This window comes from Streptomyces aureoversilis (genome assembly GCF_042657885.1).
Lineage (GTDB): Bacteria > Actinomycetota > Actinomycetes > Streptomycetales > Streptomycetaceae > Streptomyces > Streptomyces aureoversilis.
On the sequence record NZ_JBHSKJ010000017.1, the window covers coordinates 1 to 112,481 of the forward strand.

General features: G+C 72.2%; 101 protein-coding genes and 1 pseudogene (1 of these 102 running past the window's edge). 52 read left to right on the plus strand and 50 right to left on the minus strand.

From position 1 onward, the window contains the following. From ACFPP6_RS26340 to ACFPP6_RS26350, 3 genes are all read right to left on the minus strand, one after another. The coding region (locus ACFPP6_RS26340; RefSeq protein ID WP_465269383.1) for an ACT domain-containing protein at positions 1–238 on the minus strand (238 nt) is incomplete at its 3' end. Between the two features lie 102 nt (positions 239–340). Next, complete coding sequence (gene aspA, locus ACFPP6_RS26345; RefSeq protein WP_382047130.1) at positions 341–1,777, minus strand: aspartate ammonia-lyase; 1,437 nt, start codon at positions 1,775–1,777, stop codon at positions 341–343. Positions 1,778–1,872: 95 nt separating this feature from the next. After that, on the minus strand, positions 1,873–2,892 hold the full coding sequence (locus tag ACFPP6_RS26350; protein ID WP_382047132.1) for an asparaginase: 1,020 nt from the start codon (positions 2,890–2,892) through the stop codon (positions 1,873–1,875). A 175-nt stretch (positions 2,893–3,067) separates the two neighbouring features. Between ACFPP6_RS26350 and ACFPP6_RS26355 the strand changes: the two genes are divergently transcribed. The 7 genes from ACFPP6_RS26355 to ACFPP6_RS26385 all read left to right on the plus strand — a co-directional run bounded on the left by ACFPP6_RS26355 (position 3,068) and on the right by ACFPP6_RS26385 (position 8,194). Beyond that, the gene (locus tag ACFPP6_RS26355) at positions 3,068–3,523 is read left to right on the plus strand and encodes an Lrp/AsnC family transcriptional regulator (RefSeq protein ID WP_382047135.1); all 456 of its coding nucleotides are present in this window, start codon (positions 3,068–3,070) and stop codon (positions 3,521–3,523) included. Between the two features lie 316 nt (positions 3,524–3,839). Next, a complete protein-coding gene (locus ACFPP6_RS26360) occupies positions 3,840–4,127 on the plus strand; it encodes a hypothetical protein (RefSeq protein ID WP_382047138.1) in 288 nt (95 codons plus the stop codon). A 250-nt stretch (positions 4,128–4,377) separates the two neighbouring features. Further along, on the plus strand, positions 4,378–4,776 hold the full coding sequence (locus ACFPP6_RS26365; protein WP_382047141.1) for a VOC family protein: 399 nt from the start codon (positions 4,378–4,380) through the stop codon (positions 4,774–4,776). A gap of 106 nt (positions 4,777–4,882) precedes the next feature. Continuing rightward, positions 4,883–6,427 carry an alpha/beta hydrolase gene (locus ACFPP6_RS26370; RefSeq protein WP_382047144.1) on the plus strand — a complete coding sequence of 515 codons (1,545 nt, stop codon included), beginning with the start codon at positions 4,883–4,885 and terminating at the stop codon, positions 6,425–6,427. Positions 6,428–6,717: 290 nt separating this feature from the next. Then, positions 6,718–6,906, plus strand: a complete 189-nt coding sequence (locus ACFPP6_RS26375; RefSeq protein ID WP_058043006.1) for a hypothetical protein — start codon at positions 6,718–6,720, stop codon at positions 6,904–6,906. A 41-nt stretch (positions 6,907–6,947) separates the two neighbouring features. Next, a complete protein-coding gene (locus ACFPP6_RS26380; protein ID WP_382047147.1) occupies positions 6,948–7,484 on the plus strand; it encodes an RNA polymerase sigma factor in 537 nt (178 codons plus the stop codon). Continuing rightward, positions 7,481–8,194: a hypothetical protein gene (locus ACFPP6_RS26385; RefSeq protein WP_179083717.1), complete on the plus strand. Its 714-nt coding sequence runs from the start codon at positions 7,481–7,483 to the stop codon at positions 8,192–8,194. The genes ACFPP6_RS26380 and ACFPP6_RS26385 overlap by 4 nt, the downstream gene beginning before the upstream one ends. 56 nt (positions 8,195–8,250) lie before the next feature. Here ACFPP6_RS26385 and ACFPP6_RS26390 read toward each other — a convergent pair whose 3' ends face one another. Then, positions 8,251–8,397 carry a hypothetical protein gene (locus tag ACFPP6_RS26390; RefSeq protein ID WP_382047150.1) on the minus strand — a complete coding sequence of 49 codons (147 nt, stop codon included), beginning with the start codon at positions 8,395–8,397 and terminating at the stop codon, positions 8,251–8,253. 435 nt (positions 8,398–8,832) lie between these two features. On the opposite strand from ACFPP6_RS26390, the gene ACFPP6_RS26395 reads away from it, so the two are divergent. The 19 genes from ACFPP6_RS26395 to ACFPP6_RS26485 all read left to right on the plus strand — a co-directional run bounded on the left by ACFPP6_RS26395 (position 8,833) and on the right by ACFPP6_RS26485 (position 33,045). Further along, positions 8,833–10,569: a phage tail sheath family protein gene (locus ACFPP6_RS26395; protein WP_382047153.1), complete on the plus strand. Its 1,737-nt coding sequence runs from the start codon at positions 8,833–8,835 to the stop codon at positions 10,567–10,569. Between the two features lie 52 nt (positions 10,570–10,621). Continuing rightward, positions 10,622–11,146, plus strand: a complete 525-nt coding sequence (locus ACFPP6_RS26400) for a phage tail protein (RefSeq protein WP_058043010.1) — start codon at positions 10,622–10,624, stop codon at positions 11,144–11,146. A 7-nt stretch (positions 11,147–11,153) separates the two neighbouring features. Next, positions 11,154–11,876 carry a hypothetical protein gene (locus tag ACFPP6_RS26405; RefSeq protein ID WP_382047156.1) on the plus strand — a complete coding sequence of 241 codons (723 nt, stop codon included), beginning with the start codon at positions 11,154–11,156 and terminating at the stop codon, positions 11,874–11,876. Positions 11,877–12,709: 833 nt separating this feature from the next. Continuing rightward, positions 12,710–12,904, plus strand: coding sequence for a hypothetical protein (locus ACFPP6_RS26410; RefSeq protein ID WP_382047159.1), 195 nt, complete (start codon positions 12,710–12,712; stop codon positions 12,902–12,904). A 10-nt stretch (positions 12,905–12,914) separates the two neighbouring features. After that, positions 12,915–14,114, plus strand: coding sequence for a Pvc16 family protein (locus tag ACFPP6_RS26415; protein WP_382047162.1), 1,200 nt, complete (start codon positions 12,915–12,917; stop codon positions 14,112–14,114). Positions 14,115–14,191: 77 nt separating this feature from the next. Continuing rightward, positions 14,192–16,339, plus strand: coding sequence for an ATP-binding protein (locus ACFPP6_RS26420; protein WP_382047165.1), 2,148 nt, complete (start codon positions 14,192–14,194; stop codon positions 16,337–16,339). After that, entirely contained in the window at positions 16,336–16,641 is a 306-nt protein-coding gene (locus ACFPP6_RS26425; protein ID WP_382047168.1) for a hypothetical protein, read from the plus strand. Before ACFPP6_RS26420 ends, ACFPP6_RS26425 begins: the two co-directional genes overlap by 4 nt. Beyond that, on the plus strand, positions 16,638–17,279 hold the full coding sequence (locus ACFPP6_RS26430) for a hypothetical protein (RefSeq protein ID WP_382047170.1): 642 nt from the start codon (positions 16,638–16,640) through the stop codon (positions 17,277–17,279). Before ACFPP6_RS26425 ends, ACFPP6_RS26430 begins: the two co-directional genes overlap by 4 nt. A 23-nt stretch (positions 17,280–17,302) precedes the next feature. Continuing rightward, positions 17,303–17,629, plus strand: coding sequence for a LysM domain-containing protein (locus tag ACFPP6_RS26435; RefSeq protein WP_168094058.1), 327 nt, complete (start codon positions 17,303–17,305; stop codon positions 17,627–17,629). Continuing rightward, positions 17,626–18,747 carry a hypothetical protein gene (locus tag ACFPP6_RS26440; protein WP_382047173.1) on the plus strand — a complete coding sequence of 374 codons (1,122 nt, stop codon included), beginning with the start codon at positions 17,626–17,628 and terminating at the stop codon, positions 18,745–18,747. Before ACFPP6_RS26435 ends, ACFPP6_RS26440 begins: the two co-directional genes overlap by 4 nt. After that, positions 18,744–19,277, plus strand: a complete 534-nt coding sequence (locus ACFPP6_RS26445; RefSeq protein WP_382047176.1) for a phage baseplate assembly protein V — start codon at positions 18,744–18,746, stop codon at positions 19,275–19,277. Before ACFPP6_RS26440 ends, ACFPP6_RS26445 begins: the two co-directional genes overlap by 4 nt. Positions 19,278–19,286: 9 nt before the next feature. Continuing rightward, positions 19,287–19,631, plus strand: coding sequence for a hypothetical protein (locus ACFPP6_RS26450; RefSeq protein ID WP_382047179.1), 345 nt, complete (start codon positions 19,287–19,289; stop codon positions 19,629–19,631). A 7-nt stretch (positions 19,632–19,638) separates the two neighbouring features. Further along, positions 19,639–20,001 carry a GPW/gp25 family protein gene (locus ACFPP6_RS26455; protein ID WP_382047182.1) on the plus strand — a complete coding sequence of 121 codons (363 nt, stop codon included), beginning with the start codon at positions 19,639–19,641 and terminating at the stop codon, positions 19,999–20,001. Next, positions 19,998–23,108 carry a putative baseplate assembly protein gene (locus ACFPP6_RS26460; RefSeq protein ID WP_382047185.1) on the plus strand — a complete coding sequence of 1,037 codons (3,111 nt, stop codon included), beginning with the start codon at positions 19,998–20,000 and terminating at the stop codon, positions 23,106–23,108. Before ACFPP6_RS26455 ends, ACFPP6_RS26460 begins: the two co-directional genes overlap by 4 nt. After that, positions 23,105–26,428: a putative baseplate assembly protein gene (locus tag ACFPP6_RS26465; protein ID WP_382047188.1), complete on the plus strand. Its 3,324-nt coding sequence runs from the start codon at positions 23,105–23,107 to the stop codon at positions 26,426–26,428. The genes ACFPP6_RS26460 and ACFPP6_RS26465 overlap by 4 nt, the downstream gene beginning before the upstream one ends. After that, the gene (locus ACFPP6_RS26470; protein WP_382047191.1) at positions 26,425–28,776 is read left to right on the plus strand and encodes a hypothetical protein; all 2,352 of its coding nucleotides are present in this window, start codon (positions 26,425–26,427) and stop codon (positions 28,774–28,776) included. Before ACFPP6_RS26465 ends, ACFPP6_RS26470 begins: the two co-directional genes overlap by 4 nt. Positions 28,777–28,826: 50 nt before the next feature. Further along, a complete protein-coding gene (locus tag ACFPP6_RS26475; protein ID WP_382047194.1) occupies positions 28,827–30,287 on the plus strand; it encodes a DUF6519 domain-containing protein in 1,461 nt (486 codons plus the stop codon). 125 nt (positions 30,288–30,412) lie between these two features. Next, a complete protein-coding gene (locus ACFPP6_RS26480) occupies positions 30,413–31,744 on the plus strand; it encodes a TolB family protein (protein ID WP_382047197.1) in 1,332 nt (443 codons plus the stop codon). Between the two features lie 194 nt (positions 31,745–31,938). Continuing rightward, a complete protein-coding gene (locus ACFPP6_RS26485; RefSeq protein ID WP_382047200.1) occupies positions 31,939–33,045 on the plus strand; it encodes an alpha/beta hydrolase in 1,107 nt (368 codons plus the stop codon). A 21-nt stretch (positions 33,046–33,066) separates the two neighbouring features. Here the strand turns inward: ACFPP6_RS26485 and ACFPP6_RS26490 are convergent, their stop codons facing one another. Then, on the minus strand, positions 33,067–34,008 hold the full coding sequence (locus tag ACFPP6_RS26490) for an SMP-30/gluconolactonase/LRE family protein (RefSeq protein WP_382047203.1): 942 nt from the start codon (positions 34,006–34,008) through the stop codon (positions 33,067–33,069). A gap of 157 nt (positions 34,009–34,165) precedes the next feature. On the opposite strand from ACFPP6_RS26490, the gene ACFPP6_RS26495 reads away from it, so the two are divergent. From ACFPP6_RS26495 to ACFPP6_RS26520, 6 genes are all read left to right on the plus strand, one after another. Continuing rightward, positions 34,166–35,143, plus strand: coding sequence for a winged helix-turn-helix transcriptional regulator (locus ACFPP6_RS26495; protein ID WP_382047206.1), 978 nt, complete (start codon positions 34,166–34,168; stop codon positions 35,141–35,143). A 427-nt stretch (positions 35,144–35,570) separates the two neighbouring features. Next, positions 35,571–37,181 (plus strand): D-alanyl-D-alanine carboxypeptidase/D-alanyl-D-alanine endopeptidase, encoded by a 1,611-nt coding sequence (gene dacB, locus ACFPP6_RS26500; protein ID WP_382047209.1) that lies wholly within the window; start codon positions 35,571–35,573, stop codon positions 37,179–37,181. A 377-nt stretch (positions 37,182–37,558) separates the two neighbouring features. Further along, positions 37,559–38,227, plus strand: a complete 669-nt coding sequence (locus ACFPP6_RS26505; RefSeq protein WP_382047212.1) for a GTP cyclohydrolase II — start codon at positions 37,559–37,561, stop codon at positions 38,225–38,227. A 25-nt stretch (positions 38,228–38,252) separates the two neighbouring features. Next, positions 38,253–39,029: a flavin reductase family protein gene (locus ACFPP6_RS26510; RefSeq protein ID WP_382047214.1), complete on the plus strand. Its 777-nt coding sequence runs from the start codon at positions 38,253–38,255 to the stop codon at positions 39,027–39,029. 183 nt (positions 39,030–39,212) lie between these two features. Next, entirely contained in the window at positions 39,213–41,075 is a 1,863-nt protein-coding gene (locus ACFPP6_RS26515) for an outer membrane protein assembly factor BamB family protein (protein WP_382047217.1), read from the plus strand. Positions 41,076–41,087: 12 nt separating this feature from the next. Continuing rightward, positions 41,088–42,449: an MFS transporter gene (locus ACFPP6_RS26520; RefSeq protein WP_382047220.1), complete on the plus strand. Its 1,362-nt coding sequence runs from the start codon at positions 41,088–41,090 to the stop codon at positions 42,447–42,449. Between the two features lie 45 nt (positions 42,450–42,494). Here the strand turns inward: ACFPP6_RS26520 and ACFPP6_RS26525 are convergent, their stop codons facing one another. The 3 genes from ACFPP6_RS26525 to ACFPP6_RS26535 form a co-directional block, all read right to left on the minus strand. Next, a complete protein-coding gene (locus ACFPP6_RS26525) occupies positions 42,495–44,084 on the minus strand; it encodes an alpha/beta hydrolase (RefSeq protein ID WP_382047223.1) in 1,590 nt (529 codons plus the stop codon). Further along, positions 44,081–45,304, minus strand: a complete 1,224-nt coding sequence (locus ACFPP6_RS26530; protein WP_382047226.1) for a serine hydrolase domain-containing protein — start codon at positions 45,302–45,304, stop codon at positions 44,081–44,083. The genes ACFPP6_RS26525 and ACFPP6_RS26530 overlap by 4 nt, the downstream gene beginning before the upstream one ends. Positions 45,305–45,502: 198 nt before the next feature. Beyond that, positions 45,503–47,011 carry a carboxylesterase/lipase family protein gene (locus tag ACFPP6_RS26535; RefSeq protein WP_382047229.1) on the minus strand — a complete coding sequence of 503 codons (1,509 nt, stop codon included), beginning with the start codon at positions 47,009–47,011 and terminating at the stop codon, positions 45,503–45,505. A 112-nt stretch (positions 47,012–47,123) separates the two neighbouring features. On the opposite strand from ACFPP6_RS26535, the gene ACFPP6_RS26540 reads away from it, so the two are divergent. Further along, entirely contained in the window at positions 47,124–47,735 is a 612-nt protein-coding gene (locus ACFPP6_RS26540; protein WP_382047232.1) for a TetR/AcrR family transcriptional regulator, read from the plus strand. 61 nt (positions 47,736–47,796) lie between these two features. Here the strand turns inward: ACFPP6_RS26540 and ACFPP6_RS26545 are convergent, their stop codons facing one another. The 3 genes and pseudogenes from ACFPP6_RS26545 to ACFPP6_RS26555 all read right to left on the minus strand — a co-directional run bounded on the left by ACFPP6_RS26545 (position 47,797) and on the right by ACFPP6_RS26555 (position 50,973). Next, complete coding sequence (locus ACFPP6_RS26545) at positions 47,797–47,961, minus strand: hypothetical protein (protein ID WP_382047536.1); 165 nt, start codon at positions 47,959–47,961, stop codon at positions 47,797–47,799. Between the two features lie 34 nt (positions 47,962–47,995). Beyond that, a pseudogene (locus tag ACFPP6_RS26550) lies at positions 47,996–48,715 on the minus strand (gamma-glutamyl-gamma-aminobutyrate hydrolase family protein); the annotation flags it as partial. Positions 48,716–49,101: 386 nt separating this feature from the next. Next, a complete protein-coding gene (locus ACFPP6_RS26555; RefSeq protein WP_382047235.1) occupies positions 49,102–50,973 on the minus strand; it encodes a hypothetical protein in 1,872 nt (623 codons plus the stop codon). 154 nt (positions 50,974–51,127) lie between these two features. Here ACFPP6_RS26555 and ACFPP6_RS26560 point away from each other — a divergent pair, with 154 nt between their 5' ends. After that, the gene (locus ACFPP6_RS26560; RefSeq protein ID WP_382047237.1) at positions 51,128–51,625 is read left to right on the plus strand and encodes a macro domain-containing protein; all 498 of its coding nucleotides are present in this window, start codon (positions 51,128–51,130) and stop codon (positions 51,623–51,625) included. Here the strand turns inward: ACFPP6_RS26560 and ACFPP6_RS26565 are convergent. After that, complete coding sequence (locus ACFPP6_RS26565) at positions 51,610–51,915, minus strand: hypothetical protein (protein WP_382047240.1); 306 nt, start codon at positions 51,913–51,915, stop codon at positions 51,610–51,612. The two genes, ACFPP6_RS26560 and ACFPP6_RS26565, sit on opposite strands and share 16 nt — an antisense overlap. Before the next feature lie 23 nt (positions 51,916–51,938). Between ACFPP6_RS26565 and ACFPP6_RS26570 the strand changes: the two genes are divergently transcribed. Next, on the plus strand, positions 51,939–52,325 hold the full coding sequence (locus ACFPP6_RS26570) for an HAD family hydrolase (protein ID WP_382047242.1): 387 nt from the start codon (positions 51,939–51,941) through the stop codon (positions 52,323–52,325). A 115-nt stretch (positions 52,326–52,440) separates the two neighbouring features. Here ACFPP6_RS26570 and ACFPP6_RS26575 read toward each other — a convergent pair whose 3' ends face one another. Together ACFPP6_RS26575 and ACFPP6_RS26580 are read right to left on the minus strand one after the other, a co-directional pair. After that, positions 52,441–54,864 carry an Orn/Lys/Arg family decarboxylase gene (locus tag ACFPP6_RS26575; RefSeq protein WP_382047245.1) on the minus strand — a complete coding sequence of 808 codons (2,424 nt, stop codon included), beginning with the start codon at positions 54,862–54,864 and terminating at the stop codon, positions 52,441–52,443. Between the two features lie 138 nt (positions 54,865–55,002). Beyond that, a complete protein-coding gene (locus ACFPP6_RS26580; protein WP_382047247.1) occupies positions 55,003–55,956 on the minus strand; it encodes a hypothetical protein in 954 nt (317 codons plus the stop codon). 124 nt (positions 55,957–56,080) lie between these two features. Between ACFPP6_RS26580 and ACFPP6_RS26585 the strand changes: the two genes are divergently transcribed. Beyond that, entirely contained in the window at positions 56,081–57,346 is a 1,266-nt protein-coding gene (locus ACFPP6_RS26585) for an APC family permease (RefSeq protein WP_382047250.1), read from the plus strand. Positions 57,347–57,445: 99 nt separating this feature from the next. Here the strand turns inward: ACFPP6_RS26585 and ACFPP6_RS26590 are convergent, their stop codons facing one another. Next, the gene (locus tag ACFPP6_RS26590) at positions 57,446–58,012 is read right to left on the minus strand and encodes an EF-hand domain-containing protein (RefSeq protein WP_382047252.1); all 567 of its coding nucleotides are present in this window, start codon (positions 58,010–58,012) and stop codon (positions 57,446–57,448) included. Positions 58,013–58,145: 133 nt separating this feature from the next. After that, positions 58,146–58,877 carry a TetR/AcrR family transcriptional regulator gene (locus ACFPP6_RS26595; RefSeq protein WP_382047255.1) on the minus strand — a complete coding sequence of 244 codons (732 nt, stop codon included), beginning with the start codon at positions 58,875–58,877 and terminating at the stop codon, positions 58,146–58,148. A 124-nt stretch (positions 58,878–59,001) separates the two neighbouring features. Here ACFPP6_RS26595 and ACFPP6_RS26600 point away from each other — a divergent pair, with 124 nt between their 5' ends. The 4 genes from ACFPP6_RS26600 to ACFPP6_RS26615 all read left to right on the plus strand — a co-directional run bounded on the left by ACFPP6_RS26600 (position 59,002) and on the right by ACFPP6_RS26615 (position 63,381). Further along, entirely contained in the window at positions 59,002–59,931 is a 930-nt protein-coding gene (locus ACFPP6_RS26600; protein ID WP_382047258.1) for a zinc-binding dehydrogenase, read from the plus strand. Between the two features lie 62 nt (positions 59,932–59,993). Further along, complete coding sequence (locus ACFPP6_RS26605; RefSeq protein ID WP_382047261.1) at positions 59,994–60,851, plus strand: helix-turn-helix transcriptional regulator; 858 nt, start codon at positions 59,994–59,996, stop codon at positions 60,849–60,851. A gap of 139 nt (positions 60,852–60,990) precedes the next feature. Continuing rightward, positions 60,991–61,758 (plus strand): SDR family NAD(P)-dependent oxidoreductase, encoded by a 768-nt coding sequence (locus tag ACFPP6_RS26610; protein ID WP_382047264.1) that lies wholly within the window; start codon positions 60,991–60,993, stop codon positions 61,756–61,758. Positions 61,759–61,761: 3 nt separating this feature from the next. Next, positions 61,762–63,381 (plus strand): MFS transporter, encoded by a 1,620-nt coding sequence (locus tag ACFPP6_RS26615; RefSeq protein ID WP_382047267.1) that lies wholly within the window; start codon positions 61,762–61,764, stop codon positions 63,379–63,381. On the opposite strand, the gene ACFPP6_RS26620 is transcribed toward ACFPP6_RS26615, so the two are convergent. The 5 genes from ACFPP6_RS26620 to ACFPP6_RS26640 form a co-directional block, all read right to left on the minus strand. Beyond that, positions 63,323–64,600, minus strand: a complete 1,278-nt coding sequence (locus tag ACFPP6_RS26620) for an aminotransferase-like domain-containing protein (protein WP_382047270.1) — start codon at positions 64,598–64,600, stop codon at positions 63,323–63,325. The two genes, ACFPP6_RS26615 and ACFPP6_RS26620, sit on opposite strands and share 59 nt — an antisense overlap. A 270-nt stretch (positions 64,601–64,870) precedes the next feature. After that, positions 64,871–66,259, minus strand: coding sequence for an erythromycin esterase family protein (locus ACFPP6_RS26625; protein WP_382047273.1), 1,389 nt, complete (start codon positions 66,257–66,259; stop codon positions 64,871–64,873). A 78-nt stretch (positions 66,260–66,337) separates the two neighbouring features. Next, positions 66,338–67,534, minus strand: coding sequence for a cytochrome P450 (locus ACFPP6_RS26630; RefSeq protein WP_382047276.1), 1,197 nt, complete (start codon positions 67,532–67,534; stop codon positions 66,338–66,340). Between the two features lie 217 nt (positions 67,535–67,751). Then, a complete protein-coding gene (locus tag ACFPP6_RS26635; protein WP_382047279.1) occupies positions 67,752–69,002 on the minus strand; it encodes a threonine synthase in 1,251 nt (416 codons plus the stop codon). A 38-nt stretch (positions 69,003–69,040) separates the two neighbouring features. Beyond that, on the minus strand, positions 69,041–69,988 hold the full coding sequence (locus ACFPP6_RS26640; protein WP_382047282.1) for an AraC family transcriptional regulator: 948 nt from the start codon (positions 69,986–69,988) through the stop codon (positions 69,041–69,043). A gap of 175 nt (positions 69,989–70,163) precedes the next feature. Here ACFPP6_RS26640 and ACFPP6_RS26645 point away from each other — a divergent pair, with 175 nt between their 5' ends. Beyond that, the gene (locus ACFPP6_RS26645; protein ID WP_382047515.1) at positions 70,164–71,090 is read left to right on the plus strand and encodes an MBL fold metallo-hydrolase; all 927 of its coding nucleotides are present in this window, start codon (positions 70,164–70,166) and stop codon (positions 71,088–71,090) included. Positions 71,091–71,171: 81 nt separating this feature from the next. On the opposite strand, the gene ACFPP6_RS26650 is transcribed toward ACFPP6_RS26645, so the two are convergent. Genes ACFPP6_RS26650 through ACFPP6_RS26660 form a run of 3 tightly spaced genes read right to left on the minus strand, consistent with a single transcriptional unit; the run spans position 71,172 to position 73,082 of the window. Further along, positions 71,172–71,591, minus strand: coding sequence for an arsenate reductase ArsC (locus ACFPP6_RS26650; RefSeq protein ID WP_382047284.1), 420 nt, complete (start codon positions 71,589–71,591; stop codon positions 71,172–71,174). Beyond that, entirely contained in the window at positions 71,575–72,690 is a 1,116-nt protein-coding gene (gene arsB / locus ACFPP6_RS26655; RefSeq protein ID WP_382047287.1) for an ACR3 family arsenite efflux transporter, read from the minus strand. Before arsB ends, ACFPP6_RS26650 begins: the two co-directional genes overlap by 17 nt. Further along, entirely contained in the window at positions 72,687–73,082 is a 396-nt protein-coding gene (locus ACFPP6_RS26660) for an ArsR/SmtB family transcription factor (protein ID WP_382047289.1), read from the minus strand. The genes arsB and ACFPP6_RS26660 overlap by 4 nt, the downstream gene beginning before the upstream one ends. An 80-nt stretch (positions 73,083–73,162) precedes the next feature. Between ACFPP6_RS26660 and ACFPP6_RS26665 the strand changes: the two genes are divergently transcribed. After that, a complete protein-coding gene (locus ACFPP6_RS26665; protein WP_382047291.1) occupies positions 73,163–73,621 on the plus strand; it encodes an ArsI/CadI family heavy metal resistance metalloenzyme in 459 nt (152 codons plus the stop codon). A gap of 699 nt (positions 73,622–74,320) precedes the next feature. On the opposite strand, the gene ACFPP6_RS26670 is transcribed toward ACFPP6_RS26665, so the two are convergent. Next, positions 74,321–75,733 (minus strand): MFS transporter, encoded by a 1,413-nt coding sequence (locus ACFPP6_RS26670; RefSeq protein WP_382047294.1) that lies wholly within the window; start codon positions 75,731–75,733, stop codon positions 74,321–74,323. 164 nt (positions 75,734–75,897) lie between these two features. Here ACFPP6_RS26670 and ACFPP6_RS26675 point away from each other — a divergent pair, with 164 nt between their 5' ends. Next, positions 75,898–76,440: a CGNR zinc finger domain-containing protein gene (locus tag ACFPP6_RS26675; protein ID WP_382047296.1), complete on the plus strand. Its 543-nt coding sequence runs from the start codon at positions 75,898–75,900 to the stop codon at positions 76,438–76,440. Here the strand turns inward: ACFPP6_RS26675 and ACFPP6_RS26680 are convergent. The 4 genes from ACFPP6_RS26680 to ACFPP6_RS26695 all read right to left on the minus strand — a co-directional run bounded on the left by ACFPP6_RS26680 (position 76,422) and on the right by ACFPP6_RS26695 (position 81,284). After that, positions 76,422–77,837, minus strand: coding sequence for an amino acid permease (locus tag ACFPP6_RS26680; RefSeq protein ID WP_382047298.1), 1,416 nt, complete (start codon positions 77,835–77,837; stop codon positions 76,422–76,424). The two genes, ACFPP6_RS26675 and ACFPP6_RS26680, sit on opposite strands and share 19 nt — an antisense overlap. A 166-nt stretch (positions 77,838–78,003) precedes the next feature. Then, entirely contained in the window at positions 78,004–79,812 is a 1,809-nt protein-coding gene (locus tag ACFPP6_RS26685) for an asparagine synthase-related protein (protein WP_382047301.1), read from the minus strand. A gap of 232 nt (positions 79,813–80,044) precedes the next feature. Next, positions 80,045–80,257: a lasso RiPP family leader peptide-containing protein gene (locus ACFPP6_RS26690; protein ID WP_382047304.1), complete on the minus strand. Its 213-nt coding sequence runs from the start codon at positions 80,255–80,257 to the stop codon at positions 80,045–80,047. A 148-nt stretch (positions 80,258–80,405) separates the two neighbouring features. Continuing rightward, positions 80,406–81,284: a class I SAM-dependent methyltransferase gene (locus ACFPP6_RS26695; protein WP_382047307.1), complete on the minus strand. Its 879-nt coding sequence runs from the start codon at positions 81,282–81,284 to the stop codon at positions 80,406–80,408. Between the two features lie 71 nt (positions 81,285–81,355). Between ACFPP6_RS26695 and ACFPP6_RS26700 the strand changes: the two genes are divergently transcribed. After that, positions 81,356–81,943, plus strand: coding sequence for a TetR/AcrR family transcriptional regulator (locus ACFPP6_RS26700; protein WP_382047310.1), 588 nt, complete (start codon positions 81,356–81,358; stop codon positions 81,941–81,943). A 175-nt stretch (positions 81,944–82,118) separates the two neighbouring features. On the opposite strand, the gene ACFPP6_RS26705 is transcribed toward ACFPP6_RS26700, so the two are convergent. Beyond that, positions 82,119–82,952, minus strand: a complete 834-nt coding sequence (locus tag ACFPP6_RS26705; RefSeq protein WP_382047313.1) for a MerR family transcriptional regulator — start codon at positions 82,950–82,952, stop codon at positions 82,119–82,121. Positions 82,953–83,399: 447 nt separating this feature from the next. Between ACFPP6_RS26705 and ACFPP6_RS26710 the strand changes: the two genes are divergently transcribed. After that, the gene (locus ACFPP6_RS26710; RefSeq protein ID WP_382047316.1) at positions 83,400–84,383 is read left to right on the plus strand and encodes an FG-GAP repeat domain-containing protein; all 984 of its coding nucleotides are present in this window, start codon (positions 83,400–83,402) and stop codon (positions 84,381–84,383) included. A 247-nt stretch (positions 84,384–84,630) separates the two neighbouring features. Here ACFPP6_RS26710 and ACFPP6_RS26715 read toward each other — a convergent pair whose 3' ends face one another. From ACFPP6_RS26715 to ACFPP6_RS26745, 7 genes are all read right to left on the minus strand, one after another. Beyond that, on the minus strand, positions 84,631–85,173 hold the full coding sequence (locus tag ACFPP6_RS26715) for a cupin domain-containing protein (RefSeq protein WP_382047319.1): 543 nt from the start codon (positions 85,171–85,173) through the stop codon (positions 84,631–84,633). A gap of 7 nt (positions 85,174–85,180) precedes the next feature. After that, positions 85,181–86,077 (minus strand): alpha/beta hydrolase, encoded by an 897-nt coding sequence (locus ACFPP6_RS26720; RefSeq protein WP_382047322.1) that lies wholly within the window; start codon positions 86,075–86,077, stop codon positions 85,181–85,183. Positions 86,078–86,336: 259 nt separating this feature from the next. After that, positions 86,337–86,861 carry a hypothetical protein gene (locus tag ACFPP6_RS26725; protein ID WP_382047325.1) on the minus strand — a complete coding sequence of 175 codons (525 nt, stop codon included), beginning with the start codon at positions 86,859–86,861 and terminating at the stop codon, positions 86,337–86,339. Positions 86,862–87,018: 157 nt separating this feature from the next. Then, complete coding sequence (locus tag ACFPP6_RS26730; RefSeq protein ID WP_382047518.1) at positions 87,019–88,362, minus strand: MFS transporter; 1,344 nt, start codon at positions 88,360–88,362, stop codon at positions 87,019–87,021. 77 nt (positions 88,363–88,439) lie between these two features. After that, positions 88,440–89,522, minus strand: coding sequence for a PLP-dependent cysteine synthase family protein (locus tag ACFPP6_RS26735; protein WP_382047521.1), 1,083 nt, complete (start codon positions 89,520–89,522; stop codon positions 88,440–88,442). Positions 89,523–90,268: 746 nt separating this feature from the next. Beyond that, positions 90,269–90,733, minus strand: coding sequence for a hypothetical protein (locus ACFPP6_RS26740; RefSeq protein ID WP_382047328.1), 465 nt, complete (start codon positions 90,731–90,733; stop codon positions 90,269–90,271). A 207-nt stretch (positions 90,734–90,940) separates the two neighbouring features. Continuing rightward, complete coding sequence (locus tag ACFPP6_RS26745) at positions 90,941–91,366, minus strand: DUF3224 domain-containing protein (protein ID WP_382047330.1); 426 nt, start codon at positions 91,364–91,366, stop codon at positions 90,941–90,943. A 136-nt stretch (positions 91,367–91,502) separates the two neighbouring features. Here ACFPP6_RS26745 and ACFPP6_RS26750 point away from each other — a divergent pair, with 136 nt between their 5' ends. From ACFPP6_RS26750 to ACFPP6_RS26760, 3 genes are all read left to right on the plus strand, one after another. Then, on the plus strand, positions 91,503–92,534 hold the full coding sequence (locus tag ACFPP6_RS26750) for a helix-turn-helix transcriptional regulator (RefSeq protein WP_382047333.1): 1,032 nt from the start codon (positions 91,503–91,505) through the stop codon (positions 92,532–92,534). A 76-nt stretch (positions 92,535–92,610) separates the two neighbouring features. Then, positions 92,611–93,795 (plus strand): DNA polymerase III subunit beta family protein, encoded by a 1,185-nt coding sequence (locus tag ACFPP6_RS26755; protein ID WP_382047336.1) that lies wholly within the window; start codon positions 92,611–92,613, stop codon positions 93,793–93,795. Between the two features lie 210 nt (positions 93,796–94,005). After that, on the plus strand, positions 94,006–94,233 hold the full coding sequence (locus tag ACFPP6_RS26760; RefSeq protein ID WP_382047339.1) for a hypothetical protein: 228 nt from the start codon (positions 94,006–94,008) through the stop codon (positions 94,231–94,233). Between the two features lie 58 nt (positions 94,234–94,291). Here ACFPP6_RS26760 and ACFPP6_RS26765 read toward each other — a convergent pair whose 3' ends face one another. Further along, positions 94,292–95,764 (minus strand): NAD(P)/FAD-dependent oxidoreductase, encoded by a 1,473-nt coding sequence (locus ACFPP6_RS26765; protein ID WP_382047342.1) that lies wholly within the window; start codon positions 95,762–95,764, stop codon positions 94,292–94,294. 109 nt (positions 95,765–95,873) lie between these two features. Then, a complete protein-coding gene (locus tag ACFPP6_RS26770; protein WP_382047345.1) occupies positions 95,874–96,422 on the minus strand; it encodes an RICIN domain-containing protein in 549 nt (182 codons plus the stop codon). Positions 96,423–96,991: 569 nt separating this feature from the next. On the opposite strand from ACFPP6_RS26770, the gene ACFPP6_RS26775 reads away from it, so the two are divergent. Then, positions 96,992–98,185 (plus strand): saccharopine dehydrogenase family protein, encoded by a 1,194-nt coding sequence (locus ACFPP6_RS26775; protein ID WP_382047524.1) that lies wholly within the window; start codon positions 96,992–96,994, stop codon positions 98,183–98,185. A 143-nt stretch (positions 98,186–98,328) separates the two neighbouring features. Here ACFPP6_RS26775 and ACFPP6_RS36670 read toward each other — a convergent pair whose 3' ends face one another. Both ACFPP6_RS36670 and ACFPP6_RS26780 read right to left on the minus strand, forming a co-directional pair. Next, entirely contained in the window at positions 98,329–98,406 is a 78-nt protein-coding gene (locus ACFPP6_RS36670) for a 50S ribosomal protein bL37 (protein ID WP_372504737.1), read from the minus strand. A gap of 111 nt (positions 98,407–98,517) precedes the next feature. Continuing rightward, positions 98,518–99,201 (minus strand): DUF899 family protein, encoded by a 684-nt coding sequence (locus tag ACFPP6_RS26780; protein ID WP_382047348.1) that lies wholly within the window; start codon positions 99,199–99,201, stop codon positions 98,518–98,520. A gap of 253 nt (positions 99,202–99,454) precedes the next feature. On the opposite strand from ACFPP6_RS26780, the gene ACFPP6_RS26785 reads away from it, so the two are divergent. Then, positions 99,455–99,868 carry an ALF repeat-containing protein gene (locus ACFPP6_RS26785; protein ID WP_382047350.1) on the plus strand — a complete coding sequence of 138 codons (414 nt, stop codon included), beginning with the start codon at positions 99,455–99,457 and terminating at the stop codon, positions 99,866–99,868. 126 nt (positions 99,869–99,994) lie between these two features. On the opposite strand, the gene ACFPP6_RS26790 is transcribed toward ACFPP6_RS26785, so the two are convergent. Both ACFPP6_RS26790 and ACFPP6_RS26795 read right to left on the minus strand, forming a co-directional pair. Then, positions 99,995–100,651 (minus strand): DUF5701 family protein, encoded by a 657-nt coding sequence (locus tag ACFPP6_RS26790; protein ID WP_382047352.1) that lies wholly within the window; start codon positions 100,649–100,651, stop codon positions 99,995–99,997. A 198-nt stretch (positions 100,652–100,849) separates the two neighbouring features. Further along, the gene (locus ACFPP6_RS26795; protein ID WP_382047354.1) at positions 100,850–101,761 is read right to left on the minus strand and encodes an alpha/beta fold hydrolase; all 912 of its coding nucleotides are present in this window, start codon (positions 101,759–101,761) and stop codon (positions 100,850–100,852) included. Positions 101,762–101,880: 119 nt separating this feature from the next. On the opposite strand from ACFPP6_RS26795, the gene ACFPP6_RS26800 reads away from it, so the two are divergent. After that, positions 101,881–102,480, plus strand: a complete 600-nt coding sequence (locus ACFPP6_RS26800; protein WP_382047357.1) for a hypothetical protein — start codon at positions 101,881–101,883, stop codon at positions 102,478–102,480. 22 nt (positions 102,481–102,502) lie between these two features. On the opposite strand, the gene ACFPP6_RS26805 is transcribed toward ACFPP6_RS26800, so the two are convergent. From ACFPP6_RS26805 to ACFPP6_RS26835, 7 genes are all read right to left on the minus strand, one after another. After that, complete coding sequence (locus ACFPP6_RS26805; protein ID WP_382047361.1) at positions 102,503–103,486, minus strand: asparaginase; 984 nt, start codon at positions 103,484–103,486, stop codon at positions 102,503–102,505. A gap of 101 nt (positions 103,487–103,587) precedes the next feature. Further along, entirely contained in the window at positions 103,588–103,998 is a 411-nt protein-coding gene (locus ACFPP6_RS26810; RefSeq protein WP_382047364.1) for a VOC family protein, read from the minus strand. Positions 103,999–104,072: 74 nt separating this feature from the next. Next, complete coding sequence (locus ACFPP6_RS26815) at positions 104,073–104,438, minus strand: helix-turn-helix domain-containing protein (protein WP_168092618.1); 366 nt, start codon at positions 104,436–104,438, stop codon at positions 104,073–104,075. 88 nt (positions 104,439–104,526) lie between these two features. After that, positions 104,527–105,408 (minus strand): SDR family oxidoreductase, encoded by an 882-nt coding sequence (locus ACFPP6_RS26820; RefSeq protein WP_382047367.1) that lies wholly within the window; start codon positions 105,406–105,408, stop codon positions 104,527–104,529. 214 nt (positions 105,409–105,622) lie between these two features. Further along, a complete protein-coding gene (locus ACFPP6_RS26825) occupies positions 105,623–106,030 on the minus strand; it encodes a hypothetical protein (RefSeq protein ID WP_382047370.1) in 408 nt (135 codons plus the stop codon). Beyond that, positions 106,027–109,635 carry a tetratricopeptide repeat protein gene (locus ACFPP6_RS26830; protein WP_382047373.1) on the minus strand — a complete coding sequence of 1,203 codons (3,609 nt, stop codon included), beginning with the start codon at positions 109,633–109,635 and terminating at the stop codon, positions 106,027–106,029. The genes ACFPP6_RS26825 and ACFPP6_RS26830 overlap by 4 nt, the downstream gene beginning before the upstream one ends. 317 nt (positions 109,636–109,952) lie before the next feature. Continuing rightward, entirely contained in the window at positions 109,953–111,836 is a 1,884-nt protein-coding gene (locus tag ACFPP6_RS26835; RefSeq protein ID WP_382047376.1) for a B12-binding domain-containing radical SAM protein, read from the minus strand. A 176-nt stretch (positions 111,837–112,012) separates the two neighbouring features. On the opposite strand from ACFPP6_RS26835, the gene ACFPP6_RS26840 reads away from it, so the two are divergent. Beyond that, positions 112,013–112,481, plus strand: partial view of an MFS transporter gene (locus tag ACFPP6_RS26840; protein ID WP_382047378.1) — the 5' portion only. Its footprint extends 908 nt past the window's final position; the window shows 469 of its 1,377 coding nt (coding positions 1–469); it begins with the start codon at positions 112,013–112,015; its stop codon lies beyond the right edge, outside the window.

A 112,481-nucleotide genomic window follows, 5' to 3' on the forward strand; every position in this document is an offset into this window, starting at 1 on the left:
GAACGACACCCTCGATACCGCGCAGCTTCTCCACGATCTCATCGGCATGCTCGGTCGAAGTCGTCGCCATCGTGACATCGATCCGCAGCTTCTCGTGACCGGAAGCGGTCACATCAAGGCCGGTCACGGAACCGCCCGAGCTCTCCACCGCCGTGGTCAGCTCGCTGACCGAGGTTCCGCTCGCGGGAACCTCCAGCCGGACCGTCATCGAGTAGGAGACGCTGGGCGCCGTTGCCATGGGGGTGCTTCTTCTTTCTGGTGCTGGTGATTGTGTGCTTGAGAGGGCCGCTGCCGGGCCAGGGCCGGTGCCGGGGCCCTGCAGCGGGTGGTTCCGGTGCGGTCAGGCCTCGACGGCCGCCGCGGCCCGGGTGTGGGGGCGGGCGAGGTTGTCCGGGTGGAGGATCTTCCGGAGCCGCTCCTGGGTGAGCAGGCCCTTGGCCAGGACGAGGTCGTGCACCGAGGCGCCCGTGGTCAGGGCCTCCTGCGCGACGGCGGTGGCCTGCTCGTAGCCGATGTGCGGGTTGAGCGCGGTGGCCAGGCCGATGGACTGGCCGACGAGGCGGGCCAGGTGCTCGCGGTTGGCGGTGATGCCGGTGACGCAGCGCTCGGCCAGGGTCAGGCAGCCGGCGCTCAGGTGACCGATGCTCTTGAGGAGGCTGTGGGCGATGACCGGCTCGAAGGCGTTGAGCTGGAGCTGGCCGGCCTCGGCGGCGAAGGTGACGGTGACGTCGTTGCCGATGACCTCGAACGCGATCTGGTTCACGACCTCCGGTATCACCGGGTTGACCTTGCCGGGCATGATGCTCGAACCGGCCTGTACGGGCGGCAGGTTGATCTCGGCGAGGCCGGCGCGCGGGCCGCAGGAGAGCAGGCGCAGGTCGTTGCAGGTCTTGGAGAGCTTGACGGCGATCCGCTTGAGCACGCCCGAGAGCTGGACGAACGCGCCCATGTCCTGGGTGGCCTCGACGAGGTCGCCGGCGACCGCGAGCGGGATGCCGGTGATGATGCTCAGGTGGCTGCAGGCCAGCCCCGGGTAGTTGGGGTGGGCGTTGAGGCCGGTGCCGATGGCCGTGCCGCCGAGGTTGATCTCGCGGATGAGGGCGCAGGCCTCGGCCAGGCGGGCGCGGTCCTCCTCCAGCATGACGGCGTAGGCGGCGAACTCCTGGCCCAGCGTCATGGGCACGGCGTCCTGCAGCTGGGTGCGGCCCATCTTCAGGATGTCCGCGAACTCCTCCGCCTTGCCGGCGAAGGCCTCGCGCAGCACGTCCATGGCCTGCAGCAGCCGCTCGGCGGCGAGCTGCAGCGCGACCTTGACGGCGGTCGGGTAGACGTCGTTCGTGCTCTGCCCGGCGTTGACGTCCTCCAGCGGGTGCAGGTGCTTGTAGTCGCCCTTGTCGTGGCCGAGGAGTTCGAGCGCGCGGTTGGCGATGACCTCGTTGGCGTTCATGTTGGTGGACGTGCCGGCGCCGCCCTGGATGACGTCGACGACGAAGTGGTCGTGCCACTGCCCGGCGCGGATCTCCTCGCAGGCCTGGACGATCGCGTCCACCTTGCGGCCGTCGAGCAGGTCCAGGTCGCGGTTGGCGAGGGCGGCGGCCTGCTTGACGGAGGCGAGGGCGGTGACGAGGTCGGGGTAGGCCGAGATGGGGGTGCCCGTGATGGGGAAGTTCTCCACGGCGCGCAGGGTGTGGACGCCGTAGTACGCGGCGGTGGGGACGTCGCGTTCGCCGAGGAGGTCGTGTTCGGTGCGGGAGGAGCCGGGGGCGGAGACCGACATGGGGGGATCCGATCGGGGTGCGGTGGGGGAGCGGAGAGGGAGCGGAGGGGAAACGGGCCGCGGGGGAAGGGGAGGGGGAGCCGCGGAGGAACCGTTTATGCAGATGCGGGCGCGGACGCGGTTTCGGCAGCGGGGGCGGCGACGAGCTGCCGCAGCACGCGCGTCCGCTCGTCCGCGTCGGGGGAGGCCAGCGCCGCGCTGAGCACGGCGATCCGGGCCTGGCCGGCGCGGAGGGTGCCGGTCAGTACGGCTCCGGCGGCCGCGAGGTCCACGGCGCCGCCCTGGGTGTAGATCTCGGCGACGGAGCCGGAGGGCACCCGGGTGGTCAGGGCGACGAGCACGCCGCGGGAGACCGCCGACTCGACGGCGGTGGCGACCTCGGGGGTCGCGTTGCCCGCGCCGGTGGCGACGAGGACCATGCCCTGGGCGCCGGCCTCGACGGCGGCGTTGAACAGCAGCGGGTCGGCGTCGCAGTGATGCATGACGACGTCGATGCGCGGGAGGGGCGCGTCCGCCTGCGGCAGGGGGAGGGGCGCGGGACGCTCGGGCTGCCGGCGGACGAGGACGCGGCCGTCCTTGACGTCGGCGACGGGGCTGCCGGACGGGTCGGCGAACGCGTCGGCGGCCAGGGTCTGCACCTTGATCGTGCCCCGGGCGGCGTGCACCTGCCCGTCGAAGGCGACCAGGACGCCCAGGCCGCGCATGGCCGCCGTGCCGGCCGTCAGCAGGGCGTCGTGCAGGTTGCGCGGGCCGTCGCCGTCCGCCGCTTCGAGCGGCAGCTGGGCGCCGGTGAAGACGACCGGGCGGGGGTCGTGGTGGTGGAGGTCGACGAAGAAGGCCGACTCCTCCAGCGTGTCTGTGCCGTGCGTGACCACGATGCCGTCGACGCCGGGGTCGGCGAGGACCTCGTGCACGGTGCGCAGGAGGGCGAGCTGGTCGCGCGTGGTGAGCCGGGCGCTGTTCACGCTCATCAGGTCGACGACCCGCACGGATATGCCCGCGGGCACCGCTGCCGTGGCCAGGACGTCCCCGCCCCGCGCGTCGGCGGCGAACCCGGAGCCCTGCCAGCGGCTGGCGATCGTTCCGCCCGTGCTGATGACGACGACCTGTCCCACGTCTGCCCGCCCTTTCTGAAGATCACTTCTGAAGATCACTGCTCTGCAGCCTGAAGATCACGGCGGCCGTCCACGGGGGAGCGGCGGCCGGAGGGCAAACGATAGGACGAATCGGACGCAATTGGATCGCTGATTTGAGTAGGAAGGACCGGGAAGTGTGGTGGATAATTGCGCGATGGACGGAATCGACAGAAATATTTTGCGCGAGCTCCAGAACGACGGCCGCCTGACCATCCAGGAGCTCGCCCATCGCGTCGGTCTGACGCCCTCCCCGTGCATGCGCCGCGTCCGCCAGCTCGAGCAGGACGGGGTCATCCAGGGCTACCGGGCGGTCATCGATCCCGAGGCCGTGGGGCGGAGCTTCGAGGTCCTCGTCTCGATCGAGGTCAAGCGCGACCGGGAGGCCGTCGAGGCCTTCGAGGCGGCGCTCCAGGACATCCCGGACGTGATCGAGGCCTACCGCCTCTTCGGCAGCCCCGGCTGCCTGCTCCGCATCGCGGTCGCCGACCTCGCCGCCTACGAACGCCTGTGGATCGAGCGCCTCACCGCGCTCTCCGGCATCACCGAGGTCAACTCGCAGATCATCATGAAGCGGATCAAGGAGCCCCGGGGTCTGCCGGTGGGGATCTGAGGGGGGACCCGAGGGGGCCTGAGAGGTGGGATCTGAGGTGGGCTGAAGGGGCCGTGCGGAACTCTGAGCCCGGGCTGGATGACTTGTCATCCGACTAGCTCAAATTACCCTCAACCGCTCAATCATCCGAAAGGATGGTAGGCCGGGCGTATCTATACCCAAGGCCTTGTCGTTAGTGGGGTCGGGCGCCCGCACGATGGCAGTCGTGCGGGCGCCCCAACAGTGAGACCCGACCGGGTCCCACCCGTCGCCGTCTGCTGCCCTTCCAGGGGAATCGCACCTCCGGGGCAGCAGGCGGCCGTTGAAGGAGCCCTCTATGAGTACGCCCCGCACACCTCAGGACGACACCGACAAGGCAGCCCGCTCCCTTGCGTTGGTCAAGTGGGCGATGCTGCTGGCCTTCGGTGTGGTGGTGGCAGGCCTGACGGTCTTCACGGTCCTGGTTCTCGCCGATGTGGCCCGGCCCGACCAGGCCCTGACGCTGACGGTGAAGATCACCGGGTCCCTGCTGATCGTCGGCGCGACCGCGGCCACCGCCCTGAGGATCCGCAGTGACCGCGAAGGCCGGAGGCGACTGCGCCGAGCCCTGAAGAGCATGTTGTAGCCACCTCCCCCGCAACCCCGTGGACGACGCACCCGACGCACATCGTGGACGACTCGTATCGCGGACCCTCACCCTCCCCCGGGTGGGGGTCCTTGTTGCTGTACGACACTTGGAACGAGGGGCCTGCGACCCGGTTACGGCCGGTGTGGCCGTGTCGACACATCTACTTCGGGGTGCCGGGCCCCATGATGCGCCCGGAGTTCGGCCGGAGTTCGGGACGAGGCGCCCGGCTTCAGGGCATGATCACCGGATGCCTTCTCTCGGACTGGTGACCCTCGTCGTGCGCGACTACGACGAAGCCATCGCCTTCTACTGCGACGCCGTCGGCTTCGAACTGCTGGAGGACACCCGGATCGACGACGGGAAGCGGTGGGTGGTCGTGGCCCCGCGGGGAGCGCGGGAGTCGGCGATCCTCCTGGCCAGGGCCGTGACCGGGGAACAGGCCGACCGGGTCGGGGACCAGACGGGCGGCCGGGTCGGCTGGTTCCTGAACACCGACGCGTTCGACCGCGACTACGCGCGCATGCGGGCGGCCGGGGTCGTCTTCGAGGAAGCGCCGCGGAGCGAGCCGTACGGCACGGTGGCCGTCTTCCGGGACCTGTACGGCAACCGCTGGGATCTGATCCAGCTGAACGGCCGGGCCGGGTAGGCCGGTCGCGCCTTGAATCTCCCCCTGGGGGAGTTCCTACCGTACCGGCGAGCGCGGACGGCCCAAGTGGACGGTCCCGCGGAGTGCGGTATGCGAGGAGGCGATCATGACGGCGTTCGTGCTGGTGTCGGGCCCATTCACCGGGGGCTGGGTGTGGCAGGAGGTGACCGCCCGGCTCGGGGAGTCGGGGGCCGAGGTGTACCCGGCGACGCTCACGGGCATGGGGGACCCCCACCGTCCGGCCGGGCCCGGCACGGACCTGGAGACGCACATCGAGGACCTGGTCCGGCTGATCGACGGGATAGCCGCCCCGGAGGTGGTGATCGTCGGCCATGACTACGCCATCCACCCGGTCCTGGGCGCCGCCGACCGGCGGCCGGAGCGGATCGCCCGCATCGTCTACCTGGACGCGGGCTTGCCCCAGGACGGTGACGCGCCCCTCGCGCTGGTGCCCGATCAGGCGGTCCGGGAGGGGCTGTCGCAGCAGGGCGGGCAGAGGCAGAGTGAGAGCGAAAGCGAGAGCGACTGGCGGATCCCGCCGCCGCAACGCGACGAGTGGCAGCTCTGGGGCAGCACCGAAGGCATCCCCGCGGAGGCGCTGGCGCGCATGGACCGCCTCGCCGTGCCGCAGCCGGCGGGCACGCTCACCCAGCCGCTCCGGCTGTCCGGCGCCGGCTCCGGACTGCCGACGACCGGCGTCCTGTGCACCGCCAACGGGGCGAGCATCGAGATGGTCGAATTCCTGGTGACGTCGGGCCCGCCGCAGTTCCGGTGGCTCGCCGACCCGCAGGTGACCTTCTTCGAACTCGCCACCGGTCACTGGCCGATGCTCTCCTCGCCGGACGAACTGGCCGGCGTACTGCTGCGCGCCGCCGCGGGCGAAGGGCACCGGGTGACCGCGCCGCAGGGCGAGCAGCCCGGACATCTGCGGCCCTTCCTCCTGGACGTGGAGGAGCGTCCGCGCGAGCGCGTGGGCGAGATGGATCTCTACCTGCCGGATCCGCCGGGCGCGCAGGAGGCCGACCGGCCTCGTCCCGCGGTGGTGTTCGTCCACGGCGGCCCGGTCGCCCCCGACGGGCGGCCCACACCGCGGGACTGGCCCGCCTACGTCGGCTATTGCCGGTACGTGGCGAGTCTGGGAGCGGTCGGGGTGATGCTGGACCACCGGCTGCACGGCCTCGCCGACTACGCGCGTGCCGCCGAGGACGTCGCCGCGGCGGTCGAGCGCGTACGGGCCGATCCGCGCGTCGACGGGGATCGCATCGCGCTGTGGTACTTCTCCGGCGGCGGGCTGCTGTCGGCGGACCCGCTCGCGGAGCCCCCGCCGTGGCTGCAGTGCCTGGCGATGACCTATCCCGTGCTGGCGCCGCTTCCGGGCTGGGGGATGGTGGACGCCCGGTTCCGTCCCGTGCAGGCGGTGAGCCGGGCCGGGCGGCTGCCGGTCGTGCTCACCCGGGTGGGGCTGGAGAACGAGGCGATCGCGGCGACGGTCGGGGAGTTCCTGAGCGCCGCGGAGGACTGCAAGGCCGACGTCGAGGTGGTCGACGTGCCGCTCGGCCGCCACGGGTTCGAGACGGTCGACCACACCGAGGAGGCGCGTCGCGCTGTGGACCGGGCGGTGCGGTCGGTGCTGGGCCACTTGATGGGCTGAGCTGAGCTTGGGCTGAGGTGAGTTGAGCTCAGCCTGACGCCGATGACGCGCCCGGCCTCCACGGGGGAAGGCCGGGCGCGTCATCAGTGCGTCGGCACCGGACTACTGGACGATCATCTTCCGTAACTCTTTACGTTCTGCCGTTGCACGTTCCGGCCACGGCGGTCGCCTTTATGGGCGGAGGACGAAGAAGGGTTCCTCCGACAGGGGCAGCAGGCGGCGCCCGGGGGAGCGTGCGCCGCCGGTGCGCCCGAGCCGCTTGTCCGCCGACCGGAGGGATCCCTGCTTCCGTGAAATCTCAACTCGCCGGCGACCTGCTCACCGCAGCGATGGTCGCACGCGTATTCGCCGGTGACGCCTGGCACCTGCTGCGGCGCGCCGCAGCCGCCACGGTACGCATCGGCCTGAACCAGCAGCCCGCGCCGCCGCGCCGCCCCGAGGGCGCACCCCGGCGCCGGCGGGTGGGAGGGATGCGATGAACCCCGGCCCCTCACGCTCTCCCCGCACAGGCGTCATTCCCGTGACCGGACTCCCCGCCGACTACCGCGCCTTCCACGAGCTCTACCGCGGCATCTACATCCACTGGGCCGAGCTCTACCTGCGCCACCGCCACGATGCCGAAGAAGCCGTCGACCAGGCCTTCGAAGAGCTCTACCTCGCCTGGTCCGAAGTGCTCTCCCAGGAATCCCCCAACGCCTACGCCTGGGCGGTGGTCCGCCACCGCACCGTCGACACGGCCCGGGCCCGGGGCCGGCGGCCCGCCGTCATCGACACCGCCGCCTTCGAGACCACCGCGCTCCACCACGCGCTCGACCCCATCGGCGAGCTCGAACACAGCCTGGCCGTCTACGACGCCATCCACGCCCTGCCCGAACGCCAGCACGACGTCATCGTCCTGCTCCACGTCCTGGGCCACTCCACCCGCGAGGTCGCCAGCATCATGGGCATCACCCCCGCCGGCGTGCGCTCCGCCGCACGCTTCGCCCGCCACCGCCTCCAGCACGCCCTCGGTATCGACCAGGGCCCCTCCGGCGACGAAGGAGGGACGGACAGGTGACCGGCCACACCTCGCTGGAGCTGGCCCTGGCCCGGGTACGGCTCGTCCGGCCGCCCTACACCGTGGCCGACACCCAGGCGGCCGAGGCCCGGCTCGCGGCCCGCATCACCGCCCGGATGCTGCACGGCGCCCTGTCCTTCGACGACCAGATGGCCCCCGCCCGCACCGCGGCGGCCCGCACGGCCGAGCGGAGCGACCTGCCCCACCGGGCCTTCCGGCGCCAGCTGCAGGCACTGTGCCGCACCGTCGTCACCCGCAACCTCCACGAGCTCGGCGGCTTCCTCACCTGCCGCATCCTCGAACCCGCGGGCGCCCTCGTCCTGGGCTGCGTGCTGCACCTGGCCGAACGCGGGGACTCCGCCCAGTTCTGGTGGCAGTTCGCCGCCGGAGCGGGCAACCGGGGCGCGGCCTGCTGCCTCTACCTGCACCACATGGCCCTCGGCGAGCGCAGGGAAGCCGAACTGTGGCACGAGCAGGCCGGGCTCGAACACCTCATCCCCAAGACGCCCGAGACCATCGACCGCACGGACCTCAACGCGGTCCTGAGCCTGCTCGCCCACCTCCGCGGCACCAGCGTCTTCTCCGCCGCCACCAACGCCGTCATCGCCTACGTCCCCCACGCCCTCGACGACAACGACGCCCTCGACCTCCCCCTGCCCGACCCCGACTTCGCGGAACGCATCGAGGAGTTGACATCCATCGCGTCGTAGTCCGTGAACGGCGCGGCGTCTCCCGGGCGGGTGAGAAGGCCCGGGAGACGCTTGCGCTATCCGACGATCCGGGCGACGACGGCGATCGCCACGAGCCCGATGAACCAGAACGCACAGCCCTGCCTGGGGTTTCGCCCGCGGACCCAGTGGCCCTTGACCCGGGTTCCGTCCTTGCGGATGTAGCCCTTTCGCCAGATTGCCATCCTGCTCCTCTGATCGATGGGGGCATCGCCCGGTCCGGCCCGGAACGGGGTGAAGACGTCCGCCGGGTGGGCGGGCACGGGAGACGGGGCGCCGTTGGTGGACGGTGCCGTGGTGTCCCCCATTCGAGAGAGGTTGCCGGGTTGCGGGCCGCCTCGGCAGTGGCTCGGTCGGCCGTTTGTGCTGGTGGCCGGGGGTGTGGGTGTGTCGTCGGTCGGCTTGTGGGGTGTCGGCGGGCGCGGACGTGCACATGCCTGCTGGCCGGGGAGGCGGTCTTGTCCGGGGCGCACCGCGGCAGACGCTGCGCTGAACGGCCCTGATGGGTCCCCTGACCGGAGGAGACACGCCTCGCTCGTCGGCTTCCGTCAGGCGCCGGGTTCCTACGGTGGGACCAGTTCCGCTCCGTAGCCCCCGTACCGTCGGAGAGAAGAGGCGTCATGCCGGTGAAGGTCAGCTACCCGGGCGTCTACATCGACGAGGTCAAGAGCTCCGTACGGACCATCACCGGGGTTCCGACGTCGATCGCCGCGTTCGTCGGCTGGGCGCCGCGTGGGCGTACCGACCGGCCGGTGCACATCACCTCGTGGGCCGACTACGAGAAGCAGTTCGGGGGCGTGCACAGGGACAGCGCCATGAGTTACGCCGTCGAGCAGTTCTACCGAAACGGCGGGGCCGAGGCGGAGGTCGTGCGGCTGGTGCCGAATGACGACCCGGACAAACCGCTGCTGCTGCCTATCGGTGAGAAGAAAGGCGTCGGCAGGCCCGGAGGCGATGATCCCCGTCCCCAGCTGGCACCCATCGGCCCCGGGGCTTGGGCGAGGAAGCTCCGCGCACGTGTGGAGGAGGTGCTGGGGGACGACGACAAGCCGAGGGAGGACGTCTACAACCTCAGGATCTTTGATAAGGGCACCGGTGTGGAGGAGACGTACCTCAACATCAGTGTGAACCCGGAAAGCTCGCGCAGCCTGCGAAATGTCCTGAAGGGTTCACAGCTCGTCAAATGGTTCAAGGACGGCAAGGACCCCAAGGAGCCGCCGGCGGCGAACAAGACCGATGACAAAGTCAATGACCAACTGCGAGACGACGCGCCCGATGAACCCGACGGCACCCCCTCTGCCGAAAACGGCGAAGAGGGGGAAGAAGGGGGCGAGTCCTCTCCGCAGCCGGGTCGAGGAGGAGACGATCCGAGTGGCGGCCGCTACACGACGGTCGACTTGAAAAAGGTTCCCGAAGATGCCCGCCCCACAGCTGAGGACTACATCGGCGAGGGCACCGAAGCCGGGAAACGGGGCCTCTATCAGTTGCTCAAGACCGACATCTTCAACATCCTTTGCCTCCCGGAGGTCACGCAGAGCGAGGATCTGAAGCCCGAGGCCCGCCAAGACCTGCTGTCCAAGGCTGTGGATCTCTGCGTAAAGCAGCGTGCCATCCTGCTCGTCGACCCGCCCGCCGAATGGACCGCAGCGACCACGGCGGACGACGTCGTGGAGCTGGCCAAAAAGCTCCCGCTCCAAAGCGGCGACGCCCGCAACGCCGCCATCTACTTCCCCCGCATCCTCGCCTCCGACTCCCGTCGCGACGGCCTCGTGCGGGACTTCCCGCCCTGTGGGGTCATGGCCGGTGTGATGGCCCGTACCGATGCGCAGCGCGGTGTGTGGAAGGCTCCGGCCGGTACCGACGCGTCGCTCAACGGGGTTCAGGGGCTGGAGATGCCGCTGACCGATCTGGAGAACGGCCGGCTCAACCCGCTCGGTGTCAACTGCCTGCGCGAGCTCCCCGCCGTGGGGCCGGTCGCCTGGGGTGCCCGCACGATGCGCGGGAACGATCAGCTCACCGACGAGTGGAAGTACCTTCCCGTGCGCCGGCTCGCCCTCTTCGTGGAGGAGAGCCTGTTCCGGGGCACCCAGTGGGTGGTGTTCGAGCCGAACGACGAGCCGCTGTGGGCCTCGATCCGGCTGAACATCGGCGCCTTCATGAACTCCCTCTTCCGCGAGGGGGCGTTCCAGGGCCGTACGCCGGCCGAGGCGTACCTCGTGAAGTGCGACCGGGAGAACAACCCGCAGAACGACATCGACCGCGGGATCGTCAACATCCAGGTCGGGTTCGCGCCGCTCAAGCCCGCGGAGTTCGTGATCATCCATATTCAGCAGCTCGCCGGCCAGGTCCAGGTCTAGGCCCAGCCCTAGACCCGGTTCCAGGCCGCAGGAGGCAGGAGGAGCGAGGACGATGCCGGAGATCACGCGCCGGGACCCGTACAAGAACTTCCGGTTCCGGGTGAAGTTCGGCGGTGGCACCACGTACATCGCCGGGATCAGCAAGGTCAGCGGTCTGAAGCGGACCACCGAGGTGGTCAAGCACCGGGACGGCGGTGACCCGGGGACCAGCCGCAAGCTGCCGGGCCGGACCGAGTACGAGGCGATCACCCTGGAGCGCGGCTGCACGGCCGACACCGCCTTCGAGGAGTGGGCGAACAAGGTGTGGAGCCTGCGCAAGTCGGCCGGCGGGCTGGAGACCTCGCTGAAGGACTTCCGCCGCGACCTCATCATCGACGTGTTCGACGAGGCCGGGCAGCAGGTGCTGTCGTACTCCGTCCACGACTGCTGGGTGTCGGAGTACCAGGCCCTCCCGGACCTCGACGCGAACGCGAACGCCGTCGCCTTCGAGCACATCAAGCTGGAGCACCACGGATGGGTGCGCGAGCCCACCACGCCGCCGCAGCTCCCGCAGTTCACCGACACCGCATCGGGGTGACGGCGTGGTGGCCGAGCTGACCGAGGCGCAGCTCCTGTCCGTGTGGGAGTCCGGGAGCGGGCAGGGCCCGCAGGACCGGGCCCTGCTGCTGGCCAGGACCGCCGCTGGGGACGCGGAGCCCGTCGCCGACCTCACCCTGGCCGCTCTCCACGCCCTGCTGCTCGGCTTCCGGGAGCGGGCGTTCGGCAGCTCCCTCCCGTGCGCCGCCGACTGCCCGGCGTGCGGAGAACCCCTCGAAGTCGCCGTCGAGACGGCCGAGCTGCGGCCGCCGGCACCGGCGGCCGTTCCCGGGGCGCGGACGGCGCCGCCCACGGGGAGCTTCCGCGCGGCCGGCCGCGACGTCACGTACCGTGCCCTGACCCTGCGCGACCTGCTGGCCGTCCCCCGTGGCGGGTGCGACTCCCGCCGGGCCCTGCTGCAGCGCTGTGTCGTCGGCGCCGGCCCGGAGGCGGACTCCCTGCCGGGCCACGTCCTGGAGGAGGTGGCCCGTCGGCTCCCCGGCATCGATCCGGGAGCGGAGACGGCGGTGGCCCTGGAGTGTCCCGGGTGCGCCCACACCTGGTCCGCGGAGGTGGACGTCGCCGGGCACCTGTGGGCCGAGATCGAGGGGTACGCACGCCGCCTGCTGTACGAAGTGCACGCGCTCGCCCGCGCCTACGGCTGGACGGAGCAGGACGTTCTCGCCGTCAGCCCCGCCCGCCGCCGCTTCTATCTGGAGGCGGCCGGGTGAGCGACTTCGTGGACCGCTTGCTGGGCGCGCCGGGTCCGCGCCTCCGCCCGCGGCTTCAGTCCCTGTTCGACCCGGAGCCTCCCCGGCTGCGGGAACCGCAGGGACCGGAGGCGGCCGGGCCCGACGCGGGAAGCGAAGGACCTGCCGGTGCGGATGGGCACGCCCTGCAGGCCCGGCACAGCCGCCACGGCGGCGGTGATGCAGGTGATGGTGCGGACGGCGAAAGCGCCGGGGGGCCCGGCAGCGAGCCGGGCCGTCCGTTCGCCACGCCGCCGGCGCCGGGTCCGCAGCCTCCCGAGCGCTCCGATGAGGCGGGTGCCGCTGCTTCCCGTCCCGCTTCCCATGGAACGGCGCCGGCCAGAACGCGGGCGCCGAACCGGCGGCCGTCCGGTACGGGAAGCCCCGAGGCGGAGGGGCCGCCGGACGCCGCTCCAGGGGAGAGGGGCGCCCACGAGCCCGTCGCCCCGGTCTCCGCGCGCCCTCACCACCCCGTCGACCCCGTCGGCGCACAGCCCCGCCCGCCCGCGGCACCCCCGGCCGTCCCGGCACCACCCTCCGACGCGCCCCGGCCGGTTGCCGCCCACCCGGCGACCGCAGCCGGCGCCGCATCCCCCACGCCGCGGCCCCCTGGGGAGCCCCTCGGGCCCCCCGCCGCATCCCGGCCGCATCCCGGTCCCCAGGCACCCGCCGCGGCAACGCCGTTCCGTGCATCCGGCGCCTCGCCGGTTCCTTCCGGGGCTCACCCCGTCCGGCCTGTCCGGCCCGTTGAGTCACCCGTCCCCTCGTCCGTCCGCACCGGCCTGCAGGAGCCCGTCCCCACCAGGAGGCCGCGAGTGGATCCCGGCCGGAGCGGACCGCGGCAGCCCGCCCCCGCCGCGCGGGACGCCGGGACCGTCGTCCGCATCAGCATCGAGCGGCTGGAGGTCCGGGCGGCGGCTCCGGCCTCCCCGGCCGCGCGCCCGCAGGACGCCGGGCGCGTGCGGGAGGCCGGCCCCGGCCTCGACGAATACCTGCGGGGCCGGACATGAGGGGCCGGCCATGAGCGATTCCGACGCCGTCGCCGCCGTCACCAGCGCCCTGCACGTGGTCCTGTCCAAGGCGCTCAGCGGCCCGGGGGTCCGGGTCACCTCGAAGACGCCCGACGAGGCCGCGGCCGACCACCAGTTCCCGGCGACCCTCAACCTGTTCCTGTACCGGACGACGATCGACGGAGGCTGGCGCAACACGGACCCGCCCGGGACCCGCCCGGGGGAGACCGGGCGGCCCGCCCTGCCCGTCGTCCTGCACTACCTCCTCACCCCGTACACGACCGACGACCCGCAGGGCCTGGTCGCCCTCCAGATCCTGGGCGCGGCGATGGCGGCCCTGCACGACCACAGCGAACTCGGGCCGGACGACTACGACAAGGAAGCGGGCCTCGGTGACGCGCACCTGCAGCCCGAGCCCGTACGGATCACTCCGGTGGACCTGTCCGTGGACGACATGTCCAAGCTGTGGAGCGCCTTCCAGAGCCACTACCGGGTCTCGGTCGCGTACGAGGCCCGCATCGTGCTGCTCGACAGCGCCCGGCCCGCCCGTGCCCCGCTGCCGGTGGTGCGGCGCGGAGCCGAAGGACGGGGGCCCGAGGCCGCCCCCGACCCGGCCGACCCGAGCCCCGTCCTGACCGGCGTGACTCCGCAGGCCGCGACGGTCACCGACGAACTCGTCCTGACCGGCAGCAGGCTGGACGCCGGAACGCCGGTCGTCCACCTCACCCACCCGCTGTTCGGCGCCGTCCCCCTGACCACGACCGCGGTCAGCGAGCACGAGGTACGGGCCACTTTCGAAGAGGCGGGCAGGCTGGTGCCGGGGCCGTGGTCGGTGACCGTCGTCCTCACCGGTGACGACGGCACGCGGCAGGTCACGCCGACGCTGCCGCTGGCGGTCGCCCCGAGCATCGCCGGAACCTCCCTGCCGCTGTCGGCGCGGCGCGGCGCGGGCGGCACGGTGAAGCTCAAGGTGGAGTGCGACCCGCCGGTCGCGGCCGGTCAGCGGGTTCACCTGCTGGTCGGGGACCGCCCCGTGCCCGTCACGCCCTTCCGGGGGGCGCGCGAGAAGACGCTGACCTTCTCCTTCCGGGCCTCCGGGCCCGGCCGCCACGTGCTGCGGCTGCGCGTCGACGGAGTGGACAGCCCCGTCGTCGACGGCGATGCCACTCCGCCCCGCATCGACGAGGACCTGGCGGTGGTGGTGACGTGACCTCCGTCAAGCCGGGCCGTGCCTCAAAGCCGGGCCGTACCTCCGGGCCGGGCCGTGCCTCCGCTCCCGCAGGCGCCGTGCTCACGGTGGATACGGGCGGGCAAGCCCCGCCGGAGACGTGGGAAGACGCCAACGAGCGCTATCTGGAGGCCGGACTCGCCTGGCTGCGGCTCCTCCTGCGCGCCCGGGCCGGGGGAGAGCGGGCAACCGGGCGGGTCGCGGATCCCGAGGCCCCGCCGGGGCCGGCCGGCGCCCGTACCCCGAGCGGCGCCGCCAGCGCTCCGAGCGGCGCACGGGCGAAGACCCCCGTCACCGACGGGCAACTCGCCTCCGCCGCGGCGGCCATGGAGCGCGCCGCGGCCGCCGACCCGCCGCCAGCCCTCGTCTCCCTCGGCGGCCTGCTGGGGCTGTCCGCGTTCGAGCGGCACGCCCTCCTGCTGTGCGCCGCCCCGGAGCTGGATCCCGGGTTCGCGGAGCTGTGCGCGGCCGCTCAGGGCGACCCGAGCCTGCCCTGCGCCACCTTCGCGCTGGCGCTGTCGGTCCTGCCGGAGCCCGCGTGGGACGTCCTCTCCCCGTACCGGGGGCTGCGCTACTGGCGGCTCGTCGACGTCGACCGGGCGGCGGGCCGGACGCTGGTGACCAGCCCCCTGCGTGCCGACGAGCGGATCGTCAACCACCTCAAGGGGCTGGACTACCTCGACGAGCGCCTCGAATCGCTGGTGACCTTGGTACGGCCCGCACCCGGTGGGGCCGGCTCCGGAGCACCGGACCCCGGCGCCGCGAGCCCGGGCTCCCGCCACCCGGCAGCGGACGAGATCCTCGGCCACTGGCAGCACGCCCCCGCCTGGTCCGGCGCCCGCATGCCGGTCGTCCAGCTCCTGGGCCCCGACCGGGAGACGAAGCGCGCCGTGGCCGTCGAGGCCGCCGCCGCGGCGGGGCTGCTGCTGTACGGGATGCCGGCCGGTCTGCTGCCGGGCGCGGCGGCGGAGCTCGACACGGTGGCCCGGCTCTGGCAGCGGGAGTCGTGCCTGCTGCCCCTGGCGCTGTGGCTCGACGCCGACACCGCCGACGAGGCGCGCGCCGACGGGGACCTGCACGCCGGGGGAGAGGCGGCCGGTCGGCTCGGCCGCTTCCTCGACCGCATCGGCGGGCCGTGCGTGGTGGCGACCAGGGAGACCCGGTCCGATGTGCCGGCTCCGACCGCGGTCGTGGAGGTCGTCCCGCCGCCGGCCGCGGAGCGGGCCGCGGCGTGGCGCACGCTGCTGCCTCCGGCGGATGCGGACCGGCTGGCCGGGCAGTTCGCCCTGGACCTGCCCTCGATCCACGAGATCGGGGCCGCCGCGGGCGGCGACCCGGACGCGGCCTGGCGGGACTGCCTGGTGCGCACCCGCCCCCGCCTGGGCGGACTGGCCCAGCGCCTGGAACCGGGGGCCGGCTGGGACGACATCGTGCTGCCCGCGCAGGAGGCGCAGCTGCTGCGGCAGATCGCGGCCCAGGTGGCCCAGCGCGACACGGTCTACCGGAACTGGGGCTTCGCGCAGCGGACCGGCCGCGGGCTGGGGATCAGCGCGCTGTTCACCGGGCCCAGCGGCACCGGCAAGACCATGGCGGCCGAGGTGCTCGCGCGGCACCTGGGCCTCGACCTGTTCCGGGTGGACCTCTCCGCGGCGGTCAGCAAGTACATCGGGGAGACGGAGAAGAACCTGCGCAGGCTCTTCGACGCCGCCGAACCGGGCGGCACCATCCTCTTCTTCGACGAGGCCGACGCGCTCTTCGGCAAGCGCAGCGAGGTCAAGGACTCCCACGACCGGTACGCCAACATCGAGGTCGGCTACCTGCTGCAGCGCATGGAGTCCTACCGGGGCCTCGCGATCCTGGCCACCAACCAGCGGCGCGCGCTGGACACGGCGTTCGTGCGACGGCTGCGCTTCATCGTGCCCTTCGACTTCCCCGGACCCGCCGAACGCCGCCGCATGTGGGAGCGCGCCTTCCCGGACGCGGCGCCCGTCGACGCCCTCGACGCGGACCGGCTGGCGGAGCTCCCGCTCAGCGGCGGGATGATCCGCAACATCGCGCTCAACGCGGCCTTCAGCGCCGCCTCGGCGGGCACCCGCATCGGCATGCCGGCCGTACTGGCCGCGGCCCGCGCCGAACTGCGCAAGGCCGACATGCCGCTGCCCGGCGCGGACTTCTCCTGGGACGGTCAGCCGGAGGTGACCCCGTGAAGGTCGAACTGTCCATCGGGCGGCTGGTGCTGGAGGGCGTCCCCGGCCACCGGGCCGCCGCCCTCAGCCGGGCGCTGGAGGCCGAACTCGGCGCCCTGCTCGCCGCCGCGCCGCCCGGCGGGCAGGGGGGCCTCGCGGATCTCGCGGACGTCCACCTGCGCCGCGCCACGGCGGCCCCGGTGCGTGCCACCGCCGACCCCACCGCCCTAGGCCGGCGCATCGCCCATGCGGTCCACGGTGCCCTCGGGACGTCCGCCGCCGGCCCCGCGGCCCCGGCCGCGCACCGGGAGGCGGCCCGATGACGACCCCCCTCGCCCTGCGCGGCGGATTCGTGTTCCTGGACCCCGAGCAGGGCCGCGTCCTGCGGGTGACGCCGTTCCAGTACAACCCCGACACCCTCACCCGCAGCCTGCAGCCGCGCGGCACCGGAGCGGGGGGCGGGGACCGGCTGGAGGCGCTGCGGCTCAGCGGCCCGCCGCAGGAGACGTTCCGGTTCGACGCGGAGTTCGACGCGGCCGACCGGGCCGACAAGGGCGGCCGTCCCGACCCGGCGGCCGGCACCGGGCTCTTCGCGGTGCTCTCCGCCCTGGAGAGCGCCATCAACCCCACGGGGGCGCAACTGCGCGAGAGCGACCGGCTGTCGTCCATGGGAATGATCGAGATCGCCCCGGTGGAGGCGCCGCTGACCGTCCTCGTGCTCGGCCGGCGCAGGGTCGTACCGGTACGGATCACGGAGATGTCCGTCACGGAGGAGGCCTACGACAGCGCCCTGCAGCCCGTGCGGGCCAAAGTGACCCTGTCCGTGCGCACCCTGACCACCGACGACGTCGGCTTCGACCACCGCGCCGGAGCGCTCTTCCTCCGCTACCACCAGGGCAAGGAGAGCTTCGCGGCCCTCGGCGCGTACGGCTCCGACGCCGTCGGCCTGACCGGGATCTGAGCGCGGGAACCGAGGAGACGCCGATGTTCGAATCCACCAGCCGCTACCGCGGGCTTCCCACCGCCACCTGGACCGGTCCGGACGGACGGACCGTCACCTACGTCCGGCGCCGCTTCCCGCCGCACCCCGAGGACCTCGTTACCGTCCGCGAGGAGGCCGTGGCGGCCGGCGAGAGGCTCGACGCGTTCGCCGCGCGGCACCTGGGCGACCCCGAGCAGGACTGGCGGATCGCCGACGCCCACCGGGTGCTGCGCCCCGACGACCTCACCGCGGTGCCGGGGCGGCGGCTGCGGATCACCCTGCCCGCGGGGGTGCCGGGCACGTACGCGGTGGGGGAAGCCCCGGGATGACCCACAGCCTGCAACTGATGCTGCTCACGGGGAAGTACGTGCCCACGCCGGCCCCTGCCTCGCTCCTCGACGCCCTGCGGTCCGTGCAGGTCACGACCGCGAGCGAGGGGGCGAGCGGCTTCCAGCTGACGTTCGCGCTCGGCAAGCGGTCGGCCGTGACGCGGGAGATGCTTCCCCTGGGGATGCTGGACCCGCAGACCCGCATCATCGTGATGGCCGTCGTCGGCGGCATGCCGCACGTCCTGATGGACGGGCTGATCACGCGTCAGGACCAGGCGTGCGGGTCGTCTCCGGGGAGCTCCACGCTCACGGTGACGGGGGAGGACATCTCGGTCGTCATGAATCAGACGACGAAGCTGGACGCCTACCCGGCCCAGGCGTCCGCGCTGCAAGTCATGACGGTGTGTGCGGCCTATGCGCGGTACGGCATCGTGCCGTTGGCCATTCCTTCTCTGTTCGAAAATATCCCGAACCCGCTCAAGACGCCGCCGATCCAGTGCGACACCGACCTTGTGTACCTCAAGTCCCTGGCGACGAGCGTCGGCTATGTCTTCTACATCGATTCCGGCCCCCTCCCCGGGACCAACATCGCCTACTGGGGGCCGGAGGTGCGGGTGGGCGTGCCGCAGCCCGCGCTCACCGTGGACTCGGACGCCGCGACCAACGTCGAATCGCTGAGCTTCGGCTACGACGGCACCGGCCGCACCGCCTACACGATCGGCGTCACGGAGCCCATCAGCAAGCAGGTGATCCCGGTCCCGGTCCCCGACGCCAGCCCCCTCCGGCCGCCCCTCGCCGTACGCCCGGCACCGGCGTTCAAGGAGGAGCCGCTGCTCGGCCTGACGGGCCGTTCACTCCCGGAGATCCTGTTGCTGGGTCTCGGCAAGAGCGCCCGGTCCAGCGACGTCGTCACCGGCCAGGGCCGGCTGGACGTCCTGCGCTACGGGCACGTCCTGAGCGCCCGGCGGCTGGTGGGCGTTCGCGGCGCGGGCCTGACCTACGACGGCCTGTGGTACGTGCGCAGCGTCACGCACGAGATCAAGCGCGGCGAGTACAAGCAGAGCTTCAGCCTCGCCCGCGAGGGCCTCGTCTCGAACACACCGGTGGTGATCCCATGACAGCCTCGACCACGAAGCGGTTCCACGGCCTGCACCAGGGCGTGGTCGTCTCCAACGTGGATCCGCTCCAGGAAGGCCGGCTGCTGGTGCGCGTCCCCGAGGTGCTCGGCAACAAGCCCGGCATCTGGGCCTCGCCGCTCTCGCCCGTGGCGGGCGTCGCCAGCGGCATGTACGTCGTGCCGCTGGTCGACTCGGGCGTGTGGGTGCAGTTCGTGGAGGGCGACCCCCACCGGGCGGTGTGGGTGGGGTTCTGGCGCGGCGGTCCGGGGGACGTGCCCCCGGCGGCCCACACCACGCCGCCGGGGACCCCGCAGATCGTGCTGGCGACCCCCGGGCAGAAGGCCCTGGTGATCAGCGACGCGCCGCCGCCGACGGGCGGCGTCACCCTGCAGTTCCTGGGCGAGGCCGGGCCCTCCATCAAGATCACCGCGCTGGGCATCGAGCTCTCCTGCGGACCGGGGCTCGCCAGCATCAAGCTGGAGGGGCCGGTCGTGAGCATCAACGGCACCTCGCTGCAGGTCGTGGGGTGAGGGCGGGTCATGCCCGGACTGGTCCTGCACGCCGGAGCCGTCATGATGTGCGCCCACCCGCCGGGCGTGGTGACCCTGCCGGCGCCCACCCAGCAGAGGGTGCTGGTCAGCCTGCAGCCGGTGGCCACCGTCTCGGACGTCTTCGTGGTCGCGGGTTGCGGCATGCTCCTCACCCCTCCGTCTCCCATCTGCGCCACCGTGCGCTGGTTCCAGTTCTCCGCCCGCGTACTCGCCGGCGGCCGGCCCGTCCTCGTGCAGCCGACCCCGCCCCCCAGTCCGGGGCCCGGCACCGGGGTGCCCGCCCCCGGGCCGCCGATGGTCCAGGCCATGCAGATCAAGGTGAGAGCGAGCTGAGCGGCCCGTGGACATCGACTTCCCCTACCGCATCGACGAGCGCGGCCGCACCGCGGAGACCGGCCACGCCGACCACGTCCGCGACATGGTCGAGATCGTGCTCTTCACCACCCCCGGGGAGCGCGTCAACCGCCCCGACTTCGGCTGCGGGCTGCTCGACCTGGTCTTCGCCCCCAACGGCCCCGAGCTCGCGGCCACCGTGGAGCTGACCGCCCAGGCCTCACTGCAGCGCTGGCTCGGCGACCTCCTCTCCGTCGAGTCCCTCGCCGTCACCGCCGAGGAGTCGGTCCTCACCGTCTCGCTGAGCTACCGGCTCGCCGCCACGGGGCAGCGCCACAGCGTCGTCGTCGACGGGGGGACCGCGGCATGAACCCCCCGGGCCTGCCGGTCTGCGAGGACGAGCGGCGCCGCGCCTCCGTGCGCCGGGCCGGGCTGGCCGGCATCGACTCCGTGACCGTCGACGCCGACCAGCGCGGCCTCACCGTCACGCTGTTCGGCACCGTGCCCCCCGGCATCGACCGGCACAGCTTCCGCATCGAGGGCGGCCGGCGCGTCACCGGCATCCAGGTCACCGGCGCCACGGTCCACGGCTGCGCCGACGGGGACCCCGCCACCGACGTGCACCTCGCCCTCGACCGGCGCGGCGACACCTCCACCTACCGCCTGCTCGCCCTCGGCCACGCCTTCGACTCCCGTTACGCCGCGTACGAGTTCGGCTTCCGGCAGCACTGCCCCACCGGCCTGGACTGCCGGCCCGCCGGTGCCCCGCTCCCGCCGCCGGCCCGCCCGGCGCCGGCCATCGACCACCTGACCAAGGACTACGCCGGTTTCCGGCGCCTGCTCCTGGACCGGCTCGCCCTGACCATGCCGGACTGGCACGAGCGGCACGTGCCGGACCTCGGCATCACCCTCGTCGAGATCCTCGCCCACGTCGGGGACCGGCTCAGCTACCAGCAGGACGCCGTCGCCGCCGAGGCGTACCTGGACACCGCCCGGCTGCGGACCTCCGTCCGCCGGCACGCCCGCCTGGTCGACTACCCCATGCACGACGGCTGCGCCGCCCGGACCTTCGTCTGCGTGGAGACCGACACGGACCTGAACGACGCCGACCCCGGGGAGTTCGCCTTCGCCGTCGTACCTCCCGGGCGGCTCCCGGACGCGGGGCCGGTGATCGCCGGTGATGTCCTACGGGCGCAGGCACAGGTCTGCTTCCGGCCCCTGGAGGACCGAAGGATCCGGCTCCGCGCGGCCCACAGCCGCATCGAGCTGTGGGCCTGGGGCAACGAGCAGTGCCACCTGCCCGTAGGGGCGACCGAAGCCACGCTGTGCGACGGCGAGTTGAAGAAAGAGCGTGCCCACAGGGTCCTGGATCTCCACCCCGGCGACGTCCTGATCCTGGAGGAGGAGCGCGGCCCGGCCACCGGAGCCCCGGCCGACGCCGACCCCGCCCACCGGCAGGCCGTCCGGCTCACCCGCGTCACGCCGCGCATCGACGCCGTCGAAAAGGTCCCCGTCGTCGACATCGCCTGGAACCCCGAGGACGCCCTGACGTTTCCCTTGCACTTGACCGTGCGCGGCAGAACCGCCCCCCTGGCCGTCGCCCGCGGCAATGCCGTCCTCGTGGAGCACGGTTTGGACAACACCTGGGGGACGGGCGCGGCGAGCGCAACGGACGCGACGGGGCCAACAGGCGCGACGGGGGCAACGGGCTCCGCGGCGCCGGTGTTCACCGCGCCGGGCCACTGGGCCGGTGGGAAGCCCTTCGCCCCGACCCTGCCCGACACCGGCATCACCTGGTCCGCCCCCTTCCCCGATCCGGCGGACATCGCCGCCGCGCAGGCGCGGCAGCTCACGCTCCTGCCGGAACGCGCGCGCGACAGGATCCGCAATCTGCTGGACGCCGAGAACGCCGTGGGGAAGGCCGCGGAGAACGCTGCCGGGGGCGGTGACGGAGGTAAGGGCGGTGGTAAGGACAGTGGTACGGACGGGAGCGACGCCGGGGGCGACGCGGAGGCTGAGTACCGGAGTTACGGCGGGAATGAGGCCGGGGCCGGGAACACCGAGGCAGGTCACACCGAAGCCGGGGACACTGCTGCCGGCGACGACGAGCGCGCGCTGAGGATCCTCTTCGGGGAGGGGACCCTACGGGCGGTCGGCTTCCACGAGGACCGCAGGCGTGCCCTCACCACCCTCCTCTCCCGCTTCGAGTACCTCCTGGACGCCGAACTCCGACGCCTGGCCATCCTTGTCCAGCAGGCCCGCTCCGGATACGTCCTGCCCGAAGAAGACGTCGACGGGGAGCTCGCCCGGAGCTGGGGACCGGACGCCCGGTACGTCCGTCCCGACTCCCCGCTCCTGCACGGGCCGGCCGTCCGCGCCCTGCGGACCGACCCGCGCGCCGCGCTGCCCCGCCTGCTCCTCCGGCCGGTGGCCCCCGTGGGAGGGGAGGAACCCGGGCACGGCAAGAAGCAGAGGTCCGCGGCGGGCAGGACGACGCAGTCCGGCCGTACGACGCAGTCCGACCGCACACAGGCCGCGAACTCGGCCCCCTGGACGCCCTCCCGCGACCTGATGAGCTGCGGCCCGCGCACCCGGCACGTCGTGGCCGAGACCGACGACGAGGGCGTCGTCACCCTGCGGTTCGGCGACGGCCGGGCGGGCTGCCTGCCCGTCCGCGGCACGAGGCTGCGGGCCGAGTACAGCACCGGCAACGGCCGCGCCGGGAACGTCGGCCCCGGGGCGATCAACCGGGTCGCCTTCCGCACGCTCCGGCCCGGCGGCATCCTCCGCGTCCGCAACCCCCTGCCCGCCACCGGCGGCACCGACCCCGAACCCGTGACCGACGTACGCCGCGCCGCGCCCCGCGAGCCCTTCCGCAGGCTCCTGCGCGCCATCACCGCCGACGACTACGCCGCGCTGGCCCAGCAGCAGCCCGGCATCCAGCGCGCGGCCGCGGCCCTGCGCTGGAACGGCAGCTGGTACGAGGCCGACGTCGCCCTGGACGCCCAGGGCACCGCGGACGTGCCCCGGGACCTGCTCGACGGCGTCCGGCAGGCCCTGCACCGCTACCGCCGCATCGGCCACGACATCGTCACCGGCCAGGCCGTACAAGTGCCCCTCGACGTCGCCCTGACGGTGTGGGTGGACCCCCACCACATCGCCGGACACGTCAAGCAGGCCCTGCTGAGCGCACTGCGCCCCGGCCCCCTGCCCGGCGGCGGACGGGGCTTCTTCGACCCCGACGCCCTGTCGTTCGGCACCCCGGTCCCCGCCAGCCGGCTGATCGCCGCTGTGGTCGCCGTCCCCGGCGTGCGGCACGCCGAAGTGACCCGCCTGCGCCGGCTGCACGGCACCGGCCCCGCCGTCCCCGACGACGGGGTCCTGCGGATGCGGGCACTGGAGATCGCCCGGCTCGACGACGACAGCGCCCGGCCGGAGAACGGCCTCCTGGACCTCACCTTCGAAGGAGGACGATGAGCAGCCCGACCTGCCGCTGCGGCTGCCGCGCCGCCACCGGCCCGGCCGGTCCGGCGCGCATCTGGAACCGGCCCGGACTGCCCGAGCTGTCCTGCCGCGCCGGCACCCACGGACAGTTCCTGGACGCCATGCTCGCCCGTCTGCCGAGCGAGGATCGCCGGCAGCTCGCCCGTCTCACCCACCGCGAGACCGACGACCCCTCCGTCGCCCTGCTGGACGCCTGGGCCGTCATCGGCGACATCCTGACCTTCTACCAGGAGCGCATCACCAACGAGGGCTACCTCGGCACGGCCACCGAACAGGAGTCCCTCACCCGGCTCGGCCGGCTCGTCGGCCACTGCCCGCGGCCCGCGCTGGGCGCCGGCACCTTCCTCGCCTACACGCTCGACCCCGGCGGCCGCGCCACGATCCCGGCCGGGTCGCAGGTCAAAAGCACGCCATTGCCGGGCGCTCTCCCGCAGACCTTCGAGACGACGGAGGACCTCCACGCCCGCGCCGAATGGAACCAGCTGCCCGTCCGCCGGACGGAGCCGCCCGACCTCAACGCCGAGCGCCTGCAGACGGTGCGGGCGCTGGAAATCTCCGGGATCCATGCGGGCCTGCGGCCCGGGGACCGGATGCTGTTCTCCTTCCCCGACCCCGAACAGCCCGAACGGCCTGAAGAGCCGGTGTCCGAAGAGCCCGTAACCTTCGTCGTCCGCATCATCCACGACAGCAAGGCCGACCCGGAACACCAGCGCACCACCGTCTACTTCGCGCCGGCCACGCCCGAGCACGAGTACGCCGATGCCGCCGCAGCCTTGGAGCAAGCCGCCAAGAAGGCGATGGCCAAGGCGGCCGGGACGCTGCCGGAGACCGTGCTCGGCCAGATCCTGGCAGTCGGCTCCCAACGGGAGTCACGCTTCTTCGACGAGCTCTTCGACCCGCTCAACAGGCTCGACGAGCACCTCGCCATCGCAAGGAGGAAGGGCGACCAGGAGAGCGTGCGGCTGCTGCGCCCGGTCGCGGTGGCGGCCCGGATGCTCCGGGCCGCGGCGGCCCGGGCGACGAACTCCCCGGAACTCAAGGCTCTCCTCCACCTCGGTGAACCGGCACCGGGAGGGAACGGCGGAGAGACCGGCAACCGCCCCGGCGTGCCTGGGCTCATCGATACGGGCGGGGGCAAGCCGGAGGAGCGGCGCGGGGGCAAGCCGGACGGCGGCGAGACGAGTGACAAGGAGGAGGACAGCCGGGTGCTGCGCGGTCTCACCCCCGTCCTTGCGGCCCTCGCGCGTCCGCCCTCCCGCCCTCCCGCCGGACGGCGCGACCTGACCACGTCCATCGCGGACCTCTACGGCCCGGGCTCGGACGCCCTCCCCAGACTCCTGGCCGCCACCCGCCCCCAGCTCGCCGGACAGCTTTACCAGGCCATGGGAACGGCGTCCGTCACCCCGGTCGAAAAGCTTCAAGGGATCCAGTGGCTCCGCGTCAAGGCGACTCCCTACGGCGCGGCCATCAGTACGAACCTGCACGACTCCGCCATCAATGTGGACGACACAATCCGGAACCAGCTCACCCTCGACGCTGTCTACGACGCAATCCTTCCCGGTACGTCGATCGTTCTGGAAAAGGGAGGGGACGTCCCGCCGCTCGTGCGCACGGTGGAGACGGTGACCCAGTGCGCCATGCGCGAGGCCCCGGACCTGGCTTTGCCGGTGACCCGTCTCACCCTGACGGAGGAGCTGCCGGAGGAGGGCTACACGGGCACGGAGCGCGAGCGCATCACCGTATGGGCAGCCGGAGAGCCATTGGCGGCAGCCGAAGTCCCCGTCAGCAGCGACGTCATGGGCCGCGAGATCACCCTCGACGACACCCGCGAGGGCCTCGCCCCGGGACGCTGGCTCGTCGTCTCCGGCGAGCGCACCGACGTCCCGTACACCACCGGCGTGCGCGGAACGGAGCTCGTCATGCTCGGCGGAGTGCGCCAGCGGACGGACCTCGCGCGCCCGGGCGACCGGCTGCACACCACGCTCGTCCTGACCACCGAACTCGCCTACCGCTACCGGCGGGAGACCGTCGTCATCCAGGGCAACGTCGTCCCCGCCACGGCGGGCGAGAGCGTCGAGGAGGTGATCGGCAGCGGCGACGCCGCACAGGCCGGGCAGACCTTCGCCCTGCGCCGCACCCCCCTGACCTGGCTGCCCGCGGCGACGCCCACCGGCGCCGGCGGCACCCTCACCGTCCGGGTGGGCGGCGTGACCTGGCACGAGACGGAGGACCTCACCGAACTCGGCCCCACCGACCGCGGATACCGGCTGCGCTCGGGCCCGGCGGGCGAGGCCGCGGTCACCTTCGGCGACGGCGTCCACGGGGCGCGGCTCCACACCGGGACGGAGAACGTGGCCGCCGCGTACCGCGTCGGCGGGGGCAGCGGCGGAAACCTGCCCACCGGCCAGGTCAACCAGGTCGTCAGCAGGCCGCTGGGCGTCAGCGCCGTCACCAACCCCATCCCGGCGACCGGGGGCACGGACGCGGACGGGCCGGGCGACACCCGCAGCCGCGTGCCCCTGCGGCTGCGCGCCCTGGACCGGATCGTGTCGTTGCGCGACCACGAGGACTTCGCCCGCGCCTACGCAGGCATCGGGAAGGCCTCCGCCCAGTACTGCCAGGACATCCGCCGCCGCGTCGTCCAGGTCACCGTCGCGACCGTCGGCGACATCCCCGTCGGGCCCGCCTCGCCGCTCCTCACCTCCCTCGAAGCCGCACTGAACCGCTACGGGGACCCGGCGCTGCCGGTCGTGGTGGCCCTGCGCGAGCGGGTCCTTCTCGTCGTCTCCGCAAACATCCGCGTCCTGCCCGACCACAGGTGGGACGACGTCGAACCCGCCGTGCGCCGGGCCCTGCACGACGCCCTCGGCTTCGCGCGGGCCGAACTCGCGCAGCCCGTCCACCTCAGCACCGCCATCGCCGCGGCACAGGCCGTCCCGGGCGTCGACCACGTCGACGTGGACGTCTTCGGGGGCATCCCGGACGACATCGACACCGTCGGGCTGACGGGCCTCGCCGAACAGCTCACCAGAGCAGCCCCTTGCGTTCCGGCCCGCGCCGCGGCGTACCGGGAACTGCGGCACACGGTCGCCGCGGGAGACAGCCTCACCTCCGTCGCCCTGCGGTACGGGCTGAGCCTCGGCCGCCTCGTCACCCTCAACCCCACTGCCCGGCCCGACGCCCTGGGGCAGTCCGCGCCCCAGCTCGTCATCGATCGCGGCCTGCGCGCCGCCCAGCTCGTCGTCCTCGACCCCGCGGTGCCCGAAACCCTCGTCCTGCGGAGGATCCCGTGAACCCCGACCGGCTCTACGCCCTCCTGCCTGCCGTCCACCGCAGGATGGACGAGCGGAACGGCGGGCAACTGCGCGCGCTGCTGTCCGTCATCGCCGAACAGGCCGGCGTCGTCGAGGCCGACATCGAGCGCATGTACGACGACTGGTTCATCGAGACGTGCGCCGAGTGGGTCGTCCCCTACCTCGGGGCCCTCATCGGCTACGCCCTCCCGCCCGGCGCGGCCGCCGCCCTCACCGAGCGGACGGAGAGTCGCGACCAGCTCCTCGCCCTCGCCGTGCCGCGCCGCGAAGTCGCCGACACCGTCGCCAACCGCCGCCGCAAGGGCACGCTGGCCCTCCTGGAGGACCTCGCCGCCGACGTCGCCGGCTGGCCGGCGCGCGCCGTCGAACACCGGCGGCTGCTCGCCCTCACCCAGCCGGTCCGCCGCTTCACCGCCGACGACCACGGCACCGCACGCAGGCTGCACCGCGGCGGGCTGGCCGACCTCCGCCGGACCGAGCCGCTCAACCGGGCCGATGGCCCCTTCGACGAGCTCGCGCACACGGCCGAGATGCCGCGCGCCTGCGGGACCCGGCGGGCCGGCCGGTACAACATCCCCGGGCTCGGGCTACACGTCTGGCGGCTGCAGGCCCACTCCCTGACCCGCGCCCCCGCCTTCTGCCTGGACCGGGCCGCCTACCGCTTCACGTTCAGCGTGCTGGGCAACGACACCCGGCTGTTCACCCTCCCGGTGCCCGAGCCGTCGCCCTGCCACATCGCGGGCGAGCTCAACGTCCCGGCGCCCATCGGCCGGCGGACCCTCACCGAGCGCCTCCACGACTACTACGGGCCCGGCAAAAGCCTGTGCGTGTGGGAGGGCGACGGCGACGGGCCGCCGGTGGCGCTGGAGCGGATCATCTCCGCCGACCTGTCCGGCTGGGACTACCGGACGCCGGAGGGGAAGGTCGCCGTCGACCCCGTCCTCGGCCGCATCGCCTTCCCCGCCCGGCAGGCCCCCGAGCAGGGGGTCCGGGTCACCTACCACCACGGGGCCGCGAGCGACCTTGGAGGAGGCGAGTACCCGCGCCCGTACGCGGTGGTGCCCGAGGGGGACATCCCGCCCTACCGCGTCGGCCCCGGCGAGCCGTTCGCCCGGATCACGGACGCCGTCGAGCAGTGGCGCACCGACCACGACCGGTGGCGGGCGGACTACGACCGCTGGCGCGCCGTGTCGGGGCGGAAACAGGACGCTCAGGGCGGGAAACAGGACACTCAGGGTGGGAAGCAGGACACTCAGGGCGGGGAACAGAGCGCTCAGGGCGGGAAGCACGACGCTCCGGACCGTCAGCAGCAGGACGCCGGACCGCACCAAGGCCGCTTCCGGATCGCGCAGCGGACCGCCCCGCCGCCGGATCCCGGGCCGCGGCCCTCCGACGTCGTCGAGATCAGCGGCAACGATGTCCACCAGGACGTCCTCGACCTCTCCCTCCACCGGGGCGACCGGCTCGTCCTGCGGGCCGCCGACGGCGCGCGCCCCGTCCTCCGCCTCCTCGACTGGTCCGGCAGCCGCCCGGACGCCCTCCGCATCACCGGCACCGGAACGGGGGAGGGGCCCCCGCCCACCATCACCCTGGACGGCCTGATGGTCACCGGGCGCAGCATCCAGGTCCACGGCGACGTGGGCGACCTCCTCATCCGGCACTGCACCCTCGTGCCGGGCTGGGACCTCGACGAGCGGTGCGGCCCGCGGGAGCCCGAGGAACCGAGCCTGGAGCTCGTGGACACCCCCGCCGACGTCCGCGTCGAGCACAGCGTGCTCGGAACCGTCGTCGTCCGCCGGAACGAGCCGGCCGACGAACTCCAGCGGATCCACCTCTCCGACAGCGCGCTCGACGCCACGGCGCGGACCTCCGCCGCCCTGACCGGCCCCGAGGACCGCCACGCCCTGGCCGTCCTCACCGCCCACCGCACCACCGTCATCGGCACCGTGCACGTCCACTCAGTGGACCTGCTGGAGAACTGCCTGTTCGACGGGGACGTGAACGTGGTGCACGGGGCGGCCGGCTGCGTCCGGTTCTGCTGGCTGCCGCGCGGCTCCCGCACCCCGCGCCGCTTCCACTGCGAACCCGAGCACTCCGGCCCCGCCGCGGACACACCGCTGCGCTTCACCAGCACCCGCTACGGAACCCCCGGATACCTCCAGCTCGCCGACGGCTGCCCGGACGCGATCCGCCGCGGTGCGGACGACGGGTCCGAACCCGGCGCGTTGCACGACCTCTTCCAGCCCCAGCGAGAGGACAATTTGCGCACGCGTCTCGCCGAGTACGCCCCTGCCGGCTGCGACCCCGCCCTCGTCTTCGTCACCTGACCCCCACCCGACCTGACCCCTCGCGGTTCAACCAGGGAGCCCGAACACCCATGCAAGGCGACTTCTCCCGTGTCACGTTCGACAAGGACCGGCGGTTCTCGGCCGTCCTGGCCCAGCAGGGACGCGTCCAGCTCGACGCCGACCTCAACGAGCAGACCGCCATCCTGATGCACTACATGCGCACCCTCGTCACCGATCTGTTCGGCCGGACCGTTTACCCCACCGGTCCCGACGGGAACCGGGCCGGGGGCTTCAAGGTCGCGTTCGAGAACGGCACCTTCTCCGTGACGCGCGGCAATATGTACGTCGACGGCATCCTGTGCGAATGCGGCGAGGTGACCGACTACCAGGGGCAGCCCGACGGCTTCCTCGACCCGGACCAGAAGCCGGATTTCCCCAAGACGATGTTCCTGGTCTACCTGAGGGTGTGGGAACGGCTGGTCACCGCTGCTCAGGATGCGTCCTTGCGGGAGGTCGCCCTGGGTCTGCACGGTCCCGACACCAGTGCGCGGACCCGCGTCGTCTGGCAATTGGACTGGATCGAGGCCGACCCCTCCATCTTCCACCTGAAGGCGGGCCGCTTCCTCGACGAGAAACTGGACGAAGTGTTCAAGCCCCGCGGGCAGCTCGCCGCCAAGGTCGCGCGTCCCGAGGAGGGCGCCGCCCCATGTGACCTGCCACCGGAGTCGGGCTTCCGCGGCCCGGAGAACCAGCTCTACCGAGTGGAGATCCACCAGGGCGGCACGGCGGGCACCGCGACCTTCAAATGGTCGAGGGAGAACGCCTCGGTGGTTCTCCCCATCCGGTCGGCCGCCGGCGCCACGCTGGAACTGGAGTCCCTGGGGCGGGACGGGCGGCTCGGTGTGGAGGCGGGGGACATCGTCGAGATCGTCGACGACGCCACGGTCTGCCGCGCCGCCGTGGACGAGATCCTCAAGACGTCCACCAGCCTGTACCGCGTAGTGGAGGCCGATCACACCGCCCGGCAGGTCGTCCTGCACGAAGACCCCTCCCAGGACCGCCACCAGCCGGGCCTGGGCGCCGACCCCGCCCTGCACCCCGTACTGCGCCGGTGGGACCACCGCCCAGAACCTGCGAAGCCGAAGAAGGCGCAGGAGAAGGCCGAGGACAAGCCGCACGTGAGCCGGCACACGCTCCTCGTCGAGCAGGGCCGCTGGATCGACCTCGAGGACGGCGTCCAGATCCACTTCGGAAAGGACGAAGAAGGCGCGAAGCCGCAGAAGTACCGGACCGGTGACCACTGGCTGATCCCGGCCCGGGTGGTCACCGGTGAGGTGGAGTGGCCGAAGGACGCCCAGGGGGAGTGGAAGCAGGCCGAGCCGCGCGGTGTCGACTACCACTACGCCCCGCTGGGGCTGGTGAGGGGGCCTGCGGGCGCGGACAAGCGCGAGGTGAGCGATCTCCGCACGCCTCTCCGGCAGCCGTCCCCGCACGACGTGGGCCCCGGAGCGCCCGATCAACCTGATCAACCTGATCAGCCCGACCAGTAGGCCCCGGCGCCCCGACGGGCGCTCGCCCGTTTCGGCTCACATCCGGATGGCAGCCGGAGGCGGCGGCACGGCATGCTGCCTCCACCGGCACGGACTCATCCCCCGCATCCGATGGGAGCACGAGCATGGCCGTCGACGTACGCATCAGACGCACCCTGTCAGCCGTCCCTGCGCTCGCCGCGCTCACCGCACTCACCGCACTCACCACGACCACCGCCCTCCTCACCGCCGCACCACCGGCAACGGCCCACACCCACCCTCCGCGTACGGAACGGGTCAGCACGGCCACCGACGGCACCGAGGCCGACGGCCTGTCACAGTCGCCCGACGTCAGCGCCGACGGCCGCTACGTCGCCTTCGAATCGGGGGCGTCCAACCTCGTGCCCGGGGACACCAATGAGGCCGGCGACGTCTTCGTACGCGATCTGCGCACCGGCGTCGTGGTCCGCGCCGGTCTGGGCGACGACGGACGCCAGGCGCGGGGCGGGAGCTGGTGGGCGAGGCTGAGCGCGGACGGCCGTTACGTCGCCTTCTCCTCACACGATGCCGCACTCGCGCCGGGGGAGCGGCCCTCCACAGGCACCCACGTCTACGTCCGCGACCTGCGCACCGGGCGCACCGAGGCGGTCAGCGTCGGTGTGGACGGCGCGCCCCGGCTCCACGCCCACCCCGCCGCCATCAGCGCCGACGGCCGCTACGTCGCCTTCGTCGCGTCCGTGCCCCACCACAACCCGAACCTGGGCGGCTCCGAGCTCTACCTGCGTGACCGCGAGCGCGGCACGACGGAGGTGATCAGCCAGCCGCTGGAGGAGCGCATGAACGCGCCGGCAGTGCGTTCGGTCTCCGTGAGTGCGGACGGCCGGTACGTGGCGTACGGCGTGGACGCGCCGAGGGTTTCCACGCGCAGCGACGCGTACGTGCGCGACCGCGTGACCCGCGAGCTGCGCAAGGTGGACCCCGGCGGCCCGCAGCAGGCCGGCAAGTGGATCAGGCAGCCCTCGCTGAGCGCGGACGGCCGCCATCTCGCCTACCTGAGCTACCGGGAGGGCGGGGAGCGGCCCACTCCCGTCACGCAATGGGAGGTGTTCGTGCACGACCTGCGCACAGGGCGCACGGTCACCGCGAGCACCGCGCCCGACGGCGGCCGTCTCGACCGGACGGCGAACGATCCGCGGATCAGCCCCGACGGGCGCTACGTCGCCTATGCCACCAGTGCGTGCGCGACCGCGGAGCCCGGCTGCCGCTCCGCGCTGTACCTGCGCGACCTGCGGCGCGAGGGTCCCGGTGCGACGCGCCGGATCAGCGTCGCCACGGACGGAGGTTTCCCCGACCAGTCTGCCGAGTCGCCCGCGCTCGCCCTCGGCGGGCACGTGGTGGCCTTCGCGTCGTACGCCACGAACCTCGTGCCCGGTGACACCAACGGGGTCACGGACGTCTTCGTACGGCACATGAGCTGAGCCGAGCCGGGCAGGCCGGGCGGGGTCGGCGGGCCGTGCGGTAGGTGCTGCGCACCGCGATCGTCATGGTCAGGTAAAAATGTCATCATTCTGTGAGAATCGGAACCCTCCGCGTCACCCACCTCATCTCTCCAGGCGCCACAGAAACGACGAGGGCCCGCGTGAGCCCCCGGCACCGGAGTGAGGTCCGTTCGATGACATACAGCCCGCCGACCACCAACCGGACCCGGCGAGGACGTCCGGCCCGCACCAAACGCTGGGTCGTCGCCGCGGCTTCCGTCGTCACCCTCGGCCTGGTCGCCTGGCCGGTCATGTCCTACTTCGAGATCCCGCCGTTCACGGACAAGGGTGACCCGATCTCCTTCGGCAAGGGGGCGGACGGGAAGGGCGGCGGCGACCAGGCTCCGGGCTCGAAGGCCCTCATGCCTCTGGGGCCGGACGCCGGCTTCAAGGTCTCCGGCACGGTCCCCGAGGACGGGTCCAAGGTCGCCGTGACGACGTACGAGGGCAAGAAGTCCGGCTTCAAGGGCAAGGTCTGGGTCTGGGCCCCCAAGGAGTACGACGACCCGAAGTACGCCAAGAGCGGCTTCCCGGTGCTGATAGCCCTGCCCGGCGGTGCGGGCTTCCCCAACAACTACTGGATGGGCTCGGACCTCAAGCTCCAGGCCTCCATATCCAAGTGGGCGAAGGAGGGCAAGAGCCTGCCCTTCATCATCGCGATGCCGGTGCTGAACCCGGAGAACCACGACAAGGACCCCAAGGACCCGAAGCTGGGCCAGTACTGGGACGGCAGTGACATCCCGGGCCAGCCGAAGATGGGCACCTGGCTCACCGAGGACGTCCCGCAGCTGATCAAGGAGAACTTCCGGACCATCAAGTCCCGCGACGGCTGGGCCTTCATGGGCTCGTCCACCGGAGCGTCCGCGGGCCTGAAGTCCGTGCTGCAGAAGCCGGACAAGTTCAAGGCCGTCATAGCCTCCGGCCCCGACATCGTCCCCGACTCGCGCCTGTGGGCCGGCCACGCGAAGGAGAAGGCGGACAACAGCTCCGACGTCCTGGCCCAGCGGCTCATCGCGAGCAAGGGCCCGGACGTCTACCTGGGCTTCCAGGTCGGCTCCAGCGAGCCGGTCAAGCCGCCGATCGACCGCTTCGTCGACAAGTACGGCAACAAGGGACCGGTGAAGACGAAGTACCACGTGATCCAGGGCGGGGAGCACAACGCCGCCAGCTACGTGCCCAACATGGAGACCGGGGGCCTCATCCAGTGGGTCAGCGAGCACATGCAGGGCCCCACGCCCTGACGCTTCCGGTACCGGCCTGACTCAGCGCGGAGTCACCTTCAGGATGCGGCCGGAGGCCTCCACCACGAACAGGGTGCTCCGGGCGCTGTGTTCGCCGAAGCCGCGGGCGACCCGGACACTGCTGGGCATGTGCAGCCCGCTCGCCAGCACGCAGGAGCGGCCGGTGTCCGGGTCCACCCGGATGAGCTGACCGTCGCGGAAGGACGCGACGACCAGGCTCCCGTCGGCGTACGTGAGGTCGTCGAGGAACTTCATGTCCAGGAGGTTCCTGCTGAGGTGCGTGACCGTCGTACGGCGCGCCGGGTCGTTCAGCGGGATGCGGTGGACCGGGGAGGAGGTGTCGGTGATCGCGCTCGCGTACAGCTGGTCGCCGACGACCTCCAGGCCGTTGGCGCCGAAGACGTCCGCGGCCCGCGTCCACTCCTCGTCCTTCGTGCCGTCCGGGCGGACCTTGACGATTCCGGTGGCCAGCTCGCGGCTGAGGTAGAAGTTGCCGGCGGCGTCGATGGCCAGGCCGTTGATGCCCCGGATCCCGCCCACGACCTTCTCGGGCTTCGGGGCGGCGGCGGCCGGGTCGAAGCGCATGATGCCGCCGTCCGTCGCCAGCGGGTTCACGCCGTAGTTGACGTACATCATGCCGTCGGGGCCGCGCCGGAGGCCGCCGGGGCCGTTCACCGGGAAGCTCGTCCTGAGCGTGCCGTCGGGGGCGTATCCCTCGACCCGGTTCTTGATGATGTGAGAGACCCAGAGGGTGCCGCGGCCGTCGAACTCCAGGTTCTCCCGCCAGTCGAGGACCGGTATGCCGCCCTTGCGGAACACCTCCACGTCCGCCTGCTGCTCGCACGGCCCGAGAGCGGTCCTGGCCGGGGCCGGTGCTCCCGCGGCGGCCGCCGGTACCTGCGAGCCCCCCGCCAGGAGCGCGGAGACCAGGCCCGCCGCGAAGAACACCTTGCGTATGCGCATCGTCATCGCCTCTGCTGCCCCATTCTCTGCCAGTTGCCAGTTCTTTCCGCTCAACTGGCAGTTGCCACCGCTCAGTTGATGGTTACTATAAAAAACGAAGTAGTGGCTATCAATAGAGGACAACCGGGAGCGCCAGGAAAGGTGAAGGTCGGCGCGTATGGGACGTAGTTACGACCAGTTCTGCCCTGCCGCCCGGGCCCTCGACGTGATAGGCGGCCGCTGGACCCTGCTGATCGTGCGCGAGCTCCTGCTCGGGCCGAAGCGCTACACCGACCTCGTCGCCGGCCTGCCCGGCATCGGCCCCAACGTGCTGGCCGAGCGGCTGCGCGAGCTGGGCGGGGCAGGCGTCGTGAGCCGGTCCAGGCTGCCGCCCCCGGCCGCGTCGACGGTGTACGAACTGACCGCGCTCGGCGAGGCGATGCGCCCGGTGGTCGACGAGCTCACCCGCTGGGGACTGCGGTTCCTCGGCGCGCCGCGGCCCGGCGAACGCTTCCGGCTCGGCTGGCTGCTCGGCTGCGTGCGCGCGGGCTTCCGGCCCGAACTCGCCCGCGGGCTCCACGAGACGTACGAGTTCCGCGTCGACGGCGATGTGTTCCACCTCCGCGTGGACGACGGCACGCTCGACGTCCGGCACGGTGCGGCCGGGGAGGCCGCGTGCGTGGTCAGCACGGACCTGGCGACCTTCATGGCCGTCGGCGCCCGGCTGCTGACCGTCGAGGAAGCCCTGGAGCGGGGGCTCGCCCAGTTGGAGGGCGGGCCGGACGCCGTCGCCCGAGCGGTATCGATCCTCGGCGCCCACCTCGAAGCCACCAACGGCCGGTACGGCATCATCGGGGCCGTCGGAGCCACCTTCCGGCCGGACGCGGTCCGCGGCGTCCGAGAGACCTACGAGTTCCGGATCGGCGACTTCCTCTTCCATGCGCGGGTCGACGAGGGAACCGTGGAGATGAACCAGGGCCCCGCCCCCGACCCGGCCGCGGCGCTGATCACCGACCTGGCCACCCTGCTCCAGCTCGGCGCGGGCACCCTGACCCTGGAGGACGCCTTCGCCGGAGGCTCGGCGACGGCCGAGGGCGACCCGGAGGCGAGCCTGCGCATGGCGGCGGCCTTCGGCGTGGTCCTGGCCGACCCGTGACATCGCCCTCACCCCGCTCCCGGAGACCCCGGGCCCCTGGCTGCGCCTGGCCGCCGCCGTCCTGGCCGTCTGCTGCGCGGCACTGGGACTCATGGCGTCCCCGGCCACGGCCGCCCCGGGCCGCGCTCGACGACGTCATCACCGCGGCCCCCGCCGAGGTGGCCGACCGGACGCTCGCCACGCCGGCGATGCCCGTACCCGTGTGACGGACCGTCAGTCGAGGCCGGTCGCACCGCCGGACGCGCACCCGGCGGCCGGCACCCGCTGGGCTGAACGTGTTTCCCGTCCCGCCGGGGCTGGCCCGCGCGGGTGAAGGTACCGGCCGGGGGGTTCGGCGGGGGTGTCCCGCGCGGTACGGCTGCCGCAATCGGCACGGACACGGGCCGTGGCGGACGGCGGTCGAGCCGGAGTGGGAACAGGTGGCGCGATGACGGGCTTCACGCGGGGATGGCGGGCACGGGCGGGCGTCGCGGTCGCCGTGATCACCGCGCTGACGGCGGCGTCCGCCGGCCCCGCGGCGGCGGTGCGCGAGCGCGGGCCGGGCGCCGCCATCGAGGCGGTGATGAGGAAGCCCGGGTACGAGCACGCGCGGTGGGGCCTGCTGGAGGTCGACGAGAAGGGGCGCACCGTCCGGTCGGAGAACGCCGGGGAGTTCTTCATCCCCGGCTCCGCGGCCAAGCTGTTCAGCGTCTCGGCCACCTGGCGGACCATCGGCGGCGACCACCGGTTCACCACGCCCGTGCTGGCCGTCGGGCACCGGAACCACTCGGCGCTGGACGGTCACCTCGTGCTCGTCGGCCAGGGCGATCTCAGCCTGGGCGGCCGGACGGGCCCGGGCGGCACCATGGAGTACACCGACGTCGACCACACCTACGCCAACGACGTCCCCGGCGCGACGCTGACCCCGCAGAACCCGCTGGCGGGCATCGACGAACTGGCCCGCCAGGTACGGCACTCGGGCATCACCGAGGTCAACGGGGACGTCGTCGTCGACTCCCGCCTCTTCACCTCGTCCGCGAACCTGGACCCGGGCCCGACCCCGCTCATCGTCAACGACAACGTGATCGACCTGCTCACCACCCCGACGTCCGCCGGCCGGCCCGCCAGGCTCGACTGGCGCCCGCACGTCGCGCCGTACCGGGTCGACTCGCAGGTGCGCACCGTCCCGGCGGGCGGCACCACCGACATCTCCGTCACCGCCTCGCCGGACGGCACGCACATCACCCTCACCGGGACGATCGCGGCCGGGGCGAAGCCCGTCCTGAGGGTGTCCCCGGTGCGCAACCCCGATGCCTTCGGGCGGACCGCCCTCATCGAGGCGCTCGGCCGTGCGGGCGTCACCGTCCATGCGCACGCGACCGGCCCCAACCCGGCCGGCCTCCTGCGGCAGGACCGGCACGCCACGGAGCGCGTCGCGGCGTACGTGTCGCCTCCCTACGCCGAGTACGCCAAGGTCATCCTCAAGGTCAGCCACAACCTCGGGGCCAACCTGGGCATCTGCCTGATGGCCGTGCACGCCGGGAGCCGCAGCTGCGACGACGGCTTCCGGCCGCTCGCCGAGTTCGTCCGCAGGGCCGGGGTCGACCCGCGGCAGCTGCAGCTCCTGGACGGGCGCGGCGGCAACCCCGTGGACCGCATCGTCCCGACGGCCTTCCCGCGCCTGCTGAGGTTCTGGGAGCGCACCCCCGACGCGGCGCGGTTCCGCAAGGCCCTGCCGATCCTGGGCGTCGACGGCTCCCTCGCGGGCTCCTGCACCCGCGCGGCCACCTGCCCGGCCCACGGCAAGGTCTTCGCCAAACCCGGCACGGTCGCCGGCTTCGACGCGGTCAACAACCGGCTGGCCGTGGGCGGCGACACCCTGGCCGGCTACTTCGACACCGGCCGCGGCCGGCGCCACACCTTCTTCATCGGCGTCAACGGCGCCTCCGCACCGGACATCAAGGGCCTCCTCGCCATCATCGACGACCTCAACCACATCGCTGCCCTCCTCCAGCAACAGGCGGCCGCCCGCGAGAACGGGCCGCTCCGCGGGCACTGAGGAGCCGGGCACCGAGGGCCGGGCGCTGAGGAGCCGGGTACTTCCGCGAACGGGCGGCGTGCCTCGGGCGAGGCGTGAGAAATCGTCAGCCCCGATCGTCGCCCGGCTCGGATGTCGATCTCCGAGACCCCTTCGGGATTCTCTCCCGCATCAGGAGTCACAGCCCAAAACCGGACCAACCGGAGAGGAACTCCTGAAAAGCGCCACTTGTTTGACTTGTGTTTGACCCGTGAACTCTGGCGCATTTATGCAAGGTTCAGGGGACGGGCATTGGCTAGTGTGGGCGGTGGTGCTCGGGGTGGGAGTGATTCACGTAACTGTCCCTGTGATGCGGTCGGATGGGGCAGGTGCGTCGGTCACGTATCAGGAGGGGCATGATGGCGTCAGAGCGACCGGGGCATTTCCCTGATGAACGCGGCGGAGCCACAGTTCGCCGAACCGTGGTCGTCCCGCTGGACATAGGGATCGGCCGGCCCGTGGAAGCGACCGTCACCTCATTCGACGCTCTTTCCCACAGCGGCGAGCACGTACTGATCGGCATGGGGACACCGGGGGACATCCCCTTGGTCCGCGTCCACTCCGAGTGCCTGACCGGCGACGTCTTCGGCTCCTTACGCTGCGACTGCGGCCCGCAGCTGCGCGAAGCGCAGCGCAGAATTCACGAACGCGGCGGGGCGCTCGTCTACCTCCGGCAGGAGGGCCGCGGCATCGGTCTCTACAACAAGATCGACACCTATGCGTTGCAGGACACCGGCATGGACACCTTCGAGGCGAACACCGCGCTCGGATTCGCGCCCGACGCCCGCGACTACGCGGTGGCGGCGCAAATGCTCCAGGCGGCCGGCATACATCGGATCGATCTCCTGACGAACAACTCCGACAAGTCGGAGCAGCTGCGCCGGAACGGCATCGAGGTGGTCCACGAAATACCCACCGAGACGCATGCCAACCCCCACAACATCCGCTATCTCGCGGCGAAATCCACGGTCACCCGGCACGGGCTCACCCTCGATGCCGGCCGTGACGTCAAGGAAGCGCTGTCGTGACCGGAACCACCGAGGGGGCGCAGGGATGATCAGCCAGGATCTGGTCGAGCAGCTGATGCGGTACGGGACGTCCACGGTCGGCATCATCACCGCGACCGGGCGGAGCGGCGTGAACCTCATGTCCGCGGAGTGGACCTACCTCGTGGCCCGGCGGCCACCGCACTTCGCCGTCGGCTGCCAGATCAAGAACCACACCACGGGGCTCATCCTGGAGCGGCGCGAGTTCGGCCTGACCCTCTGCGACGCGTCCATGGCCTCCCTGGCGAACTTCGCCGGCACCTTCACGGGCGCCGAGATAGACAAGAGCTCGGCCTCCGGACTGCGGCTGCGCGAGCCGGCCGTGACCGGCACACCGACCGTCGAGGGCGGCACGCTCAGCGCCGAGTGCCGGGTCCGGTCGGTGGTGGACCTCCCCGACTACGCGCTGATCGTCGGAGAAGCCGTGTGGATGACGGTCGATCCGGCGCGCAACGCCGCCCCGCTGGTCAAACACGGGGGCATGTACGAGCTCGGCGAGCGGATCCTCAGCCGGCAGGTGACCGGCTCCGCCACCGCGTACCCCGACGGCACCGTGCGCCTGTGTGCCTCCGCGCAGGGCGTCGACGATCCGGAGCAGCCGGTGCCGTGGACCGTCACCCTGTCCCCGGGCGCCGGCGGCCCGGAAGTCCCGGTCGGCACCGTGCGCGACGGCGAGGACCTGGACGTCGTCATCGAGCTGCCACGAGCCCCCCTACCGGGCGACGCACTGATCGTCGCCCGCCCAGACTGCCGGCCCGTACGCGTCGCGCTGCCGACGACGTGACCGGTGGACCCTGTCCGATCGGAATGGAGGGAGGTGAACAGCATGCGTAAGGCCGTCCGCCGCTACACCCTCTCGGTCAAGTAACCGGGAGCAGGCACCGCAGAGCGATGACAGGCCCGGAAGCCCCCTCGTCCGGGGCTTCCGGGCCCCCTCCGCCGACGACCGCCGGGAGAGAGCACACTCATGAAGCTTACTCAGCGCGCCGCCAGGGTGGTCCGGGTCGAGGGGCACGGGCTTCTCGTCACCGACATCCGCGGCGGCCTCCACCTGCTGGACGAGGATTTCGAGCTGATCCGCTCCGGCCGCAACCCCGAGTCCGTCGCGCCGGTCTACGCGGTGACCACCTCGGGCGACTTCGCCTACACCAAGGACGCCCGCGGCACGGTGACCCAGTGGAGCCTGCACTCGCTGCACCCGGTCAACTCGCTCGACGCGCAGCACCTGCGGGGCGACGGCGAGTACCTGGAGGGCGAGGAACCCTCCACCCTCATCAACCGCGGGATCTGCGTCTGGCAGGACAAGCTGTACGTCAACAACGGCTACATGGAGATCGCGGTCATCGACGCGCGGACCTTCGACCTCATCGAGGTGCGGCCCTCCATCACCGACCACTTCCTCGAGTGGTTCTGCACCGAGCGGCCCGGTGAGCAGTGCGTCGCCGACAAGCACGGCAACCTCTACATCGGCGACCTCGCGGCCTTCGACTTCCCCGTCCACGTGCGGCTGGACGACAAGCTCAACCTGCACCGGGTCCGCTACGACCGCCGTCACGACCGGTACTGGGTGACGCAGGACGCGGGCGAGGACGACGCCCTGTACGTCGCCAACGGGGTGGTGGTCATCAGCCCGGACGGACGGATGCTGCACAACTTCAAGTTCGCGGCCGACGACGTCGAGGCCCTGGAATTCGACGACACCTTCTCGTTCGCCTACTGCGCGGGTTTCGAAGGCGAGATCACCGTCTTCGACAACCGGGAGAGCGAGCCGCGCATCGTGCGGACCATCGCACCCTTCCGCCACCAGATCACCGACATGACGATCACCTCCCGCGGCGACCTGGTGGTGCTCACCCAGGACGGGCAGATGGAGCGGGTCTCCCCGGAGGGCGAGCGGCTGGCCCGCCTCGACTTCGACAGCCGGTGCGTGTGGGACATCCAGCCGGACCCGCTCACCGAGGACGGCTACCTCGTCGCGACGGACACCGGGGTGCTCGCCGTCGAACTGACGGACGTCGAAGCCTCCCACCCGAACGTACGGGTCACCCGGCAGTGGGACCTCGGCCTGGGCTTCGTCCGCCGCGTCCGGCCGCTCGCGGACGGCACCTTCCTCGGCGTCACCCGCTCGGGAAGCCTCTTCCGCCACGACCGGGACGGAGAGTCCCTCTGGCGGGTCCCCTTCGCACCGCACCTGCACGACCTGAGCCCCGACGCCGGCGGCGAGCGGGTGCTGGTGGCGGCCAACGAAGGCGCCTTCGAACACGACGCGCGCACCGGAGAGCGGTTGCGCACGCTGGACCTGGCCGGGCTGGTGGCGTGGACCTGCGCCTACGGGCCGGCCGGAGAGCTGCTCTTCGGTACCCGCAACGGAGTCGTCTTCTGCTTCGAGCCCTCCGGCGAGCAACGCTGGCGAGTGGAACTCGGCGGCTACTGCAAGCGGATGCAACGCCACGAGGACACGGTCCTGGTGACCGGGGGCGAGTTCGCCGTCAAGGCCGTCGACGTGGCCACCGGCAAGGTGACGGGCCACTGGTTCGACATGCTGGAGAACACCGTCGAGAGCGCGGCGGTCATCGGCGACCGGGTGTACGCCACGTCCTACGGCCTGCAGATGGCGGTGTACGAGACGCGCTCGCCCGAAGTGCTGGGCGTCGTCGAGCCCTTCCAGGACTTCCCCAAGGCCCTGGCCAGGCGCACCGGCCGGGACGGCTCGCCGCGCAACCTGCTGCTGGTGGGAGGACGCGGCGGCTTCCTCCAGATACGGGACGTCACCGAAGAGGGGCCCCTGCTCCTGCGCACGGTCTATCTGCCCGCCGGATACGGGAAGTGAGACGGTAGTCGGGTGAGCCTGAAGACCGAGCCGAGCCCATGGCGGGACTCCCGGTTCCGGGTGTTCGCGGCGGGGAACCTCGCCAACAACCTCGGCGAGGGCATGTACGGCTTCGCCCTGCCCCTGCTCGTGCTGAGCTACACGGGCTCCCTTGCGACGATGGCCCTGCTGGTCGCGGTCTCCCCGCTGGTGATCACCATCGCGGGCCCGTTCCTCGGCCACGTGGTCGACCGCTACGGCTCACGCGTCCTGGTGGTGCCCGGACTGCTGCTGCAGCTCTGCGCTTCGCTGGCCCTCAACTTCGCGCTGCTGGGCGGGCCCGCGCCCGTGTGGAGCCTGTACGTGGCGGAAGCGCTCGTGCAGATCGGCGCCGTCTCCTACCGGGCCGGCTGGCTCGCGGGGATCCCCGCCATGTTCCCGGACAGCACCGGGCGGTCCCGGGGATCGCTGACCGTGCTGTTCCAGACGAGTCTGATCCTCGGGCCGGCACTGGCCTCCCTGCTCGTCGGCCCGCTGGGCTACACCGGACTCCTCTGGCTCAACAGCGCGACGTTCCTGGCCCCGCTCGTCGTGTGGTTCCTCGGCGTGAACCCGGTGGCCGGCCAGAAGCGGTACCGGTCGGCCCCGGTCTCCTTCGCCGAATCGCTGCGTGCCGGGCTGCGCATCTTCTCCCGCGGGGAGAAGATGGGCACGCTGCTGCTCCTGATGGTGCCCGCGAGCTTCACCTTCTCGACCGGCACCACGGCGCTCTTCGTCTTCCTCGCCCGCGACGTGCTGGACGCGTCGCCGAGCTCCATCGGCGTCGCCCTGGCCGTGGCCAACGTCGGCGGGCTCACGGGAGCACTGATCACGGCCGAGATCCCCCGGTGGAAGATCCGCACCGTCACCGTGCTGGGCCTGGCCAGCGCCGGCGGGGGCCTGCTGCTCATCGCCTCCGGCGTGGGCCTCGTGGCGGCCACGGCGGCCCTCACCCTCTTCTTCATCTGTGAGAACGTCATCGCGGTGGCCACGGAAATGGAGATGTTCAGCTCCGTACCGCCCGAGCTGATCGGGCGGGCCACCGGGATGTGGCGGCTGGCAACCGGACTTCCGACCGCCGCGGCTCCTTCGGTGATCGCCTTCCTCGGCGGATTCCTCGGGCCCCGGGCGATCTTCGTGGTTCTCGCCGTGGTCGCCGTCGTACCGCTGGCCTGGCTCCTCAGCCACCGCTCGGCGCTGCGCTACGAGAACCCGGACACCGGGGCCCCCGCCGGACCCGCGGCGCCCGACGCGCCCGGCGACGGCTCCCCCGGGACCGCTCGTGAGGTTTCCCCGCGCGACGGATCGCCCGCGGGGAGCTTCACCGAACATCCGGATGCCTCCGGCCGGGGGTGACCACGGCCGGAGGCGTGCCGTTCGGACGTGCTGCCGGCCGTGCTGTCAGCCGTCCGTCTTGACGCACGTCCGGTCGCTCGCCGGGAGTTCGCCCGTGGCCAGGTAGGCGTTGACCTGCCGGTCCACGCAGGCGTTGCCGTACTCGAGGTAGACGCCGTGCTGGTTGGCGCCCTTGACAGTGATGAGCTTGGAGCCGGGCAGCATGCCGTGCAGCGCGCGCCCGCCCTCGTAGTCGGTACGCGTGTCGCCGGTGGCGGCCACGATCAGCGCCGGGGCGTCGTGCTGTACCCGTGTGGGCTCCTCGCGCGGGCGGTCCCAGAAGGCGCACGGGCCGATGTTGTTCGTGAGCGGGCCGAACAGCGGGTGGGTGGCGCGGCTGCGCTCGATGTCGCGCCAGTAGATCTCGGGGTCGCGCGGGGCGGCGCCGTCCCCGCAGAGGATGGCCGTCTGCGCGCTTCCGTACTGCGAGTTCTTGCTGGTCAGCATCTCCTGCAGGGTCTTCTTGAACTCGGGGGAGAGCGGAGCGGGCTGGTTGTCCGCCGCCTTGGCCAGGGTGGACACCTGGTCGCCGAACTCCGCCCGCGCACTGTCGGTGTCCGACGAGATCGCGCCGAAGATCAGGGTCGGCACCTGGGTGTCGTCGAGCCGGAAGGAGTCGGTGCCCGTGCCGAGGGTCAGCCCGCGCGCGGACGCCTTGACGACGCGGTCGACGGTGGCGAGCACCTGGGCGCGGGTGCGGCCGAGGCCGTAGGCGTCGTGCTTCTTCGCGGCCCAGGCCGCCCAGTCGGCGAGCGCCTGCTCGTTCTCCTTCTCGACGCCCCGCAGCAACCGGGGGTTGTAGCGGCGCGGGTCGATCGCCCCGTCGAGGACCATCCGGTCGTAGCGGCCGGGGAACAACTGGGTGTAGACGGTGCCCAGGTAGGTGCCGTACGAGTAGCCCAGGTAGGAGATCTTGCGCTCGCCGAGCGCGCCCCTGATGACGTCCATGTCGCGGGCCGTGTTGCGCGTGCTGATGTGCGGGAGCATGGAGGCGCCCGCGGCGCGGCACTTCGCGGCCAGGTCCTTGTGCAGGGCGACCTGCCGGTCGAAGCTCTCCCGGCCGAGACCGGCCGAGTAGATGGAGTGGCCCACGGGCCAGTGGCAGTCGAGCGGTGTGCTGCGGCCCACGGAGCGCGGATCCATGCCGATGATGTCGTACCGTGCGCCGACGTCCTTCATGGCCTTGCGCATCTCCGGCGGGTCGCCGAGGGCGGGCCCGCCGGGACCGCCGAAGTTGATCAGCAGGGGGCCCACACGGCGGCGGGTGTCGGTGGCCTTGAGCCGGGATATCGCCACGGTGATCGTACGGCCGCCGGGGTCGGCGTAGTCGAGCGGTACGGTCACGTCCGCACACTGCGCGCCGGCCTTCTCCAGGTCACGACCGGTGGTGTCGTCGGGGCCCTTGACGCAGCTGCGCCAGTCGAGACGCTGCTGGTAGTAGCGGTCGAGGCCGGCCCCGGGCGGTGCCGCGGCGGGCAGTGCCACGGGGGCCGTGCGCGTGGAGGCGAAGGCCGCCGGGGCCGCGGTGAGGCAGGCGGTGAGGGCGAGGCCCGCGGCCGAGGCGCGGCGCGCGGCGACGGAGCTGAGAATGGTCACGGGGTCTCCTTGGTGCGGTCGGTGCTGTCGGTGTGGTCAGTGCGGTCAGTGATGTCGAGGTGACCGGTGCGGTCGGCGGCGCAGAACGCGGTGTTCACGACGGCACGGAAGTCCTCTTCCGCCCGGTCGGTATTGGGCACCTGGTTGAGGGCGAGGGCCACGCTCCGGCCACCGGGGCCGACCGCGCCCAGCGCCCGGTGGCCGCCGGGCACCGTCCCGCCGTGCCCCCACCACCAGCCGCCGCACTCCAGGGGAGTCGCGATCAGGCCCAGCCCGTAGCGGGCGCCGGGCCACAGCCGGTCCGGGTCGGCGGGCACGGTGCGCTTCATCTCGTCGAGCCACCGCGCGGGCAGCAGCTCGCCGCCGAACAGCGCACCGAAGAACCGGCTGACGTCGGCGGGCGTGGAGATCAGCGCGCCGCCCGCGCCACCGAAGGACATGTTCCACTCGGTGCCGTCGATCCGGGGCGACGGTGCGCCGTCCGGTGCGTCGGGGCCGGTGAAGTAACTGCGCGAGTGCGGGCCCCGGATGCGCGTCTCGTCGCCCGGCCAGTACGTGTCGCGCAGGCCGAGCGGCTGGAGGATCCGGCGGGTCACCTCCGCCTCCACGCCGCGTCCGGTGACCTTCTCGACGACGAGCCCGGCGATGAGGAAGTTGGTCGTCGAGTAGTGCCACTTCTTGTCCGGGCGGGGCTGCTCGATCGCGGTCGCGATCAGTTCGCGGGGTTCGAAGTGGCGGTGGCGCCACTCCTCCACGGGCCTGTCCACGAGGGCTTCGGTGTGGTCGGGAAGCCCACTGGTGTGCTGGAGCAGCTGGCGCACGGTGATCCTGCGGCCGTCGTGGCCGTTGCCCCGGATCAGCCCCGGCAGGTAGCGCTCGACCGGGGCGTCCAGCCCGATCCGGCCCTCGGCGGCGAGCTGCACGACGACCGCGGCGGTGAACGTCTTGCTGACGCTGCCGATCCGCAGCCGGTCCTGCGCGTTCATCGGCCGGCCGGTGCCGAGGTCGGCCACGCCGCGGGCGACGTTCCACTTGCCGCACCGGCCGCCGTCCGCTTCGACGGCCGCGCCCGGTATGCCGTGGCGGTGCGTGAGGGTGTCCAGGGAGGCGGCCACCGCGACGTGTGCGGCGTCGCACCCGGGGGAGGACGCGGGGAGGGCCGCGGTCCCCGCCGCGGCGGCCGAGGGGGTGGCGAGGCCCGTCAGAGCGATCACCGCCACGGCGAACGCTGCCGTACGGTGCCCTCGAAAGCGGCCTCGTGAGCGACTTCCCGAGCGACGTCCGCGACGTCCTAAGCGACTTCCTGCGGTGGTGCTGCTCTCGCTGCGCCGTACACGTGTCATACACCGGAACGCTAGTGACGCACCCGCCCGGGATCACTCCGGCAGGCCCCCGTATCCCTTCGGGGGCCTGCTCCACTACCGGCTTCCGGCGGGTCGCACGAGGTCGAAGAGGGTCGGGGGGCGGCCTTCCCAGATCCGGCGGGAGGCCTCTTCCGGATAGGGCACGGTCCGCGATCCGGCGTCCAGGACGCGCGTCAGCCGCTGATCGGGGCGGTAGGCGGGCCATCCGGCGTCGCCGGTGGTGACGAAGCGGACCCACGCCTGCCGGAGTTCGCGCGATACCGCGACGGCTTCGGGGGCCGGCCGGTCGCCGAGGAGGCCCCTGCCGGCGGGGCTGTCCGGTGTGCCGAACGCCAAGGGGACGTCGAGGCTGTGGCAGGCGCCCAGGGTCCCTCCGAAGGCAGGGGTGGGCAGTTGCAGTTCGAACAGGAAGGAGGTGCCGCCGGCCGCCGCGTTCGCCTCGGCCAGCTGCAGCGAAGGCATCCGGAACAGGGCGTCGGAGTACACCGATTCCAGCAGCTCCTGCGAGGTCGCCCGGGGGTGGGCGGCCCGGTAGGCCTCCGCGCCGTCCGGCCCCGGGGCGAACAGCTCCAGGGCTGTACGGGCGTCCTCGTCGGTGAAGGTCCCCAGCCGTCCGCTCAAGACGCTGAACAGCCGGAACTCGTCGCGGGTATGGCCGACGAGGAGCTCGGTTCCGCTCGCGCGGCCTCCGGTGAGCGCGGGCCAGGGCGCTTCGGGGAGGACCTCACCGTCCACGACGGGGCATATGGCGACACCGGTCTGAGCGAGCCGTCCCCAGCGCGCGCGGCGGCCGGGCAGGCCGGCGCTGAGGGAAGTGAGTTCGTCGGCCAGGCGCTGGGGCTCGATTTCGGCGAGCGCGGCGGCGGTGGGCGCCGTGCCGAGCCGGTCCGCGAGCGCGGCGGCGACCTGACCGGCCAGGGCGGGGGTGCAGTAGTTGCCCGGCACCGAGTGGGCGACGGCCCGCCGGAAGAGGCCGCGGGTCGGCTCCATCGCCAGCAGGGCGGCGATCGACCCCGCCCCGGCGGACTGCCCGGCGACGGTGACACGGCCGGGGTCCCCGCCGAAGGAGGCGATGTTCCGCTGCACCCACTGCAACGCCGCTATCTGGTTGAGGAATCCGCGGTTGGGCGGTGCGCCCCCGAGGAGGGCGAAACCCTCGGCGCCGATCCGGTAGTTGATGCTCACCACGACGAGGCCCGCGCCGGTCAGCGCCGCCGCGTCGTACATCGGGTCACTCGAAGCCCCCGCGATGTAGGCACCCCCGTGGATCCACACCAGCACCGGCAGCCCCGCCGCGCCCGGATCCGGAGTGCTGATGTTGAGCGTCAGCCAGTCCGTGCCTTCCCCCGGATCCGTGCGCACCGGGCCGGACTGCGGTGCCGCGGGGCCGAACTCCGCGGCCTGCCTGGTCCCTTCCCAGGGCAGGGGCGGGGCGGGTGCGGCGAACCGGAGCGCTCCCACCGGCGGCCGGGCGTAGGGGATGCCGCGGAACACCGCGTGTCCTTGTCGCCAACGACCCTCCACCAGGCCGTCGGTGGTGCGCACGCTCGGCTGTTCGGACATGGCGCGTCCTTTCTCTGCGAGTACCTCCCAGCGTTATCGGCCAAGTGTATTATGTCAACTGTAAGAAAAAGAGTTGCGGGTCGGAAGCCGGAACCACAGGGAAGGCGGAGCCATGCCGAAACAGGTGGACCACCGCGAACGCCGAGAAACGATCGCCCGGGCGCTGTGGCGCGTGGTGGAGCAGCGCGGCGTCGCGCACCTGACCATGCGCGAAGTCGCCCAGGAAGCCGGCATCTCCCACGGGGCGCTGCAGCACTACTTCGCCTCGCGCGGGGCGATGCTCTCCTTCGCCATGGACTTCGCGTCCGAACAGACCTCGCAGCGCGTAGGCCAGGGTCTGCAGGAGCTAGGCGACCGGCCTCACCCCCGCGACGTGCTCCGCCTGATGCTCGCGGAGACGCTCCCACTGCACGCCGACGCCCGAGCCACCAGCCGGATGAGCGCCGCCTACGTCCTGGAGGCGCTGCACGACGAGGAGGTCCACGCACGGGCGCGCGGCGGCCTGCTCCAAGGCCGCGCCCTCGTCGAGCAGCTGATCCGCCGGGCGATCGCCGACGGCCACATCCCGCCCGACCGCGACCCGGCGACCGAGACCAACCTGCTCCTCGCCCTCACCGGCTTCACGCCCCTCATCGAACTGAACGTGATCGATCCGGAGGACGCGCTCAAGGCGGTCGACCAGTACCTGGACAGGCTGTTCACGGGAAGTGGGCCCGGCGCGTAACGCGGCGTTCCGCCACCCGAGCGGTTCCTGAACCCGATGCTGACCAAGGTCCGGCCTGTGGTTACGGAGCCGGCTTTGGGTGCGAGGTGCTGAACTCCTCGTGCATGTCGCGCCGGTGGCGGTAGGCCAGGGCCGCCTGGACGAAGTGCCGGAACAGGCCTTCCGAGGAGGCCACGGCCGGGTCCGGGCGGGTGCCTTCGGCGTCGGTGACATCCCGTCCGGGCATGCCGGGCAGGTGGGTTTCGGGGCCACTGGATGCCCATCACGGGCGCGCCCGAGCGCGTCTCGAAGGCCTCGACCGACGACGAGCCGTCCGCCGAGGTCCGCGCGGCGACGGCCAGGATGTCGTCGGGAAGCCGTCGTACTTCGGCGTCCTGCGCGGCCCGTGTGCTCTGCCGGAAGGATCCGGGGGCGATCTCGGAAGCTGCCGCCCAGTGGGTACTGGTCACCGGGGCGACGGGCGGCGCGTCCGTTGCGCCCGGCCGGACGGGCGTGAAGACGTCCGCAAGTCGCGTGCCGGGGACGATGTCGACCGGGTGTCGCAGACCCCACGGGTTGTTCTTGTCGGTATGAAGGGCGCGCTCTGCGGCCGGCAGCGTTTCCACGGCCCCTCCGTAAGCCTCCAGCAACCGCCAGGAGCCTGCGCACACCGCGATGACCGGCATGCCGAGGTTCTTCGCTTGTTCGATCAGGGCCAGTTCGTAGGCGGTGCGGCTCCGGTGTTCCTCCAGGACGTACTCCTTGGTCTTGGGCGCGTCGACGGAGTTGTACTTCGCATCCTTGGGTGTGCCCCGCTCGGAAGCGATCTGGGTGTCGTTGGCGGACGGCGCCCCGGGGATCAGAAGGGCGTGGACCCCTTCCAGGTGGGCGCGAACCTGGGAGGCCTCAGCCGGACGGGCAGGGGTTGCGGCCCCCGATGCCGCCGCCCCGGGCGGCAGCGTCCGGCCTTCCACCTGTACGTCACCCGCCAGGCCCGACATCGCGGATACGGCCTTCAGGTCGTATCCCGTGTGCGCCGAACCGCGTCCGTCGGTCCGGTACGGCACCCCGACGACCACCTTCCTCGGTGTACAGGCCGACGCAGGCTCGCCGCCCTGCGCGCCGACCACGGCCGCTGTCGCACGGTTCCCCAGCGTCTGCTGGAGGGTGGTGAGACGGGCGGCCACGGCCGGGACCGGGGCCGGTGGCCCATGTACGGCGGCGGAGGGCTCGGCCGGTTGCGCCTCTTCCCTGCGCTGGGTGCGGTGCACGTGCGTCTCCTCTCCCGCCGGGGCCACCGGACGCGTTCCCCGGACTGCATGCTCGCCCGGATCCGCGCCGCCCGTCCACAGGCCCTATCCGGCCTGCGAACCCGGCCGGGCGGCCGTCAGGGCCACGGGTAGCCGAGCGCCTCGGCGGACTCCCGGCTGCCGCCCCTGACCTCCGCGTAGCCCTTCGGGTCCTCCGTCGACAGACGGTGCAGCGCCGCGGCGGCCTGCTGCTCCGGCGGTGTGCCGTCGTCCTGGAGTTCCCAGATGAACTGCAGGCAATGGCCGTCCTCGTCCTGGTGCCCGGCGGCGCTCCCCGGCCGGAACGTGAACGACACGGCGATCGTGTCGGGCTCGCCGAAGTCGGTGCCGGCCCAGTCCAGGCGGGCGTCCCACCGGGCGAGGACGCCGGGTCGGGCGCGTAGTCCCGCGGCGATGAGCCGCGCGGCGTTCCGGGCCGGCCAGGCCCAGGAGCGGTCGGTCTCCGCACGCGCGATCTCGGCGTCGTAGGCGGCCGCGTCGAAGCGGTACTCGGGGAGCTCGGGCGCGGGCTGCCGGCTCGGCAGGGTGCTCGGACGGCGCCAGTCGCGCCACACCACCCGGTCCCCGTCGCGGCAGATGGTGACGTGGAGCGCGCCGCAGCAGCCCTCGGTGCAGTACGCCTCGGCGAGCCGCACTTCACGGGGCTCGGCCGTGGCCCGCAGGCGGCCGGTGTCGAGCAGGTACTCGGGGGAGTGGGCGGGGCCCCGGCCGAAGACCTCGGGCACCAGGGGGCGGCCGTCGATCAGAAGCCGTGTCTCGACGGTTTCCGGGACCGCCGGGTCGCGGACGACGACCTCGACGCGGAGCCGGCCCGCAGCCGCCGGGCGGGTGAAGGGCTGTCGTGCGGCGCGGCGTATCCAGTGGACCCGGCGGCGCTCGGCGGGGTCGGTGAGGCCGGGATCGGTGGGTACGGCGGCCCACGCAGGTGCGGTCAGTACGGACTCCAGGGTCTCCAGGAGCACTTCGCGCTGTCCGGGCCGCCAGCCGAGGAGAACGCCGGGCCCGCTGTGCAGGTCGAGGGCGACGGAGAGCAGGATCGCGTAGTGGTCGAGACCTGGAGGCAGCCGGGAGGCGCGGCTCACGAAGGCCTCGTACGCGGCGACAGCCCCGTCGTAGGCGAGGATCTCGTACGTGTAGTCGTCCGCCCGCGCCATCCTGACCAGCAGGCGTCCTGCCTGGGCCAGGGTGGGGGCGTCGACCGGATCGTTGCTGATGATGTCGTCGAGCATGACGGTCTCCGCGATTCTGCGGGCGGTTTCGGACCCCACGGCACGGGGGTCGAGGGGGACGGCGAGCAGCCCGTCGCGGGCCGCCCGGTCGTCGCGGGCGAGCAGGGCGTCGACCAGGCGGCGCAGCTCCCGGCCCTCGGTGCAGCGGCTCAGCCACACGAGGGCGCCGGTCGGGCAGTCGATGGCGGTGAGGGCCGCGACGACCGGGCGGGTGAAGGTCCGGAACAGGCCGAGGACCGTGAGGCAGGGGATGTCCTCCGGTTCGCCGAGGCGCGCCAGGAGGCCGATTCCGACGCTCACGGCCGGTGCGCTCGTGCCCGTACGGACCAGGCGCCGTCCGAGGGCGCGGGCTGCCGCTTCGTCCTCCAGCGGCAGCCGGGCGAGGGCATCCCGGACGTGGGCGACCCGTGCGCCCAGTTCGCCGAGGCGGTGGTGCACTTCGCCGGCGGCCCGGAGGGTGTCGGGGTCGCTCAGCAGCGGGGCGACGGCGTCCGTCGCGGCGGCTCGGGCTTCGGCCCCGTCGAGGTGGCCGGACTGCCGGGCCGCAGCCGGTGCTGCTGCGGGCGAAGTCGGGTCCGGGGCCGGATCGGGATCAGGCTCCGGCAGGCGGTAGCCGCGCCGGGGAGGGCGGCCGTCGGGCTCTGCGTCCCGCAGGCGCAGGGCGTAGGCGTACAGGGAGGTCCGAGGGGTGAGCGCGTCGCGCTCTTCCTGCGGGCTCACCAGGCGGGGTGGGACTCGATTCCGTAGGTCATACGGAGGATCCTGCCAGCCCCGCAGGGCCTCCCGCCAGGGGTTTTTCACGGGACCGGGTGGCAGGCCCGGGCGGCGAGCCGCCACGGAGGGAATGTCAGTCCTCGGTCGTAGGGTGCGCGGCATGGCTACCGAGATCGTTTACGAGCAGGGGGACGCGACGGCCCCCCGAGGCTCCGGCCGCCCGCGCATCATCGCTCACGTCTGCAACGACTCGGGTGGTTGGGGGAGGGGCTTCGTCCTGGCCCTGTCCCGGCGGTGGAGCGCTCCCGAGACCGCCTTCCGCCGGTGGTACAGGGACCGGCAGGGCAATGACTTCGCCCTCGGGGCCGTGCAGTACGTCGAGGTCGAGCCGGGTCTGTGGGTGGCCAACATGGTGGGGCAGCACGGCATGCGTACCGCCGCGGAGCGCGCGGCCGGCGTCGGCGTCCCGGTGCGTTACGAAGCGATCGATGCCGCCCTGGCCTCACTCGGGGACAGGGCCCTCGCCCTCGGGGCGTCGGTGCACATGCCCCGGATCGGCTGCGGCCTGGCCGGGGGCCGGTGGGAGGTCGTCGAGCCGCTCGTCACGCGGAGGCTGACCGGCCGCGGGGTGCCGGTCACCGTCTACGACCCGGCCTGACCGTCCGCGCCCGCAGGCCCTCCGGCGCCCTCCACCTCGCCGAACAGGACGTTGGCCGTGCGCACGGTCTGCCAGCAGGGGGAGCAGAGGTCCAGCCAACGCGGCCCGTGCGCACCGGAGTTGACGACGACGGCGCAGCGGGCGGGCTGCCCGCAGCCGAGGCACAGGTGCCGGCCTTCGCGTACGCGGAGGTGGAGGTCCGACTCGTCCGGGTCGGCGGGCGCGCTCGCGAGCAGCGTGGGCTCGGCGGCGATGAGGTGGAGCAGCCCTTCGGCGGTCGCGGCGTTCACCCGGCGACCGTACGGCACGCACGGTGCGGGACGCCATCCTTCACATCGCCGAGATCCACCCTGCCCGCGCGCGGGGCGCCCTCATGTGCCCGGCCGCGGCGGCGCACTGGGGCGCGGGCTTCGTCGGGGCGACGACGTTCCTGCCGCCGGTGCGGGGGCTGTCGCCCGAAGGCGCCTACCGCGCCATGGCCGCCGCCCTGCGGCAGGAGGGCGTCGACCTCGCACAGGACTGGTTCGACGCCCGTACCGGCCTGTCCTCGGCCGAGATGATCCGCACGCTGCTCGACGAGCGCGGACTGAGCTGGGCCGCCCCCTCGAGGAAGTCCTCGCGGCACAGGACGCGCTGTTCCTCGAGCAGGCGCACACCGTACGCCCGCACGCGGCCGTCCTGGCCGTGGTGGAGGCGGTGAAGCACCGCCTCCCGATGACGGTGGTACCCCTCGCGCTGCCTGGTCTACGAGGACAGCGACGAGGGCATCGCCGCGGCGCACGCGGCGGGCATGCCGGTGATCGACGTCAGGCCGTTCACGCGTCGGTGACCTGCGCGGAAGCCGCCTCCGGCCCGGTCTGCTGGGCCGGGATGCGGCGTACGCATTCGATGAGGTAGTCGCCGCCGTCCGGGTCGAGCGTGACGCCGTGCGCCTCGCTGTGGAAGCCGGGGAAGCGCCGGTCGAAGGACTCCAGGGCCTTGAGGTAGTGCAGCAGCGGGCCGTCCTGCGTGCCGGTGTTCTCGCCGGGCATGAGGACGGGGATGCCGGGCGGGGTGACGGTCACCATGGCGGCGGCCACCCGGCCCGCCGCCTCGGCCAGCCGCACCCGTTCGGTGCCGCCGCGGATGAGGCGCTGGTAGCAGTGCTGGGGCGGGGTGACGGGCTCGGGCAGGTCCTGGAAGGCGGTGTCGAGCAGTTCGACCAGGTCCGTCTCGCGCAGGTGGTCGTGCATCTCCTGGCACAGCCCGCGCAGGGTCCCTCCGGTGTAGCGCTGCGGGTGCGCCTCGACCAGCTCCGGCAGGACGCGCTCCAGCGGCGCGTCCTCGTCGTAGAGCGTCTTGAAGTCCATCAGGGCGTCCATGAGCGTGCCCCACTTGCCCTTGGTGATCCCCATGGAGAACAGGATGAGCGTGGTGTAGCTGTCGGTCTTCTCCACCACGATGTTCCGGGTGGCCAGGTAGGCGGTGAGGACGCGGGCCGGGATGCCCCAGTCGGACATCCGCCCCGAGGCGTCGATGCCGGGGCAGGTGAGGGTGACCTTGACGGGGTCGAGGAGGCAGTAGCCCTCGGTCAGGCCGGGGAAGCCGTGCCAGTCGGCGCCGGGCTCCAGCTGCCAGCAGGACGGCTCGGTGCGCAGCAGTTCGGCGGGGGCGTCGGCGAAGGGCACCTGCTCGCCGGTGGCGGGGTCGGTCACCGTCTCGGGCTGCCAGACGCCGAAGAACCAGCCGGGCCGGTCGCCGGCGGCCGCGATGCGGCGGCCGATGCGGACGACCGTCTGGCGGAAGCGGACGGCCTCGGCCACCGCCTCGTCGATGAGCCAGCGGCCCTGCGGCCCGTCCATCATCGCGGCGGCCACGTCCAGGGAGGCGATCATCGGGTACAGCGGCGAGGTGGTGCCGTGCATCATGAACGCTTCGTTGAAGCGCTCGTGCTCCACCGGCGCCCGCGGCGCGGGCTTGACGTGCACCATCGCCGACTGCGACAGCGCGGCCAGGAGTTTGTGCGTGGACTGGGTGGAGAAGACGGTGGGCCGTTCGGGCTCGGGGAAGGTGCCGGGGCCCACCGCCATGCCGTAGCGCCCCGCGTAGAGGGGGTGGAACCGGGCGTAGGCGAACCAGGCTTCGTCGAAGTGGAGCCGGGGCGTGCTCGGCGCGAGGGCCCGGGCGACCTGCAGTGCGTCGTAACACAGGCCGTCGTACGTGGAGTTGGTGAGGACGGCGTACTGGGCGTCGGGGGAGACCGCCCCCGGGGTCAGCGGGTTGCGGGCGATCCGGGAGGCGACCGACTGCGCCTGGATCTCGGCGGGCGGCAGCGGGCCCGCCAGCCCGTATCCGTTGCGCGTGGGCACCAGGTAGACCGGTCGCGCGCCCGACAGGACCAGGCCGTGCAGGACCGACTTGTGGCAGTTGCGGTCCACCAGCGCGATCTCGTCGCGCGTGACGCTGAAGTGGCCGACCATGCGGTCGCACGTCGAGTCGCCGTGCAGGACGAAGTAGGTGCGGTCGGCGCCGAAGATACGGGCGGCGTTGCGCTCCGCCGCCCCGACGGGGCCGGTGTGCTCGAAGAGCGACCCGAGCTCCCCGACCGAGATCGACAGGTCGCTGCGCAGCAGCCGTTCCCCGAAGTGGTCGTAGAAGGCCCGGCCGACGGGGGACTTGAGGAACGCGACGCCGCCGGAGTGGGCCGGGGTGTGCCAGGAGTACTCGTGCGTGTCGTCGAATTCGCGCAGCGCCTTGAAGAACGGCGGCAGCAGGTCTTCCTGGTAGCCGCGGGCGGCCCGTGCGATCCGTCCGGCGATGAAGGGGGCGGTGTCCTCCAGCGGCCAGATGTAGCCGACGACGGTCTCCGCCACCCACAGGGGCAGGTGGTCGAGGTCCTCGCCGGCCGTGATCAGGAAGACCGGCAGGTTCTGGAAGCGGCGGCCCACCTGGCGCAGCACACCGGAGCCGCCCGGCTCGCCGTCCTCCGCGCCGTCCTCCTTGCCGTCTTCCGCGCCGGCCTGCTTCCCGCCCTCCTTGGCGTCCTTCCCGTCCGCTCCGGGAAGCCCCCAGTCGACGACGGCGGCGGCCAGCCCGGCCTCGGTGCGCAGCACCGCCCGGGCGCCGTCGCTCGTGGAGGCCCAGCGCACCTCGTAACCGGCCGCCTCCAACTCCTTGTGGATCCGGCGCAGTTGCTCGGCTCCGGTGCCCCCGTCCCCGGAGTTCTCCCGTACTGCGAACAGAATCGTCCCGTCTGCCATGCCGCCCCCTGCTGCTCTGCTGCGATGTCCGCTGCGGTCTTCGAGAGGCAATCGCAGGAACACGGGCAGCGGCGCCGCGACCGGGCCGAAACCACCCCGATGAGGGAAAGGGCGACACCGGCGGTGAGCCCCGGGTGCTTACGGCTCGAAGCGCAGGGCGCGCAGGATCTCGCCGTCTTTGGCCGGATGCGCCCGCTCCAGCATGCGGCGCAGTTCCGAAGCGGCCACCGGTTCGTACACGGTGACGGTGAGGGTGACCCCGTCGCGCTGCAGCGCCATCCCGCCGGCGGAGCTCCCGTCGCCCAGCGTCCGGGTTACGGAAGTGAAGCCTCCGCCAAGGTCCTTGCAGGTGGCGGGGCCGGGCAGGGTGCGGTCGTCGCAGGGGGAGACGCTGCCGGGCCTCACCTCGTACTGGAACGGCTGCCGCATCCGGTCCTTGCCGGAGCCGGAGCCCGTATGGCGGTAGCCGAGGCGGAACCCCCCGGCCGAGATGCTGCCGTTGCCCGCATCGATCTCGTAGCCGTCAGGGGCCTCGGGCAGCAGAAGTTGCTCCCGCCGGAGTGGCGAACCCTCCAGCAGGGAAGCCAGCTCCTTGCTCCGGTCCGCCTGGTACCCGGACCACACCAGGAAGACCGCGGCGCAGGCGGTCACCGCTCCTGCAGCGGCGCGTACGGCCCGGGCGGGCACGGACAGGGCCGCGCACAGGGCGTACGGCACGCCGCACCACAGGAAGAGCGTCGAATCACCGCCCAGGCCGATGTCACCGGAGCGCCGGACGAGGTATCCGAGCGCAACTCCGGCGCTCCCTCCCAGGAACACCGCGACCGCCCACCCGACTTGCCCGGCGGTCGTGCGGCGCACGGGCGGGGCGGCGGGGCCCGGCCTCATGTCCCGGACCGGCAGCCCGGCCGCGAACAGCAGCGCCACCATCACCGCGCTCCCGGCCACGAGCGCCCCCACCGCGCCGGGCAGGCCGCCCGCCCACGCCCACACGACGCCGACCTGCCACGCCCAGGGCACCACGAGCGCCCCGGCGAGCCACGCCGTGCCGAGGAGCAATCCGACGGGCGCCCACCGTGTCCGCCGCGTCAACCATCTGCCTGCTTGATCCATAGGACGATCGTGCGCAAACGTTCCTCGGAGCACCTGAGTACGCGTACTCAGAACGACGTGGATGGCTCGTGGGGCCCGCCGGGGCTCCGTGGAGGGGTGAACGATGAATGCGGCGGTGGATCCGGCGAACACAGGCGGTTTGAAGCGGCGGCTGGGCGTCTTCGACGCCGTCGTCATCGGCCTGGGGGCGATGCTCGGGGCGGGGATCTTCGCCGCGCTCGGGCCGGCGGCCGGCGCCGCGGGATCCGCCCTGCTGCCCGCCCTGGCCCTGGCCGCACTGGTGGCGTACTGCAACGCCACCTCCTCGGCACGGCTGGCCGCCCGCTACCCGGCCTCGGGCGGAACCTACGTCTACGGCCGCGAGCGCCTCGGCGAGTTCTGGGGCCACCTGGCAGGCTGGGGCTTCGTCGCGGGCAAGACCGCCTCCTGCGCTGCCATGGCCCTGACCGTCGGGACATACGCGTGGCCCGGCCGGGCCCACGCGGTCGCGGTGGCGGCCGTCGTGGTGCTGACGGCGGTGAACTACGCAGGAGTGCAGAAGTCCGCCCGGCTGACCCGGGCGATCGTCGCCGTCGTCCTGGCGGTCCTGGCGGCGGTGGTCACCGCCTGCCTGACCGGCGGAACGGCAGAAGCCGGCCGTCTGCACATCGCCGCGGACACCGGCGTGGGCGGGGTGCTGCAGGCGGCCGGGCTGCTGTTCTTCGCGTTCGCCGGGTACGCCCGCATCGCGACCCTCGGCGAGGAGGTGCGCGACCCCGCCCGCACCATCCCCCGTGCCATCCCGCTCGCCCTGGGCATCGCCCTCGTGGCGTACGCGGCCGTCGCCGCCGCGGCGCTGTCCGTCCTCGGCCCCGACCGGCTCGCCGAGGCCACCGCGCCGCTGGCGGAGGCCGCGCGCCTGTCCGGCGCCCCCGCCCTGGTGCCCGTCGTGCGCGCCGGTGCGGCCGTCGCCGCCCTCGGCTCCCTGCTCGCCCTGATCCTGGGCGTCTCCCGTACCACCCTCGCCATGGCCCGCGACCGCCACCTGCCCCACGCCCTGGCCGCCGTCCACCCCCGCTTCGCCGTCCCGCACCGCGCCGAACTCGCCGTCGGGGCGGTCGTCGCAGTGCTCGCCGCAACGGTGGACGTGCGGGGCGCGATCGGCTTCTCCTCCTTCGCCGTCCTGGCGTACTACGCCGTCGCCAACGCCGCAGCGTGGACCCTCACCCCGGAGGAGGGCCGCCCGCCGAGGCCGGTCCCGGTCATCGGTCTGACCGGCTGCGCGGCCCTGGCGTTCGCCCTGCCCGTGACGTCGGTCGCAGCCGGAGCCGCGGTCCTCGCGACGGGGGCGGCCGTCTACGGCCTTCGCAAGTTCCTTTCCCGCGCCTGACAGCAGGCGGTGACCCGTCGCTCGACCCGAACGGGTTTCCGGACGGCGGAGTCGGCGAACTCCCCGCAGTGCCCGCGCCTTCACGAAGCCGAGCGACTCCTAGGGGCGGTAGCCGACGACCCGGTCTCCGGGGCTGTCCGGCTCCGGGTCGGTGTGGAACGTGCTGACGGCGGCGAGCCACTCGGCGAGCGTGATGCTTCCGTCGCCGTCCGAGTCGATCCGGTGGAAGGCCTCCTCGGCCCGGTCGGCAGGGATGCCTTCCACGGCTTGCGCCCGGACGAATTCCGACCGGTCCACGACACCGTCGTCGTCCGTGTCCACGAGGTTGACATGGGCGGCGATCACGGGTTCGAAGATGCGCATGATCGTCCCGTCGGCGCCGGCCGACGACAAGGCGGCCACGAATCCCTGCCGGTCCAGGGGCTTGTGGTGAGCGATGCCGGCCCGGTCCGCGATCTGCTGCCAGCAGCTGCGGGAGGCGGCGTATCCGGCCGCGGCCTTCGGGGAGCCGGCGCTCAGGCCGAGCCCTTCGAGGAGCCGTTCCACGCGCGCCGTGAAGTCGGTTTCACCGATGAAACCGTCGCGGTCGGTGTCGTAGATGCCGAAACGGTGGTCGTACTTGGCCACCAGCCGCTCGTCCACCATGACCGTGTCCTCCTCAGCCATCGCGGCCGTCACCTTGGGTGTGTGCGTGCGAGAGGCACCGTCAAGGTGCCCTCGCTGGAGAACCGTGCCCCGCTCAAACCCCGGACCAACGACGTGGACGGCACGTCAGCCGTCCGGCTCAACCGCGGTGCGGTCAGTGCGCGGAATCCGCCGGCGCCGCCTTGAGCGTCAAGGCTCCCGGAATCGCGGCGAAGGCGGTGGCGAGTTCGGCGGCGAGGGCGTCTCGGCCCGGATCGCCCGGGAGGGACACCCAGGTGTCCACCGCGTAGTGACAGGCGGCGACGAGGAAGTCGAGGGCCAGGCGCAGGCGCAGGTCGTCGCGGGGGTCTTCGATGCGGAGCCGGCGCCGGAGGGTCTCGGCCGCGCTGCGGGCCGTGCGGTCGCAGAAGTGCAGGCCGTGGGCGTCCATGGACGGCGTCTCGGCGGCCAGGCGGCGGCTGAGGCGGACGCGTCGCGTCCATCCCTCGTCGCTCATCCGCTCCAGCGCCGCGAACACCGATGCCTGCAGCATCGCCAGGACCGTTTCGCCGCCGCCGGGTCCTCCCGGTCCGCCCGGTCCGCGGGTCTCCAGGTCGTCGAGGAACGCCGCCCACAGGTCCTGGGTCGGCGCCATCGCCACGTCTTCCTTGCTGGCGAAGTTACGGAAGAACGTGCGCTTGGAGACCTCGACCGCGTCGCACAGCTCGTCCAGCGTCGCCCCGTCGAAGCCCCGTTCCGTGAACAGCTCCAGGGCGGTGTCGATCAGCGCCTGACGGGTGCGCAGTTTCTTGCGCTCGCGCAGCGGGAGGCGCTCTGCGGGCGCAGGCGCGGCCGCGGGTACGCCCGCAGGTACGCCGGGAGCGTCAGGTGCGTCGGTCGTTGCCATCACGGCCAGTGTAGCGGGGGCGCTAATGCCACCTGTAGGTTAATGCCACTGAGTGGCACAATCTCCTCGGCGCAGTCGATCCCGAAGCCGATCCCGAAGCCGATCTCGAAAGGGCTGACCCTCCATGCGCGCACTCCTCGTCGATCCCGCCGCCCCCGGCCGCCTGCGCCTGGGCGAGGCACCGGACCCCCAACCCGCCCCGCACCAGGCACTCGTCCGCGTCGCCGCGACCTCGCTCAACTTCGGCGAGGTCCGGCACGCCCTGGCGGAGGCCCCCGCCGGAGCCGTACTCGGCTGGGACGCCGCCGGTGTCGTGGAACGCGCCGCGGCCGACGGCTCCGGCCCCGCCGCCGGCACCCCCGTGGTCACGCTCGCCCCCGACGGCGCCTGGGCGGAACTGCGCGCGGTCGACTCCGATCTCATCGGCACCGTCCCCGCCGGCACCGACCTCGGCACCGTCAGCACCGTCCCCGTCGCCGGCGCCAGCGCCCTGCGCGCGCTGCAGCGCCTCGGACCGATCCTCGGCAAGCGCGTCCTGATCACCGGCGCCACCGGGGGAGTCGGCCGGTACGCGGTCCAGCTCGCCCGCCGCGGCGGAGCGCACGTCATCGCCTCCACCGGCGACCCCCGCACCCACGGCGACAGCCTGCGCGCCCTCGGCGCACACGAGATCGTGACCGGCCCTGAAGCCCTCGCCGAACCCGTGCACGGAGTCATCGACATGGTCGGCGGACGACACCTGGTCGAGGGCTACGCCCGCCTCGCCGAACACGGCACCCTCGTCTCGGTGGGCCGCGCCGCCCAAGACCCCGACACCTTCCCGCCCGGCGCCTTCTCCGGCGCCCCCACCGGGCACGACCGCTCGCTGACCAGCTTCTTCCTGCTGCGCTGCACGGGACTCGGCCCCGACCTGACCCTCCTGGCCGAACTCGTCGCCGCCGGAGAACTCGATCCGCAGATCGCCTGGCGCGGCCCGTGGAGCGCGGCCGCCGACGCCGTCGGCCTGCTCCTCGGACGCCGCCTGCACGGCAAGGCGGTCGTAGACCTCTCCTGACCCCTCCGCCCCGTCCGAGGCCGGGCCCGGGCCCGGGTGGTGACGGTGCCTAAGATCGCCGGATGGACATCTCCCGGCTCCCCGCAGAGGCGCGGCAGCGGCGCAGCGCCGAGATACGTGAATTCCTGCGCTCGCGCCGGTCCCGGCTGACTCCCGAGGACGTGGGAATGCCGTCCGGCGGCGGGCGCCGCACCCCCGGCCTGCGTCGCGAGGAAGTGGCGGTGCTCGCCGGGGTCGGGGTGTCCTGGTACACGTGGCTGGAGCAGGGGCGCGAGATCAACGTGTCGGCCGACGTGCTGGACGCCATCGCGCGCGTGCTGCGCTTCGACGCCGCCGAGCGGGAACACCTGTACCTGCTGGCCGGCCTCAACCCGCCACAGGCGCCCGCGTCCGACCGGGAGGTCCCCTCCGGGCTCCGGCGCGTGATCGACGGCTGGCTGCCGAGGCCCGCCTACGTCATCGACCGGCACTGGAACCTGGTCGTGGTCAACCGCGCCGCCCGCGTGGTGTTCGGCTACGACGAGGTTGACCACAACTGTCTCGTGAGCTTCTTCACCAGCGCCCGCCACCGTACGGCGCTGCACCGCTGGGAGGACCGGGCACGGGCGATCGTCGGCCAGTTCCGGGCGGACGCCGCCCGCTACCCGGACGATCCCGAGTTCGGCCGGCTCGCCGCCGACATGTGCGCCGCGAGCCCCGCGTTCGCCGCCGTCTGGGCGGAACACCCCGTCGGCAGCGCTGCCCACGGCATCAAGGTGCTCGACCTCCCGGAGGCGGGGCAGATGGCCTTCGAGTACACCACGCTGCCGCTGTCCGACCTGCCCGGCCATCGGCTGCTGCTGTACACCCCCGCTCCGGACACGGACACCGGCTCACGGCTGGAGGCCCTGCTGTCCACGCCGGAGCCGCTGGCAGGCTGAGCTCCCGACGTCGCCGAGCGCCCGCCGCCCGCGCCTTCACGACGCCGGAGGCCATCCGGCGAGGCCTCAGGGTGGTGGTGTCGGACCCAGGCTCAGCCGACCCTTCCGGCCGGGACCGGCCCGCTCGAAGATCGTCGGCATGAAGCGATTCACCAACAAGACGGTCCTGATCACGGGCGGCACCAGCGGCATGGGCTTCGCCACCGCACAACGGCTCCTGGACGAGGGCGCGTACGTCGTCATCACCGGGCGCGACCAGGCGCGCCTCGACGCCGCCGTCGCCCGGCTGGGCGCCGGCCCGGAGCGTATCCTCGCCGTCCGCGCGGACGTGGCCTCGCTGGCCGACCTCGATCACCTCGTGCGGCGGACGGAGACCTGGCGCGGCCACCTCGACGCGGTCTTCGCCAACGCGGGCGTCGGGGTGTTCAAGCCGGGCGCCGAGATCACCGAGGCCGACTTCGACCACGTCGTCGACGTCAATTTCAAGGGCGTCTTCTTCACCGTCCACAAGGCGCTGCCCCTGATGCGGGACGGCGGTGCCGTCGTCATCAACGCCTCCTGGACCCTGTACCGCGGGCTGTCCGTGGCGTCCGTCTACTCCGCCAGCAAGGCAGCCGTCCACAACCTCGCCCGTACGCTGGGCGCGGATCTCGCCCCCCGCGGCATCAGGGTCAACTCCGTCAGTCCCGGCTACATCGACACCGAGATGTACCGGGAGGCGAACCCCGCACCCGACGCCGAGGCCCGCAACGCCGCGGAGGTGCCCCTGGGCTCCCTCGGTCACCCCGGCGACGTCGCGGCGGCCGTGGCATTCCTCGCTTCGGACGACGCCGCGTACATCACCGGCCAGGACCTCGTCATCGACGGCGGCCTCGTCGGTTCCGTGCCCGCAGCGGTCCAGGGGTGACGCGTGGGGCACGAGACGCTCTCGCCTCCCAAGGCCGGGCGCGCACGGGAGGCGAGGCCCGGCACCGGCCGCGGCCCCGGTCCCGGATCCGGCAGCGGTGCCGGCATCGCGTTGGCGGCCGTACTGCTGACGTTGCTGATCCTGCCGACCGCGGTCACCGGGGCGGGAGTCCTGCTCCCGCACATCGGGCGCGACACGCATGCGTCGCTGGACGCCCTGCAGTGGGTGGTGCACGGCTACAACCTGACCTTCGCCAGCTTCCTGCTGGCCGGCGGCTCGCTGGCCGACCTGATAGGACGCCGTCGCATGTTCACGGCGGGCGCCGCACTGTTCACGGCGGCCTCCGCGGCGAGTGCCCTGGCGACCGACGTGCACCTGCTCGATCTCGCACGCGGCGCGGCTGGCATCGGCGCCGCCGCACTCCTGACCAGCGGCAGCTCCATCCTGGCCACGACCTTCGCGGGGCCGGCACGCACCCGGGTGTTCACCGCCGTCGGCGTCGCCACGGGCGGCGGACTCGCCCTGGGGGCCATGGCCGCGGGGGTGCTGGCGGACACCCTGGGGTGGCGCTCCTTCTACGGCGTGCACGCGCTGCTGATGCTGCTGGTCCTGCTCGCCGTACCGTACCTGCGGGAATCGCGCGGCGCGGCGGCGGCCGGGGTGGACTGGCCGGGAACCGTGACGTTCGTCAGCAGTCTCTTCCTCCTCATGCTCGGCACGGTCGAGGGCCCGCAGTGGGGCTGGGGCAGTCCCGGCGTCCTGGGCCTGCTCGCGGGGGCGGTGCTGCTGATGGTGGTCTTCGGCCTGGTGGAGCGGCGCCGGCCGCATCCGATGTTCGACCTGCGGCTGCTGCGCAACGCCCGTCTCATGGCGCTGTGCCTGATCCCCGTGGTGGTGACGTTCGCGTACGTGATCCTGCTGCCGCTCCTGCCCAACTACCTGCTGGTCGCGAACGGATCGAGCAGCCGGGCGGCCGGCACCACGATGCTGCTGATGACGCTGCCGATCCTGGTCACCCCGGTCCTGGCCGGAAAGCTGATCAAGCGGGGCCTGTCCACCCGCTCCGTGTTCGCCCTCAGCCCGGCGTGCCTGACGGGAGGCGTGGCCTGGCTCGCCACCGTCCTCCGGCCGGGCGTCGGCCCGGCGGAGCTGGCCGGTCCGCTGATCGTGCTCGGAGTCGGCCTGGGTCTCAACTTCGGCCTGGTCGACGGCGCGGTACTGACCGTCGTGGCACCGGAGTCCACCGGAGCGGCGGCCGGATTCCTCAACACCCTCCGGCTGGGCAGTGAGGCCGTCGCCATCGCGGCGGCCGGGTCGGCGCTGGTCAATCTGGCGGAGCACCGGCTGAGGGACGGGCTCCAGCGCTTCCCCGGCTACCACGGGGACTCCGGGACCCTGGCCAACAGCCTGAACGCGGGCGACGCGACCGGTCCCGCGGCAACCCTGCCGAGCGAACTGCAGCCACGGTTCTCCGCATTCCTCGCCCACGCACTCACCGACGCATGGCGGACCGTGCTGCTGGCGAGCGCCGTGATCTGCGCGCTCCTGTCCGTGGCGATCTACGTCATGCTCGCCGAACGCCACGAGCGCTCCGGGCGCCCCGATCCCGCATCGACCCCATAGGGGTTTGCAGGGGGCTCCTCGCAGTCGGGACGCCCGCCCGGCCCGCGTCCCGGAGCGCCATCTCATCGGAGATGACGTCGCCCAGCCGCCGGACCCCTTCGCGGATGCGCTCCGGTGGCGGGTAGCAGAACGACAGGCGCATGTTCGCCCGGCCGCTGCCGTCGGCGAAGAAGCCGGCGCCGGGTACGTAGGCGACGCGGGCGCCGGTCGCCCGGGGCAGCATGGCCTTGGCGTCCAGCCCGTCGGGGAGGGTGGCCCAGACGAAGAAGCCTCCCGCCGGGGTCGTCCAGGTCACGCCCGGGGGCATGTACGCGGTGAGCGCGTCGAGCATGGCGTCGCGGCGTTCGCGGTACATCTCCCGGAAGACCTTGATCTGGTCCGGCCAGGGCTGGGTGCGCAGGTAGCGGTCGACGGCGAGCTGGGTGAACGGGGACTGGGACAGGATCGCGGACTCGGCCGCCAGGACCAGCTTGTCCCGGACGGCGGCGGGCGCGAGGGCCCAGCCGACGCGCAGCCCCGCGGCGAAGGTCTTGGAGAACGAACCGAGGTAGACCACGTCGTGGCCGCGGGCCGCGTCGGCGCGCAGGGCGCGCACCGGCTCGCCGTCGTAGCGCAGCAGCCCGTACGGGTTGTCCTCCAGGATCAGCACCCCGGCGCGGCGGCAGACTTCGAGGACCTGGTGCCGCCGCGCGGCCGAGAGGGTCACTCCGGCGGGATTCTGGAACGTCGGCACGGTGTAGAAGAGTTTGGGGGTGCGTCCTTGGGCGTGCAGGCGGGCGAAGGCGTCGGCCAGGGCCTCGGGGACGACTCCGTCACCGTCCATCGGGACGTGGGCGATACGGGCCTGGTACGCGGCGAAGGTGTTGATCGCCGTCACGTAGGTGGGGGCCTCGGTGACCACGGTGTCGCCCGGGTCGAGGAAGATCCTGGCGACCAGGTCCAGGGCCTGCTGCGAGCCGCTGGTGACGACCACGTCGTCCGGCGCGGCGGTGATGCCTTCGAGGGCCATGACGTCGCAGATGCTCTCGCGTAACGACCCGACGCCTTGCGCGGAGCCGTACTGGAGGGCGACCGTCCCCTGCTGCAGGACGAGGTCGGCCATCACGGCGCTGACGGTCTCCAGCGGCAGCGCCGCGACGTTCGGCATCCCGCCTGCCAGGGAGACCACCTCCGGGCGGGCCGCCACGGCGAACAGGGCCCGTACTTCGGAGGCGATCATTCCGTCCGTGCGGGCGGCGTAGCGGCTCCGCCAGGGGTCGAGCGCGGGACGTTTCCCGGGTGAGCCGAGCGAACCAAGCGAACCAGGTGAATCAGGTGAATCTGATGGTTCATCGGACTGCGACTGCATCGGCCGTCTCCCTCACCGCACCGTGACCTCGGAACGGACCCGAGGGTAGTGAGGCGGGCGGGTGACATCCTCCTTCCGTCACCCGCCCGGGTGACGGAAGGAAGAAGGCGAAGCCGTGGCAGCGGCAGTGGCAGCCGGTCGTTACTTCGACTGCGGCGGCACCGCCACGGACGCCCGTACGTGGTGCAGGTGCACCACGACGTCGAAGGCGCGTCCGAGAGCGAGCGGCGGAGTCGGGTCGTTGGGGTACCGCCCGGGAACGACGAACGTGGGGCGCTCGGTGTTCAGCCAGCTCTTGACGGCCGGGTTGCGGCCGGCCTCGCGCAGGTCGACGTAGAAGTCGCGGTGGCGCACCTGGTCGAGGGTGTACTCGTTGCTGCCGGGCGCGGCCGGGCCGACGCTGTAGGTTCCCGACCCGCCCGTCGCCGTCTTGGCGCGGTAGTCGCCGCCGTAGAAGGAGGTGCCGACGGCGAGGTAGTCGCGGCCCGCGAGCTCGCGCAGGTCCGCGCCCATCGTGACCGGGTAGTACTCGGGCACCGCGGACTCGTAGGAGACGTGCCCGTTGTGGGCCGAGACCACGATCCGCTCGCCGGTCTGCCGCTGCCACCACACGGCGGTCTCCGCCATGGTCCGGTCGCGGTGGCGGCTGGCGGCCTTCGCCTGGGCCGGGTCGCTCCAGTCCACGGTGTACTCCGTGGCCATGTGCGAGAGGATCCGGGCCTCCTGCAGCACCCAGGGGTCCTGCTTCCCGGCTTTGGACAGCAGCTGGTACGCGGCCTCCGCGTCCTTGGCGATCGTCTTCCGTTCGGCGAGCGGCAGGGCGTTGTACGCGGCCATGCGCGCGGCCACGCCGGTGGGCAGGGCGCGCAGTGCGGCGTAGTGGCGGCGGAGTTCGGGCGCGAGGGCGGGCTCGTTGCCCTCCGCCCAGGTCAGGATGCGCTCGTACTGCTCCGGGTCGGCGTCGGAGAAGTCCATGCCCACGACCCGGATCTTGTGCGAGCCGGTGCGGTTGTACTCCCGCATCCAGCTGAACAGCTGGGCGAGTTCCTCGGTGTCGAGCAGGGAGTACCCGTCCTGGAACTCCTCACGCATGATCTGCCGGACGTCGCCCTTGCCGGTGAGGAGGTACGTGTTCAGCCGGGTGGCCGCCGACCAGCTGATCTCCATGGCGTAGGCGGAGAAGCCTTCGCGCCGGACCAGCTGCCTGAACAGCCGGTCCTTCACCGTGAACACTTCCTTCGAGCCGTGCGAGGCCTCGCCGAAGCCGACGATGGACGCACCGCGGGTCATCGAGGCGAACGCGGCCAGGTCGCCCGCCGGCCCGCCGGGCTCGGCGGTGCGCAGCGGGTGGGCGTACCGCTCCAGGCCGGCGACCACGTCGCGGTCCGAGGCGGTGGGGCGAACGGCGGCCTGCCCGGCGGGGGCAGCGGCCGCGGCCGCGCCGGCGGCGGCCGGGCCCAGGAGTGCGGCGAGGGCGAGGGACAGGGCCGCTGCCGGCACTATGGAACGGCGCAATGATGCGTGTGTCATGCAGGGATGTTATCCAGGGGGCCGCAGGGACCTTCTGGAGCCATGGAGGTGCCCGGGGTCATCCCCCGAGGCGCCCGCTCACCACGTGACCGGCAGGTCCACCGGCCCCCGGATCAGCACCTCGGTCTGCCACCGCACCTGTGTCCGCGGCGTGGCCAGCCGCATGGTGGGCAGCCGGCGGGCCAGGGTGGCCAGCAACAGCTCCGACTCCATGCGGGCGAGCATGGGGCCCACGCAGAAGTGCGGTCCGTGCCCGAAGGCGACGTGCGGCGGGCCCTGGCGGTCCACGTCGATGCGACCGGGATCGGGGTAGACCTGCTCGTCCCAGTTGGCCGCGACGTAGGAGACGTAGACGAAATCCCCCTGACGGATCAGGACGCCGCCCACTTCGACGTCCTCGGTGGCGATCCGCGGCTGCCCGACCCCGTGCTTGTGCGGGATCCAGCGCAGCAACTCCTCCACCGCCTGCGGCACCAGTGCGGGTTCGGACTGCAGCCTGTCCATCAGCCCCTTCTCGGTGAGCAGCGCGTACACCATGTTGGAGGCGTTGTTGCGGACCGCGTGCCAGCCGTTGAGCCCCATGAGGGTGGCCAGCGCGAGGAGCTCCTCTTCGTCGATGCGGCCTTCGTCGACGGCGGCCACCATCGCGCTCATCAGATCGTTCCGGGGCTCGGCCCGGCGCAGGGCGGCCAGTTCGCGGAAATACGCCCTGGCCGCTTGCTGGACCTGCTTCGCGCGCTCGGCCGCCGCGTGGTCCGACGCCCTCGACAGCAGGATCTGGGCCCAGTCGCGCACGCGCGTGCGGTCGGCCGCCGGGATGCCGAGCAGCTCGCTGATCACCTCCAGGGGAAACGGTGAGGTGACGTGGCGAACGACGTCGGCGGGCGGACCGGCTTCGAGCAGCCCGTCGACCAGGCGGTCGAGGACGGCCTGGGCGCGAGGGCGCAGCAGGTCCATGCGGCGCTGGGTGAAGGCGGGGGCCACGACCGCGCGCACGCGTGCGTGATCGGGCGGGTCCACGAAGCTGACGGCCCTGTCGAGCGGGATGAAGTGCTTGGTCATCTTCGGGACGGAACGCCCGACGATGTCCCGGCTGAACCGCCGGTCCGAGGTGACGAACCGCACGTCGGCGTGCCGGGTCACGAGCCAGCAGTCGCCTTCGCCGTGCGGTAGCCGGATCCGGGAGACCGGGGCGTCTTTCAGCGATTCCCAGAGAAAGGGGTCGAATTCCAGTGCCGGTAGATCGGTGACGTCGTACAGCCGTGGACACTCCATTTCACATCCTCCTCTCTGTCATGGGTGCCCGCGGATTCCCTCGCCCTACACATCCGGCAGGAGTGACGCGCACGTATCTCTTTTTCGGTCGGCCGTGGCCACCGTTGTGCGCAGCGTGCGTCGCCGCGCCTGCTTCGCTCTTTCCCTTTCTCTTTCCCCTGCCCTGTTTCTCACCGCGCTTACGACCCGGATCCGACCCGGACTTCTTCGAACCTCGTCAGTCACGGATTCCCGCGGCGCGCAGCCGCCGGGACACCTCGTCCCAGGAGGGGTCGACGGGAGCGGCGAGTTCCGGCGACGCACCCACGCCGCGGTCCTTGAAGCCGCTGGACGTGGAGATGCAGACGACCGGCCCCTCCCGCTCCACCCCCTGGCCCGCACTGCGCAGGCCGGCCAGCCCCGCGGCGGCCGAGAGTTCCGCCCACAGGCCGTGGCCGGCCAGCTCCGCCTGGGCGGCCCGCATCTGCTCGTCGCTGACCAGCAGCGCACTGCCGCCGCTCCCGCGCACGGCCAGCACGCCCCGGATGCTGCCGACCGCGCAGTCGATGCCGTACGCGTCCGACTCGCCGACGTCGACCCGGGTGGCCGGGACCCCTTGGCGCAGGGCGGCGTGGAGCGGGCCGCCGAGGGCGGGCTCGCAGGCGTGGATGCGCGGGACGCTCTCCGCCAGGCCGAGCCGGTGCAGTTCCGTGAACCCCTTCCAGACGCCGAAGAGCAGTTCTCCGTAGCCGGTGGGCACGAACACCGCCGAGGGGACGCCGAGATCGGCGAAGATCTCGTACGCGACGGTCTTGTAGCCCTCGGCACCGAAGGGGTGACCGGTGTGGGTCACCGCGAGGTTGCTGACCGGGTGCAGGCCCGTGCGGTCGGTGATGAGCCGCATCAGCGGCCAGCGGTCGGCAGCGGGCACGGGCAGGACCACCGCCCCGTAGGCGTTCAGGAAGGAGGCGACCGCGGGCGGCATGTCCGCGGACGCGAGCACGACGCAGCGCAGCCCGGCACGCGCCGCGTACGCGGCGGCGGACGCGCCGTGATTTCCGGAGGAGGCGACGACGATGCCGCTCGCCCCGACGCCGACGGCGGCGCTGGCGGTGACGCGGTTGAGCCGGTCCTTGTGGCTCCATGTGGGGTTGCGGGATTCGTCCTTGATGAAGATGCCGTCCCCGATGTCGATCAGCGGGGTGCCGCCTTCCCCGAGGCCGGGGGCCGGCAGCGGGGGCAGTAGCGGGGCCCACCGGTCGTGACCGGCGGCGCGGCCCGCACCGGTGTGGGAGCCGGCACCGGTGAACAGCGCCGGACTCGCCTTGTCGTACGCGTAGTCCACTTCGAGCGGGTGGGCGATCGTGTCGGTGCTCGTGGTGGGGCACCCCGCGACCAGCGGCGGCCACAGCGGGTGGCGGACCTCCGGATCGCCCAGGGACCGTTGGCTGGTGGCTAGCGAGTCTCCTGCAGTCATCGACGTGGTCATGGCCGGGAGTCTAGAACCGGGGCTCTGGAACCGGGCGCTCAATGACCACCCTGCAGCCGTGCCCGGTACCGGCCCGGCGTCGTCCCGAACTCCCTGTTGAAGGCGTGTGAGAGGGCGTACGGGCTGCCGTAGCCGACGCGGCGGGCGATGGCGGCGAGGGTGTCCGGGGTGTCGCGGAGCAGGGTGGCGGCGAAGGTCAGGCGCCACCACGTCAGGTACGCCATCGGCGGGCGGCCCACCATGGCCGTGAACCGGCGGGCCAGGGTGGGCCGGGAGACGCCCGCCGCGGCGGCCAGGCGCTCGTTGGTCCAGGGCGCGGCCGGGTCCGCGTGGAGCGCGCGCAGGGCGGCGGCCGTCACGTCGTCGCTCAGCGCACCGGGCCAGGCTCCGGCCGTGCTCTCGGCCATCCAGGAGCGGATCATGTAGACGAGGAGGAGGTCGAGCAGGCTCGGCAGAGCCGTGTGCGAACCGGGCCGCAGTACGTCCAGCTCGCCGCCCAGCAGGCCGATGGCGGCGCGGAGTTCGGGGTGCCTGCCCACGCGGTTCGGCAGGTGGACGACCTTCGGCAGTTCCGCCATCAGCGGGTGCACGCGGCTGCGGTCGAGCCGGTACTTGCCGCACAGCATCTCCACGTCGCGGTCGAGGTCGCCGTTGCCGCTGCCGTCGCCGCGACCGGTGCCGTCTCGCGCGCCGGGCTCGTCGCGCCACCGGTCGAACGGCACCGCGTTCTGCACGGCTGCCGCATCGAGCGCGGAATCGGCGAGCACGTGGCCCGTACCGTGCGGGAGCAGCACCGCGTCACCCGCGCCGAGGGAGATCGGGGAGCCTCCGTCGGCCAGCAGCCGGCAGGTGCCCTCCAGGACGACGTGGAATCCGGCCCCGTCGTACGGCGCCATGCGCACGCACCAGCTCCCGCTCGCCCGCACCCGGTCGGAGAAGGGGCGTCCGAGGCGTACGGCGGAGAGTGCGTCGCTGACCACGTCCATGGCTGTCAGGGTATCGCCGGTGGGCATCAGGCTTGAGACGCTGACGTATTCAGGTGAGCAGAATAATCATTGAGAAGCTCAGGACCCTCTCCCTAGGGTCGGGGACATGAAGAGCGAGGATGCGCAGAACGTGCGGAGCGAGAACGTGCGGAGCGAGAACGCGCGGAGCGAGAACATGCAGGGCGTTCAGAGCATGGTGCTCGGGGATGTCGAGGTCATCCGGGTCGTCGAGTGGCAGGGCCCGCTCCTGCCGGCCCGGGGCCTCGTCCCGGAGGCCACCGCCGAGGTGTGGGAGGACAACGAGGAGTGGCTGGCGCCGGACCACTGGGAGCCGCACACCGACAGGGCGGTGTCGGCGCTGCAGAGCTGGGTGCTGCGCAGCGGAGGGCGTACCGTCCTCGTCGACACCGGCGTGGGCAACGGGCGCGAGCGGCCCGACTCCCCGCACTTCCATCACTGGCAGGGCGACTTCCTGGGCCGGCTGGCACAGGCCGGCATCCACCCGGAGGACGTCGACGTCGTCGTCAACACCCACCTCCACGTCGATCACGTCGGCTGGAACACCATGGGCGCAGGCAAGGGCGCAGGCGCTGAGGGGGAGTGGATACCGACCTTCCCCAACGCCGAATACCTCATCCCGGCCGCCGACGACTTCCACTACGGCCCGGACAACGGATACGGGAACGGTCTGCGGGAAGAGGACCGGCTGCTCTACGAGGACAGCATCGCGCCCATCCACCGGGCCGGCCGGGCCGTGCTGTGGGAAGGCGCCCACCGCATCGACGACCACCTCACGCTGGAGCCCGCGCCCGGCCACACACCGGGCTCGTCCGTCGTGCGGCTCACCTCCGGGACCGACCGGGCCGTCTTCGTGGGCGACCTGCTGCACAGCCCGGTGCAGATCCTCCACCCCTCCTGCAACAGCTGCTTCTGCCTCGACCAGGGCCGAGCGGCGGCCAGCCGCCGCCGCATCCTGGAACGGGCCGCAGCCGAGCGCGAACTGGTCCTCCCTGCGCACCTCGGTGGGGCAGGTGCCATGGAAGTCCGCAAGGAGGGTGACGGGTTCGCTCTGGAACGATGGGCGGTCTACGACAAGGCGTAGCAGCCGGCCGGGGGAGGGGACGGGAGGGGCAGGGGCCCCAGATGGCGGGGGCGGCGGTGGTGGCGGCGGTGACGCCGGCGGTCATGCGCGGGGCTGGATGCCGAGTTCGGCGAGCAGGTCGCGGACGCGCTGTTCGATGTCGTCGCGGATCGGGCGGACCGCGTCGACGCCCTGGCCGGCCGGGTCGTCGAGCTTCCAGTCCAGGTAGCGCTTGCCGGGGAAGTAGGGGCACGCGTCGCCGCAGCCCATGGTGATCACCACGTCCGACGACTGCACCGCTTCCACCGTGAGCACCTTCGGAGTCTCGGCCGAGATGTCGATGCCGACCTCCTGCATGGCCGCGACGACGGCGGGGTTGACGGTCGCGGCGGGGGCCGATCCGGCGGAGCGGACTTCGACGCGGCCCGCGCCGAGGTGGGTGAGGAAGGCGGCGCCCATCTGGGAGCGTCCGGCGTTGTGGACGCAGACGAACAGCACCGAGGGCTTACGGGTTTCGGACATGGGCGGAACCTTCCGGGGCGGTGGCCGACGGGCCGGTGGCGGGGTGGGGGAAGTAGCGGCGGCGGGCGGCCAGGGCGACGTGGACGAGGCCGATGAGGACGGGGACCTCGATGAGGGGGCCGACGACCCCGGCGAGGGCCTGGCCGGAGGTGGCGCCGAAGGTGGCGATGGCGACCGCGATGGCGAGCTCGAAGTTGTTGCCGGCGGCGGTGAACGCCAGGGTCGTCGCCCGCGGGTAGTCCAGGCCGGCGGCGCGGGCCAGGGCCATGGAACCGGCCCACATGACGGCGAAGTAGACGAGCAGCGGCAGCGCGATCCGGACCACGTCCCACGGCTGCGAGGTGATCGCCTCGCCCTGGAGGGCGAAGAGCACGACGATCGTGAACAGCAGTCCGTAGAGGGCGTACGGGCCGATGCGGGGGATCAGCTTCGCCTCGTACCAGGTGCGGCCCTTGGCCTTCTCGCCCAGGCGGCGGGTGAGGTACCCGGCGGCGAGCGGGATGCCGAGGAAGATCAGCACGGAGCGGGCGATCTCCCACATGGACACGTCCAGGCCCGTGGCCTCCAGCCCGAGCCGGTCGGGCAGGAAGGAGAGGTAGAACCAGCCGAGCGCGGAGAACGCGATCACCTGGAAGACGCTGTTGAGCGCGACGAGGACGGCGGCGGCCTCGCGGTCGCCGCAGGCCAGGTCGTTCCAGATGATCACCATCGCGATGCACCGGGCGAGACCCACGATGATCAGGCCCGTGCGGTACTCGGGCAGGTCCGGCAGGAACAGCCAGGCCAGCGCGAACATCACCGCCGGGCCGACGATCCAGTTGATCACCAGCGACGGGACGAGGAGGCGGCGGTCGCGGGTGACGGTGTCGAGGCGGTCGTAGCGGACCTTGGCCAGCACCGGGTACATCATCACGAGCAGGCCGAGCGCGATCGGCAGCGAGACGCCGGTGACGGTGACCTTCGCCAGCGCGTCCCCCAGACCGGGGACGAGGCGGCCCAGGCCGAGACCGGCGCCCATTGCGCCCAGGATCCACACCGCGAGGTAGCGGTCGAGGAAGGACAGCCGGGCCGCCACGGGGGCGGTGCTCGCGCGGGTCACGAGTGAGCCTCGGCCGGCTCGGGCAGGGGCTGTCCGGCGGGGCGGGTGAGGATCCCGGCGAGACGGTCGGTCATCTCCGGCAGCAGCCGGTAGAACACCCACGTCCCGCGCCGCTCGGAGGCGATCAGCCCGGCCTCGCGCAGCAGCTTGAGGTGGTGGGAGATCGTCGGCTGGGACAGGTCGAACGCGGGGGTGAGGTCGCAGACGCACACCTCGCCGCCCGCCCTGGAGGCGATCATCGACAGCAGCCGGAGCCGGACCGGATCGCCCAGGGCCTTGAAGACCTTCGCCAGCTCGGCGGCCTGGTCCTCGGCCAGCGGGGCGGACAGCAGGCCGGGGCAGCAGCCGTCCGGTCCGTCCTGCCCGAGCACCACGAATTCTTGATTCGACATGCCTCTATGTTGACGTCTGTCGATCCAAGGCGCAAGCTTGCATCGAAGAGGATCGATACAAGGGGATCGAGGATATCGCCATGTCCCGTATTCAGCTGGCCCTCAACGTCGCCGACCTCGAAGCGTCGGTGGCCTTCTACTCCAAGCTCTTCGGCGTCGAACCGGCCAAGCGCCGGCCCGGCTACGCGAACTTCGCCGTCGCCGAGCCCCCGCTGAAGCTCGTCCTCATCGAGGGCGAGCCCGGCCAGGACACCCGCCTGGACCACCTCGGCGTCGAGGTCGGAACCACGGAAGCGGTCACGGCCGCCACCGACCGCCTCAAGGAATCCGGCCTGGCCACCTTCGAGGAGAACGACACCTCCTGCTGCTACGCCCTCCAGGACAAGGTCTGGGTCCACGGCCCCGGCCGCGAACCCTGGGAGGTCTACGTCGTCAAGGCCGACGCCGCCACCCTCGGCAAAACCCCTGCCCCGGATGCCGGCGACGCGTGCTGCACCGCGGCGGCCGAGGCGCCTGTCAGCTGCGGCTGCGGCACGTGACCCTGCGACCGGGCCCGGGCTGCCGTTTGCGGATCTGCGGGAGGTGCGGATCTTCCGCGTGAATGCTCAAGCGTCGCCCGGGCGGCGCGCCGACTGCGGCACCCGTCTGCGGTAACCGGAGTCGTGGGGCGGGGAAGGCGCTGCTCTGATGGACACGTGCGGGCACGTACCCGTGTGTCGGATGGGCAGGAGGCAAGGCATGACCGGTGGCCGACGTGAGGACGAGTCCAGGAAGGCTGCCCGCGGTGAGCGGGCACCCGGGCTCGGACACGCGGATTCCGTTTCGCGTGAGGACGCGATGACCAGGCGTCTGGCCGACTGGGAGGAAGAGGGCGGGGCACTGCCCGAACCCCAGCCCCGGTCGAAGGGACCTGCTCACCGCACCGGCCACTGACGGGTTCCGGCCTCGGCCTGGTGCCGGTCCTGGCCTTGGCCGGGGCCTCGGCCAGCACCAGGCCCCCTCTCCCCGGGCGCCGCGGGCCGGGAGAGGGCTGCCCGTATCCAGGTACGTCTTGAGGTTGGACAGGACGGTCGACCAGCCGCCGGCGGCCTGGCGCCTCTAGGCCTCCTTCAGCGCGCTCAGTGCCCGGAGGCGCGGGCGCTCGAACTTGCTGTGTGGCGGACTGGCGTGACATCGCCAGGCTCTCGCACGGGGCGACAACGATGTGGTGGCCCGGCTCCGCAGGAGGCGCTCCCGGATCACGGCCGTACGGACGGCGCCCCGGCCTCCGTCGCGTCGGTGAGGGTACGGAGGCGGGCCAGGGGAGAGCGGACGACGAAGAGCAGCGCCGTGAGGGTGGCGAGCCCCGCCACGGCGAGGGTCGCGCGCAGGCCGATCGCTCCGCCCAGCCAGCCGCCGAGGAGCGCGCCGAGGGCTGCGGTGCCGGTGACGAGGAAGCGGTAGCCGGCGTTGGTCCGTCCCAGGAGTTCGGGGGGTACGACGGTCTGGCGGAGGCTCACCACGTGGATGTTGCTGATGGCCACGCCCGCGCCGTTGAGCAGGAGCGCGACCGCGATCGCGATGACGGCCGCGGCGGCGGCACGTCCGCCGGTCCCGGCCTCGGTCCCGGTCCCGGATCCGGTCCCGATGCCGCCGGCGATCGGGATGAGCAGCGGTGCGGCGCAGGCGAGTGCCGTCGTGGTCACGATGGTGCGGCCCAGTCCCCATCGGCGCGCGAGCCGTCCGGCCAGCACGCTGCCCGCGAAGGCGCCGACTCCGCTCATCGCCAGCACCGTGCCCAGGAGGAGGGCGGAGAGGTGCAGTTCCCGGGAGAGGTAGAGCACGAGGACGGCCCAGAACGCCTGGTTGAAGAGGTTGTAGGTGGCGGCTTCGCCGGCGATGGCGCGGAGGTGGCCGTGGCGGGCGAGCAGTCGCAGACCCGCGCCGATGCGGGTGAGGAGCGGGCCGGGATCGGGATCAGGGGCAGTGACGTTCGTGGTGACGTTCGTGAGTGCGGTGGCGGCGGTGACGGTGGCGGGTCCGGCCTCGGGGCGGCGGATGAACAGCAGGGTGACGGCGGAGGCGAGGTAGGTGAGGGCGTCCAGGAGCACGGCGACGGGGGCGGTCGCCAGGCCGACGATCAGGCCGCCGACGCCGGGGCCGCCCGCCTGGGCTATGGAGCGGCTTCCCTCCAGCTTGCCGTTGCCCTCGATGAGCTGATCCCGATTCACCAGTGAGGGCAGATAGGCCTGGTAGGCGAGGTCGAAGAACACGGTGAGGGTGGCGGCGGCGAAGACGATGGCCGCCAGCAGTTCGATGCGCAGCAGACCGAGGGCGCTGGTGAGAGGGATCAGTGCCAGCACCGCCGCACGGCCGAGGTTGGCCCCGATCATGACGGGCCGCCGCCGGCGCTGATCGACCCACACTCCGGCGAGCAGGGTGAACAGCAGATAGGGCAGGAACTGTGCGGCGTTGATCAGGCCCATCTGGAACGGGCCGGCGTCCAGGACGGTGACGGCGAGAAGGGGGATCGCCGACACGGAGATCTGGGTGCCGAACATCGACAGGCTCTCGGCGCCCCAGAACTTCAGGAAGTCGGCGTCACGCCACAGTCCGCCGCGCTCGCACTTCGCCTCCGGGTGCTGGAGCACGTCCGTGTCCCGGGATGGCATGGCGCTCCGATCTTCGTAACCGGCGTTTTCGTTTTACTGGTGTCTCGGCTCGACCGGGGTAACCTGTCATGCGAGTTTGGTGGTGTCAATGAAATTGATCGATTGGAATCGATCGACCGGAGTGGACAGGGGCGGTCATGCCGCAGCAGTCAGGAGCGCGGCCGGTGCGGTCGCAGCCCGCGTCGGCCCCGGGCGCGCTGGAGGTCGTGCAGGACTTCTGCAACTCCCTGCACGTCGAGCGGGGAACGGACGCGCTGGCCGACCCCGCCACGGCTCCGGGCTGGCTCCGGGACATCGGCCTGCCCGCCGAAGACGGAATCCGTGACGAGGAGTTGGCGGAGCTGATCCGGCTGCGTACGGCCCTGCGCGACCTGGTGCACACGGGCAGCGATGCAGGGGTGAGGGTGCGCGCGGCCGAGCACGTTGCGGAGGCGGCGGCCGGGCTGCGGTACGCACTCAGGGCGGACGGAGCCGGTCGGCTCGGCTTCGAGCCCGTCGGCTCCCCGGCCGAGCGGGTCACGGGCATGCTGCTGAGCCGGGTGCACGACGCCCAGCGGGACGGCACCTGGGAGCGGCTGAAGATCTGCCGCAGCGACGCATGCGCGTGGGTGTTCTACGACCACTCGCGCAACCACTCCGCCGTGTGGTGCGCGATGGGAGTGTGCGGGAACCGGCAGAAGGTCTCCCGCTATCGCGGCAAGCGGTAGTAGCGGCTGATTCCGTCGTCGATCCCCATGGGGCCACCGGGGCGACCCGCCCGGACCCAGAGGAGGTGGAGCGCACCGGCGACCAGGAGCGTGGCGGTGAGGGAGAGCGTCGGCCAGCCGCGGAGGAGGTTCACCGCGAGGGTGAAGGCGACGGCGCCGGCGGCCGCACCGTTCAACCACGCGAGGGCGGCCTTGCGTTCGGCGCGGGCGAAGCGGGTCATGGCCACGAGCCCGACGAGGAAGCTGACGAGAACGGCGACCGCGTAGAAGAGCACGAGCTCCTGCTCCTTCCCGGCGGCGGCCACGATGATCACCCCCGCGGCGGCCAGGTGGACGACCACGGCCCAGTACGGGGTGTGGTGGCGGTTGGTCCGGCCGAACGCCGTGGGCAGCACGCCGGGGCGCTCCGCCGTACCCGCGAGCGCCTTGAAGAGGCCGGGACCGGCCTGGAAGGACGAGCTGGCGGCGGCGAGGAGCAGCAGGGAACTGGTCAGCTGGAACGCGCCGTACAGCCGGCCGGATCCGGCCGCGGCCCGGGCGATCTCCGCGATCTGCGTCGAGTCGTGGCCGGGGATGCCGGTGCGCAGGCGTACGGCCAGTACGGTCAGGGCCAGCGTCAGCCCGCCGACGATGACCAGGAGCAGGGCCAGTGTGCCCCGGCCGAAGCGCCGGCGCCCGGCGTCGTCGAGTTGGCCGAGCTGCGCGATCGCCGTCGAGGGCGCTTCGACGCCGGTGGCCAGGGCCATCGCCACGGGAAACGCCAGGACGACCGCCAGGGCAGCCGGCCGGCCCGGATCGGTGGCGGCCGGCGCCTCCCCGATCGCGTGCGGGGAGACGAAACCGAGCACGAGCACGGCGACGGAGACCAGGACGAAGAGCAGCGTCATGACGGCGAACAGCAGCCTGCCGCCGTGCCCGAACCACGTCAGCCCCGCCACCACGAGCAGCAGGAGCAGCGCGAGCGGGACGCGGAACGCCGCCAGTGCCGGGAAGAGTGCGATGACGGCGCTCGCGGCCGCGGCGATGGAGATCCCGATGGTGAGGACGAAGTCCACGACCAGCGCCCCGGTCGGCACGAACGTCCACCGCGGCCCGAAGGCCCGCCCGGCCGCGGCCGCCGCCCCGCCGCCCTGAGGGAACCGGCGCACCAGCTGCCAGTAGTTCGCGGTGACGACCACGACCAGGCCCACCACCAGGGCCATCGTCGGCAGGAGCAGGGTGAGGTCGCCGTGCAGCGCCCGCAGCGCCGCTTCGATCGCGTAGGCGACGGAGGACACCGGATCGGCGATCACGGCGAAGGAAAAGGCGAAGAAGAGGACCGGGCGGCGCGGCCCGCGGCCGCTGACGGGGCTTGCTGTGACGGCGGCGGCAGGTGCACCCGGCTCGGAGGCGGTCATGGCGGGGGCCTTTCCCGGCGAGAGCCGGATACCCATGGAAGAGCCCATGCGCCACCGGCCGCCGACCAGACTTCCCGGCACCCCTGACGCCGAAGGTAGGTCAGGACCCCATCAAGGAGAGGCTCAAATGGATTTGCTCTCAAGGGATTTGTAGGACCTGGTCATGTCAGAGCCGCTCGCTCCCGGGGGAGGGGAGAGAGTCGTTGCCGAACCCCCACGCTGGAGGGGAACTGGCCCGGCAGCATGGTGCTGATCGAGTTCCATCGCATGAAGGAACGCCCGCACGAAGGCCCGGTCGAACACCGGCGCGGAGCCACGTCTCGCAGGCGACCGTCCGGGACAACGACGTGAGGATGTGGGTCGTGGGGTGCGGGCCGAGCAGCGCTGCGCGCAAGGGCTCAGGGTCGATGAGCCCCATGCCGGCGAGCAGGGAGCCCTCGAAGAGGTCCAGGAGTTCGCCGCGATGGCGGCGCAGGGCGGCGTAGAAGTCGGCGCTGTAGTCGCCCTTGGTGGTACGGGCCAGGAGCGGATCCGGGACGATGCCGCGCATCGCGGCGAGCAGGACGGGTTTGTTGGCCGTGGGTGGGACGCCGTGCTCGGCGGCCCGGTCGTGCAGGCGGACCGACAGGACCGCATCCATCACCGCATCGTCCAGGCACGGCGCGGCCAGAGGCAATCCGGCCCGCCCGGTGGCCTGGTCGAGGCGGCGAACCGCGCTTCCCGTGGCCCGCGCGTACAGGATTGCCGCATGTTGCGCGCGCTGCCGGGCCAAGGGATCGGTGGCACCGGGGGTGGCCTCATGCGCCTGTGCCTCGCTCGCCTCCCGCAGCAGCTCTTGTACGTACCGGACCGCCTCCGCAGTTGCCCACGGCGGCATGCGCAGCACCGGCCCCCAAGCCAGGGAAGGCGCGGGGGCGGAGGCCTCGGACAGGGGGGTGGTCAGCTGATCGGCGGCGCGCGTCAGCCAGCGCGCGTACGTGGTGCGCTCGGCGAGCGCGCGCAGCAGAGGCGTGAGTGGCTGCCGCAGCCGCAGGCGGTGGGCACGGATGTAGGCGGGTGCCTTGAACGGGTGCTCGCGGACCAGGTCGTGGAGGCAGCGCGGGGTGAGCGTGAACAGTTCGTCGCCGCCGTAGCCGGTCAGGTGCAGCCGGGAGCCCGCGGCGGTCATCCGCCGGGTGAGGTCGCCCAGGCGCGCCCTGTCGCGCACCCAGGTGCCCGGCTCCTCCCACGGCGGATACGAGCTGTCGTTCACCCCGGCGAACCACAACGGGATCCGGTCCCGGCCGACGTGCTGGTGCTGGTGCTCGGCACCGGGCAGGGCGGGCAGGGCGCGAAGGGCGGCCACGGCGCGCCGCGTCCAGTCGGCGTCGTCGTTGGCGGGGTCGGTCGCCTCCCGGTGCACGGTGACCAGCCGGGCCGGACCGCGGGCCGCCAGGAGGCACAAGCTGGTGGAATCCAGCCCACCGGACAGGTCCGCGCTGACCGTACCGCCGCCTGCGGTGCAGGAGTCGACGGCGGCCGACAACGCCCCTCGTAGCGCGGCAGCCCCTTCTTTCAGGGGCAAGGTCGGTTCGGGCGCCTGCCACCAACGCCGCAGGACCGCCCGGCCGTCGGGCTCGACCAGTAGACAGTGGTCGGGTGGCACAGCCGTGACGCCCCGCCGGATGCTCCTGCCGTCCAGCGAGTGAACCGCTCCGGCTGCCGGCAGCCGGGCAGCGAGCACCCTTTCGTCCACCGGGGCGCCGATCACCTCGGCCAGCACGTCGCAGCGGTCGGATGCCACCGTCACGCCGCCGACCCGGGCGTGAAAGACGCGGCGGACCGCGGAGGCGCTGCCGCGGACTCGTCCTCGTCCCCCTGCCCAGGCCACCAGATGGAAGCTGCCTGCCGGCCCGTCGACGAACCGTTCGACCTCGTCGATGTGGTTCGCCCTGGCCAGACGGGCCGCGCATGAAGAAAGCCCGGTCGTGGTCACCGGACACCGCCCGATCACCGCCACGCGTGCCGCCCCGACCTCGGCGACCGTCACATGACCGTCAGGCCAGCGTCCGAGCAGCCACGGCCGGCCGGACCCGTGCGGAACGACTCGATCGGCCGACGGGCGCAGCGCACGGGCTGCCGTACAGGCCGCTGGGCTGTCGGGCAGGACGGCGAACCACACGTCTTCCGGCATCAGCAACGATCAGCAACTCGTGCGCAGAGTGGCCCTACCTCCACCACCGCAGGCCTTCGCCGCCCTCCTCGAGGACGTTTCCTTCGAACCAGCCGAGTGTCAGGGCGGAGAAGTTCCCGACTTCGACCAGCGCCGGAGGCTCGTAGACCGGCTCGCGCGTCGGCGTCGGTGTCGGCGTGGGTGTCGGCGCGTACACCGGCTCGTCGGAGCCGGGGGCCGCGGATCGAGCCGCTTGGAGGTCCGCCATCGTCGGGTTCCCTTCTGCAGTGAAGGTGTTCGGCGTCGGCATCCCTACCCATGGGTGACCTGAGCATCTCCGTGCCCCCTCCGGAGCCGGCGGCTCGATGGTGCACGCGGCGCGCAAAGGGGCGCGTCCGGGACCGGTCGTCCGGTGGCTACGGCTCGGCTCGTGCCGCAGTGACCGCCACCGTCACGTAAGGCATCGTGAAGCTGCCGCCCATCGCGTCGACAGCGGCTCCGACGTGCTCCAGCACCTCCGCCAGCTTGTCCGGGGGCAACTGGGTGAGGGAGCCGTGGGTGGGCATCTGGTCCAGCCACGCGTCCCGCGTGTAGGACCACTCCCAGTCGAATCGCCACTGCTCCGGTTCGCCGAATCCGCCCGCCTTTCGGATTCCGTCGGCGGCTTTGGCGGACAGGGCCCGGTACCCGTCCGGGGCGGGCTTCGCCGCCGCCCGGAGGGCGAACGGGGAGTTGGGCGCCACCCGTCGGTAGACCGCGGCGAAGGCCTCCGCCACCTCGGGCGGAAGCCGGGGCACGTTCCAGAAAGCTGCCAGCCGTCCGCCGGGCCGCAGCACCTGCGCGGCCTTGGCGGCTCCTGCGACCGGGTCCATCCAGTGCCAGGCCTGGCCGGCGACGACCGCGTCGAATCGCCGGCCGGCCGGGTCCCAGGCCTCGAACGTCGCTACGTCGACGACGTCGAGCCCCAGTCGGCGCGCCAGGCCGGCCATCCGTGCGTCGGGTTCGACCCCGGTCACTCTGCAGCCGGCCGCCTGGAACTGCCGGGCGGCGATGCCGGTACCGCAGCCGACGTCGAGGACGTCGGGGACCTCGGGGACGTCGCGTGCGTCGAGAACATCAACGCCGGGCCCGGCGGCGGCGATCCGCTTCACCATGGCATCGGGATAGCGGGGCCGGGCCCGGTCATAGCGTTCGGCGTCCGAGCCGAACGACTCCGCTGCCTGGCGATACTGATGAGGCTCAGGTCCAGGTTCAGGCTCGGAAGGGCGCGAGCGCTCCGGAGGTAAAGTGGGCATGCGCCCACTATGAATGGGCGCGCGCCCACTCGTCAACGAGTGGGACGGACAAGGGGAAGAGGGATCGCGGTATGCCGACAGGCGTGGCCATGCGCGACGCGCGAGAGCAGCTGTTCGACGCCGCCGAGCGCATCCTGCTACGGGACGGGCCGAACGCCCTGACCAGCCGGGCAGTCACCACCGAGGCGGGCTGCGCCAAGGGCGTCCTCCACCGGCACTTCGCCGACTTCGACGCCTTCCTCGCCGACCTCGTCCTGGACCGCATCGCCCGGATCGACGACCAGGCCGCCGCCCTGCGCGACGCCGCCGGCACCGGCACCGTCGCCGGCAACCTCACCGGCGCGCTGACGGACCTGTTCGGCTCGGTCGCCGTGGTGATCGTCGCCCTCGTCACCTTCCGGGACGACCTCCGCGCCCGGCTGCGCCGCACCAGCCCGTCCGGCATCCCGCTCCTGACGGAAGCCACGGCCATGCTCGCGTCGTACCTGACGGCTGAACGCGAACTCGGCCGCATCGCGCCCGACGCGGACGTCGACACGCTCGCCCCCACACTGATCGGAGCCGGCCACCTGCTGTTCGCCGACCGGAAGGCCGCTCCGCCGGACACCGAAGCTGTCCGCACGCTCGTGACCTCGGTCATCGCCGGGGTGGAGGCCTGAGCCGCGTCCTTCCCCGGACGGAAGGTGCAGCGGCCGCCGGTCCCAAGCGCCGGCGGCTGCCGCACCCCTTCTCACACGTCATGGGTTCGTGGAGCCGGTGAGCCGGTGAGCCGGTGAGCCGGTGAGCGGGTGAGCTAAGAGGGCACGCCGTGGCGCCGGCCCTACGCCACCGGCCCTACACCACCGGCACGGCGATGTCGCACACCTCTGTGGCCGGGCCGGCCGGTGCCCAGTCGGCGAAGTAGACCTCCCGGCCGGGGCCCGTCTCGCCGCCGTCGTTCGTCTCGATCCACCGGTACACCGCGTCGTACGCCGAAAGGATCTGCGGGTACTCCACCTGCGCCTTGGTGAGCGTGGTGTAGGCCTCGCGGTGGGCCGGCTCGGTCCGGACGGGCGTGCCGGCCTCCGCTGCCTCCGAGGCCCGAAGCGGATCGATGGGTACGCAGAGTTCCACCGGTCCGTCGCTGTCCTCGTTGACCTCGCCGTGGTAGACGACGAACGGTGCGGCGACCACGCCCCCGTAGGCCTTGGCCTCCTCCTCAAGGCGTGAGCAGGTCTCCGGGATCCACACCGACAGGTCCTCCGGCCGGACGTGGCGCTGCTCGACGAGCACCACCTGCTCCGGCACGTCACGTTGCCTGATCTCGTACATGTCCAAGCCTTCCGTCCCTCCCGACAATTGGATGCGAAGGTGGACGGCGAGTTCCCGCTGCGCGGCGATGCGCCGCTCGACTCCTTCCCAGTACGCGGCGACCAGGCCGGCCGCTTCGGGCTCCGGCGCGGCCAGCACCTCAGCGATGCGAGCGAGCGGCATGTCCAGGCCACGCAGCCGCACGATCAGCCGCGCGGTGGCCAGCCGGCTCTGCCGGTAGTACCGGTAGCCGGTCACCGCGTCGACCCGGTCCGGGGCCAGCAGCCCTTGCCGGTCGTACACGCGCAGAGCCTTGGGCGAGAGCCTGGCATGGCGCGCGAACACGCCGATGCTCAGCATGGGGTCGTCGTCCTCCATGCGGTTACTCTCCGGTCTGCCCCTGGGGCAAGGTCAAGGCGGGCCGACAATCGCGACATCCCCGTACGGGCGGTGGCATGCCCGGGCGGTGGCATGCCCGTACGGGTGCCCCGCCCCCGAGCCGCAAGCCGCCCTCGGGCTCGCACTCGTAGCTGCAGTGTGCACGGGGGCGTGCCTCATGGCCCGGTATGGAGGAACGGCGCCCAGACGCCCGGTTCGTACGGGCGCTCGGACCGTAGCCCCCGGACGGCGCGGGTGAGGCGGGCGGCCGGGGCGTCGTGGACGTTCCAGGGCCCCTGACGGCTGGAACAGAGCCCGAGTGCAACGCGTTCCGGACACAAGCAACCGACCGGACCCGCCCCACGAGTCGGAGCACTAGCCGCGGACCCCACCCTGCGCCATCCTCGGGCGCGGAGATGAAGGACTACGGGTCCAGGAGGCTCGCTGATGAAGGCGCGGAGAACCCGAAGACTTGGGCTTGGGCTGCTCACGGCGGCCGGTGCGACGGTACTGGCCACCCTCACCGGAGGTGCCCCGAGCGCGTGGGCGGGGGCTGCGGGCGGCGAACCGTCGAATTCCCGCGGCGGCAGCGGCGCGGCGGCGGCACAAAGGGTCAAAGCCGACTTCGACGGTGACGGCAAGGCCGACTTCGCCGTATGGCGGCCTTCGAGCGGTACGTGGTTCGTCCTGCGGAGCAGTGACGGCGGACAGACGATTCGGCAGTACGGTCAGGTGGGCGACGTGGCCGTACCGGCAGATTTCGACGGCGACGGCAAGACCGATTTCGCTGTGTGGCGCCCTTCGAGTGGTACGTGGTTCGTCCTGCGGAGCAGTGACGGCGGACAGAGCATTCAGCAATACGGGAGCTTTGCCAACGACGTTGCGGCCCCTGCTGACGTCGATGGAGACGGTAGGGCCGACTTTGTGATCTGGCGTCCGTCGAACGGCACGTGGTACGCGCTCAGAAGCAGTGACGGTGGGCAGACGACTCAGGTCTACGGTCAGACGGGTGACGTGGCCGTACCGGCGGATTACGACGGTGACGGCAAGGCCGATTTCGCTGTGTGGCGTCCGTCGAACGGCGTCTGGTTCGCTTTGCGGAGCAGCGACCGCAAGGAATCCATCCGGCAGTACGGTCAGGCGGGCGACGTGGCCGTACCGGCGGATTACGGCGGTGACGGCAAGGCCGATTTCGCTGTGTGGCGTCCCTCGAACGGCACGTGGTTCGCTCTGCGGAGCAGTGACGACGGGCAGTCCATCCGGCAGTACGGTCAGACGGGTGACGTGGCCGTTCCTGCTGACTTCGATGGTGACGGCAAGGCCGACTTCGCTGTGTGGCGTCCGTCGAACGGCACGTGGTACGCCCTGCGCAGCACTGACGGCGGACAGACCATCCGCCAGTACGGGCAATCCGGCGACATCCCGGTCTGACGGCGCCGACTCCGAAGCGGACCGGTGGCGGGTCCACTGCGGCCACCGAGGTACGGGCCGTTCGACGACTGCTCGGCCGGCTTTCAGAACGTCAAGGATCTGCGCCCGGCTGCGCCCGGCCGATGCGGTCCGTCCGGGAGCTCCACCATGATCGTGTCGCCGGGGGCGCACTGTTCCGCCCACCTTGACCACGCACGCGGCTGCTCACCGGACCCCGGTGAGCAGCCGCGGGTGTTGAGGGCCTCGTCTAGGTTTCGGTTCGCTTCTCCAGCCGGCTGCCTCGCGGCATGGTGACGGACATGATGTCGCCGGGAGCGTCGAGTTCGATGCGGTGCCATCGCCCGCGCGGCACGATGACCGAGGCTCCCGCGGCCAGCTTGATCTCTTCTTCCTTCTCGCCCGGCTGCTCCGGACGGAAGCAGAGCCGTATCCCGCCGGTGAGGCAGGAGACGAGCTCGTCCGCGGCGGGGTGGATCTCCCAGTGGTCGGCGTGGACGTCGGCAGCCGTCTCCACGTGGAAGGTCATCACCTGCCAACCGTCACGCTCGAAGTCGAAACTCGGCTGCTCGGCGCGCACCTGGCCGCCTTGGTCGAGGTGGATGAAGGACGCGAGGAGATCGATCGGGGTCACGGTCATGCGGGGATGTCCTTCCTGGGGAAGTTCGTTCATCTGCGGGGGTGGCATGAGGTGGTCGGTCCGGTCGGCCCGGTCGGCCCGGTCGGCCCGGTCGGCCCGGTCGGCCCGGTCGGTCCGGTGAGCCCGGTCGGTCCGGCGGGACTGGACGGTCACGGCCGCGTCACCCGGCCAGGGCGCGGCGCAGGACTGCGCCGAGTTCGGTGATCTGCCGCTGCGACACCTCGGCGGACAGGATCGCCTGCGACCCGTGGAACGTGCCGGCCCACTGGTGCAGCTCCACCGACACGCCCTCCTGCAGCAGTCGCATCCCGTAGATGAGGGCTTCGTCGCGGTTCGGGCAGAGCTCCGCGGTGGCGATGTAGGCGGGCGGGAGGCCGGACAGGTCGGTGGCCCGCGCCGGGGCGGCGTACGGGGTGGCGGGCGCCGAGCCGAGGTAGTGCCGCCAGATCGCGGTGGCCTTGTCGCGGTTCATCCAGGGCGTTTCGGTGAAGTTCCGTGCCGACCACGACTCTTGGCGGTCGTCGAGCCCGGGCTGGTTGAGCAGCTGGAAGCGGATCGCAGGACCCTGCTGGTCGCGCGACCGCAACGCCACCGCCGCCGCGAGCCCCGCGCCGGCACTGTGGCCGCCGACCGCGATCCGGTCCGGGTCGATGCCGAGTTCGGCTGCGTGCTCGGCGGCCCAGGTCAGCACGGCGTAGGCGTCGTCCAGGGCGGCCGGGAAAGGGTTCTCGGGGGCAAGGCGGTAGCCCACGGAAATCACCACCACACCGGCGCCGTCCGCGATCCGGGCGGCCCACGGGTGCTCGGTGTCCAGGTCACCCATGACGAATCCGCCGCCGTGCAGCCAGATGATGGCGCCTCGCGCCCCGTGCGGGCGGTACATCCGCACGGGCACGCCCGGGGCGGCGGGCACCGTACGGTCCTCGACGTCCATTCGTGTGGTGTCCGGCGCCGGTACCGAGGCGGCCAGGGCGGCGAGGTTCTTGCGCTCGGTGACCGGGTCGGTCAGGTCGGCGCGGGGGAACATCGGGATGAATGCTTCCAGTTCAGGGTCCATGCCGGCCATCCTCACGGCCACCGCCCCCACGTTCATCCGCCATCCGTCGGGCATCCCGCCCGGACCACGCACCGATCGGCGCGCACCGGGCTCATACGCGTATTGCGCCTTGCACCCTTGCCGCCCCGGACCGTCGAATCCCACGTCCGACTGCCTGCGGACTCTCGGCTTCACCCGGGAGGAGAGCTTCGGCTGGAGTGAGTGTGAGCGGCCGGTCGACCACCCGTACGACCCGCCGGAGGGAACCCCGGTGCCCAGGTCATGTGCGGCGGCGGTACGAGTGCGCGGCGATGGACAGGCCGACGCCCCACACCAGGAACTGGGGGATGCCGTAGACGACGATCCAGGGGCTGAAGACGCCGTCGTCGTCGAAGCCGTTGACCGTCTGCACAGCCGCCCAGACGGTGTACAGGAGGAGGAAGGCCGAGACGGTGAAGGCCGTGGCGGACAGCGTCCGGTGCGGGACACGGCGCCCGGCGAGGAACGGAGTCCGGGCCGGGAACACCACACCCCACGGCCGGACCAGGCTCAGCGCCAGGATGCCCGCCAGCAGGGCCAGGCCGTTGAGTACGAAGAGGTACGGACCGCCACCGAGTGCGTACCACTCCCGGAACTTGTTCTGGTCCGCCCAGAGGGGAATGCCCACCGCCCAGACCGCGTGCAGCGGGATGAACCCGACGGTTGCGGAGAGCGCCGAGGCGTAAGCGGCTCGGACGGCCCGCCGGGGCGGCGGCGGAACCTCGGCAACTGCGTTGCCTGAACGGCGGACAGCGAATTCGGACATGGCCCGGGTCTCCTGATGAGAGGGGAGGTCGTGGTCAAGAGCCACGGTTCCATGGGCCCGCGTTCGAGGGCATCGAGCCCGGGACTGAAGATCACTCGTCCCCCGGGGTGGCCGGGGCGACGAGCCGGCTCCCCCGTGCGGGGGAGCCGGCTCATCCTCATCCACCCTTGGCGGCGGGTTGCTTGCCGGGCTTGTCGGGCTCGTCGGGTCTGTCGGTCCCATCGGATCTGTCGGGCTGTCCCGGTGCGGTCGGGGTCAGGCGGCCTGTGCGGTGCAGGCCGAAGACGGCCAAGGCGCAGCCGCCTCCTGTTGCCGCGAGAGCCAGCCACGGGAGCGCCGGGGTACCGGCGGAGTGGGCGGCGTCCAGGGCCGCGCCGGTGAGGAGGTTTCCGAGCGTGATGCCGATTCCGCAGATGGTGTTGTAGAGGCCGTAGTGCGTGGCCACGTACCGGTTCTCGGCGAGGGCGACGATCGTGTCCATCTCGAAGGGGTAGGCCAGCATGGTGCCCAGGGCGATGAGGAGCGCTGAGAGGAGGGGCGGGCCGACGGCCAGGGCCCAGCGGGCCGGTCCGTCCGGGGGTGCCGGAACCGCGGTGGCCGCCAGGAGCGGCACGAAGGCGGATCCTAGGGCTGTCAGTCCGGCAACCAGCGACCTTCCGGAGCCCCAGTGCTGTTTGCACCAGGCCGTGAGCCGGGTCTGGCCCGCGATGGTGGCGAGGCCGGAGGCGGCGAACAGCAGCCCTACGCCGATCGTCCCCACTCGCTCGTCCCCGGCCACGCGGCGCACTTCCAGGGGAAGCGCGAGGTAGACCTGGAAGGACAGCGCGTACGAGCCGATCATCGCGAGGGAGAACAGCAGGAACGGCCGGTTGGACACCACCGTGCGCCACTGGGCGAGCACCGACGTCACTGAACTGTCGGCCCCGTCTCCGGCCCCGGCTCGGGCACCGGCCCCGACCCCGGACCCGGCCCCGTGCGACGGTGTCCGGGCCGGTAGTGCCCGGATCTGAACGATCGACAGCACGGTGAAGACTCCGGCCGCTACGAGGCAGGTGAGGCGGAAGCTCACCCCCGTCAGCGCCACACCGGCCAGCGGGCCGAGCAGGATGCCGGCCTGGTAGAAGACGTTGAAGAGTGCGAATGCCTCCACGCGGCGCTCCCGGGCGTCGTGGGCGACGTAGGCCCGTACGGCCGGGTTGAACAGGGCGCCGGCCAGGCCGGTGGCCGCCGACGCCGCCAGCAGCGCGGGCAGGGAGTCGACGAGCCCGAGCACGGCGAAGCCGACGGTGCGCAGCATCAGCCCGGTGATGATCACGGGCTTGTACCCGAACCGGTCGGCCAGGGTGCCGCCGAAGAAGAACATGCCCTGCTGACTGAAGTTGCGGACGCCCAGGATGAGCCCGACGGTCCAGGCCGCCATGCCCAGGTTCCCGGACAGGTACTGGGCGAGGTAGGGCATGAGCATGTAGAAGCCGAGGTTGATGGTGAACTGGTTCGCCATCAGCAGCTGCACGCTCCGGTCGAAGGTGCGGGCCTGCGACAGGGGGTTGAGGCGGTTCCGGGGGGCCGGGGGATTCTTCACGACCGGCCCTCGTCCACGCGGGGCTCGTTCGCGCCGGCGCTGCACTCCCGCTGCGCGGCGAGCGGGTCGACGACGGTGGCACACCTCGTCCAGCGGGTGACCTCCTTCTCGTCCGGCCTCCCCACGACCTCGGGCTCGGCGGCCGGTGGCGCGTCGAGGAGGCCGTGGGCGGCGCAGTAGTCGTCGTCGTAGACCGTGCCGAGGTAGCGCTGCGGGCCGTCGGGGAAGACGGCGGCGATCCGGGTGTGCGCAGGGAGGGTGCGTGCGAGCCAGCCGGCGACGAGGGCGACCGCGCCGACGCTCCAGCCGCCGGTGGCGTAGTGGGAGGAGGCCAGTTGCCGGCAGGTCCACACGGCCTCGGCGGGGGAGACCCAGTGCACTTCGGAGAAGTTCTCGTAGGCGACGTTGCGGGGGTAGATGCTGGAGCCGAGGCCGCGCATCAACCGGCCGCGGGCAGGCTGCCCGAAGATCGTGGAGCCGATGGTGTCCACGCCGACCAGCTTCAGACCGGGGTAGAGCTGTCGCAGCACGCGGGAGACGCCGGCGGAGTGGCCGCCGGTGCCGACGCTGCACACCAGGACGTCGATGTGGCCGAGCTGGGCGGCCAGTTCGAGCGCGAGCGGGGTGTAGGCGGCGACGTTGTCGGGGTTGTTGTACTGGTCCGGCACCCACGCGCCGGGGTGCTGCTCCCGCAGGCGGTCCACGCGGTCGCAGCGGGCCTGCTGCCAGCCTCCGGTCGGATGGGGCTCGGAGACGACGTTGACCTGTGCCCCGTAGGCGGTCAGCAGCCGGGTCATGGACGACTCCAGGCCGGGGTCGGTGACCAGCGTGACCGGGTGCCCGTAGACCATCCCGGCCAGGGCCAGGCCCAGTCCCAGCGTGCCGCTGGTGGATTCGATGATCATGCTGCCGGGAGCCAGATCGCCGCGGGCACGGGCCCGCTCCACCATGTGCAGGGCGGGGCGGTCCTTGATGCCGCCCGGGTTGAAGCCTTCCAGCTTGGCCCAGAAGCCGTGCCCGGCGGGGGCGAGGGGTTCGGACACCCGCAGGACAGGGGTGTCGCCGACGAGGCCGGATATGCCGGAGGTACCGGGGGAGTTGGGGACGCTGGAGGGCTCGGGGGAGTGGGGGGAGTTGGGGGAGTCGGGGGAGATAGGGGCGCTGGGTGTGATGGGGACGATGGGCGTGATGGGCGTGATGGGGGTGACGGGGATGGCCGAGGAGCTTGAGCGGGCGGAACCGGTGCCGTTGGTCGTCAGGGGGTCCATGGCTCGTTCGCCTTTCGGTCGGGCGGTGCGCCGGTGAGGGGGCTCGTCTCGCGTGGTCGGCGAGCTCCTATTCGCGCCACCGGCAGAGAAGGGCGAGCGTCCTCCGCCTCGACCGCTCGGTGTTCCCCTTGCAGGGATCCGGGGTGGCAGAGGTGCTGTGACGGCCGGGGAGGCCGCGCGCCCCTTGCGGGACGTCATGAGAATGGCCGGTTCCGTACGCAGGCAGGGGGCAGCCGACCGAGGGCGGGAGCAGGAGCGGAAGCAGGAACGGGAGCAGGAGAAGAAGCGGAAGTAGGAGCAGGCTCCCCGGGACGGCAGCCGGAAGCCGGGTGGATATCCGGGAGAGTGGTGTCGAATTGCGCGGCACAGACACTCCGTACGACGGTCACGTGGCCGGAGTTCTCCGGACAAGTGGAAGCGAATCAGACGGGCGGCCGGATGGTGCCTGGGCAGGGCTCGGCAATTCCCCTCGGGGGACCAGGAGAAATGGAGACGCAGGCGCCGGAGCCGGGTGGAAGTGGAATCCGACCGGTTTTGGAGTGTTCGGAGCCTGGCTTCTAGATTCGCAGGATGCGCGAAGCTGCTGAGTGTGCCGCTTCCGGCGCAGCGGGAGACGGCCGCGCGCCCGTCCAGGGCTGCGAGCTCAGTGTCGACAGCGCGTCGGACAGCGCCGAGCAACTGGGAGCGAAGAGGGCCGGTCCGTCCTGGGGCTTGCCGGACGTGCAGTTCTCGGCGCCGTGAGAGGACTCGTCCTCGTGGTGGTCGGCGGCGTGTGCCTGCTCCGTACCGGGAGCGGCGACCGGGGCCGGCTCGCCATGGGCGTGATGCTCGTCAACGGCGTGCGCAAAGGCGGACAATGCCACCGGCCTGCCGGTCGCGTGACTGACCGCGCTCTCCCCGCTGATGCCGTGGGTGTAGAGCACGCCGAACAGGAGCAGCAGGACCGGCCACAGCAGACGCGACGGACCCGACACCGAGGGGTGGGTCCGTCGCGTATGAAATGCGAGCTGGGCCGAGACCATGACGTGATCGTAGCGGAATGCGGGGCTACTTATGTCAAGGGCGTCGTATCGAGGGCATGTGAATCGGCCAACGCTGGGGATTTCTTATGGAGGTTGCTTAATGGTGCGGGTCCGCTATCCGGGCGCAAACGGAAACCGTTTCACCTCTCCGGGGAAATGTGCCGTGTTTGTCCGCGACCGTCGTTGTCGCGAGATGGCCGTCCACGGTCAGCTCAGTTCGTAGGCGAAGGTGTACGGGACTGACGGTGCGCCGTGCTCGGCGGTGAAGCTGCCGGCACCCCGTAGACCGGTCAGCTCGCCCGTGCCTGATCCCGGCACGACCTCGAAGCCGCAGTGCACCGTGCCGTCGGTGCCGAACGAGCCGCGTTCCTCGACGACGAAGGTTCCTTCTCGCCCGTCGAGCCGACCGGACAGGATCTCCATGCCGGTGAACGTGCCCGTCTTCTCCGTGACGTAGACGATGGTGTACTCGCAGGTGGTCTCGGCGGCCTCGATGCCTCCGGAGAAGGAGTTGGTGACGGAGGCGTGCGCGAGTTTCGGGCTCGTCCCGGCCGGGGTGACGTCGTGCTCCTTCCAGCCGGCGAAGGTGAAGTGGCCGGTGGTCTGCGTGGGGGTGGGGGTAGGCGTGGGCATGGGCATGGGTGTCCTCAGTGATCGGGCCGAGCGGGTGCCGGGTTGAGCGGGCCGCACGGTCTGTCCCGTACGACATGTGATCAGACTGAGCCCTGTACCTGACATCTCCTGTCAGGTACGGCGGCACAATGGCCGCATGCGCGCCGACCGTCTCCTCTCCCTGCTCCTCCTGCTCCAGAACCGTGGGCGCATGACGGCTCCCGAGCTCGCCGCGGAGCTGGAGGTGTCGATCCGTACGGTCTACCGGGACATCGAGGCGCTCGGCGCATCGGGCGTCCCGGTCTGCGCCGACCGCGGGCCCGCCGGCGGCTACCGTCTGATGGACGGGTACCGCACCCGGCTGACCGGGCTCACCGACGCCGAGGCGAGTTCCCTCTTCCTGGCCGGAGCGCCCGGGGCGGCGCGCGAGTTGGGACTCGGCGCGGTGCTGGCCACTGCTCAGCTGAAGCTTCAGGCCGCCCTCCCCGCCGAGTTCGCGGAACGCTCCCGGCGTATTCAGGACCGGTTCCACCTGGACGCACCGGCGTGGTTCCGGGATGCCGAACCGGTTCCGCACCTGGCGACCGTCGCGCGAGCGGTGTGGGAGCAGCAGGTACTGCTCGTGCGCTACCGGCGGTGGAACGGCCAGGTGCACCCGGAGCCGGGCGCCCCGGAGCCCGGCCGCCCCCTGTGCCCGCTCGGCATCGTCCTCAAGGGCGGCACCTGGTACCTGGTGGCAATGGCGACGGAGGGCGAGGCAGCCGCAGGCACCCTCGGCGCTTCCCGCACCTATCGGATATCGCGGTTTCTGGACGTCGACACGTCGGGGGAGACGTTCGAGCGACCGGACGGATTCGATCTGGCAGCTTGCTGGGAGGAGTCCTCCCGGCGCCTGGCAGCCGCGCTCCACCAGGGCACCGCCCGGCTGCGGATCTCGCCCCGGGCGCGGCGGCTGTTGCCCGTCCAGTTCGGTGCGGTGGGCACGCGGGCCCTGGAGAGCGCCGGGCCGCCGGACCACGAGGGCTGGGTGCAGGTGGAGATACCGGTCGAGGCGCAGGCCGTCGCCGTCAGTGACCTGCTCAGGCTCGGAACGGAGGCGGAGGTACTCGGGCCGCCCGAGCTGCGCCGGGCCGTCGGCGAGGCCGTGGCCGTACTGGCGGAGCGTTACGGTGCGGCTCCGCTGTCCTGATCGCGAGTGCCGCTTCCACGCTTCCACGCTTCAGTGCTTTGACCTTCAAGCTGCTTGAAAGCCGAGAATCGCCGGCATGGACGACACCGACACTGACACCGACATGTTGATGAGTATCGGCGCCTTCGCGCGCCGGGTGGGGCTGGCGCCGCGCGCCTTGCGGTTCTACGACGACTGCGAGGTACTGCGCCCCGCCCACGTCGACGATGCGACCGGCTACCGCTACTACGCCCCGGAGCAGCAGGCCCGAGCGGTCCTCGTCCGGCGACTGCGGGAGGCCGGGGTGCCGCTCACCGATGCCGCGGTGGTGCTGGACGGCGCCCGCGAGGAAGCCCGTGCCGTTCTGCAGGAGCACGTGGCGAGGGCGCGGGAAACGGCAGCCTCGGCGCAGGTGGTGATCCAGGAGATTCTCAGCACCCTTCCCGACGGAACGCCCTGGACCACCGAAGCCGAGGCCAACTGGACCACCGAGGCCAAGGCCAAGGTCTGCGTCGGCGGGGCGGAGCTGGCCAGCGCCGTACGGCAGGTGGCACCGGCGGTGGCGGCCGGTCCCGTACGGGAAGAGTTCCCCGTACTCGGCCACATTCTGATCGAGATCGACGGGCAGGAGGTGCGCCTGGTGGCCACGGACGGCTACCGCTTGGCAGTCCGCACCCTGCGGGCCATGTCCACGGAGGGCGATTCCTGGCGCGTCTTGGTCGCGGCAGCGGAAATGAAGGACGCCGCAGCCTGGGCCATGCGCATGCCGGACGTCAGCATCGAGGCGGACCGGGAAGGCGCGCGACTGCGCAGCGGAGCGTACTCACGGACTCTGCCGACCGCTGACGAGACGGCCCTTCCCTTTCCCGACTACCGGATGGTCCTGGACAACTTCCCGATGGCCCGGCACCGGATCATCACGGATCGGGCAGCTCTGCGCACGGCACTCGCCGAGGCCGGATTCGGCGATGCGCCGATCATCCTCCGCACCGCCGAACAGCGGCTCACCCTCACACCTGCGGAGCCGGAGCCGGAGCCGGGCTCGGACCGAGACCCGGGTCCGGGCCCGGAAGAGCTCACGCTCCCCGCCATCTGCACAGGGCCGCCCCTGCGCATCGCCTTCGCCCCGGAAGTGCTCCTCGCGGCGATCGAGGCCGGCGTCGGCCCTGACGTGCTGCTGGAGATCTCGTCTCCGGACCAGCCCGTCGTGGCCCGCTCCGCGGATCAGGGCAGTTTCACCACTCTCGTCATGCCGGTCCACGACGCAGCGGCTGACAAGTGACCCTCCAAGCGCCTCTTCCGGCAAGAACCGTGAGCTGAACCCTACGAACTCGACAGGTCTCACGTATGGGTGACATGACGTTAGGCCGTATGGCAAACAGGAAAGCCTCTTACCGGTTCCACTGCACCTCAGGGCGCCCTGCCCAAGAGATCACGCGGCCGCGGCCGGATACGGTCGGCCGCTGCCGCGTACGGACTGAAAGGGCCTGCCTTGCCGCGCTGCCTCTCCACCCTCGCCGCCACCGCCCTGCTGACCGTGCTCGCCACGGTGCTTGCCGCCCCCGCCCAAGCCGATCCGGTCACCGATACCGTAAGCGGCGCTGTCGATACGGTCACCGGCACCGTCGGCAGCTTGCCCAGTACCGTCACCGGTACTGTCGGCGGACTCACCAACCAGCTCAACAACGCCCTCAACGGCCTCCTCGGCGGTAACTCGTAGCTCCCGCTGCCCCGGCCGGGCCTCCGGGCCCGGCCGTCCATCGGACCGCGTCCGGATGTCATGACCCTGTGCGTGACAGGTGCGCGGGTGGCGCAGCCGCCCCACGGTGCTTGATGTTGACGGCCGAAGCCTTGGCCACTGCCCTGGGGTTCAAGAATCGCAGCGGACCGATCAGGCGGGACGCGAACAGATGCACGTGCCGCGCCACCGATTCATCGCGCGCTGCCGCCGAGAACATCAGCCGCTCCAAGGGATTGAACGGGCGGGCCTTGGCGAAGTCGGCGGCCAGGTACTGGTGGCCCTGCAGCCGGCGCCGGTGTCTGCGTGCGTACACCATGAGCGCCCTGTCGAGGTCGCCCCGACCGGTTGCGGCCGAGGCGACCGCCTCTGCCAGCCATTGCGCGGACTGCAGGGCCCACCCGCATCCCACTCCCCACAGGGGATCGGTGGTCAGGGCGGCGTCGCCGATGAGCGCGACGCCCGGTGCGGTCGGCTTGCGGCTGTGAAGCGGGTAGTCGACAGTGCCGATGATCTTCGTAATGCGCTCGGCGGAGTCGATGGGCGGCGCCTCGGGCAGGGCGCGGACGAATGCGAAGAAGCTGCCCTCCAGGTCTTCCCGGAAGGCCGGCAGCCGTCCCTTGCCCGGGAGCACCGCGATGACCGTCACCCCGTCGTCGTTGGGAAACGCGTACGCCATGTCGGGCTCGAGGAACCAGGTGTGACTGATCCCGCCGTGCAGCGGAAGGTTGCGGAAGTGCGCGAGATAGCCGAACCGCGCGTTCTCGTACAGCCGGGCAGGCACCCCGGCGAACTTCGCTACGGCCGAGTCCTTGCCGTCGGCGCCGACCACCAGGCGGGCCCGGATCCCACGCTCGCCCTGCGGTGTCGACGCGCGTACCCCCAAGGTCCGCCCGGCTTCCCGGACCAGCCCGGTCACATGATGACCGAGGAGCAGATCGACGCCGGGGGTCTCCGCCGCATGGGACCTGATCAACGGGTCGAGAGTGCTGCGCCGAATGTTGTACCCGTACGGCAGCTCGGGGCCTGCCGGAGCCGCCTTCGGCTCGATCCATCCCCAGCGGGTGTACGAGCGGGCCACGTTACGGACGGCTCCCGCCTCCTCAAGAGCGGGTATGAGGCCGAGTTCGTCCAGCACCGGGTAGGCGCTGGCCTGGAGGGAATGGGTGCAAAGCACCTTGTACGCTTCGGGGTCCGAGCGGCGTTCCAGCAGTGCGACGCGGGCGCCGCGTCGAGCGAGCAAGATCGCCGCGGCGCTGCCGGCGAGGCCGGCTCCGCTGATGACGGCGTCATAGTCGTATCCCGCGCCGTATCCCGCGCCGTATTCCGCGTCGTGTCCCGCGCTCTCAGGTCTGGGTCTGGTCATGCGCTGATCGCTCCCTTCGGGGTGTGGTGCCGTTCGTGGGAGGGTGCAGTGCCAACTGCTCTCAGGCGCATGAATAGTTGTCAAGAGTTGTGGATCGAGTGCCGGAGCTTCACGTAGCACGAAGAAAGGAATTCTCCGTTCCTTCACATCAGCACGAGCAAGGTCTGTTCTCTCTCCCCCCGCACAGTAGGTGACCCCACTGACAGGAGGATGCATGTCAGTGGGGCCTCCGGCGGCACTCTCGGCCGCGCCCGAATCAGGACGCTATCGCCCACTTCAGCTGCGCCGGTGCCGACGCAGGGCTGCCCGTGTACTTCGTGGTGTACGCGGGCGCCTTGCCGTAGTCGTCGCCTCCGGTGCCCAGGTACCAGCCGTTGCCTTCGTTCTTGACGAGTTTGGTGCTTGCGTCGTAGGTCCACTTCAGCTGTGCGGGAGCGGCTGCGGGGTCCCCGGTGTATTTCGTGGTGTACGCGGGGGCCTTGTCCGACGAGGAGTCGCCGCCGCTGCCGAGGTACCAGCCCTTCGCCTCGTTCTTGATGAGTTTGGTGGCGGGGTCGTAGGACCACTTCAGGTTGCCGGGCGCGGACGCGGGCTCTCCCGTGTATTTGGCGGTGTACGTGGGGGCCTTGGCGGAGGTGGTGTCACTGCCGCTGTCGAGGTACCACCCCGCCCCCTCGTTCTTGACGGGCGCCGGGGAGGAGGCGGCGGTGTGGCCCACGCCGGGGGCCAGGACCACCATTGTTGCGGCGGCCGCAAGGATCGCGGACCGCCGGGCGAGCGGGTGCACGAGCGGGTGCACTGGCATGGTTTTCCTGCCGTTTCTGCGTGTGGTTCCGAGAAGGCGAACGGTTCGCCCCAGAACCGCGCTGTCCGCAATGAGCATGAGCCAGCGCCCTTTTGCGCACCCACCGGAACCGTTCCCCACCACCGGTTCGTGCATGGGCATACGGCTCGGACGAGTGCGCAGCGGCGGCGCCGCGCGTTCGGGGGCGCCCGGCGTGCGTGCGAGGGCGGTGCCTGCCCCGCGCAGCGCACACCAGGTCCGCCCGCGCGTGACCGCTGGAGTGCTCCGGCGTGCCCATCCCCGGCGGCCCCGCCTGCGTGGCGGAGTTTCGACACATGGCCGGGGGACACGCGGACCGACGGCGGCTATGTGCCCGTAGCGGCCGGACGGACGGAGAATCACCCGAGGGCGGACGGACACGGGAAGGTGCTCCGGACGCTGCCTGGTGACCTCGAACCTCAACCTCGACCTCGACCTCGACCTCGGCCTCGGCCTCGTCCTCGTCCTCGACCGCTACCTCTACCCCTACCTCGACCTCAGCAGCCGGAGGCTCCATGAACCGCTCTGTGAACGGCCCCCAGAGCACCACGATGAACCGGCAGGCCGGCCCGGAACGCCCGTACGACGTCGTCCTCTTCGGAGCGACGGGGTACGTCGGGGAGCTCACGGCCGAGTACCTGCTGGAGCACGCACCGGAAGGGTGCCGGTGGGCGCTCGCCGGGCGCAGCCGTGCGAAGCTGGAGAAACTGCGGGACCGGCTGGCGGCGCTCGACTCCGTACGTGCGGCGGACGTGGCTCTGGTGACCGCGGACGCGAGCGACAAGGCCGCGATGCGCGCGCTCGCCGAGTCCACGCACGTCGTCGCCTCCACCGTCGGCCCGTACATCTGGTACGGCCAGGAACTGGTCGCCGCGTGCGCGGAAGCCGGCACCGACTACACGGACCTCACCGGAGAGCCGGAGTTCGTGGACATGACGTACGTGCGCCACGACGCCCAGGCCCGCAAGTCGGGCGCGCGCATCGTCCACGCGTGCGGCTTCGACTCGGTGCCGCACGACCTCCTCGCGTACTTCACCGTGCAGCAGCTGCCGGAAGGGGTGCCGCTGACGGTCGACGGGTTCGTGCGCGCGTCGGGGATCATCTCCGGCGGCACGCTGGCCTCGTCCCTGGCGATCGCCTCGCGGCAGCGCCAGGCGAAGGCGGCGGCGGAGGAGCGGAGCCGGTACGAGCCGCAGCCTGCCGGGCGCCGGGTCCGGGCTCCGTTGGGGGCACCGCGGTTCAGTAAGGAGACGGGCACGTGGGCGCTGCCGCTGCCCACGCTCGACCCCCAGGTCGTACGCCGCTCGGCGGCCGCGCTGGAGCGTTACGGGCCCGATTTCCGCTACCGCCATTACGCGTCGGTGAAGAGACTGCCCGTCGCCCTGGCCGGGCCGGTCGGCCTGGGGGTGGTGTGGGCGGCCGCGCAGGTGTCCCCCGTGCGGACGTGGCTGATGAGCCGCTACGAGCCGGGCAGGGGGCCCAGCGCGGAGCAGCGGGCGCGCGCCCGGTTCCGGGTGCGGGCGGTCGGCGAAGGCGGTGGTCAGCGTGTGTTCACGGAGGTCACGGGCGGTGACCCGGGCTACGGGGAGACGGCGAAAATGCTGGCCGAGGCGTCACTGTGCCTCGCCCTGGACGACCTGCCGACGACCGCCGGGCAGGTCACGACGGCTACGGCCATGGGCGATGCGCTGATCGGGCGGCTGCGGGACGCCGGCATGCCGTTCCGGCTCTGTCACGCCGACTGACGAGGCGCGCGCTTTTTCCCCACCGACTCGCTCCATCGGCCCGCTCCACCGACCCGCTCCACCGCCCCGCCCCGCCCCGCCGGCAGCCGTCAGGCTGCGGGCGGGGTGACGGGCACGGTCAACACGGTCAAACGGTCAAGAGGTCAGCACTGGGGTCGCTTGCCATGATTGGCCGCCTTGCTACGGCGGGCCCTCTTCTTACGGCGCCGCTTCGAGGACATGCGGTCTCCTCTCCCGTAGTTCTTCGACCATTCGACCAATTTATACCGTTCTGGTGTGATGTGCTTGGTGAGCGCGCTTGCCGGAGCCGAGCGCAGTTGCCGGAGCCGAGCTCAGTAATCGAGGTCCGGGTACCAGTCGCCGCGGCCCTGCGGGGTCAGGTCGAGCAGGTGCCACACGGGGGCCAGGAGGTCGATGCCGCGCTCGTCGATGTCGTCGGCCATGCCGGGGTGGGTGGAGTAGAAATGGCGGACCGTGCCATCACCGTCGCGCGTGAAGACGGAGACGGTGGAGTCCTGCACGCCGTCCTTGTCCTCGCTGCCCAGGTCGTACTTGAAGGTGCTGTCGCCGCAGCTCAGGAGCCGTAGATCGTGCCAGCCGCGGTTGCGGGCGTGCTGCCGGAGGGCCGGCGGGTCGGCGGCCGCGGCGATGACGAAGTCGGCGTTGCGGGTGACGTGGCGGGCGATGCCGTTGAAACCGTCGATGCAGAGCGTGCACATCGTGCAGGGGTCGGTCTGCAGCTTGCCGTACATGAAGTGGTAGACGATCAGTGGGCGGTCCGGGGCGGTGAACAGCCCGCTCAGGGTGACCTCGCTGACCGGTGCGTCGCCGGCGTCCAGGTCGGCGGGACCCTCGATGAAGACGTAGTCGTCGACGGGTGGCCCCTGGGGGAGCGCCCGTCGCCGGGCCGCAACCTCCTCGCAGTGGCGCATGAGCTCGATCTCGGCCAGGCGCAGCTCTTCGCGGGCGGCGAGGTAGTCCGCTGATTCCCCGGCCAGTCTGGTGTGCCGCAACATCGCGTCCTCCTAGGGTGGCACCCCCCGGTCGGCGGTCCGGACTCCGGGTGCCCAGCCCCCGCGTCCCCGAACCGGCGCTTCAAGTTTATGGCCGCTCCGAGGTTCGCCGACACTTGAGCAGGCGTCCGGCAGTCCCTGCCCCCATCAACGGTGCAAACGCACCGTCGGCGGATATTTGGTGGCCACCACGGCAAGATCCATTTATCCTCAGGGAGGATTTCAAGATCGTCTTCAGAAAAAGTGAGTGTTGTACATGAAGTTGACCCGCGTGTCGCTCCTCGTTGCCGCCGCCGCCATCGCGCCGGCCGTCCTGCTCTCCACTCCGGCGCTCGCCGCCGGTGCGGTGCAGGCTCCCGCTGCGGCGTCGGCCTCTGCGGCCCAGGGCAACACCAGCGACTCGGACAACCAGCTCGCCATCGTCCAGCTCGTGTCGCAGTACCCCGGCGCGGCCATGAAGGAAGGCGCCAAGGCCGCCCTCAAGGGCACCCCTGAGGACCGCGTCCGCTTCCTGGAGTCCGGTCAGTTCATCGCCCGCGACTCGGACAACCAGGTCGCCATCGTCCAGCTCGTCTCCAAGAACCCCTCCCCGGAGTTCAAGGCCGCGGCGAAGAAGGCCCTCAACGGCACCCCTGAGGACCGCGTCCGGTTCCTCGCCGAGCACCAGTAGGCTCTGCCGGCTGTCCATGCCGTGACACCTCTGAGGCCCGCAGTAATTACTGCGGGCCTCAGAGGTCGTAACAGGATTACGGCGCGCCTAATTGCCGGGCCGGTCGCCCGGTCTGCCGGACACGTCCTAGTGCTTTCGGCCCGTGGCGGAGGCGAAGCCGAGCCAGGTGTGTCGGTTGCCCCACCAGCACCAGCCGACCTTCGGGGCGTTGCGCCGCTCGCGGCCGTCCCGCCCGGTGCCGTTGCTGATCCAGATCGCCGGGGTACGGGCGTCGTAGGCGCCGTTCGCCTTGCGCAGCCGGGAACCGATGGTCATGAAGCAGTGGTTGCGCTCCAGGACCGCCGGCTGCTGGAGCACCCAGTGGATGCCCTCGGTGAGCAGCAGCGGGGTGCGGCCCTGCTCGGTGAGGGCAGGCAGCGCCTCCTCCGGGCTCCAGTTGGCCATGTGGTCGCCACGGTCGACGTCCGTGACGAGGTAGAGGGGGGCGTCGGGCAGCTCCACGGCGCAGGGGGCGAAGTGATCGACGTCGGGCATGTCCGTGACGACGAAGCCGGGCTTGCCGTCGTGCCGGAGCAACGGTGCGAGCGCGGAGGCGGGGGCGCGGTCCGGATTGACGGCGAGCAGGGCGCCGCCGTCCTTGTCGCCGGCGTTCGCCGCGAAGGCGCGCAGCTCATCGGCGGGTATCCCGGCGAGCTCGTGCACCCCGAGCTCGATCAGGCGTTCTGCCTGGGCGGCGAGTGAGGGGAGAGCGGTCACGGTGCCGGAGGGCGAGGTTTCGGGCAAGGTTCTCCTCGGTTCGTGATCAAGGGTGGTGGACCCGAGGTCAAACGAGGCGCCCTGCCGAATTGTTCCCGGCGCGGCGGTACGAGCCCGTTGCGCCGGGGATCCGGGCGCACGCGCCGTCGGGGCAGGGGCAGGGGCCGGGGTCGGGGGCGAAGCGGTGGAAGCGGCAGACCAGGTTCTGCCCGCGGGCTCGGCCCGTCAGCGTTCCGGGGAAGGGTCGGCGGTGCCGGCGGCAGTGGCGCCGACGTCGAGCAGGCGCTCCGTCTCGGTGACGATGATCGCGGGTTCGGTCGTGGGGACCATGTGGTCGGCCTGCTGCGCGAGGACGTGCCGGCCGCGTGGCGACTGCCGGGCCCGGTACGCATGGGACGCGTTCACGGACTTGCGGGCTTGCGCGCTCATGCCGGGGGTCGGCCGGGTCGCGGAGATGAGCGTGACGGGGATGTCGCCGAGTTTCGGCGGGTGGTCGAGCAGGGCGCGCAGGTCGGCCTCGACGGCGGCCTGTTCGGCGCCCATCGTGCGCACCGCCGCGACGGTGAAGGCCTCCGCGCGCATGTCGGCGGCGGCGTCGGGCGGCAGGGCGCGGGTCACCTTGCGGAAGAGGAGGCCGAACAACTTGAGGCGGGCGAGCAGCATGGATATGCGGTAGCGGTTCTTCTCCAGCTTGCGGATGGAGGGTTCGAGGAGCAGGTCGCAGGCCTCGTCCGTGGGGTCGACCAGCACGAGGCCGGCGATCCGCTCGGGCCGGGCCGCCGCGGCGACGCGCACGATCAGGCCGCCCCAGCTGTGTCCCACCAGGACGAAGGGCCCCGGCCCGAGGTGGTCGAGCAGGTCGCCCAGGTCGTCGGCAAGCCGGTCGAGGTTGCGCACGCCCGACGGGTCGGGGGCGCTGCGGCCGAGGCCGCTGCGGTCGTAGACCACCGTCCGGGCCGAGCCCGTCACGGCCTGCTGGACGGGTGCCCAGTACGAGCGGGTCGCGGCCAGGCCTCCCTCGAACACCACGGTCGCGCCTCCGCCACCTGCCGGCCCCGGCTGCTCCATGAAGAACAGCTCGCGGCCGTCACGGGTGCGTGCGGTGCCGGGTGTTCCCTGGCTGTGCTGTCGCTGCATGGTGACCGTCCTCAGAAGCGGAACCGGGCAAGCCGTTCCTTCGGCCGACCGAAGGTGGAGTTAGGTTAGCCTAAGTAGCTGGTGGGGCGGTCCATGACAACCCAAGTAATCTTGCCGCTGTGACTGTTGCTGTGACCGCTGCTGACGCCGCGCGCAAGAGGCGCTTCCTCGTCCTCCACGACTACGGCATGGGCGGCGCGTGGTGGTGGGTCTTCGCGCGGTCGGAGCGGGAGATCCTCGAGACGTTCGCGTGGGCCGAGGTCGTCACGGACCCGGAGACCGTGGCATGGCGCGAAGGCGACGACGACATCCCGGAAGTCGACATCGACGCACCGCAGATGCCTCCGGGCCTGGACGACATGCGGGCCGAGCGCGACGCGCAGCGCGGACGCCCGGGCTTCGGCGCACTCGCGGACAAGGACGTCCTGTACCTGCGGCGCCGATGGGACGAGGGCGATGACGGTGGCGATGGCGATGGCGATGGCGAGGACCTGACCATCTATCTGATGGAGGTCGGGCCCGACGGGCGCCGCATGCGGGAGGTGGAACTGGCCGAGGACGGAACCGCCGCCGTCAGGAGCGGTCCCGACGACTGGCCCTTCAACACGCCGGTCGTGGATGTCTTCGCCCCTGAAGTGGTGGGGCAGGAGATCAGCCGCGAGGAGTTCGAGGAGCAGTGGGCCCGCGCCCGCCCGGTGGAACCCGAACCCGGCCTCTAGGAAAGCGCCTTCCCCGGCAACGTCAGTGACCGTGCTCGGCGAACGCCGCGGCCACCTCGTCCCGCCCCGCACCCGCAGTGAGCAGCAACCGCAGCAGGACCCTGGCCTTGTACGGATCGAGCAGCCCGCCGTTGATCAGCCCGCGTTGCTGCAGGTCGGTCTCCGAGCCGGGCGCGGTGTAGGTGTGCCGCAGCACCGGGCCGCTGCCCGTACGGGACGTCAGGACGACCGGGATGCGGTCGGCAAGCGCACCGAGCACGGGCGCGAGGGTGGCCGGAACGTGCCCGACGCCGGAGCCGGCGACGACCAGGCCGCCGTACGTCCCGGCCAGCCCTTCGAGCCGAGCCCCGTCGTCGTCGAGCGTGACGCAGTGCAGGGCCACGCGGGCGGCGTCGAGCCGGGCTCTGTCGAACCCGTCCTGCAGGACGGCGGTACGGCGCGGCGGCGCGGCCAGGATCCGCACCGCGCCCTCGATGACGTGACCCACCGGGCCGGCGTTCGGCGAGGCGAACGTCGCCGTGCTCGTGCTGTGGGCCTTGCGGACCCACCGCGCCGCGTGCACCTCGTCGTTGAAGGCGACCAGCGCACCGAGCCCGCGCGCCGCGGGCGAGGCGGCGACGCGCGCGGCCGCGAGCACGTTGGCCGGCCCGTCGGCGCCGGCCATGCCCGGCTGCCGCATCGCGCCGGTCAGCACGAACGGGGCTTCGTGCCGCCAGACCAGATCGACGAGGAACGCGGTCTCCTCCAGCGTGTCCGTGCCCTGCGTGACCACGACACCGGCCGCCCCCTGCGCCACGGCCCGCGAGGCGGCCCCGACGACGTCGAGCACCTGCGCAAAGGTCAGGCTCCCGCTCGGCACGGCATGAACGTCCTGCACGTCCAGCGCCACCCCGAGCCCGTCGAGCCCGGGCACGGCGGCGGTGATCTCGGCGCCGGTCAGCCGCTCACCCTTGGCGCGCCCGGACACCGAAATCGTGCCCCCGAGCGCGAACAGCGCGATGCTCACGGTTCCCCCTCGTCACCACCGTCAATGGACGCCAGATTACGGGCTCCTGTCGACGCCTCAGCCTCCGCCCCCGGACCCGGTTGCCCCTTGCGGCCCGCTCCTCAGGCCTTCGGCTGGGTGAACCGGATGCGGTTGCCGAACGGGTCGCGGAGGCCGCAGTCGGTCCCGTACGGGCGGTCGGTGGGCTCCTCGGTGAACTCGACGCCCCGTGCCAGCAGCGTCTCGTACGTCTTGCGGCAGTCGTCCGTGGTGAAGATGAGCCAGCCGCCCATCGCCCCCTTGGTCACCAGCTCTCGGACCTGCTGCGCCGTCTCCTCCGACATCGCCGGGGCGCCCGGCTTCTCCAGCAGGATCTGGCGCTCCGGGTGGCCGGGGACGCGGACGGTCAGCCAGCGCATGAAGCCCATGTCGACGTCGGCGGCGACCTCCAGGCCGAGCTTGCCGACGTAGAAGTCGAGGGCCTCGTCCTGGTCGAGGACGTATATCTGCGATTGCGTGATGGCGTTGAACATGTGCATCACGCTACTGGGCGGGACGGACGGAAACTTATCCAAAACTGCTCAGTCGGCCGGCGCTGTCCGGCAGGTCAGGCGCTCGGCCGCGTCCACGCCATCGTGAAGCACGTCGGCACGCCTGCCGCCGCGGAGGCCGTTTCCTTGCGGTACGTCCTCGGTGAGCGGCCGACGATGTCCCGGAACGTACGGCTGAAGGTTCCGGGGCTGCCGAAGCCGACCTCGAAGCAGATGTCCGTCACGCTGCGGTCGGTCTCGCGCAGCAGGAACATCGCCCGCTCCACGCGCCGTCGCTGCAGGTAGCGGTGCGGCGTCTCGCCGAACGCGGCCCGGAAGGTGCGCGTGAAGTGGGCCTCCGACACGTGGGCGATCCGGGCCAGGGCGGGGACGTCCAGCGGTTGCGCGTAGGCCCGGTCCATGGCGTCCCGGGCCCTGAGCATGCGGCGGTTGGTGTCTTCGGTGGCGGTGCGGTTCACGGCGCCATCACATCATGGCGCTCTTCGAACGGCGCTCTTCGAACAGCGCTCCCTACGGCTCGGTCACCCTTGAGGGCGCGCCTTCGGGGCCCGGGCGCGGACCCGCCATGGACTCGGCCAGCTGGACGAATTGCGGGAGCCACTCCTCGTAGGAGACTCCGCGCGTGAACTCCAGTGCCGTCTCCGCCTCCTTGCCGATCACCGTGTGGAGCGGGGTGGCGGGGTTCTCCACGGCGGCGACGATCGCCTCCGCCGCCTCGCGGCTGTCCCCGGCGCCCTCGCCCATGCGGGAGAGGAAGCGGGCCAGCCACGCCTCGTCCGCCGCGTACGGGTCGTCGCCGGAGGGCTCCCGCTCGGCGGCGTTCTCGTGGATCCGCGAGGCGAAGGCGCCCGGTTCGGCGCACACCACACGGATGCCGAACGGCCGTACCTCCGCCGCCAGCGCCTCGCTCGCGGCCCCGAGCGCCGCCTTGCTGGAGGTGTAGAACCCGCCGTGGGGCACCGAGAACATCCGGGCCGCCAGGGAACTGACGTTGACGATCACACCGCCGCCGCGGGCCCGCATGGCGGGAAGGACGGCGCGGATGGTGCGCAGCGCGCCCCAGTAGTTGGTCTCCATCACCGCGCGCGCCTGCTCCAGGGACGCGGCTTCGACGGCGCTGGTGTAGTCGACGCCGGCGTTGTTCACGAGGACGCCGACCGCGCCGTGCCGCTCCTCGACCGTCCTCACGGCGGTGGTCACGGACGCGTCGTCGGTGACGTCGAGCGTCAGCACTTCGATGTCCAGCCCCTCGGCACGGGCGCGCTCGCGGAGCCCGTCCGCCTTGGCCGGATTCCGCATCGAGGCGTGGACGCGGTCTCCCCTGCGCGCGAACGCCAGCGCCGTCTCCAGGCCGATGCCGCTGCTGCAACCGGTGATGAGGACTACCGCCACGGCCGACCGCCCGCCTTCCGTCGATGACGCTGAGGTTCCGGAACCGTCGGCAGTCTAGGGGCGGCCCGGGAGCGGCCCCAGCCCCCTACACCCCCCTACGCCGGGACCGAAGGCCAGGGGCGGTCGGTACGCACGTGACCGAGGGCACGTTCCCTCATCAGCGGGTCGCGTGGCAGCGTCGGCCCAGGGGCCGGTAGACACAGTTCCGGAATCTTCAGCCTTGTTCCCCGTCCCCGTCTCCGTCCTCGCCGTCCCGGGTGACCTCCTCCACCACGATGTCGATGATCCTGTCCCGCTCCTCCGCAGCGCTCCGGCCGTCCGCCGGCAGTTCGATCCGTACGCGGCGCGCGATCACCGACCGCGACGGTGACGGCGTCCTCGTGCGCAGGTCCTGGTACACCGTCCACGCCAGGGAGGCCACGCTGACGATCAGCGAGCCGAGCGCGAACGGATCGGCGTCGAGGTACTGCCCCGCGCGGCCACCGGCTCCGGCGCCCCGCGCGTGCAGTGCCGCCTCGACCTGGGCCTCCAGTTGCGCGCCGTGCGTGGCGGACAACCGCCGTGCCGCCGCCCGCGCACCCCGGTCGGCGGGGTTGTCCGTCGCTGCCGTCTGCTCGCTCATCGTCTCTCCTCCGAGCCGTGTGTCTCGATCCGCTGACGTACGTCAGCGGGCAGTGGGGTGCCGGTGACGCGCGCCCAGCACTGTTCCAGTGCCGCCATGCCCAGCCGTCCGGTCAGGCGTGCCAGGTCGCGGGGGCGCGAGCCGGCCGACGGGTGCGGGAAGCGGTCGAAGAGGGTCGCCGACCGGACCGCCCACTCCAGGGCCTCTCCGGTCCTGCCGCGGGACGCGGCCAGCCCGCTCATCTCGTGGTAGGTGAGCGAGATGGAGCGCTTGTCGCCGAGCGCCTCCTCGATGGTGAGGCACCGCAGGTACCACTGCTCGGCCTCGTCCAGCCGTCCCTTCGCGTGCGCCACCCGGCCGAGGTCGCTGCAGGTGCCTGCCATGGCGGACCGGTCGCCCAGCTGTTCCTCGATGGCGAGGGCCTCGCGGTACCACTGCCCGGCTTCGTCGAGCAGGGCTCCGCCCATCGCCAGCAGGCCGAGCTTGTGACACAGGTGGGCCCTGCGGCGCGGGTGTTCGGCCGCCGCCCCCTCCTTGGCGGCGCGGAGCCGGTGGTACCACTGCTCCGCCTCGTTCCCCCGGCCCCGCAGCACCGCGACGACGCCGAGGTCGCTGAACAGGTCCGCCGTGCCGCGGCGGTCACCCGCTTCCTCCGTGACGGCGAGGGCCCGGCGCAACCACCGCTCGGCCTCCTCCCACTGTTTCCGCTCCTGCGCCGCGAGACCGAGTTTGCGGTACGCCTCGGCCTCGCCGGGCCGGTCGCCCGAGCCCTTCCTGAGGGCGAGGGCCCGGCCGAACCACTGCTCGGCCTCGTCCAGCCGGTCCCGCACCTGGGCCAGCTTGCCCAGCTCGTCGTAGGCGGTCGCGAGCTGCTCCCGGGGAGGCTCGCGATGTGCCTCGAGCATCGTGAGGATCTCGGCGTGGACGGCCTCGGCGGCGTCGAACCGGGCCAGGATCTGCAGCATGCCCGCCTGCAGCCGCGCGACCAGCAGCCACAGCTCTCCGCCGGGGTGACCGAGCAGGGGCGGGGTGCCGTCCGGTCCTTCGAGGGCCAGCCTGGCGCGGTCGCTCCACGCGAGGATCTCCTCGCTCAGCCCGCTGCGCTGCCAGTAGAGGTACAGGGGCTGGATGAGATATTTGGCGTTGATCCACAACCGGCAGGCCAGGGAGTGCCCCAGGAGGTGGCCGAGCGTGCGCAGGTGCAGTCCGAGGGTGCGGTAGGCCTGCGAGGCGCCGTCGGCGTGCAGCTCCTGGCGCAGCCACTCCGCGAAGCCGGTGACCGCGAACAGCATCGCCTCCTCGGCGTCGGCGCGTTGCGCCGCGTAGGCCGCCGGGTCGTCGGCGCGCCACCGTTCGGTGAGGTAGGCGGGCAGCGCGGGGTGGCTGCGGTACATGCCCCGGCCCAGCCCGGTGAGCAGCCCCACCTGGGCCGCCCGGTTCAGCACTGTGTCCCACCCGCGGCTGTCGACGCCGCCGAAGCGCCGCGGGGTCCGCTCGTGGCGGGAGAACTCGGCCAGCACCCGGGCGTCGGCGACACCCTGGAACAGGCATACGGCCGCCAGCAGCCGGCGCTTCTCGGGGTCGAGGTGGGCGAGGGAGTAGCTGATGCTGGCCGGCAGGGACGTGGTGCGGTCGCCGCCGGGCGGCGCGGGCAGGGTGGTGCCGCCGTGCAGGGCGGACAGGAGCGCGGCCGGGTCGGTGGTGTCCAGGTGGGGCAGGATCAGCCGCATGCTCAAAGGGTGGCCGTCGAGCCATTCCAGCAGTTCGGCGAAGGCGCGGTCCGCGCGGCGCGGTGCCGCGGCGGGAAACGGCAGCAGCACGTGGTCGGCGTACTCGACGGCTTCGTCGTGGGAGAGGCCGCCGACCGTGACGCGGCGCAGGTCGCCCAGCCAGTGTTCGGGCGTGCGGCTGGTGACCAGGACGACGCTGCGGCCGCCGGCGGCGACCTCGGTGAGGAAGTCCTTGAGCTCGCCGCGCGCGGCGTCGTCCAGAGGGGGAGTGGCGCCCGCGGGGTCGGGCATGGACGCGACCGACTCGAAGTTGTCCCAGACCACCAGCAGCCGGTGCTCGCGCAGCAGGTCGCGCACGAGCTCGCGGCGGGTTTCCGCGTTCTGCCGGGCGAAGTCCGCGCCGTACGCGCGCAGGCCGATCGCCGAGACCACGCCGTCCAGGCCGAACGAGGCGACGCCGGGCTCGAAGGAGTGCCAGATCACCCACTCGGGTCGCCCTACGCCCCCGGTGTCGCGCCACCAGCGGCCGAACGCCTTGGCCAGCTCGGTCTTCCCGGTTCCGCCGGGGCCGTGCAGGACGACCACGCGCCGGTTGCGGGCCGCGGCCTCCAGGGTGTGGAACAGCGCGTCGCGGCCGACGAACTCGCCTTCGGGGGCCAGAGGATCGTCCCGCTCGCCCGGGCCGCGCTCGCGCAGCCGGTCCAGGGCCGCCTCCAGGGACAGCTCCGGCCGGGCGGACGCGGGCGCGGACCGCAGCTCGGGGAAGCGGACCTCGCGGCGCAGGTAGTGCACCGGGACCGCCCAGTCCTCCAGCGGCAGCTCGCCCTTCGGGCTCGGGCGCCCCGGGCGCCGCGCCATCTGCGCCCGCCCCGCGCGCACCGCTTCGCCGATGGTGTCGCCGGCGAACAGCCGCTCGTAGAAGGCCGTCATGAACTCGGCCGCCGCCACGGCGTACACGCTGTAGGACATGGCCACCACGGCCGAGGCACCCCCGGCCAGCAGCCGGGTGGCCACGGCCGCCTCCAGCTCCTTGCCCACCGCCCCGGACTGGCAGGCGTTGAGCACCACGACCGGTACGCGGGCGTCCGCCAGGACGCGGGCGATGCGGTCGGCCCCTACGTGGTCCGCGCCGCCGCCGGGCCTCTCGAAGACGAGCACGCCCTCGTCCGTCAGCGCGCCGTGCCCGTCGAAGTGCACGATCTGGAACGGCGTTCCGGCCTCGCGGGCCGTGCGCAGCCGCTCGGCCAGCGCCTCCAGCGTCGGTGGCCGCAGCACCTCCACCTCGACGCGGCCGCGGACCGCCTCCAGACGGCGCAGCAGCGGGCGGGCGATCATCCGGTAGCCGACGTCGCGGGCGCCGTCGGGCCGGGAGATCACCATCAGGACGCGCAGCTGCCGCCCGCCGACGTCGAAGGCGTTGCCGAGGCTCGCCGCGGGCAGGCCGCGGCTCAGCCCCACCCCGTCCAGCGCCAGCGGCGTGGGCAGGCGCGGGTCGCACAGCAGCTCCCACGGCAGCCCCAGCCAGGCCGGCGCGGCCGAGCGCAGCACGATCTCGGTGGAGCCGGGGTGAGCGGCCCGGGTGCGCACCTGGACGTAGGCGTCGCGGGCCGGCCCCGAGCCGAACAGGGCGGTGAACATGACCCGGCCCCAGCTCGGTATCCGGCGGGCTATCCGGCTGCCCCGGTCCTCGTACACGCCGAAGGGCGCCCGCAGGTAGTCCTCCAGGTACCAGCGCAGGTCCTCCAGCTCGTCGGAGGTCAGCGGCCAGTTCAGCGTCACGGGCTCGCCCACGGGGCCCGGGAGGTCCCCGTCCAGCCACGCCGACACCGACGCGCGCCCCGACGCGTCGAGATCAACCAGCAACCGGTCCGCCACTGCGCATCAGAGCCCCTCTCGAACCCCTGCCCCCACACCCTGCCGACGCGAACTTACCGATGCCGGGGGCCGGATGGCGCCACAGCGGCCGGATCGGGAGTGTGAGGTAGGAGACCGGTGCGGAGCTTGCCGGCGATGGCCGCGACGTGGGAGCCGTTCCGCTTCGCCGAGCAGGAGTTCCTCGCCACCGCGAGACCACGGTGGTGCGGGCCCCGGTCCGTGCCCCCTGCCGCGCCTGGGCGACGGGCCGCGAGCTGACGTTCGCGCCGCTGGCCTCTCCCTTCGCCCGTCGGCCTCGTCCGTGTCCCGCCGCCCGGCTACGGAACGGAGGCGCCCACCACCTCCTGGCCGGGTTCGCGCCGGGTCGCGTCCAGGCGGTCGAGGAACACCGCGGTGATGGACGCGAGGGGTTCGGCGTTCGTGTGCCGTACCTCGAAGGTGCAGCCCTCGGCGTCGCCCGCCGCGGCCGAGGTGCGCTGGGCCGCGGTGTGCGGCACGCCGGTGTACCCGGCCAGGGCCGCGGCGATCACGTCACCGGAGTACAGGCACAGTTCGGGCGCTTCGGCGGCGGCGCGCCCGTCCCCGACCACCCGCTGCGTCGCGCAGAAACAGCTCCCGGGGTCCGTGCGCACCAGCGCGGTGCCCCCGGCCGTGACGCGGGCGTCGCGCACGAGGGCGGGCACGTCCATGCGCCGCCCCGTCGCGAGCAGGGCCCGGCTGTGGGCGGCCAGCCGGTCCGCCGCCTCGGCGAGCGGCACGTCGCCGCCCCGCTCCCGGCGCAGGCTGCCTTCCTCGAAGTAGCGCGGCCACAGCGCCATGGCCTGGGTGACCGACCACGCCCAGTACATCTCCTCGGGCGCCACCTCCCCGTTCCCGAAGGCGAAGTTGAACTGGTCGAAGAGGGCGGGCTCGGTGAGGCTGTCGATGAGGCCGGACGTCAGGCAGGTCCGGTAGTCCGCGGAACCGGGGATCGGGTAGAAGGGGTTGGTGTAGAACCGCACGCCGGCCAGTGCGCAGTTCACGGAGTCCTGGGCCATGTCGGCGAGCGTCTGGCCCGGCAGGCCGACGATCAGCGAGCCGTTGACGTCGAGGCCGTGCCGCCGGAAGAGCGACGCCCCGGCGGCCACCTTGGGGAGCGAGGTGAATCCCTTGCGCATGCGACGGAGCCGGACGGCGTCGGTCGTCTCCAGGCCGAAGAAAAGGCTCTCGAATCCGGCGCCGACCATGTCCGCCACGAGTTCGTCGGAGAGCTTCAGCACGGTGATTCCATTGGGCAGCCGCAGTTTCACCTCCAGCTGCCGCTCCCGGATGATCCGGCATATCGAACGGACCCGGTCCATATCGAAGGTGAAGTTGTCGTCCTCGATAAGGAACCGGTGCACTCCATAGCGATTGACATAGTGCTCGATTTCGTCGACGACGTTTTCGGGGGACCGCGCCCGGAACTCCTTGCCCACGGTCGCGTGCACGGTGCAGAACGTACAGCTGAAGGGGCAGCCGCGGCTGGTGATGAGCGTGGTCGTCCCGTCGTAGCGGGAGAAGTCGAGCTGATCGGCGGCGGGCGGCGGAAGGGCGTCGAGATCGGCGGCGAACGGAGTCCGTGGACGGATGTGCGGAGCGCGGCCCGGCTCCGCGCACCCGCAGAACCCTTCCCCGCACCGGAAGGCGATCCCCGGCAGCCGGTCCAGGCGGCGGGCACCCGCCAGCTCCGCGATGAGCGGGCCGACCGTCGCCTCGGCCTCGCCGAGCACCACGACGTCGATCTCCGGCACCTGCAGGGCGTGCGGGAAGCTCACCGTGCCGTGCTGGCCGCCCAGCAGGACGACCGCCTGCGGGTGGATGCGCTTGGCCAGCCGCGCCAGGTCGTAGGCGGCCTCGTAGAAGGGCGTGAACATGCAGGAGATGCCGATGACGTCCGGCCGGCAGCTGCGCAGCGCCTCCTCCGTCCGCTCCCGGCGGGCGCCCCAGTGCAGGATGTGGCGCCAGCGCGGATGGTTCCGGAGCTTCTCCCGCTCCTTCGCGGTGAGTTCGTCCTCGGGCACGACGTGGTTGTCCTCGACGAAGGAGAGGGCGTCGAAGATAGTCGTCCGGTGTCCGGCCTCCCGCAGCGCGGACGACAGATAGGCGAGCCCGATCGGCACGTGCCGGCCGACCTCCACCATGCACGCCCGTATCGGCGGCTTCATCAGCAGAATGCGCATGGCTCCTCCTCGAGGGGATCGCACAGCACCCCTGAACGCATGCGCACGCTTCCCGAAGGGTGCCTGAAACTCGCGGGTCGATCCGCCCCATTCTGTGCCATAATTCCGGCTCGGAACAGGCGGTTTTACGCCCCATGGAACCGGCGGGGAATTTCGCTCAGGAAAGGGGTGCGGGAATGGGGTGCTGGACGCTGCCCGGACACCGGCCCGGACGCCCCGGCGAATCACCGGAGTTACGCAGGTTACGCAGAGGGCTCTATGCCTTTTCCGCGCTGAACGACTTCGTCCCGCTCGTCCCCGTGGTCGCCCTGCGCTTCTCGGACGCGGGCCTGGGCTCCGTCGAAGTCTCCTCGCTGTTCGGGCTGCTGGCCGTCTCGGCGCTGCTCCTGGAAGTGCCCTCGGGAGCCTGGGCGGACGTCGCCTCGCGCCGCATGCTGCTCGCCCTCGGCGCCGTCCTGCGCGCCGGCTGCTTCGTCCTGTGGGTGCTCGCACCGTCCTACCCCGCCTTCGTCGCCGGGGTGCTGCTCTGGGGCGCCTGCCATGCACTCACTTCGGGAACACTGGAAGCCCTGGTCTACGACGAACTCTCCGCCAAGGCCTCGGCCGCGAGTTATCCACGGCTGCTGGGACGCTCCCGCGTCGGCG

What these genes read in the sequence shown, in the direction of transcription:
- ACFPP6_RS26450 (WP_382047179.1), top strand. Translation starts at nt 19,287, where the DNA reads ATGCCCGGACTGGTCCTGCACGCCGGAGCCGTCATGATGTGCGCCCAC.
- ACFPP6_RS26750 (WP_382047333.1), top strand. Translation starts at nt 91,503, where the DNA reads ATGCGCGCCGACCGTCTCCTCTCCCTGCTCCTCCTGCTCCAGAACCGT.
- ACFPP6_RS26630 (WP_382047276.1), bottom strand. Translation starts at nt 67,534, where the DNA reads ATGGAGTGTCCACGGCTGTACGACGTCACCGATCTACCGGCACTGGAA.
- ACFPP6_RS26460 (WP_382047185.1), top strand. Translation starts at nt 19,998, where the DNA reads ATGAACCCCCCGGGCCTGCCGGTCTGCGAGGACGAGCGGCGCCGCGCC.
- ACFPP6_RS26810 (WP_382047364.1), bottom strand. Translation starts at nt 103,998, where the DNA reads ATGTTCAACGCCATCACGCAATCGCAGATATACGTCCTCGACCAGGAC.
- ACFPP6_RS26690 (WP_382047304.1), bottom strand. Translation starts at nt 80,257, where the DNA reads ATGGCGGACCTCCAAGCGGCTCGATCCGCGGCCCCCGGCTCCGACGAG.
- ACFPP6_RS26515 (WP_382047217.1), top strand. Translation starts at nt 39,213, where the DNA reads ATGAAGCTTACTCAGCGCGCCGCCAGGGTGGTCCGGGTCGAGGGGCAC.
- ACFPP6_RS26535 (WP_382047229.1), bottom strand. Translation starts at nt 47,011, where the DNA reads ATGTCCGAACAGCCGAGCGTGCGCACCACCGACGGCCTGGTGGAGGGT.
- ACFPP6_RS26370 (WP_382047144.1), top strand. Translation starts at nt 4,883, where the DNA reads ATGACGGCGTTCGTGCTGGTGTCGGGCCCATTCACCGGGGGCTGGGTG.
- ACFPP6_RS26545 (WP_382047536.1), bottom strand. Translation starts at nt 47,961, where the DNA reads ATGCCCGGACGGGATGTCACCGACGCCGAAGGCACCCGCCCGGACCCG.
- ACFPP6_RS26785 (WP_382047350.1), top strand. Translation starts at nt 99,455, where the DNA reads ATGAAGTTGACCCGCGTGTCGCTCCTCGTTGCCGCCGCCGCCATCGCG.
- ACFPP6_RS26505 (WP_382047212.1), top strand. Translation starts at nt 37,559, where the DNA reads ATGGCGTCAGAGCGACCGGGGCATTTCCCTGATGAACGCGGCGGAGCC.
- ACFPP6_RS26540 (WP_382047232.1), top strand. Translation starts at nt 47,124, where the DNA reads ATGCCGAAACAGGTGGACCACCGCGAACGCCGAGAAACGATCGCCCGG.
- ACFPP6_RS26705 (WP_382047313.1), bottom strand. Translation starts at nt 82,952, where the DNA reads ATGGAGGACGACGACCCCATGCTGAGCATCGGCGTGTTCGCGCGCCAT.
- ACFPP6_RS26390 (WP_382047150.1), bottom strand. Translation starts at nt 8,397, where the DNA reads ATGGCAATCTGGCGAAAGGGCTACATCCGCAAGGACGGAACCCGGGTC.
- ACFPP6_RS26730 (WP_382047518.1), bottom strand. Translation starts at nt 88,362, where the DNA reads ATGGCGAACCAGTTCACCATCAACCTCGGCTTCTACATGCTCATGCCC.
- ACFPP6_RS26645 (WP_382047515.1), top strand. Translation starts at nt 70,164, where the DNA reads ATGCAGGGCGTTCAGAGCATGGTGCTCGGGGATGTCGAGGTCATCCGG.
- ACFPP6_RS26725 (WP_382047325.1), bottom strand. Translation starts at nt 86,861, where the DNA reads ATGTCCGAATTCGCTGTCCGCCGTTCAGGCAACGCAGTTGCCGAGGTT.
- ACFPP6_RS26620 (WP_382047270.1), bottom strand. Translation starts at nt 64,600, where the DNA reads ATGATCGCCTCCGAAGTACGGGCCCTGTTCGCCGTGGCGGCCCGCCCG.
- ACFPP6_RS26480 (WP_382047197.1), top strand. Translation starts at nt 30,413, where the DNA reads ATGGCCGTCGACGTACGCATCAGACGCACCCTGTCAGCCGTCCCTGCG.
- ACFPP6_RS26415 (WP_382047162.1), top strand. Translation starts at nt 12,915, where the DNA reads ATGAGCGATTCCGACGCCGTCGCCGCCGTCACCAGCGCCCTGCACGTG.
- ACFPP6_RS26745 (WP_382047330.1), bottom strand. Translation starts at nt 91,366, where the DNA reads ATGCCCACGCCTACCCCCACCCCCACGCAGACCACCGGCCACTTCACC.
- ACFPP6_RS26770 (WP_382047345.1), bottom strand. Translation starts at nt 96,422, where the DNA reads ATGCCAGTGCACCCGCTCGTGCACCCGCTCGCCCGGCGGTCCGCGATC.
- ACFPP6_RS26365 (WP_382047141.1), top strand. Translation starts at nt 4,378, where the DNA reads ATGCCTTCTCTCGGACTGGTGACCCTCGTCGTGCGCGACTACGACGAA.
- ACFPP6_RS26445 (WP_382047176.1), top strand. Translation starts at nt 18,744, where the DNA reads ATGACAGCCTCGACCACGAAGCGGTTCCACGGCCTGCACCAGGGCGTG.
- ACFPP6_RS26625 (WP_382047273.1), bottom strand. Translation starts at nt 66,259, where the DNA reads ATGACACACGCATCATTGCGCCGTTCCATAGTGCCGGCAGCGGCCCTG.
- ACFPP6_RS26590 (WP_382047252.1), bottom strand. Translation starts at nt 58,012, where the DNA reads ATGGCTGAGGAGGACACGGTCATGGTGGACGAGCGGCTGGTGGCCAAG.
- ACFPP6_RS26710 (WP_382047316.1), top strand. Translation starts at nt 83,400, where the DNA reads ATGAAGGCGCGGAGAACCCGAAGACTTGGGCTTGGGCTGCTCACGGCG.
- ACFPP6_RS26440 (WP_382047173.1), top strand. Translation starts at nt 17,626, where the DNA reads ATGACCCACAGCCTGCAACTGATGCTGCTCACGGGGAAGTACGTGCCC.
- ACFPP6_RS26835 (WP_382047376.1), bottom strand. Translation starts at nt 111,836, where the DNA reads ATGCGCATTCTGCTGATGAAGCCGCCGATACGGGCGTGCATGGTGGAG.
- ACFPP6_RS26695 (WP_382047307.1), bottom strand. Translation starts at nt 81,284, where the DNA reads ATGCCCACTTTACCTCCGGAGCGCTCGCGCCCTTCCGAGCCTGAACCT.
- ACFPP6_RS26670 (WP_382047294.1), bottom strand. Translation starts at nt 75,733, where the DNA reads ATGCCATCCCGGGACACGGACGTGCTCCAGCACCCGGAGGCGAAGTGC.
- ACFPP6_RS26720 (WP_382047322.1), bottom strand. Translation starts at nt 86,077, where the DNA reads ATGGACCCTGAACTGGAAGCATTCATCCCGATGTTCCCCCGCGCCGAC.
- ACFPP6_RS26700 (WP_382047310.1), top strand. Translation starts at nt 81,356, where the DNA reads ATGCCGACAGGCGTGGCCATGCGCGACGCGCGAGAGCAGCTGTTCGAC.
- ACFPP6_RS26815 (WP_168092618.1), bottom strand. Translation starts at nt 104,438, where the DNA reads ATGCTCAGGGCCCGGGACGCCATGGACCGGGCCTACGCGCAACCGCTG.
- ACFPP6_RS26680 (WP_382047298.1), bottom strand. Translation starts at nt 77,837, where the DNA reads ATGACCGCCTCCGAGCCGGGTGCACCTGCCGCCGCCGTCACAGCAAGC.
- ACFPP6_RS26595 (WP_382047255.1), bottom strand. Translation starts at nt 58,877, where the DNA reads ATGGCAACGACCGACGCACCTGACGCTCCCGGCGTACCTGCGGGCGTA.
- ACFPP6_RS26360 (WP_382047138.1), top strand. Translation starts at nt 3,840, where the DNA reads ATGAGTACGCCCCGCACACCTCAGGACGACACCGACAAGGCAGCCCGC.
- ACFPP6_RS26510 (WP_382047214.1), top strand. Translation starts at nt 38,253, where the DNA reads ATGATCAGCCAGGATCTGGTCGAGCAGCTGATGCGGTACGGGACGTCC.
- ACFPP6_RS26400 (WP_058043010.1), top strand. Translation starts at nt 10,622, where the DNA reads ATGCCGGAGATCACGCGCCGGGACCCGTACAAGAACTTCCGGTTCCGG.
- ACFPP6_RS26395 (WP_382047153.1), top strand. Translation starts at nt 8,833, where the DNA reads ATGCCGGTGAAGGTCAGCTACCCGGGCGTCTACATCGACGAGGTCAAG.
- ACFPP6_RS26755 (WP_382047336.1), top strand. Translation starts at nt 92,611, where the DNA reads ATGGACGACACCGACACTGACACCGACATGTTGATGAGTATCGGCGCC.
- ACFPP6_RS26610 (WP_382047264.1), top strand. Translation starts at nt 60,991, where the DNA reads ATGAAGCGATTCACCAACAAGACGGTCCTGATCACGGGCGGCACCAGC.
- dacB (WP_382047209.1), top strand. Translation starts at nt 35,571, where the DNA reads ATGACGGGCTTCACGCGGGGATGGCGGGCACGGGCGGGCGTCGCGGTC.
- ACFPP6_RS26355 (WP_382047135.1), top strand. Translation starts at nt 3,068, where the DNA reads ATGGACGGAATCGACAGAAATATTTTGCGCGAGCTCCAGAACGACGGC.
- ACFPP6_RS26660 (WP_382047289.1), bottom strand. Translation starts at nt 73,082, where the DNA reads ATGTCGAATCAAGAATTCGTGGTGCTCGGGCAGGACGGACCGGACGGC.
- ACFPP6_RS26485 (WP_382047200.1), top strand. Translation starts at nt 31,939, where the DNA reads ATGACATACAGCCCGCCGACCACCAACCGGACCCGGCGAGGACGTCCG.
- ACFPP6_RS26640 (WP_382047282.1), bottom strand. Translation starts at nt 69,988, where the DNA reads ATGGACGTGGTCAGCGACGCACTCTCCGCCGTACGCCTCGGACGCCCC.
- ACFPP6_RS26605 (WP_382047261.1), top strand. Translation starts at nt 59,994, where the DNA reads ATGGACATCTCCCGGCTCCCCGCAGAGGCGCGGCAGCGGCGCAGCGCC.
- ACFPP6_RS26495 (WP_382047206.1), top strand. Translation starts at nt 34,166, where the DNA reads ATGGGACGTAGTTACGACCAGTTCTGCCCTGCCGCCCGGGCCCTCGAC.
- ACFPP6_RS26560 (WP_382047237.1), top strand. Translation starts at nt 51,128, where the DNA reads ATGGCTACCGAGATCGTTTACGAGCAGGGGGACGCGACGGCCCCCCGA.
- ACFPP6_RS26585 (WP_382047250.1), top strand. Translation starts at nt 56,081, where the DNA reads ATGAATGCGGCGGTGGATCCGGCGAACACAGGCGGTTTGAAGCGGCGG.
- ACFPP6_RS26650 (WP_382047284.1), bottom strand. Translation starts at nt 71,591, where the DNA reads ATGTCCGAAACCCGTAAGCCCTCGGTGCTGTTCGTCTGCGTCCACAAC.
- ACFPP6_RS26635 (WP_382047279.1), bottom strand. Translation starts at nt 69,002, where the DNA reads ATGACCACGTCGATGACTGCAGGAGACTCGCTAGCCACCAGCCAACGG.
- ACFPP6_RS26465 (WP_382047188.1), top strand. Translation starts at nt 23,105, where the DNA reads ATGAGCAGCCCGACCTGCCGCTGCGGCTGCCGCGCCGCCACCGGCCCG.
- ACFPP6_RS26490 (WP_382047203.1), bottom strand. Translation starts at nt 34,008, where the DNA reads ATGCGCATACGCAAGGTGTTCTTCGCGGCGGGCCTGGTCTCCGCGCTC.
- ACFPP6_RS26775 (WP_382047524.1), top strand. Translation starts at nt 96,992, where the DNA reads ATGAACCGGCAGGCCGGCCCGGAACGCCCGTACGACGTCGTCCTCTTC.
- aspA (WP_382047130.1), bottom strand. Translation starts at nt 1,777, where the DNA reads ATGTCGGTCTCCGCCCCCGGCTCCTCCCGCACCGAACACGACCTCCTC.
- ACFPP6_RS26475 (WP_382047194.1), top strand. Translation starts at nt 28,827, where the DNA reads ATGCAAGGCGACTTCTCCCGTGTCACGTTCGACAAGGACCGGCGGTTC.
- ACFPP6_RS26665 (WP_382047291.1), top strand. Translation starts at nt 73,163, where the DNA reads ATGTCCCGTATTCAGCTGGCCCTCAACGTCGCCGACCTCGAAGCGTCG.
- ACFPP6_RS26430 (WP_382047170.1), top strand. Translation starts at nt 16,638, where the DNA reads ATGACGACCCCCCTCGCCCTGCGCGGCGGATTCGTGTTCCTGGACCCC.
- ACFPP6_RS26740 (WP_382047328.1), bottom strand. Translation starts at nt 90,733, where the DNA reads ATGGTCTCGGCCCAGCTCGCATTTCATACGCGACGGACCCACCCCTCG.
- ACFPP6_RS26575 (WP_382047245.1), bottom strand. Translation starts at nt 54,864, where the DNA reads ATGGCAGACGGGACGATTCTGTTCGCAGTACGGGAGAACTCCGGGGAC.
- ACFPP6_RS26825 (WP_382047370.1), bottom strand. Translation starts at nt 106,030, where the DNA reads ATGAGCGAGCAGACGGCAGCGACGGACAACCCCGCCGACCGGGGTGCG.
- ACFPP6_RS36670 (WP_372504737.1), bottom strand. Translation starts at nt 98,406, where the DNA reads ATGTCCTCGAAGCGGCGCCGTAAGAAGAGGGCCCGCCGTAGCAAGGCG.
- ACFPP6_RS26435 (WP_168094058.1), top strand. Translation starts at nt 17,303, where the DNA reads ATGTTCGAATCCACCAGCCGCTACCGCGGGCTTCCCACCGCCACCTGG.
- ACFPP6_RS26795 (WP_382047354.1), bottom strand. Translation starts at nt 101,761, where the DNA reads ATGCAGCGACAGCACAGCCAGGGAACACCCGGCACCGCACGCACCCGT.
- ACFPP6_RS26780 (WP_382047348.1), bottom strand. Translation starts at nt 99,201, where the DNA reads ATGTTGCGGCACACCAGACTGGCCGGGGAATCAGCGGACTACCTCGCC.
- ACFPP6_RS26600 (WP_382047258.1), top strand. Translation starts at nt 59,002, where the DNA reads ATGCGCGCACTCCTCGTCGATCCCGCCGCCCCCGGCCGCCTGCGCCTG.